The sequence below is a fragment of the Actinomadura gamaensis genome (assembly GCF_042652125.1).
GTDB classification, from domain to species: Bacteria; Actinomycetota; Actinomycetes; order Streptosporangiales; family Streptosporangiaceae; genus Spirillospora; species Spirillospora gamaensis.
Window position 1 is genome coordinate 84,101 of the sequence record NZ_JBHSIT010000013.1, and the last position, 114,251, is coordinate 198,351.

The window sequence follows — 114,251 nt, forward strand, 5'->3', positions numbered from 1 at the left end:
CGGTCGCAACTGGTTATGGCCGTCGCGCGGTTGTAATGCTCGCTCGGGCGTGCGACGGCACTGAACACGGTCGCTCGCACCGCGATCGTCCCCGCGCGGTCGCGCCTTGGGCGTCGCCCCGCGCGGGGGCGCGCGTTACGGTCGCGCGGTTGCGCGTGCGGGGGCGCGCTTTGGGGGTGGTCTCGCGCGGTCGGTGGTGCGGTCGCAACTGGTTATGGCCGTCGCGCGGTTGTAATGCTCGCTCGGGCGTGCGACGGCACTGAACACGGTCGCTCGCACCGCGATCGTCCCCGCGCGGTCGCGCCTTGGGCGTCGCCCCGCGCGGGCGCGCGCGTTACGGTCGCGCAGGTGCGCGTGCGGGGGCGCGCCTTGGGGGTGGTCTCGCGCGGTCGGTAGTGCGCTCGCAACTGGTTACGGTCGTCGCGCGGTTGTAATGCTCGCTCGGGCGTGCGATGGCGCTGGCGACGGTTGCGGCGTCGCGTCGCGGTCGTTCGGGCGGAGTCGCGCGGTCGTGTCCTTGGCTCGCGCGATTGTTAGGCGGCCGTGGCGGTTGCGCGGTTCTCCCGGTTGTGCGGGGGCTTCGGTTCGCGGGCGCGCGGAAGCGGGGGGTTGGGGCTCTTGGTGGTTGCGGGAGGGGCGGCGGGTTCGCACACTTGACCTGTAGGCCGGGCGGACCGTCCGGCCCGCGCGTCCGTTGGAGGTGTGATGCCCTGCTTCCGGTGCGGGGCGCGGCAGACGGATCCGGGGCGGGGCGCCAGCCCGTGGCGGCGCGGGGTCCTCGCCGACCACCAGGTCCTCGTCTGCCCGGCCTGCCAGGCCGCGGACGGGTGGGCCGACGCGCTCGACCACTGTCCGTCCTGCGGATCGGCCGCCCTGGTCTGCCGCCTCGGCGATGTGGAGTGCCGCGAGTGCGGGCACACCCGCGAGGCCGTCCGCGAGGAGGAGGCCCGGCCCGAGCCGGTGAAGGCCGCGCCCTCGGCGAGTCCGGGGCTCTCGGAAGAGGTGGCCGCCGCGCTGGACCGGGTGCTCGGCCGTCCGCCGGCCTGAAAGAGACCTCCGGCCTGAAAAAGTCCTTGGGAAAGGGAGAAGGGCGGGCGCTTCCGCGCGCGCCCGCCCTTTCGCGACTCGCGCGGCCCAGCGGAAGGATGACTGGGGCCTCCCCGCGCGATCGCGAGCCCTAGGCCAGTGCTCTCACCTCGCCCGTCTGGCGGGCTTCGAGCAGGTGGTACAGCAGCAGGAGCTGGGTGATGGCGAGCGGGTCGCTGGTCCCGGCGTCGCCGACCTTGCCGAGGGCCTCGGCCGAGAGGCCGGGACGGTCGGCGAGGCGGTCCCAGAGGGCGTTCTTGACGATCGAGGACTCGTCCGAGCCGACGTAGCCGTGGACGTGCAGCGCGTCCACGGGACGGCCGTCGGTGTCGCGGTGCAGTCGCAGGTGCAGGGCGGTGTCCCGCTGGTGGCGGGCGGCCTCGGCGATGACCGGGGCGAGTTCGGGGTGGTCGATCGTCGGGCGGAGCAGGAGCTCGGCCGAGAGCGGGCCCGGACGGCCCGGGACGGGCGCGAACCGGACGACGATGTCGGCCCAGCGGCGCTGCGGACGGACGAACGCCGCGCTCTCGGGCTCGCGGCGGGTGAGCTCCGCGCGGACCTGCTGCTCGGTGTAGCCGCGCCGGGAGCAGTCGCGGTCGATCTTCCAGGAGTGCCGCAGGTCCTCGGGCGGGTCGAGGTAGACGGTGATGTCGAAGCAGGCGCGGGCCATCGCGGTGTGCAGCGGCAGCAGGCCCTCGACGATCACGAAGTCGCGCGGCCGGACGAGCTCGGGCCGGACGAGCCGTCCGGTCGAGTGGTCGTAGACCGGCTTCAGGACGGGCTCGCCGAGCGAGAGCAGCTGCAGGTGCTGCTCCATGATCTCGATGTGGTTGCAGTCGGGGTGGAGCGCGGTGAACGGCTTGCCCGCCCGCTCGGCGCGGTCGTAGCGGTGGTAGTCGTCCACGCACACGGCGGTCATCCGGTCCGCCCCCAGACACCGTACGAGCCCCCTGGTCAGTGTGGTCTTGCCCGCCGCACTGTCGCCCGCGATGGCGAGCATGACGGGCCTGCGGCCGCCGCCGCGGGCCGCGCGGAGCATGTGCACGATCCGATGGGGCACGGGTGTCCCTCCGTCCGCCGGTGTTCTCTTGTGTGCCCGCGACGCTAGGCCGGACGGCGCGGCGGATCGTCACCCGAACGGGGGAGCGCGGGGGTGAGGCGGCGGGGGAGGCGCCCGCCGGTGCAGGGGGAGGCGCCCGCTGGTGCGGGGGGAGGCGCACCCCGGGGAGGGGGGAGGCGGTTCGGGCGGCCCGGTGGCTACTCGTCGGTAGGCGTGGTTGTTATCGTGCCGGAATGGGCGTCCCCGTGCGCGTCGTCCTCGTCGACGACCACGAGATGATCCTCGCCGGGCTCTCGGCGATGCTGGCGGGATTCGCGGGCCGGGTGCGGGTGGTGGGCCAGGCGGGCACGGGCGCGGAGGCCGCGCGGCTGGTGACCGCGCTGCGCCCGGACGTGGCGCTGCTGGACGTCCGGCTGGGCCCGGAGAGCGGCCTCGACCTGTGCCGGACGCTGACCCGGCTCGTCCCGGAGACGCGCGTGGTGTTCCTGTCGGTCTACGACGACGAGCAGTACGTGTTCGAGGCGCTCCGGGCGGGCGCGGCCGGGTACCTGCTCAAGCGGGTGGACGGGCCTGAGCTCGTCCGCCGCCTGGAGGAGGTGGCGCGCGGCGAGACGGTGATCGATCCGACGCTGGCGGGCCGGATGGTCGTCACGGCGGCCCGGCTGACGCGCGGCGAGTTCTGGCCGGGCGCCGACCGGGGCCTGACGCAGCGCGAGAGCGAGGTGCTGTCGCTGCTGGTCACGGGCCTGTCGAACCGGGCGATCGCGTCCCGGCTCGTGCTGAGCGAGGAGACGGTGAAGAGCCATCTGCGCGCGCTCTACCGCAAGCTGGAGGTGACCGACCGGTCGGCGGCCGTGGCGGTCGCGCTCCGCGAGGGGCTGTTCCGGTGACGGCCCCGGCGAGCGCGCCCGGGGCGCTGGAGCTGCTGGCGGGGCGGGGCGCGGACCTGCTGGCCCGGATCGTGGCGGTGGCCTGCGGCGACCGCGAGCTGCCGCGGATGGCCGACGAGCTGGCCGCGCTCGTCGTCCGGACGGCCCGCGCGGTCGCGTTCTGCGACGTCTACGTCCTGGACGAGGACCGCCGGACCCTGACCGCGGGCGGCCGGACCGTCCCGCTCGGCCGCGGCGTCGTGGGCTGGGTCGCGGCGCATGGCAGGCCCCGGCGGCACGCGGACGGGCGCGGGCTGGCCGTCCCGGTCGTCAGCGGGCCGTTCGTGATCGCCGTGGTGGACGTGTCGGGCCCGTGCCCCGAGGACGACGCGGCGCTGGTCGGGGCGCTGGCGGAGCTGTTCGCGCCCGTCCTGTGCTCGTGCCGCAGGCTGCGGACGGCGCGGGAGCGCGAGCACGCGGCCGAGCGGTTCGCCGAGCGGGCCGTGGAGGCGCAGGAGGCGGAGCGGACGCGGCTCAGCCGGGAGATCCACGACGGGATCGCGCAGCGCCTGGCCAGCCTGGGGTTCCACCTGTCGGCGGCGCAGGAGGCGCTTCCGGAGCACCACCCGGAGGCGCTGGAGCGGATCGCGTCCGCGCGCGAGCTGTGCGATCTCGCGTCGGCCGAGACGCGCGCGGCGATCGGCGGGCTCCGGCCGCCCGTCCTGGACGACCTGGGCCTGTCGGCGGCGCTCGCGGCCCTCGCCCGCGACGCGACCGGACGCGGCGCCGGCCTGGACGTGTCGGTCGTGGTGGCCGGCGAGCTGGACGAGCCGCCGCCCGAGCACGTCCAGACCGCGCTGTACCGGATCGCGCAGGAGGCGGTGGGCAACTGCCTGCGGCACGCCGGCGCGTCCCGGCTTGACCTGCTCCTGGAACTGGAACGCGACCGCGTGCGCCTGGTCGTCGGCGACGACGGCCGGGGCTTTACGCCGCACCGCCGCCGCCCGGCGTCCTACGGGCTGCGCGGCATGGTCGAGCGCGCCGAGCTCCTGGGCGGGCGCGTCGCCGTCGTCAGCCGTCCGGGCGGCGGGACGCGGATCGAGGCCGTCGTGCCCGTCGCCCCGTCCCGCTCACCTTGACGACTCTCAGGACGTCTCGACGACCCGGAAGGTCAGCCCGGCCTTGACGAGCCGGTCGATCAGAGCGTTCCCCATGGCCTGCGCCGTGGTGACCTGCCCGGCCGTCTTGGGAAGGTCGTCCTGGGCGAGGCACAGGGCCGACTCGGCGAGCATCTTGGCCGTCTCGTCGTAACCGGGGTCGCCGCCGGACACCTCGGTCACGACGCGCCGTCCGCCGCCCTCGCCGACGAAGGTGACGTTGAACCAGTGCCGGGCGCGGCGCTCGGCGGACGGTCCCTCGCCGGGCGTGCCGAGCTTCAGCAGCAGCGCCCGGGTCGGCGGGAGCTGCGCCGCGACCATCACCGCGCCCGCGCCCACGGCGATCGCGGCGGCCAGCGGAAGCCGCTTGACGGCGAGGAAGTGGCCGAAGGTGAAGTCCGGCCCGTAGCGGTCGAGGGCCGTGGCCGAGCGGGTGACGATCTGCGAGTCGATGACCGGCAGCGGGAGCGTCCAGCCCGCGCGGGTGCGCGGGATCGGGCTGCGTTCGAGGCCGACCTTACGGCCGCCGGACGGCTTCGGCTCCACGCGGCGGCGCTCCCGCTCGGCTTGGACCATGCCGCGGACGTCGGCGAAGATGCCGACGGCCGAGTGCAGCGTCCCGCCCGAGAACTGCGCGCTGACCCGCAGGAACGCCTCGACCCGCAGCGGCACGCCCTCGGGGAGCTGCTGGACGGTGAAGTACGTCCCCAGGTCGGACGGGACGGAGTCGAAGCCGCACGCGTGCACGAGCCGCGCGCCCGACCGGACGGCCTGGTCGTGGTACTTCACGTACATGCGGTCCACGAAGGTCGGCTCGCCGGTGAGGTCGACGTAGTCGGTGCCGAGCCGGGCGCACGCGGCGACGAGCGGCTCGCCGAGCCGGACGTACGGCCCGACCGTGGAGATGACGACCTGGGTGGCCGCGGCGACGCGCTCGATCGACGCCTCGTCGGAGGTGTCGGCCTGGAGCAGCGGCAGGTCGGCGAGCGCGGGATCGATCGCGGCGAGCCGGTCCCGGACCTTCTCCAGCTTGGCGGTGCTGCGTCCGGCGAGCGCCCACCGGAGGCCGGATTCGGCGCGTCCGGCCAGGTACTCGGCGGTCAGCCCGCCGGTGAACCCGGTCGCGCCGAACAGGACGAGGTCGTACGTGCGGTCGGTCATGGCAGCGTCCCTTCCCACGAGTACGAAACTCGATTCTGTCGGATCCGCCGTGCTTTCGCCCACTCGGGGGGCTAGGCGGTCCAGCCCGCGGCGTCGAGCAGGAGGTTCACGAAGAGCCGCGTCGTCGGGGTGGGTGCGGGACCGGCGACGGCGTGCCAGGGACGGTCGAGCGGCAGCCCCGGAGCGGGCACCGCGACCAGCCGTCCGGCCGCGAGTTCGGCGCCGACGGCGTCGCGCGAGACGAGCGCGACGCCGAGCCCCGCCGCCGCGCCCGCCACGACCGCGCCGTTCGACCCGAGGACGAGCCGGGGCGGCGCGGCCCGGTGTTCGGCGAGGTACTCCTCCGCCGCGTCGCGGGTGCCGGAGCCGAGCTCGCGCATCACCCACGGCGTCGTGTCGAGGGAGAACGCGTCCGCGACGGCCGGTGACGCGACGACGACCAGCGAGTTCGGACGGCGCGCGAGCACCAGCGCGTCCAGCCCGGACGGCGGACGGCCCGCCAGCACCAGGTCGGCCGAGCGCGAGGCCAGCAGCTCCCACACCATCCGGCGCGGCCCGACCGAGAGCGTCAGCTCGACCTCGGGGAAGCGCGACCGGAACGCGGCGAGCGCGCCCGGCACGACGTGGTCGGCGGCGGTCGTCACGGCGGCGAGCCGGAGCGGCCCGCGCGCCGGGTCGGCCGCGCCGCGCGCCGCAGCCCGGCCCTGTTCGAGCAGGCCGAGCACCTGCCGCGCGTAGGAGACGTAGACGTCCCCGGCCGGCGTGAGCCGGACGCCGCGTCCCTCCCGCCGGACGAGCGCGACGTCCAGCTCCCGGGCCAGCGCGGCGACGGACGCGGACACCGCCGACTCGGTGACGTACAGCTCGCGCGCCGCGCCCCGGACCGAGCCCGCGTCGGCGAGCGCGACCAGCGCCCGGAGCCTGGATTCAGTCATCGCTCAAGTATCAGCCGGAAACACTTGATGGACAAGGCAAGTGTCGGCGGGCGACCCTCGGAGCCGCACCCACCCCGAGAGGAGCTGCGGATGAGCCGTTGGTCGGCGGGCGTGATCCCGTACGCGGAGATGGGCTACTGGAGGCCGGACTACGAACCGGAGCCGAGCGACGTGCTCGCGGCGTTCCGGATCACCCCGCAGCCGGGGGTCCCGCCGGAGGAGGCGGGCGCGGCGGTCGCGGGCGAGTCGTCCACGGCGACCTGGACGGTCGTGTGGACCGACCGCCTCACCGCCTACGAGCAGTACCAGGGCAAGTGCTACCGGGTGGAGCCGGTGCCGGGCCGGGAGGGCGAGTTCATCGCCTACATCGCCTACGACCTGGACCTGTTCGAGGAGGGCTCGATCGCGAACCTGACGTCCTCGATCATCGGGAACGTGTTCGGGTTCAAGGCCCTGAAGGCGCTGCGGCTGGAGGACATGCGGATCCCGCCGCACTACGTCAAGACGTTCCAGGGCCCGGCGCACGGCATCGTCATGGAGCGCGAGTACCTCGGCAAGTTCGGGCGCCCGCTGCTCGGCGCGACGGTGAAGCCGAAGCTCGGGCTGTCGGCGCGCAACTACGGGCGCGTCGTCTACGAGGCGCTGCGCGGCGGCCTCGACTTCACCAAGGACGACGAGAACATCAACTCCCAGCCGTTCATGCGCTGGCGCGACCGCTTCCTGTACTGCATGGAGGGCGTGACGCGGGCGCAGGCGGCGACCGGCGAGGTCAAGGGCCACTACCTGAACGTCACGGCCGCGACGATGGAGGACATGTACGAGCGGGCCGAGTTCGCCCGCGACCTCGGCTCGGTCATCGTGATGATCGACCTGACCGTCGGCTACACCGCGATCCAGTCGATGGCGAAGTGGGCGCGGCGCAACGGCGTCCTGCTGCACCTGCACCGCGCCGGGCACTCGACGTACACGCGGCAGAAGACGCACGGCGTGAGCTTCCGCGTGATCGCCAAGTGGATGCGGCTGGCCGGGGTGGACCACGTCCACGCCGGGACGGTCGTCGGGAAGCTGGAGGGCGACCCGCACACCGTCGCGGGCTTCTACGACACGCTGCGGCTCGACCGGATCGCGGCCGACCCGGTGAAGGGCCTGTTCTTCGACCAGGAGTGGGCGTCGCTGCCGGGGACGATGCCGGTCGCGTCCGGCGGGATCCACGCGGGCCAGATGCACCAGCTCCTCGACCACCTGGGCGAGGACGTCATCCTCCAGTTCGGCGGCGGGACGATCGGCCACCCGATGGGCATCGCCGCCGGCGCCGCCGCGAACCGCGTCGCGCTCGAAGCGATGATCAAGGCGCGGAACGAGGGCCGCGACTTCCGCGCCGAGGGGCCGGACATCCTGCGCGCCGCCGCCCGGCACAGCCGCGAGCTGGACGTCGCGCTCGCCACCTGGGGCGACGTCACCTTCGACTACGAGTCCACCGACACGCCCGACGTCGTCCCGACCCCTGTGAGCCTCTGATGCGCGTGACCCAGGGAACCTTCTCCTACCTGCCCGAGCTGACCGACGACGAGATCGCCGCCCAGGTCGCGTACGCGCTGGACAACGGGTGGCCCTGCTCGGTCGAGTTCACCGACGACCCGCACCCGCGCAACTCCTACTGGGAGATGTGGGGACTGCCGATGTTCGACCTCGCCGACCCGGCCGGTGTCGTGTTCGAGGTGAACGAGTGCCGCCGCGCCTATCCGAACCACTACATCCGGCTGAACGCCTACGACGCCCGGTACGGACGGCAGACGACGGCGCTGTCGTTCATCGTGCAGCGGCCGGAGACCGAGCCGGGCTTCCGGATCGACCGCGAGGAGACGTCGGACCGGCGCGTCCGGTACCGCGTGCACCCGTACGCGCTCGACCGTCCCGAGGGCGAGCGGTACGCATGACGACCTTCGACATGCGTCCGGTGGCCGGAGAGGAGGAGCGCGGGCCCGAGCCGCTCCCGCCGGACGCCCGCGTCGACCTGGCCGTCGAGCGCGGCGAGTCCCGCGTGGACGAGGTGCTCGACGGCCTGGAGACCGAGCTGGTCGGCCTCGCGCCGGTGAAGACGCGGATCCGGGAGATCGCGGCGCTGCTGCTGGTGGACCGGGCCCGGGCGCGGTTCGGCATCGAGTCGGGCCGTCCGAACCTGCACATGTGCTTCACCGGGAGCCCCGGCACCGGGAAGACGACGGTGGCCGTCCGGCTGGCCGAGCTGCTGCACCGGCTCGGCTACGTCCGGCGCGGGCACCTGGTCTCGGTCACCCGCGACGACCTGGTCGGCCAGTACGTCGGGCACACCGCGCCGAAGACCAAGGAGGTGCTGAAGCGCGCGATGGGCGGCGTGCTGTTCATCGACGAGGCGTACTACCTGTACCGGGCCGAGAACGAGCGCGACTACGGGCAGGAGGCCATCGAGATCCTGCTCCAGGTGATGGAGAACCAGCGGGACGACCTGGTCGTCGTCCTCGCCGGGTACCGGGACCGGATGGACGCGTTCTTCGCGTCCAATCCGGGGATGAGCTCGCGGATCGCCCACCACGTGGACTTCCACGACTACGACGTGTCCGAGCTGGACGCGATCGGGCGGCTGATGCTGGAGCGGGACGGGTACCGGCTCGCCCCGCAGGCCGAGCCGGTGTTCCGGGAGTACCTCCAGCGGCGGCGGGCGCAGCCGCGGTTCGCCAACGCCCGGTCCGTCCGGAACGCGATCGAGCGGGCGCGGCTGCGGCACGCCAACCGGCTCGTCGCGTCGCCCGGGCCGGTCGGCCGCGCCGAGCTCACCACGTTGACGCCGGACGACTTCCTGGGCAGCCGCGTCTTTCGTGATCCCTAACTTTCGTGACAGTCGAAACGAATGTTCCTTGTGGGGGGATTCATCCCTCGGAAGATCAATCCCCCCACAGGAGGTGGGCCCATGCGGGCTCGGCTCGCCGGCGCGCTGTGCGCCGTGCTGCTCGTGGTGACCGGGACGACCGCGGCCGGGGTCACCGGCGACGGCCGGCTCCGGTTCGCCCTCACCCTGGCGCCGTCCGCCGCCCGGCAGGCCGGCCGGTCCGCCGTGGACGGCCGCGCGTACGTGATCGTCTCGCGGAAGGGCGCCCCCGAACCCCGGGACCAGATCGACATCACCGGCGGCGTGCCCTTCTGGGGCCGGAACGCCGACGGGGTGCGGCCGGGTCGCCCGATCGTCCTGGACGGCGGCGGCGGAACCTACGGCTATCCCCTCAAGAGCCTCGCGTCGCTGCCCGCCGGGCACTACTCGGTGCAGGCGTTCTTCAACACCTACGACACCTTCCGGCGCGGCGACGGCTCGACCGTCAAGATGCACATGCCCTGCGGCGACGGCATGGACCTGTTCCACTCGCCCGGCAACTTCTCCAGCACGCCGCGCTGGATCGACGTCGACCCGCGCCACCCGCGCACGGTCGGCCTGACGCTGGACCGCCTGATCACGCCGTCCCAGCCGGTCCCTCCCGGTGGGACCTGCCAGCAGGGCAACCCGGCCGACTCGGCGCACGTGAAGCACGTCAAAATCCAGAGCCCGGCGCTGTCGAAGTTCTGGGGGCGGCCGATCTTCATCGGCGCGAACATCCTGCTCCCGGCGGGGTACGACCCGAACGGGACCGTCCGCTACCCGGTCGAGTACCACTTCGGCCACTTCACGACCAACGCCCCGCGCGGATTCCGCGAGGACGGCGGCAACGCGTTCTCCAAGTGGTGGCTCTCGGACGCCGCGCCGCGCTTCATCGTCGTCGAGATCCGCGAGGAGAACCCGTTCTACGACACGTCCTACGCGGTGGACACGCCGAACCTCGGCCCCTACGGGCAGGCCACCACGCGGGAGCTGATCCCGGCGATCGACGCGCGGTTCCACACCATCGCCGCGCCGTACGGACGCCTGACCAGCGGCGGCTCGACCGGCGGCTGGATGGCCCTCGCCAGCCAGATCTTCTACCCGGACGTCTACGGCGGCGCGTTCGCGGGCTACCCGGACCCGGTGGACCTGCGCCGCGAGCAGATCGTCAACGTGTACGACGACGCCAACGCCTACGACACCATCCGCGAATGGGACCGGACGCCGCGTCCGGACAGCCGGACCGTCCCCGGCGACACCAACTACGTCAACGCCCAGGAGAACCTGTGGGAACTGGCGCGCGGCGACCGGGACCGCTCGGGCGGCTCGTGGGCCATGTGGGAGGCGCTGTACAGCCGGCGGGGCAAGGACGGCTACCCGGCGCAGGCGTGGGACAAGCGGACCGGGGCCATCGACCACTCGGTCAGCGCCGGATGGAAGGCGATGGACCTGTCCGCCAAGGTCGCCGCCGAGTGGCCGGCGCTCGGACCGAAACTCCAGGGCCGGGTGTTCCTCTATGTCGGCGACACCGACACCTACTTCCTGAACACGGCCGTCGAGCTGTTCCAGCAGCGCACGGACGCGCTGACCAACCCGCCGTCCGGGTTCACCTTCGTCTACGGGCGGGCCAAGCCGCACGGCTGGTCGCCCTACACAGCGCAGGAGTGGTTCCAGATCTACGCCGACTACGTCGCCAAGCACGCGCCCAAGGGCGTGGACGCGTCCGCGTGGCGCGGCCCGCGGGTCACGCCGCGCCTGAACGTCTCGGGAGGTGAGATCGTCCCGGCCGAGAAGCACGTCGGCCTGCCGCGCTGACCGAGGCCCTCCGCGGCACCGCCGCATGTGAGCGGCGCACCGCCGTTCGTCACCGGCACCGCTGCCCGGCTGGCGGCGCGTTGCCGTTCGTCGCGCCGGACGGGCCGTCCGTCCCTTTGCACGGTCCGTCCGGCGCTGTGTACCGTCCGTTCGCCGTATCGGTCCCTCGATCCCGTAACGGGCCGGTGTGGAGATGCGATGACGATCACACCGCGCGGCGGGATGAGGGGCCTCATGTCCTAGTGTTGGGACGACCGACAGGAAGATGTGGGGGAGAAGTTGCTGAACCCTGAGGACCTGTACGAGCTGGACGGCGACCTGCCCGAGATGACCGGGCCGGTGCTGCTGCACAGCCTCGACGGCTTCGTGGACGCCGGGCAGGCCGGCCAGCTCGTCCGGGAGCACCTCCTCGACTCCCTGGACGGGCGGGTCGTCGCCCGGTTCGACGTGGACGCGCTGCTCGACTACCGCGCCCGGCGGCCGCTGATGACCTTCGACCGGGACCACTGGTCCGGCTACGAGGCGCCCGAGCTGGTCGTCCGGCTGCTCCGCGACGAGGTGGGCACGCCGTTCCTGATGCTGACCGGCCCCGAGCCGGACCGTCAATGGGAGGGCTTCACCGCCGCCGTCCGCGCCCTGGTGGAGCGGCTCGGCGTCGCGCTCACCGTCGGCTTCCACGGCATCCCGATGGGCGTCCCGCACACCCGCCCGGTCGGGCTGACCGCGCACGCCACCCGGCCCGAGCTGATCACGCGGACGTCCTGGTTCGACCGGGTGCAGGTGCCGGGCAGCGCCGCCGCGCTGCTGGAGTACCGGCTCGGCGAGCACGGCCACGACGCGGTCGGGTTCGCCGTGCACGTCCCGCACTACCTCGCCCAGTCGGGCTACCCGGCGGCCGCGGTCGCCGCGCTGGAGGCCGTCGTCGCGGCCACCGGCCTGGTGCTGCCGTCCGACGCGCTGCGCGAGGCCGCCGGACGCACCGACGCCGAGATCGCCGAGCAGGTCGCGGGCAACACCGAGGTCGAGAAGGTCGTGAGCGCCCTGGAGCAGCAGTACGACGCGTTCGCGGGCGCCGCCGAGCGCGAGTCGCTGCTCGCCGAGCGGCAGGACATGCCCACCGCCGACGAGCTGGCCGCCCAGTTCGAGCGCTTCCTCGCCGAGCAGGACCGTCCCGACACCCCCTGAGCGGGATGCCGGGCCGCCCGGCGTCCCGGCCTGGACGGTCCTGCGCTCACGGGCTCCTGCGCTCACGGGCTCCCGCGCTCCGGTGGTCAGGCTCCGGAGGGGCGTCCGGCCGGGTTGGTCTGGCGGGCGTCGGGGTGCGGGGTGACGTCGTGCCAGCCGTCCGGGCCGGGCATCTTGTCGGCGGCCTCGGGCCCCCACGAGCCGGGCGCGTACGGCAGCGGCTTCTCGGGCAGGTTGAGCACCGGCTCGACGATCCGCCAGCACTCCTCCACGACCGGCAGGACGGCGAAGTAGGTCTGGTCGCCGGTGATCGCGCCCTCCAGGACGTTCTCGTACGGCATCTCGACCCGCCCGTAGACGTCCGCGAAGTCGACCCGCAGCGGGACGGGCGCCGACGCCTCGCCCTGTTCGGGCTGCTTGGCCACCAGCTCCACGGTCATCGCCGCCTCGGGCACCATGTGGAACCGGATGAGGTTCGGCGCCGGATTGCCGCTCCGGTCCGGGTACAGCGCGACCGGCGGCCGCTGCATCTCCACGACGACCTCCGTCGAGGTGGTCGCGAGCGACTTGCCGCTGCGCAGCAGGAACGGCACGCCCTCCCAGCGCCAGTTGTCCACCCACATCTTGGTCGCGAAGTACGTCTCGGTGGTCGAGTCCGGCTTCACGCCCTCGACGTCCAGGTAGCCCTGGTACTGGCCGCGCACGGTGTCGGCCGGGTCCATCGCCCGGACGGCCTGGAGCACCTTGTGCTTCTCGGCCTTCTCCGCCTCGACCGTCCGCGCGGACGGCGGCTCCATCGTCAGGAACGTGAACACCTGGAGCAGGTGGTTCTGGACGACGTCCTTCAGGCAGCCCACCGAGTCGTAGAACGAGCCCCGGTCGGCGACGTCGAAGTCCTCCAGCAGGTTGATCTGGATGTTGTCGATGTGGTCGCGGTTCCAGATCGGCGCGAGCATCTCGTTGGCGAACCGGGCCGCCTTGAGGCCCTCCACCGCGACGTCCCCGAGGAAGTGGTCCACCCGCAGCAGGTGGTCCTCGTCGAAGTGCCGCGCCAGCCGGTCGTTCAGGCTCCGCGCCGTGGCGAGGTCGTGGCCGAACGGCTTCTCCACGACGATCCGGGCGTTGCGGTTCAGGCCCTCGGCCGCCAGGGAGTCGGCGACCGTGGTGAACAGTGACGGCGGGATGGCGAGGTAGTGGCTGACGAAGCCGTCCTCCCCGGCCACCTGCCGGAGCCGGTCGCGCAGCCGGGAGAACGTCGCGTCGTCCTTGAAGTCGCCCGTGACGATGCTGAGGTTGGACGCCAGCTTCGAGAACACCCGCTCGTCGAAGTCGGGGACCGCCGTGGTGATCGACGTGCGGGCGTGCTGCCGCAGGGCGTCGTCGTCCCAGTCGGAGTAGGCGACGCCGACGACGGGGACGTCCAGGATGCCGCGCTGGGTCAGCCGGTACAGCGCCGGGAAGAGCATCTTCGCGGCCAGGTCGCCGGTGATGCCGAACAGGGCGAGCGCGTCCGCGCGCTCCGGGGTCTCCATGACGGTGCGTCCTCCTGTGGGTCTCTCTCGATCGGATCGGTGTCGTTCCAGGACGGTGGGTGGACGGGTGGACGGGTGGACGGGTGGACGGGTGGACGGTCGTTCCGGCGCGGCGGGCCGGTCAGCCGGCGACGATGCCCCAGGTGCCGCGGTGCGTGGCCCCCGGCTCCAGCCGGATCAGGTCGGCGCCGCTCGCGAGCGCGTTCGGCGGGCACGTCATCGGCTCCACCCCGAGGCCCTGCCGCCGCTGCTCCGGCGGGACGTCGTCGGCGGTGTACACCTCCACCCACGGGTGCGTGCGGTCGAGCCAGCACGAGGTGCGGCGGTCCGTCCCGGACAGGTGCACCCAGGCGCGTCCGGCCTCGTCGCGCGCGATGTCGGTGAAGGCGCGGTCGATCTGCCGGGAGCCCAGCCGCGGCCCGTCGCGCAGGTCGTAATCGGTGCCCTCGACCGGTTCGGGCGGCCCCGACGGGACCATCCGCTCGTCGACCGGCAGATAGCGGGAGCCGGGGACCTGGACCGTGCACTCGTCGATGGGCTGCCCCACCGACAGGTACGGATGCGCGCCGTGGCCGTACGGCGCGGCGACGCGGCCGTGGTTCACGGAGGTCACGGTGATCGTGAGCCCGTGGTCGGCGTCCAGCGTGTAGTCGGCCATGATGTCGAGCCGGAACGGGTAGCCGGGCGAGGCGAGCAGCCGGGTCGTCAGGGAGACCCGGTCGGCCGCGTGCTCCACCTCCCGCCAGGTGGACCAGCGGACGAGCCCGTGGATCGCGCAGTCGTACTCCGGCTCGTCGATGTCGAGGACGTGCTCCCGGCCGTCCCAGGTGTAGCGGCCCCGGTCGACGCGGTTCGGCCAGGGGATCAGGAGCTGGCCGAACGCGGCGGGCGGGATCTCGTCCTCGTCGTAGGTCAGGATGAGCGGCTCGCCGTCGTGGCTTAGCGCGCGCAGCCCGGCCCCGAGCTCGGTCACCACCGCCCGGTAGGGCCCGGCGGAGATCTCGAACTGCTCTCCGGACGCGGCCAGTAGGGCGCGGCGGGTCTCCGCCGCCGATGTGCTCATCGCGGGAAGTCCTCTGTGCTCATCGCGGGATGTCCTCTCCTCCGGCGGGCGCCCCGTCCAGGGACGGACGCCGCCGGATCCGTGTGCTCGGGACGCCCCCGGCGGGCGCCCTCCGTCTGCCGCCGCGCTGGTCAGGCCCGCTGCCCGGCACGCGTGTCCTGATGGCGCATACCCCGAATCTCCGCGTCGATCTGCTGGAAGGTGCGGTTCTTGGTCTCCGGCACCCGGGCGATGACGTAGGCCAGGGCGAGCACGCAGATGACACCGAACACCCAGAAGGTCGGGCCCTGGCCGAGGGCGTTCGACAGCGGCAGGAACGCCTGGCTGACGACGAAGTTGGACAGCCAGTTGACCATCGTGGCGAGGCTGGCCGCCTCGGCCCGCGCCCGCGGCGGGTAGATCTCGGAGTTCAGCAGCCAGAACACCGGGCCGAGCCCGACCGCGAACGCCATGATGTAGCCGAGCGTGGACAGCAGCGCGGTGACGCTGGAGGCCGTCCCGCTGAGGGCGGTGAACGCCAGCCCCATCGGGACGGTGGCCAGCATCATGAGGCTGAGCGAGACGATCAGCAGGCGGCGCCGTCCGGCGGTGTCGGTGAGCCGCATCGCGATCAGCGTGACGACCAGGTTGATCGCGCCGATGATGATCGAGTAGATCAGCGCGTTGGACGCGTTCAGCCCGGTCTTCTGCATGATCGTCGGCGCGTAGTACATGATCGTGTTGATGCCGCAGAACTGCTGCAGCGCGGCCAGCGCCAGCCCGATCAGCAGCGCCGGCCGGACGGCGGGCGAGGTGAACATCTCCTTGATCGAGAGGGCCGCGCCCTTCTCCTCGCGCGCGCCGCCGTAGCCTCGGATCACCGAGTCCACCTGGTCCGGCGGCGTGTAGCGGGCGATCACCGAGCGGGCCGGCCCGTCCTGCCCGTGCCGCTCCAGCCAGGCGGGCGTCTCCGGCGCGACCGCCATCCCCGCCAGCATCAGGACGGCCCCGACCAGGCCGAACGCGAACATGCCCCGCCAGTTCGCCGAGCCGGACAGCAGCAGGTCCACGATGTAGGACGACAGCAGCCCGATCGTCACCATGAGCTGGTTGGTCGAGACCATCGTCCCGCGGACCTTCGTCGGGGCCATCTCCGACAGGTAGACCGGCACGAGCGCCGACGCCCCGCCGACGCCGAAGCCGAGGATGAACCGCGCGGCCAGCAGCGTCCCGACGTCCGGCGCCACGGCCGCCACCACGAGGCCGACGACGAAGATCGCCGCGACCAGCAGCAGCGCCTTGCGGCGTCCGATCCGGTCGGCGACGCGTCCGGCCAGCGGCGCGGTCACCGCGGCGCTCAGCAGCAGCACGCTGACGACCGCGCCCTGCATGAACGAGTTGAGGTGGAAGTCCCGCCGGATGAACAGCATCGCGCCCGAGACGACGCCGGTGTCGTACCCGAAGAGCCAGCCGCCGAGCGCGGCGCAGAACGTCCAGAGGACGAGCCTCCGCTTGGAGTGCAGCGGCAGCTCGCCGAGTTCCGGCCCGTGGGTGACCGGTGCGGTCGCGAAGCCGTGGGTCATGCCTCGACCTCCGGAGGAGAGGGACGCGCGCTTGCGCCCGTGACGTCGGGAACCCTCCGGGCGGAGGTCGTTCCCGAGGGATCGCCCTCTTGCTGCCGATCTCCCCGCTCGGCGCTGTGCGGACCCCCTGCGTCCGGTCAAGGAATTCCCACGCCGCACCCTGGCGCCCGCACCCCGCCGCACCCTGGCGTCCGCACTGCGGCACAGCCTGGCGCGCGCACCGCACTGCAGCCTGGCGCCGCGCACCGCGGCGCACCCTGGCGTCCGCACTGCGGCACAGCCTGGCTCCGCACCATGCTCAGCCTGGTGTCCGCACCGCGCCGGACGCCGCGGCAAGGCGCTGAGGTGGTGCGGAGCCGGGCGGCGGAGGGGCCAAACCGTTTCGCGAAAGGCCCCGGGAACCGGGTACGCTTGCCCGGTCGCCGGGACGTCCCACCCCCCGGCCCGGGGCGCGTAGCTCAGGGGTAGAGCACCCGCCTTACAAGCGGGTGGCCGCAGGTTCGAAACCTGCCGCGCCCACCGCCACGTCCGGGCCCCGCCTCCTGCCGGAGGCGGGGCCTTCGGCGTCCTCGGGGACCGAAATCCGGCCGGTGTGACCGGATTCTCACCGGCTTCGGGCAGGTCAGCCGCTGGTTTACATGCCGTTCACAAACGGGCAACAGGTCCGAAATGCCCTATTGCAACTCTCTTCTCGGCCGGAGACACCGGGCCACCGGAGGAGGAGACGTTGAGCTACAAGGCCGAATACATCTGGGTCGACGGCACCGAGCCCACCGCGAAGCTCCGGTCCAAGACCAGGATCCTCGCCGACGGCGCCGAACTCCCGGACTGGGGCTTCGACGGCTCCAGCACCAACCAGGCCCCCGGCGACAACTCCGACTGCGTGCTCAAACCCGTCCTGGCGGTCCCCGACCCGATCCGCGGCGGCGAGAACAAGCTGGTGCTGTGCGAGGTCTTCCACGTGGACGGCACGCCGCACCCGACCAACAACCGGGCCAAGCTGCGCCCGATCGCCGAGCAGTACGCCGCGCACGACGCCTGGTTCGGCATCGAGCAGGAGTACACCTTCTTCCAGGCGGGCCGCCCGCTCGGCTTCCCCGAGACCGGCTTCCCCGCCCCGCAGGGCCCGTACTACTGCGGCGTCGGCGCGGACGAGGTGTTCGGCCGCGACATCGTCGAGCGCCACCTGGACGCCTGCCTGGACGCCGGGATCAAGGTCTCCGGCATCAACGCCGAGGTCATGCCCGGCCAGTGGGAGTTCCAGATCGGCCCGGCCGGGCCGATCGAGGTCGCCGACCACCTGTGGCTCGCCCGCTGGCTGCTGTACCGCATCGCCGAGGACTTCGGCGTCGCCGCGACGCTCGACCCGAAGCCCGCCAAGGGCGACTGGAACGGCGCCGGCGCGCACACCAACTTCTCCACCAAGGCGATGCGGGAGTCCTACGACGCGATCATCACCGCCTGCGAGGCGCTCGGCGCCGAGGGCAAGGTCGAGGAGCACATCGCCGGCTACGGCCCGGGCATCCAGGAGCGGCTGACCGGCCAGCACGAGACCGCCCCCTGGAACGTGTACTCCTACGGCGTCTCCGACCGCGGCGCTTCCGTCCGGATCCCGTGGCAGGTCCAGGTGGACAAGAAGGGCTACATCGAGGACCGGCGCCCGAACGCCAACATCGACCCCTACAACGTCACCCGCCTGCTGGTGAACACCTGCTGCGAGGCCCTGGAGAAGGCCGGCCAGGTCTGACCCGTCCGGACCTTTCGTTCGAACCTCCCGGCCGAGGCCCCCGCGACATCGCGGGGGCCTCGGCCGTTTCGGGACGGGCCGTCCCCACCCTCGCCAAATGACCGCAAAGTGTTACCCGGCCGGGCGTCCTCGCCGGCCGCTCCGGGTAGCACTCAGGCATCCGCGAGGAGGGAGGGGACATGGCGGAGACGCCGTCCGGGCCGTTCGCCGGAGGCGGCGGAGGGCCGGGACGCGGCGGCACGCCGCGCGGTGGCCGTCCCCGCCCGCACCCGGTGGCGCGGTCCTTCCGCTGCCGGCACGCGGTGCGTCCCGCGCTGCCGCCGCCGTCCCGCTACTCCGACTTCCTCGTGATGCACGAGGCCGCCGACCATCCGGACGCCGCCGCCCGCCGCCTCTGGCTGATCGGGCTCGGCGCGGCGTTCGTCGCGGGCGTCCTGGCGTTCGGCTCGGCGTACGTGATCCGCGTGGTGTCCGGCGTCCCCGTGCCCGCCTTCGTGGACCGGACGCTGACCCCGGGCGGCGCGGGCATCGCCTACGGGATCTGCTCGGCCGCCGTCACGCTCCAGCTCACCGCGCTCGCGCAGATCCTGATCGCCACCGCCGACCGGCCCGTCCGCGCGTTCCTCTGGACGGGCGGCTTCCTGGTGGTGCTGGTGACCGTGCTGCCGCTGCTCGTCGGCGGCCCGGTCGAGGCGACGACCGCGACCGCGCTGCTCAACCTGGGCGGCGGCGCGGCCGACGTGGCCGTCCTCGCCGCCGCGGCGTCCGTGCTCGGCCCGCCGCCGCGGTTCTTCGACCTCTGACCGCCGGCCCGCGCCGCGCCTCAGCGGCCGATGTGGATCACCAGCGGGTCGGGCGCGCTGGTCGTCGTCACCCGGTACGGGACGAGCCGGCGCCGCACCTGGTGGCTGAACGGGTCCTGCGGCGCGAGCACCCGGAACTCCCGGTGGATGCCGGAGACGCCCAGCACCAGGTGCACGCCCCAGCGGCCGCGCGGCAGCGGATCGTCGATGAACGCGCGGGTCAGCGGGACGGCCGCGATGTAGGTCAGCAGGCCCTCGGCGCGGCCGAGCCGGACGAACGCGTCGTAGGAGCGGTCCCGGGACGGCTCGCGCAGCGACATCCACGCGGTCACCGGGGCGTCGGCGTCCGGCAGCGCGAGATGGCCGCTGATCATCAGCTCCTCGTCCCGGCCGTTCCAGTCCACCGTGTCCGCCTGGCAGTCCCCGGCGGTGCGCGGCTCGCCGCCGACGTCCAGCGCGAGCTGCCCGTGCCGGTCGAAGTACACCGTGACGGGCGTCGAGCCCGGCAGGAACCGGCGCTGCGGGGTGCCGTCCAGGGTGACCTCGGACCCGGCGCGCAGCGGCGTGACCCGCGCGCCGACGGGCGACTCGACGGCGAGGTCGAGGTCCCACACGCCGTGCGAGAGCACCGAGCCCGCCAGGGCCGTCGCCGGGTCCACGGCCGCCTCGAACGCGGTGCCGCCGCCGTCCGGCACCGGGACGGCCGGGACGGGCAGCACCCGGTCGCCGTCCCGCTCGCGCACCAGCACGACCAGGTCGGGCGCGTCCACGCGGACGTCCGGCACCCGCCCGCGCAACCGCAGCACGCCGGCCGTCCAGCCCACGTCGGTCAGGTACGGCTCGTCCACGCGTCCCCCCACGTCGTCACCCGGCTCCTAGGAGATCATCTACCCCGGCCGCCTGCCCAGCCGCCCCGCCCGGAAACCCGGCCGCTCCGGTCGGGAACCGCCCGGCCGCCCCGCCCGGAACCCGCCCGGACGCCCCGCCCGGCAATCGCCCGGACGCCCCGCCCGGGAACCGCCCGGACGGCATGCCCGGAAACCCGGACGCCCCGGTCGGGAAGCGGGCGGTCACGGGACGACGGTGACGGGCCAGCGGCCGGCGCGCACGAGGCGGACCGCGACGGAGCCGACCAGCCGGTGGCCCGCCTGCGCCGAGGCGCCGACGACCACGGCGTCCGCGCGGACCTCGTCGGCGATCTTGGACAGCACCGCGGCCGCGTCGCCCGCCTCGGTGCGGAACTCGTAGGCCACGTGCGTCCGCTCGGCCGCCTTCGCGAGTTCGGTGCGCATCTCCTCCGCGACCTGCTCGGCCGCCTCGCGGAGCACCGCCGCGCCGCCGGGCGTCAGCGTGGACATCGCGGCCACCGGTACCGCGTAGACCAGCACCAGCCGGGCGCCCGACCGGCGGGCCAGGCCCCACGCGTACGCCGCCGCGTGCAGCGACGGGTCGGAGCCGTCCACCCCGCACACGATCATCCTCGGACCGTCAGTGGCCAGCTCGAACATGTCCCTCACCCTAGCCGGGCGCGAGCCGCTCCAGAAGATCGGGGAGGCGCACCGAACCGGCGTCCAGCGCCGCGTACAGCTCCTCCAGCTCGCCGAAGCCGAGGTCGCGCGCCACGGCGAGGGCGTCGCCGCGCGCCTCGGCGGCGAGCAGGTCGACCCGGCGTCCGGCCAGCGCCTCGCGCAGGCCGCGCCGTCCGGCGTCGGCCGAGCGCTCGGCGCGGCTGCGGGCGAGCGCCTGCGCGATCTCCATCCGCGCGTGCGCGGTGACCGCGAAGTCGAGCCAGTCGGCGGACGGCGCGGCGGCGGGCCCGGTCAGCACCTCGACCACGTTGCCGGTGCGCAGCTCCACCGACAGCGGCGCCGGACGGCCGTTCACCAGCGCCCCAATGGAGCGTTCCCCGGTGCCGTCGGCCAGCGCGTAGGCGAAGTCCAGCGCGGTCGCGCCCGCCGGGAGCGTGATCATGCGGCCGCGGGAGGTGAACGCGGCGACCGTGCCGGGCGCGAGGCCGGCGCGCAGGCCGTCCAGGAACCGGTCGGACGGCGCGGCGGACTGCCAGGCCAGCAGCCGGCTCAGCCAGACCAGGTCGCGGCGGCCGGCCACCTCCCGCCCGGCCGCGCGGTCGCCCGCCTCCCGGACGCTCGCGACGATGCCGTACTCGGCGAGCGGGTGCATCGACCGGCTCCGGATGATCACTTCGAGCGGGTCGCCGTCCGGGCTGACCACGCGGGTGTGCAGGGACCGGTACAGGTTGTCCTTGGGCAGCGCGATGTGGTCGCGCAGCCGGCCCGGGACCGGGTGCAGGACCGAGTGCACCGCGCCGAGCGCGACGTAGCAGTCGGTGTCCGGGCCGTCCACGAGGATCAGCAGCCGGGCCGCCTCGCAGGGCCGCAGCCCCGCGACGTCGCCGCCGCGCGTCCGGTGCACCGAGTACAGGTGCCGCGCCCGGACGGACGTCTCGGCGGACACGCCCTGCGCGCGCAGCGCGGGCCCGATGCGTCCGATCGCCGGGCCGAACGCGGCGGGGACCCGGGCGAGCGCCGCGGCCACGGCCTCCGCGGCGGCGGCGTGCGCGGCCGGGTCGCGCGCCGCGAACGCCAGGTCGTCCATCTCCCGCTGGAGCACCCGGATGCCGAGCCGCTCGGCGAACGGGACGAGCAGCTCGTGCGAGGCGGTCGCGATCCGGATCCGCTTCTCGCGCGGCTGGAAGCCGAGCGTCCGCAGGTTGTGCAGCCGGTCCGCCAGCTTGATCACCAGCACCCGCAGGTCCGCCGCGGCGGCCAGCACGATCTTGCGGAACGTCTCGGCCTCGGCCCGCGCGCCCCAGCGCTCGCCGTCCAGCTTGGTCACCCCGTCCACCAGGACGGCCACCTCGTCGCCGAAGTCGGCGCGCAGCTCGCCCAGCGTGTAGGGGGTGTCCTCGACGGTGTCGTGCAGCAGCGCGGCGACGAGCGTGGCGGTGTCCATGCCCATCCCGGCGAGGATGGTCGCGACCGCGAGCGGATGCGTGATGTACGGAGCGCCGGACTTGCGCAGCTGCCCGCGGTGCAGCCGCTCGGCGACGCGGTAGCCGCGGACGAGCTCGTGCTCGTCGCGGCCGGGGCAGACCGCCCGGTACTGCGCGAGCAGCGGCGCGAGCGCGGGGTCGGGGGGCGAGCGGTCACCGCCCGTGCCGGGCGCGCGTCCCTCCCCGGCGCGCGCCCGTCCCCGGCGCGCCCCGGACGCGTGCTGGTGGGACGTGCGCTCGCGCTCGCCGAGGCTTCTCATCACCCACCCGTCCGGCTCCGGCCCGTGGCATGGGTTGCTACGGGGTGTAACTGGCATTATGCGGGACGTGTCGAGCCGGGCACGACAGGGGGGCGCCCGCGGCGGACCGGCGGCCCGCCGGGCGGGACGGCTCGCGCCGCGCCGCCTGACCGCCCGGTCATTTCGGCCTCCCGCCCGACTTCTGTCCGAGCCGCCGCTGTCAAGACCATTTAACACGGACTTCACGGGGCTGTGATGTCGATCTCGTCCCGGCCGGGGTAGTAATGGCATTGCCCGAGGTGGACCGGCTTTGGCCACGGAGTTCGCCGCGGGCGTCCCCTAATGGAGAGGGATAATCGGGAAATGATCCCCTCAGCCCGTGCCCTGCGTGCCGCCGCGGCCAACGCCGCGCAGATGCTCCTCTACGGACACGTCGCCGACCTGCGCCCGATGCCCGCCGTTCTGCTGGCGGACGGGCCCAAGGGGGCGGTCCACCGGTACCGGGGCCCGGAGGGGGTCGTCCCGGCGGGGCCTCCGGTGCTGTTCGTGCCGCCGCTCGCCGCGCCCGCCCGCTGCTACGACCTGCGGCGCGGATGCAGCCTCGCCGAGCACGTCGTCGCCGCCGGACGCCTCGGCTACCTGCTCGACTACGGCCCCGTTTCGTTCGCCGACCGCGACCTGGGCTTCACCGCGTGGGTGCGCGAGGTGCTGCCGGACGCGATCCGGACGGTCAGCGCGGACGCCGGCGGCCAGCCCGTGCAGCTCGTCGGATGGTGCCTCGGCGGCATCCTCGCGCTGCTCGCCGCCGCCGACGATCCGGGCCTGCCGATCGCCTCGGTCGCCGCGATCGCCACGCCGGTCGACCTCGCCGCCGTCCCGCTCGCGGCCCCGCTGCGCCCGCTGGCCCGCGTCCCCGGCCTCGGCCCGGGCGTCGTCGGCGCCTTCGACGCGGCGTTCGGCGGGCTGCCGAAACCGCTGGTGAAACGCGCCTACCAGCTGATCGGCGCGGACAAATACCTGCTCCGCCCCTATCGCACGCTCACCAATCTCGACGACCGCGAATTCCTCGCCCAGGTCGAAGCGGTCGACCATTTCACCAACTCGATGCTCGCCTATCCCGCCGGAACCGCCCGGGACATTTACCGGGAACTCCTGCAGAAGAACGCGCTTTCCGGCGACGGCGTCCGGATCGGATCCGACCTCGTCCCGCTGAGCGGTGTGAAGGTGCCGGTCCTGGCCGTCGCGGGACGCGGCGACGCGCTCGCGCCGGTCCGCTCCGTCCGGCCGCTCACCCGGCTCCTCGCGGGCGCGCCCGAGGTGCGGTTCGAGACCGCGCCGGGCGGCCACCTCGGCGTCCTGACGGGCCGGTCCGCCCGCACCACCACCTGGGCCCACCTCGACCGCTGGCTCGACGAGGGCACCGTCCGGCACGGCATCCGCCCATCCCGCCGCGAGGCCCTCGCCTGACCTCCGCGTCCCCCGCCTCACCCCGTCCCCCCGCGAGGCTCTGGCCTGACCGTCGCATGCCCCGGCGTCGCCCCGTCCCGCCGCGAGGCTCTGGCCTGATCCCCGCGTGCCTGGCGTCGCCCCGTTCCGCCGCGAAGCTCTGGGCTGACCGTCGCGTGTTCCGCGCTGTCCCGTTTCGCGCGAGATTCTGGCCTGATCGCCGCGTGCCCCGCGCCGCCCCGCCCCGCCGCCAGGCCTCGCCTGACCGTCGCGTGCCCCGCGCCGCCCCATCCCGCCGCCAGGCCTCGCCTGACCGTCGCGTGCCCCGCGCCGCCCCATCCCGCCGCCAGGCCTCGCCTGACCGTCGCGTGTTCCGCGTCGCCCTGTCCCGCGCGCGAGGTTCGCGCCTGACCGTCGCGTGTTCCGCGTCGCCCTGTCCCGCGCGCGAGGTTCGCGCCTCAGCGGCGCGTGATCCGCGGTGACTCTTCCCGGTGCGAGGTTCTTGCCTGACCTCGGCGTGATCGCCGTCCGTCCGCGCCCGGGGTGTGGGGGCGCGGCGGGTCAGGGTTTTGCCAAGGGAAGGCCCAGAGAGGGCCCGGAGTGCGCGCCAGGGGCGGGCGCTGGTGTGTCGTCTGGGTGGTCGCGCGGTCGCCGACCGTAGTGTTGCGCCTCGTCGCGGCCCCCTCCTGCGGAAGGGCGAGCCGCGCTTCGCAAGGGGTGTGACGAGCCAGGGGTTGTTCGAGCCGCGCCGGTCACGAGGGGTCGGGCCGGGCGCGGAACGGCGGGGGGCAGTGCATGACGGCTGAGGTGGGTCCGGACGGCGTGGCCGGGGGCGTTTCGGGAGGCCGATCCCGCCGGCCGGCGGTGGAGGTCGTCGGGGTCGGCCCGTTCGGGCGGCCCGCGCCCCACCTGGCCGCCGCGGTCTGCCGGGCCGGCGGCCTCGGCGTGCTCGACCTCGGCACCGACCGGTCCGCCGCGCTCGCCGCGCTCGCCGACCTTTCCCGCTGGTGGCGGGGCGACTTCGGCGTGCGCGTCCCGGCCGGTTGCGACGTGCGTCCGGACGAGCTGCCCGAGCGCGCCCGGACCGTCCTGCTGGACGCGCCGTCCCTCGACGGCGCCGCCGAGTACGCGCGGGGGCGCCGCCTTCTGGTCGAGGTCGTGGACCCGGCCGAGGCGTCCGCCGCGCTCGCCGCGGACGCCGGGGGCCTGATCGCGCGCGGCTGCGAGGCGGGCGGACGCGTCGGCGAGCTGACCACGTTCGTGCTGCTCCAGCACCTGCTGGCGGATCCGGAGATCACCGTCCCGGTGCTCGCGGCGGGCGGGATCGGCCCGCACACGGCCGCCGCCGCGGTCGCGGGCGGAGCGGCGGGCGTCGTGCTGGACGTCCAGCTCGCGCTGGTCCGCGAGTCCGAGCTGCCGCGCGACGTCACCGACGCGCTGCGCGCCATGGACGGCAGCGAGACCCGCGTGACCGGCGGCCACCGGATCTACAGCCGCCCCGACCTGCCCGACTTCGAGCTGGCCGGGCTCTCCCCGGCCGAGGCGAACGCCCGGCTCGGCGCGTCCGGGCTGCACGTGAAGGCGCTTCCGGTCGGCCAGGACGGGTTCCTCGCCGCCGCCCTCGGCGACCGGCACCGGACGGCCGGGGGAGTGGTCCAGGCCGTCCGGGAGCAGGTGGCGGAGCATTTGCGCGCCGCGCTCGCCGCCCGCCCGCTCGCGCCGCGCGACAACCCGCCCGGCGCGCCGATCAGCCGCGAGTACCCGGTCGTGCAGGGGCCGATGACGCGGGTCAGCGACCGGTCGGCGTTCGCCGCCGCGATCGCCCAGGACGGCGGCCTGCCGTTCCTCGCGCTCGCGCTGATGTCCGGGGACGAGGCGCGCGACCTGCTCGCCGACACCGGCGACCGGCTCGGCGACCGGCCGTGGGGTGTCGGCGTGCTCGGCTTCGCGCCGCCGGAGCTGCGGGACGCGCAGATCGCGGCGGTGCTCGCCGCGAAACCGCCGTACGCGCTGATCGCGGGCGGCCGTCCGTCCCAGGCGGAGCCGCTGGAGGCCGCCGGGATCTCGACCTACCTGCACGTCCCGTCGCCCGGCCTGCTCGACCGGTTCCTCGCCGAGGGCGCGCGCAAGTTCGTCTTCGAGGGCCTCGAATGCGGCGGTCACGTGGGGCCGCGCGCGAGCTTCCCGCTGTGGGAGGCGCAGGTCGGGCGGCTGCTCGACTTCGCGGACGAGCGTCCCGGCGCGGCGGACGAGATGTCCGTGCTGTTCGCGGGCGGCATCCACGACGAGCGGTCCGCCGCGATGGTCGCGGCGCTCGCCGGTCCGCTCGCCGAGCGCGGCGCGGACGTCCGCGTCCTGATGGGCACGGCGTACCTGTTCACCTACGAGGCGGTCGCGGCCGGGGCGATCCTGCCGGGCTTCCAGAAGGCCGCCGTCGAATGCACCGGGACGGCCCTCCTGGAGACCTCGCCCGGGCACGCCACGCGCTGCGCCCGCACCCCCTACGTCGAGACGTTCGAGCAGGCCCGGCACGAGCTGGAGGCCGCCGGGACGACCCGCCGCCGCATGTGGGAGCGGCTGGAGGAGCTGAACCTCGGCCGGCTGCGGATCGCGGCCAAGGGCCTGCGCCGGGGGCCGGGCGGCGGCGCGCTGGAGACCGTCGAGGACGGGGACCAGGCCCGCGAGGGCATGTACATGATCGGCCAGATCGCGGCGCTGCGGTCCGCGACGACCGGCATCACCGGCCTGCACGAGCAGGTCACCACGGGCGCGCTGCGGTTCCTGGAGAGCCGCGCCGCCGCGCTCGGCGTCACCGCCCCGGACGCGGACGTTCCGCGGGCCGCGGCCAAGGCGGCCCCCATGGACATCGCGATCGTCGGCATCGGCTGCGTGTTCCCCGAGGCCGCGGACGCCGACGAGTACTGGGCGAACATCGTGCGCGGCGTCGATGCGATCTCCGAGGTCCCGGCCGAGCGCTGGGACCCGTCCGTCTACTGGGACCCGGAGAGCACCGGCGGCGACAAGACGCCGTCCAAGTGGGGCGGGTTCCTGCCGGACGTCCCGTTCGACGCGCTCGCGTACGGCATCCCGCCCACGTCCCTGGCCAGCGTCGATCCGATGCAACTGCTCGCACTGGAGGTCACGGCGCGCGCGCTGCGCGACGCGGGCTACGACGAGCGGCCCTTCGACCGGTCCCGCACGTCGGTGTTCTTCGGCGCGGAGGCCGGGACCGAACTCGGCACCGCCTACTCCACCCGCGCGATCCTGCCGAAGTACTACGGCGAGGTCCCGCCCGGCGTGGACGGCCAGCTCCCGAAGCTCACCGAGGACTCGGTCGCCGGCGTGCTCACCAACGTGATCGCCGGACGCATCGCCAACCGGTTCGACCTCGGCGGCGCGAACTACACCGTGGACGCCGCGTGCGCCGCGTCCCTCGCCGCGCTCGACGCGGCCTGCAAGGAGCTGGTCGCCGGGACGTCCGACATGGTGCTGTGCGGCGGCGCCGACCTGCACAACAGCATCTACGACTACCTGCTGTTCGCGTCCGTCCACGCGCTCTCGCGGAAGGGACGCTGCGCGACGTTCGACGCGTCCGCCGACGGGATCGCGCTCGGCGAGGGCGTCGCCTGCGTCGTGCTGAAGCGGCTCGCGGACGCCGAACGCGACGGCGACCGGATCTACGCGGTCGTCAAGTCCGTCGCCGGGTCGTCGGACGGCCGCTCGCTCGGCATCACCGCGCCCCGCGTCGAAGGCCAGCGGCTCGCCCTGCGACGCGCGTACGAGCGCGCCGGGGTCGAGCCGTCGCGGGTCGGGCTCGTGGAGGCGCACGGCACCGGCACCGAGGTCGGCGACCGCACCGAGCTGACCACGCTCACCGAGACGTTCACCGAGGCCGGGGCCGCGCCGGGCGGCGTCACGCTCGGCTCGGTCAAGTCCCAGATCGGGCACACCAAGTGCGCCGCCGGGCTGGCCGGGCTGATCAAGACCGCGTACGCGCTGCACTCGGGCGTGCTGCCCGGCACCCTGCACCTCACCGCGCCGAACCGGGCGTGGGACGGGCCGTCCAGCCCGTTCGCGTTCGGCCGGACGGCCCGTCCGTGGGCCGCCGCGCCGGGCGAGCGGTTCGCGGGCCTGTCCGGGTTCGGGTTCGGCGGGTCCAACTTCCACGCCGTCCTGGCCGGGTACGACGGCGCGCCCGAGCCGGTCTCCGGGCTGGCCCGCTGGCCCGCCGAGCTGGTGCTGATCCGGGGCGCGGACCGGTCCGCCGCCCGCGCCGAGACCGACCGGCTCGCGGCGCTGGCCGCGGCGCCGGGCGTCCGCCTGCGCGACCTGGCCCGGACGGCCGCCGAGCCGGGCCCCGGACGCGTGCAGGTCGCGATCGTGGCGTCCGGGGTGGACGACCTGCGCGGCAAGCTCGACGCCGCGCGGGAGTTCCGGGCCGTGCCGGGCGTGTTCGTCGCGCCCGCCGCGCCCGCCGCGTCCGCCGCGTCCGCCACGTCCGCCGCGTCCGCCACGCGCGCCGGGCGCGGCAAGGGCCGGGACGCGGCCGAGCGTCGCGACGCGACCCGCGACCTGGACGCGGGTTACGGCCGCGAGGCGGGTTACGGCCGGGTGGCGGGTTACGGCCCGGAGGCGGGCAAGGTCGCGTTCCTCTATCCGGGCCAGGGCAGCCAGCGGCCGAACATGCTCGCCGACCTGTTCGTGGCGTTCCCGCGGCTCCAGCGGCTGCTGCGCCTCGCGGGCGGACGGTACGCCGCGCCGATGTTCCCGCCCGCCGCGTTCACCCCGGACGCCGAGCGCGCGCAGCGCGAGGCGATCACCGACACCCGGATCGCGCAGCCCGCGCTCGGCATCGCGGGGCTCGCGATGCACCGGCTGCTGACCGAGCTCGGCGTCCGGCCCGACCTCGCCGCCGGGCACAGCTACGGCGAGCTCGTCGCGCTGGCCGCGGCCGGGGTCTTCGGCGAGGACGACCTGGTCGAGCTGTCCGCCGCGCGCGCCGAGGCGATCCTCGCCGCCGCCGTCAGCCACGGCGACGACCCTGGCGCGATGGCCGCCTGCGCCGGGACGCTGGAGGAGGTCCGCGCCGCCGTCGCGGGCATCTCCGAGCTGGTCGTCGCCAACCACAACGGGCCGAGGCAGGTCGTGGTCTCCGGCTCGACGCCCGCCCTGGAACAGGCCCTGGAAGCCCTGGCCGGGCACCGGATCGCGGCCAAGCGCATCCCCGTCGCGGCGGCCTTCCACAGCCCGCTCGTCGGCGGCGCCGCGGCGGCGCTGCGCGCCGAACTGTCCCGCCGGGACCTGCGCTCGCCCGCGTTCCCGGTCTGGTCCAACACCACGGCCGCGCCCTACGACACCGAACCCGCCGGACTGCGCGCCACGCTCGCCGGGCAGGTCGCCGCGCCGGTCCGGTTCGTCGAGCAGATCGAGGCCATGTACGCGGCGGGCGCGCGGGTCTTCGTCGAGGCCGGGCCGGGACGGGTGCTCACCGGCCTGGTCGGCGGGATCCTCGGCGACCGCCCGCACACCGCCGTCGCCTGCGACGCGCCCGGCGAGGACGGCGTCGAGCGGCTGCTGCTCGCGCTCGCCGAGCTGGCCGTCACCGGCGTCCCGGTGGACGCCGCCGCCCTGTTCGCCGGACGCGACGCCCGCGTCCTGCGGTCCGCCGAGCCGTCCGCCGCGCCCGGCTGGATCGTCAACGGCCACCTCGTCCGCACCGCCGACGGCGCCTACCTCGGCAACTCGCTGCGCCCGGCCGAACGCGTCTCGCTCCCCTCGGGAGGACCCATGGAAAACACCGCCCCGGACGACCCGAACGGCCCCGCCGGATCCGCGCCACAGCAGGACCCGGTGCAGGCGGCCGTCCTGGAGTACCTGCGCACCAGCCGCGAACTCGTCGCCGCCCAGCGGGACGTCGTCCTCGGCCTGCTGGGCGCGCGGAACGCGGCGCCGGGGGCGGCCGGGGCCGCCTCGGCGCCCGCGCCGCCGCCGGTTCCGGCGCCCCGGTCGGTGCTCTCCGGGCACGTCGTCCCGCAGAGCTTCCCGACCGCGCCGTCCGAGCCGAAGCCGCCCGGCCGGCCCGACGCGCGCACTGAGCCCGAGGCGCGCACTGAGTCCGCCGCGCCCGACGAGCCCGCCGTCCTCGGGCCGGACGAGATCCGCGGCACCGTCCTGTCGGTGATCGGCGCGCGGACCGGCTACCCCGAGCCGATGCTCGGCGCGGACCTCGACCTGGAGGCCGACCTGTCGATCGACTCCATCAAGCGCACCGAGATCATCGGCGAGCTGGCCGAGCGGGTCGGGCTCGCCCGGACCGGCGCGCGGCCGGACGAGGCGATCGTGGAGCAGCTCGCCCGGATCAAGACCATCGGCGAGATCGTCGAGTGGATCGGCGACCGGCTCGCCGCGCCGGAAGGAGATCCGGCGCCCGAAGCAGAAGGCGCCTCGCTGAGCGCGCCGTCCGACCCGAAGCCGGACCGCCAGCCGGAGTCGACGCCTTCGGACGAGCTGGTCGTCCCGCCGGTGCGGCAGGTCGTGCGGATGCGGGAGCTGCCCGCGCTGCCCGCCGCCGACGTCGTCCCCGGACGGTTCGACGGCCGCACCTTCGAGATCGTGGACGACGGGTGCGGGATCGCGCTGGCGCTGGCCGACCTGCTGGAGCAGCAGGGCGCGCGGGTGCGCACCCCGCTGGACGCGGGCGGCCCCTGCGACGGCCTGATCCACCTGGCCGCGCTGCGGCCCGGCGGCGGGCCTGTGCTGCCCGGCGCGTACGCCGGGATCCGGGGCGCGCTGCGGTCCGCGCCGCGCTGGGTGATCCTCGGCACCGGCGCGGGCGGCGCGTTCGGGCGCTCCTACGACGGCGGCGTCGGCGACCCGACGCCGGGCGCGGGCCTGCGCGGCCTCGCCCGGACGCTCGCCAAGGAGTTCCCCGGCACGCTCGTCCGGGCCGTGGACGTGGACACCAAGGACAGCCCGCGCGCGATCGCGCTGCGCCTGCTGGCCGAGCTGCTCGCGCCCGGCGAGCCGGTCGACGTGGGGCACGACGGCGACGTGCGGCGCGGGCTGGTGCTCGTCCGGGAGGAGCTGCCGCCCGCCCTCCCGGCGGACCGCCCGGCGCCCGGCCCGGACGGCGTCGTGCTGCTCACCGGCGGGGCGCGCGGGATCACCGCGCGGGTCGCGCTGGAGCTGGCCCGGACGTCCGGGTGCCGCGTGGAGCTGATGGGGCGCACGCCCGAGCCCGGCGCGGAGGATCCCGAGCTCGCGGACGCGCCGGACCAGGCCGCGCTCCGCCGCGCGCTCGTCGCGCGGGGCGGCCGGACGCCCGCCGAGATCGAGGCGCGGATCCGCAGCGTGCTGGCCCAGCGGGAGATCCGCGCGAACCTCGCCGCGCTGCGCGAGCACGCGGCCGAAGTGCGCTACCACCCGGTGGACGTGCGGGACGCGCAGGCCGTCCGGGCCGTCGTCGAGGACGTCTACAACCGGCACGGCCGCCTCGACGGCGTCGTGCACGGCGCGGGGCTGCTGGAGGACCGGCTCGTCCGCGACAAGACGCCCGAGTCGTTCGAGCGGGTGTACCGGACGAAGGTGGACGGCGCGTCCGCGCTCGCCTCCTCCGTCCGTCCCGACCTGCGGTTCTTCGTGGTGTTCGGGAGCGTCTCTGGGGTGTACGGGAACCCGGGGCAGGCCGACTACGCCGCCGCCAACGACGCCTGCGACACGCTCGCCCGCGTCTGGCGGACCGAGCTGCGCGGCCGGGTCCTGGTCGCGGACTGGGGGCCGTGGGCCGGCGGCGGCATGGTGTCGCCGGAGCTCGCCCGCGAGTACGCCCGGCGCGGCGTCGGCCTCGTGGACCCGGACGCCGCGGTCGCGGCGCTGCTGCACGAGATCGCCGTGGGCGAGGAGGTCCAGGTCGTGCTGTCCAGCACCGCGACGGACCCCGCCGGGGCCGGGAACGCCGAGGGGGCGCCGGACGCGGCGGCCCCGGGCACGGGCCTGCGCGCCGCCGGCGGGGGGCACGTCGGGGCCGCCTCGTGACGGGCGGCGAGCCGGTCGCCGTCGTCGGGCTCGGCGCGGTCTTCCCCGCCGCCGGGTCGGCGGCGGAGTTCTGGGCGAACGTCCGCGCGGGCGTGGACGCGATCACCGACGTCCCGCCGCACCGGTGGGACCCCGCGCTGTACCACGACCCGGCCGCCTTCCACGCGGCCCCGCGCGCCGACCGGTTCTACTGCCGGCGCGGCGGCTTCGTGGACGACCTGGCCAGCGCCGACCCGGCCCGCTTCGGGATCATGCCGACCGCGGTGCCCGGCATCGAACCGGACCAGCTCCTCGCGCTGCGCACCGCCGCCGAGGCGATCGCGGACGCGGGCGGCCCCGACCGGCTGCCCGACCGGACGAGGATCGGCGTGGTGCTCGGCCGGGGCAGCTACATCGGCCCCGCGATGGCCCGCTTCGACCAGCGGATCGGCGCGTTCCACCAGATCGCGGCCGTGCTCACCGAGCTGCTGCCGGACCTGCCCGCCGAGCGCCTGGCGGAGATCCGCGAGGCGTTCCGGGCCCGGCTCGGCCCGGACGGCCCGGACGTCTCGGTCGGCGTCGTCCCGAACTTCGCGGCGTCCCGCGTCGCGAACCGCTTCGACCTGCGCGGGCCCGCCTACACGGTGGACGCCGCGTGCGCCTCGTCGCTGATCGCGGTCGAGCACGCGGTGCGGGCGCTGCGCTCGGGCCAGTGCGACGCGATGCTCGCCGGGGCCGTCCACCACTCCCACCACGTCACGGTGTGGAGCCTGTTCAGCCAGCTCAGGGCGCTGTCGCCGACCGGGGTGATCCGTCCGCTGGACCGCGCCGCCGACGGCACGCTGCTGTCGGAGGGCACCGGCATGGCGCTGCTGAAGCGGCTGCCGGACGCGCTGCGCGCCGGCGACAAGATCTACGCGGTGATCCGCGGGGCCGGGTCGTCCAGCGACGGCCGCGCGTCGAGCCTGATGAGCCCGCTGGTGGACGGCCAGGTGCTGGCGCTCGAACGCGCCTGGGCGGACGCGGGGCTCGACCCGTCCGCGCCGTCCGCGGTGGGGCTGGTGGAGGCGCACGGCACCGGCACGCCCGCCGGGGACGAGGCGGAGCTGACCGCGCTGCGCCGGGTGTTCGGCGACCGGGGGAGCCCGCTCGGCGTCGGCACGGTCAAGTCGATGATCGGGCACGCGATGCCCGCCGCCGGGATGGCCGGGCTGATCAAGGCCGCGTGCGCGCTGCGCGACGCCGTCCTGCCGCCGACGCTGCACGTCACCGAGCCGCATCCGGCGATGGCCGGGACGCGGCTGGCGCCCGTCCGGGAGGCCGCGGAGTGGGAGCGCCCGGCGGACGCGCCGCGCCGCGCGGTCGTCAACGCCTTCGGGTTCGGCGGGGCGAACGCGCACCTCGTCCTGGAGGAGGCTCCGGCGGCGGCGAAGGCGCACCTCGGCCCGCTGCGGCTGCGCGGCGACGGGGACGGCGAGCGCGTCCTCCGCCTCGCCGCCCGCGACGCCGCGGCCCTGGCCGGGCTGCTCGACGCCCCGGACGAGGAGATCCTTGCGCGCTGCGACCGCGAACCGGACGACCTGCCCTGCCGCCTCGCGGTCGTCGGCCCGGACGCGCGCAAGCTCACCCTCGCCCGCGCCGTCGCCGAACGCGGCACGCCCTGGCGCGGCCGCGGCGACATCTGGTTCACCCAGAAGCCGCTGCTCGCGTCCGGCGGGCGCCTCGCGTTCCTGTTCCCCGGCTTCGAGCCCGCCTTCGCGCCCCGCGTGGACGACGTCGCCGAGCACTTCGGCCTCGCCCGCCCGGACCTCACCGGCCGCACCGACCTGCTCGGCCACGCCGCCGACGTGATGGCGGTCGGCCGCCTGCTGGCGGACGCGCTCGCCGAGATCGGCGTCCGCCCCGACCTCGCCGCCGGCCACAGCCTCGGCGAGTGGACCGCGATGGTCGTCGCGGGCGTGTACCGCCCGGACGCCGTGGACACCTTCATCTCCGCCCTCGACCCCGCCGGGCTCGACGTCCCCGACGTCGCCTACGGCGCGCTCGGCTGCGGCGCGGACCGGGTCATGGAGGAGCTCGGCGCGCGCACCGACGTGGTCGTCAGCCACGACAACTGCCCGCACCAGTCGGTGATCTGCGGCGAGCCCGAGGCCGTCCGGGAGGTCCTGCGGAGGCTCGGCGCCGAGGGCGTGCTGGGGCAGGAGCTGCCGTTCCGCACCGGATTCCACACGCCGATGGCCGCGTCCCTGCTGGACCAGCTTCGGCCCGCGTTCCGCGCGCTGGAGATCCGCCCCCGACCGGACGTCCCGCTCTGGTCGGCGACGACCGTCGCGCCGTTCCCGGAGACCGAGGCGGAGATCCGCGGGCTGGTGCTCAGGCACCTGCTGGAACCGGTCCGGTTCAGCGAGCTGGTCGAGGAGCTGCACGGCGCCGGCGTGCGCGCGTTCGTGCAGGTCGGGCCGGGCAGCATCACCGGCTTCGTGGGCGACCGGCTCGCCGGGCGCGAGCACCTCGCGATGGCCGTGAACGTGCCGCAGCGCAGCGGCATGGCGCAGCTGCGCCGGGTCGCCGCCGCGCTGTGGACCGAGGGGCACGGCGCCGGTCCGGCCGCCGCGCCGCCGGTCGTCCCGGCCGGACCGGGCGCGGTGCGGCTCGATTTGGGCGCCCCGGTCGTCCGGCTGGACGGCGCCGTCCAGCCCCTCACCCTCGGCGCCGCCGGCCCGCGCACCCGGCCCACGCCTGGATCCGCCGGGACGCCGCCGGGGCTTTCGGGACTGTCTGGGCTGCCGGGCCTGCCGGGCCTGCCGGGCCTTCCGGCGGACGACCCGGTGACGGCCGAGCTGGAGGCGCTGCTGCGCGAGGCCATGGACAGCGCCGGTCACGTCGTGGACGCCTTCCAGAGCACCGCGCCCGCGCCGCCCGGACCGGTTCCGCCGCTCGTCCCGGCGCAGCCCCGGCCGATCGAGCTGACCGTCACGCGGATCTTCTCCCTGGAGACGATGCCGCACGTCCGCGACCACTGCCTGATCCCGCAGCCGGTGGACTGGCCCGACGCGTCCGACCGGTTCCCCGTGGTGCCGCTGACGACGCTGCTGGAGATCATGGCGGACACGGCCCGCGAGCTGTTCCCCGACCTGGTCTGCGTCGGGCTGGAGCACGTCCGCGCGATGCGCTGGGTCGTCGCCGACCCGCCGACCGAGACCGAGGTGTCGGCGCGGCTGCTGGAGACCGCCGCCGACGGCGTGCAGCGGGTCGAGGTCGTCATCAAGGGGCACACCGACGGGGTCGTCCTGCTCGCGCCGCGCCACCCGCGCCCGCCCGCGCCCGACCGGACGCCGCTGACCGCCGAGAACCCGCCCTACGTCACCGCCGACCGGTTCTACGCCGAGCGCTGGATGTTCCACGGGCCGCGCTACCAGGGCGTCGCCGAGATCACCGCGCTCGCGTCCGACGGCCTGCGCGGCGTGCTGACCGCGCTGCCCGCGCCCGGCGCGCTGATGGACAACGTCGGCCAGCTCTGCGGCCACTGGATCCAGGTGCGCGGCGACCGGGACCAGACCGTCTTCCCGACCGGCGTCGAGCGGATCACCTGGTACGGGCCGCCGCCGCGTCCCGGCGCGCGGCTGCCGGTGACCGTCCGCACCCGCGCCGTGACCGCGACGGCGCTCCGCTACGACTGCGAGATCACCGGCCCGGACGGCCGGGTGTGGTGCCGCGTCGAGGGCTGGTCCACGCACCGCTTCTACACCGACGAGTCGGTCTGGCGGCTGAAATTCACGCCCGAGGTGTCGGGCGTCGCCGAGCCGCAGCCCGAGGGCTGGGTGCTGGCGCGCCGGCACTGGGACAACGGCTCCTCGCGCGACCTGCTCATGCGGCAGTACCTCAACGCGGCCGAGCGCGCCGACTACGACGCGCTCACGCCGCGCGAGCAGGGCCCGTGGCTGCTCGGCCGGATCGCCGCCAAGGACGCCGTCCGGAACTGGCTCTGGGAACGCGGCCACGGCCCGCTGTTCCCCGCCGAGATCACCATCGCGGACGGCGCGTCCGGACGGCCGTCGGCGACCGGCGCGTTCGACCCGCCCGCGCTGTCGATCGGGCGGACCGACGAGCTGGGCGTCGCGCTCGTCCGGGACGCGGGACGGCCGTGCCACATCCAGGTCACGCGCGCGGACCTCGCGCCGCGCGGCGGTCCGTCGCTCCCGCCCTGGACGGCGTCGCGCGAGTTCGACGGCCACCTGGTGACCTGGACGCTCCCGGACGCCCAGACCCCGGGAGCCCGGCCCGCCCGCGACGCCCCGGACGGCCCGTCCGACACCCCGGACGATCCGGCCCACACGGACGACCCGAACGACACGGACGACGACGGAGACGCCTTCAACCGCAACAAGGGGGAGAACAGCACATGACCGCTGGAAACGACGTCCTGAGCGAGATCGTGGACATGCTGGCCGAGGTCGTCGGGGAGGACTTCCTGCTGGAGCAGCCGGTCGGCCCGGACACCTCGTTCCACGAGGACCTCGCGCTGGAGAGCATCGAGTTCGTCGCGCTGGCCGAGAAGCTCCAGGACCGCTACGGCGCGCGGATCGAGTTCGCCGCGTTCATCGCCGGGATGGACCTCGACCAGATCATGGCCATGACCGTCGGCGACCTCACCGCCCACGTCGAGGCGCGCCTCACCGCCCACCCCGAGGCGCGCCTCACCGCCCACGGCGAGGCGCGCCTCACCGCCCACGGCGAGGCGCGCCTCGACGTCCCGGCGGACGCCCCCGGACCGCGCGCCGCGTACGCGTAGGGGGACGGCAGTGGCCTACGTCCGCGCCCGCGGCGTCCGGTTCCACGTGGTGGACCTCGGGCGGGACACGGGCCGGGCGCCGGTGGTGATGCTGCACGGGCTGTTCACCGGCTCGGCCGCGTCCTGGTTCTTCACCGTCGCGCCCGCGCTCGCCCGCACCCGCCGCGTCCGGCTGCCGGACTGGCGCGGGCACGGCCTCACCGAGCGCACCCCGACCGGCTACGACACCGCGACGATGGCGGACGACCTGGCCGCCCTCACCGCCGACCTGCCCCCGTTCGCGATCGCCGGGCACAGCTACGGCGCGACCGTCGCGGTCCGCTTCGCCCGCGCCCATCCGGGCCGGGCGACCGCCCTCGCCCTGGTCGACCCGCCCTTCGCGAACACCGCCACCGACCGCCACCCGAACGCCCCGAGCCACGGGCTCCCGGACGCCCGCCATCACGCGGAGGCGGGTGCCCCGGGCCACGAGGTCCCGGACGTCCACCGCCACGCGGGTGCGGGCGCTCCGAGCCGCGGGATTCCGGACGCCCGCGGTCATGTGGAGGCGGACATTTACCGCCATGCGGTTCCGGAGGCCCGGCGAGAGGCCGTGGCCGAACTGCTGCGGCGGACGTCGCTGCGGGCGGACCTGGCGGCCGAGCCGCCGGTCACGGCGGCGGAGCTGGCCGAGCTCGCCGGGCTCCCGGTGCTCGCCGTCGTCGGGTCCGAGTCGCCGTTCCGGGCCGCCGGCGACCTGGTCGGACGGGCCCTGCCCGCGGCGCGGCGGCACGTGCTGACCGGCGGGCACGACCTGCACATCACCGCGCGGGCGCGGCTCACGCCGCTGCTCGGCGCGTTCCTGGAGGAAGCACATGCCTGAGATCACCGCACGCGGCGTGCGGTTCCACGTCCAGACCCTGGACCCCGCCGGATCCGCGTCGCGCGCGGACGCCCCGGCGGTGGTCTTCGTGCATGGGCTCGCGCTGGACAACCTGTCCAGCTTCTACTACCGGCTGGCCGGTCCGGTCGCGGCGGCCGGGTCCCGGGCCGTCCTGTACGACCAGCGCGGGCACGGGCTGTCGGAGCGAACCCCGGCCGGGTACGGGACGTCCGAGGCGGTCGCCGACCTGTTCGCGGTCCTGGACGCGCTGGACGTCACCCGCCCGGTGCACCTGGTGGCCAACAGCTTCGGCGGGGTCGTGGCGCTGAACGCGGCGCTCGCCCGCCCGGAGCGGGTCGCCGGCCTGGCGCTGATCGAGTGCTACGGGCCCGCCGAAAGCGGGTTCGCGTGGACCGAGGCGCTGCTCAACACGCTGAACAAGTCCGCGCTGGCGCTGGAGTACGAGGACCTCGCCGCGCGGTTCGGCGCGCTCGGCTGGCGGCGGCGGGCCCGCCAGTGCGCGGTCGCGGAGCGGCTGATCAACGGCACCACGCTGCTGGCGGACGTGTCCGCCGCCGAGCCCGTCCGCCCCGCCGACCTCGCCGCGCTGCGCCGTCCGGTCCTGGCCGTCTACGGCGAGCACTCCGACCTCCGCGACGCCGGACGGCTGCTCCGGGCGCACGTCCCGGACTGCGAGCTGCACGTCCTGCCCGGCCACGCCCACACCGTCCTCAGCGACGGCACCGATGACCTGCTCGCCGTCCTGCTGCCCTGGCTGTCCCGCCACGCCCAAGCCCTCGAAGCCGCCTCCCGGGAGGCGGCCACCGATCCCGGCCCGCGCACGGGGGCGCGCGAGCTGACCTGCGCCGGAGGTGCGCGATGAGCCCCAGAAACGCCCGTGGCCGCCGGGTCGCCGTCCCGCCGCTGCTCGGCGGCGCGGTGCCGCCCGACCGGTCCGCCGGGACCGCCGGTACGGCCGGGACCGCCGGGACCACCGGAACCGCCGGAACCGAACGGCGCCGGTTCCTGTTCGCCGTGCCGCCGCTGACCGGCCACGTCAACCCGACCGTCGCGGTCGCCGCCGAGCTGACCGCGCGCGGCCACCGGGTCGCGTGGGTCGGGCACCGGGACGGCCTGGCGCGGCTGCTGCCGTCCGGAGCGCGCGTCTACCCCGCCGAGGACGCCGGGTTCGCCACCGAGATGGAGGCCGCGGGCCGGGGCTGGCTCTCGCTGCGCGGCCCCGCGGCGCTGAAGTTCCTCTGGGAGGAGTTCATCGTCCCGCTGGGGCACGCGATGATGCCGGGCGTCCAGCGCGCGATCGAGCGGTTCCGCCCGGACGTGGTGGTGTCCGACCAGCAGGTCCTCGCCGCGCCGGTCGCCGCGCGGCTCCAGGGGCTGCCGTGGGCGACGTCCGCGACCACGTCCGCCGAGTTCACCCGGCCGCTCGCCGGGATGCCGCTCGTGGAGGAGTGGGTCCGCGACCAGATCGGCGAGTTCCAGAGCCGCTACGACATCGAGGACCTCATCGACCTGCGCTTCTCCGACCACCTGACGCTGGTGTTCTCCACCGGCGCGCTCGTCGGGGACGTCACGTTCTTCCCCGACCACATCGCGTTCGTCGGCCCCGCGCTCGGCGGACGGCCCGAACGCGCCGACTTCCCCTCCGACTGGCTCGACCCGCCCGGCGAGGACGCCCGCCCGGCGGTGCTGGTGTCGCTGGGAACGATCCACGGGTCCGCCGGGGCGCGGTTCTTCCGCATCGCCGCCGAGGTGATCGCCGGCATGGACGTCCAGGCGGTGTTCGTCATGCCGTCCTGCACGACCGGGTGCGCCGACCTCACCATTCCGGACAACGTGCTCGTCCGCGACCACGTGCCGCAGCTCGCGCTGATGCCGCGGCTGTCGGCGGTCGTCACGCACGGCGGCCACAACACCGTCTGCGAGGCGCTCGCGCACGGCGTCCCGCTCGTCGTCGCCCCGATCCGGGACGACCAGCCGATCATCGCGCGCCAGGTCGAGGCCGCGGGCGCGGGACGCGTCGTCCGGTTCTCCCGCCTCCGGCCGGAGGAACTGGCCGGCGCGCTGACCGGTGTCCTCACCGACCCCGCGCACCGCGAGGCCGCCGCGCGCGTCCGCGAGTCCTTCGCCGCCGCCGGAGGCGCCGCCCGCGCGGCCGACCTGCTGGAGAAACTCGCGTGAACTGGCTTCCCGCGCTGTACCCCGCGCTCCTCTCGACCGGCCTGGCGGGACGCGCCCTGGTTCTGCGGCACCGGCTCCTCACCCTCGCCCCGCTGCCGACCCCGCGGCCCGGCGGCAACCCGGCCGTGGTGCCGTCCGCCCTGAGCGCCGCCGCCTCCGCCTCCGCCGCTGTCGCCACTCCGCCCGACCTCGGCGCCGCCCGCGACCCGGCCCGTCCAGGCGGCCTCACCACCGCACGCGCCCTCGGCGGCCCGGGCGACCTCAGCCGTCCGCCGAGTTTCGGCAGGCCGGACGGCGTCATCCGCCTGGGCGGTCTCGACGACTCGGACGCTCTCGGTGATCGAGACGCTCTCGGTGAGCGAGACGGTTTCAGCGAGCGAGACGGTTTCGGCGAGCGAGACGGTTTCGGTGATCGAGGCGGTTCGGACGTCCAGAACGGCCCGGACGGCATCGGGGAGACCGACGGTCCGGGCGGAGTCGGCGGGGCAGGTGGCGCGGAGAGCCTGAGCGGCCTCGGCGGGGACGTCGGTTACGAGTTCGTCGTGGGGGAGCGGGTCATGCTGTCCGGGCCGGTCCGGCGGGCCGTGGTCGGGCACGCGCGGGAGAACGGGCTGGGCATCCTCGACCTGGTGCCCGCCGACCTGCCCGCCGAGCGCGCCCTCGACCTCGCCCGCACCCTCAACCCGCCGGAGTACCGGACCGATCCGCTCGCGGTCGGACGCGGCGCCGGGTTCGCCATCGTCGCCGCCGGGGAGCTGCTGGACCGCGCCGGGCACGGCCGCGGCGCGCTCGATCCGGGCGCGTTCGGCGCGGCGACGGCGCGGCTGCGCCAGTGCACCACCGCGGCCGACCTGGTCGTCGTGCCGTCCACGAGCCCGCGCGGGCCGCTCGGCCGGGGCCGCCGGGCCTGGCTGGCCGGGCTGGGCGTGCCGGTGGGGTGGACGATCGCCGCGGCCGTCCTCGGCTACCTGTCGGTCCTCGCCGCGCTGGCCCTCGACCCGCTGTGGGGCCTGATCGCGGTCGCGACCTACTGCGCCGTCCCCTACCTGGTCTTCGGCGGGACGGCGCTCACCCCGCACGACCTGCACTCGGCGGTGCTGTTCCGGCTCGTCCGGGAGCCGTACGGCTGGTGGCGGACGCTGACCGACCCGCCCTGCGCGTGGGAACGCGAGCGCGTCGACCGCCGGGACGCCGCGCGCGCGTACTACCGCGCCGAGATCGGCCGGGGCGTCGAGCGGTTCCTCGGGCCCCGCCGGGAGAGCTGCCCGTGGTGCGGCTCGGAGTCGCTGGTCGTCCACGTCCGGGCGGGTGACATGCTCCAGGGCAAGCCGGGACGGTTCACCCTGGAGCGCTGCCGCGACTGCGGGCACGTCTTCCAGAACCCGCGCCTGGACGACGAGGGCCTCGCGTTCTACTACCGCGACTGCTACGACGGCCTCGGCGGCGAGACCATGGAGCGCCTGTTCGCCGCGCAGGGCGGCATCCTGCGCGCCCGCGCGCGGTTCGCCGCCGAGCACGTCGGCACCCCGCGCGCCTGGCTGGACGTCGGGACCGGGCAAGGCCACTTCTGCCGCGTCGCCGCGTCCGTCTTCCGCGGTACCGCGTTCGACGGCCTGGACACGGGCGAGGGCGTCGAGGAGGCCGTCCGGCGGGGCTGGCTGCGGCGCGCCCACCGCGTCCCGTTCCGCGACCTGCCGGACGGCCTGACCGGCGAGTACGACGTGATCAGCATGAACCACTACCTGGAGCACGCCGCGGACCCGCTCGCCGAGCTGGACGCCGCCGTCAAGGCGCTGCCCGCCGGCGGCCACCTGCTGATCGAGCAGCCCGACCCGGAGTGGCGGCTCGGCCGCCTGCTGGGCCGGTTCTGGCTGCCCTGGCTCCAGCCGCAGCATCTGCACGTCCCCACCCTGGACAACCTGGTCCGGGCGCTCAGCGCGCGCGGGATGCGGGTCCGGGCCGTCCAGCGGCGCGAGGCGCACCAGCGCTACGACGCGACGGCGGCGGTGTTCGTGGCGCTGAACACGTTCGGGCCCGACCCGTTCCGGCCGTGGGCGCCGGGGCCGCCGACCCTCCTCGCCCGGCTGCGCCGCGCCCTGGCGCAGGCCGCGCTGCCGCCCCTGCTCGTCGCGGCCGCGCTGGCCGACCGGCTGGTGCTGCCCCTGATCCCCGGCCCCGGCAACGCGTACCGGGTGCTGGCCCGTAAGGACGAAGGTTGACCGAAACCCTGAAGGACGGCCCGGTGGGACTCGCCGACGACCCGGACATCCGGATCACCGCTCACTTCTACGAGCGGATCTTCGGCGTCCCGCCCGCCACGCTCCGCCGCGCGCCCGGCGGCCTCGCCCTCCTCGGCGGGCCGCCGCTCCCGCTGCGTCCAGCGCCCGCGAAGCACGACGCGGTCCCGGGAGATGACCATGGCGCGGTTCCCGGAGAGCACGACGGGGCGTCCGCGGGGTATGGCGCGGCGTCCGGGCGGTACCCGGCGCTCGCGGTCGCGCTGGCGTGGGGGGCGATCGTCGCGGCCGGACCGCATCCGGACGGCGGCGTGGACCTCTACTCGATGAACCGGCTCACCGACCGGTGCACCTCGCTCGACGAGGTCCCGGACTGGGCGTTGGACGCGGTCGAGGCGCTGCGCGCGCACGCCGACCCGCCGCCGGCCGCGCGGATGGTCGTCAACCGCGAGCTGCCCGCCGAGACCGGCCTGCTCTGCGGCGCGGAGACGGTCTGCGCGGCGGCGATGGCGCTCGGCGACCTGCACGGGCCGCCGATCGCGTCCGCCGCGTGCGCGTCGGGGCCCGAATACCTCGCCGCGCTGCACTCGCGTCCGCGCCACGCCCTGCTGATCACCGAGGACGGCCCGGAACAGGTCCCGTTCGACCTGGCCGCCGCCGGGCTGCGGCTGCTGGTCATCGACACCGGCGTGGCGGAGGAGGCGTCCGCTCCGTCCCGCGTGCCGTCCGATCCGGGCGCGGACGTGGTCGAGCGCGCCGTCTCGGCGCTGCGCGCGGGGTTCCCGGCGGGTCTCGGCCCGCTGCTCACCGAGGCGCACGTTCCGGGCCGTCCGATCCTGGATCTGGCTCTGTCGGCCGCGCGTTCGGCCGGGGCCCTGGGCGGCCGGGCGCTCGGACGCTGCGCGGTGGCGCTCGTGCCGGTGAACGCCGTGCCGGCCGTCCGCGCCGAGGTCACGGCCCGCCTGATCCCGCACGCGCCGCGCCCGCCCCGCTTCCTGACCGCGACGACCTAGCTCTGAGGCGCCTGCTCGCTCTCCGAGGCGCCTGCTGGCTCGGCCCGGCTCTGTCCGAGGCGCTCTGTCCGAGGCGCTCTGTCCGAGGCGCTCTGTCCGAGGCGCCTACTTGGGCGCGAGGGTGGCGTGGCGCTCGCGGAGGGCCTGCTCGACCAGATCCACCGCGTGGACGAGCTGGACGAGCCGGACGCCCTCGCGCCGGTAGGTGTCGAGAACGGCCTCGATGCCGTGCGGCGGGACGGCGCCGGAGAGTTCGACGCGCGCGGAGCGGAAGCCCTCGCGGGCGGCCTCGACGGCGGCGGTGACGTGGTGCCGCGCCATCCGGGCGAGCGCGACGGGGTAGCGGCGCAGGACGCCGTAGCGCCGGTACTCGGGCGGGACGAGCTCCAGCAGCCAGGCGAGCGCGGTCTCCTCGAACCGGTCGGTCCCCGGCGGGTGCACCTGCGGCGGCCAGCCGGGCGGGACGAAGCTGCTCACCTGCCCAGAATACCCCATTTTCGAATGTTTGTTCGATCAAGCGCCCGATGTCCGGTTCCATCGAGGCGCCGGGGAAGGGCTACTCCTGCGCGGCCGGGCCCGTGCGGCGGATGCGGATGCGGCCCGACTCCAGGTCGTCCCGGCCGGAGTCGCCGGCCTGGAGCATGTCGTCGTGCTTCAGCGTGCGCTGCCGCTCCTGCTCCTCCTGCTTGACCTTCTTGGAGCCCTCGAACGCGGAGGCCAGATCCTCGAACAGGCCGCCGCCCATGCCCGCGCCGGTCTCGCCGTCGCCGCGGATGGCGCCCATCATGGACGTCCGTCCGGTGCCCTCCCGCGGCCACTCGACGACCTCGGGCTCGGCGGACGGCTTGGCCGTGCCCATCGGACGGCCCTTGACGCGCTTACGGCGACGGAACGGTGACTTCACACTCAACTCCAACGCGACGAGCTTCTGAAATGATCCCGCCGTCCGGCCGCTGGAGGCGACCGCCCGCCGGGAAGGGAGCCGGTGTGCCTCCCGCCCTCCGGAACCTGCCCACCGTGACCGCGCGACTACCGTCCGGACACGGCTGGGCCGGGTCGTCCACACGATAGCCGCTCCCCACCCCCCGCCGGCGGCCCCGCCACCCGCCCCCGCGGGCCTCCGGAGCCGTCCGCGGAGACCGCGGGCGTCGCTGGCTCGGCTCGGGGGCTCCGGGGCGGTAGCCTGCGGGGCGTGCGTCTCTCCCAAGTCACCGCCGTCCTGGACGACCTGTACCCGCCCGCGTGGGCCGAGTCGTGGGACGCGGTCGGGCTCGTCTGCGGCGACCCCGGCCAGGACGTCCGCCGCGTGCTGCTCGCGGTCGACCCGGTGGCCGCCGTCGTGGACGAGGCGCTGGAGTGGGGCGCCGACCTTGTCCTCACCCACCATCCGCTGCTGCTGCGCGGCGTGCACGGCGTCCCGGCGAGCACGCCGAAGGGCCGCCTCGTGCACCGCCTGATCAAGAACGACGTCGCGCTGTTCACCGCGCACACCAACGCCGACGTCGCCGTCCCGGGGGTCTCGGACGCGCTCGCCCGCGCCGTCGGCGTCACCGGCGGGCTGCGCCCGATCGTCCCGGCGCCGGACGACCCGCGCCGCGGCCTCGGCCGGATCGGCGAGCTGCCGTCCGCCCTCACCCTGGCGGAGTTCACCGCGCGGGTCGCCGCCGGGCTCCCCGCCACGGCCTGGGGCGTCCGCGCCGCCGGCGACCCGGACCGTCCCGTCCGCGCCGTCGCGGTGTGCGGCGGAGCGGGCGACTCGCTGCTGTCCGACGTCCGCGCCGCGGGCGTGGACGTGTACCTCACCGCCGACCTGCGGCACCATCCCGCGTCGGAGTTCGTCGAGGCCGGCGGCCCGGCGCTGCTGGACGCGGCGCACTGGGCCACCGAGCACCCGTGGCTGGCGGACGCCGCCGCGGCGCTGGCGGCCCGGCTCGACGTCGAGACGCGGGTGTCCGCGGCGGTCACCGACGCATGGCGTCTGCATGGCGCCTCCAATGAAGGAGTGAAGTGAAAGCCGCACCGCAAGCCCAGCAGCGCCTGATCGACCTGCAGGAGCTGGACAGCTCGCTCGACCGCCTGGCGCACCGGCGCCGCACGCTGCCGGAGCTCGCCGAGATCGAGCGGCTGGAGGCCCGCCGGGCCGAGCTGCGCGACCAGATCGTGGCGGCCGAGACCGCGCTCGGCGACCTGGACCGCGAGCAGAAGAAGGCCGAGCAGGACGTCGACCAGGTCCGCACCCGCGCCGACCGCGACCGCAAGCGCCTCGACTCGGGCATGGTCACCTCGGCGAAGGACCTGGCGTCCCTCCAGGCCGAGATCGAGTCCCTCGGCCGCCGCCAGTCCGACCTGGAGGAGGTCGTCCTGGAGATCATGGAGCGCCGGGAGGAGGCCGAGGCGCGCGTCAACGACCTGCGCGCCGAGCGCGACCGCGCGGTGGACGAGCTGGCCGCCCTCACCGAGCGCCGGGACGCCGAGCAGGCCAAGATCGACGAGGAGGCCGGGCTCACCGGCACCGCCCGCACGGGCGTCGCCAAGGACGTCCCGGACGACCTGCTCGCCCTCTACGAGAAGCTCCGCGACCAGTTCGGCGGCGTCGGCGCGGCCGTCCTGTACCGGGGCGCCTGCCAGGGCTGCCACCTCGCGCTGAACACCGTCGACCTGAACCGCATCCGCGCCGCCGCCGACGACGACGTGCTCCGCTGCGAGGAGTGCCGCCGCATCCTCGTCCGCACCGCCGAGTCCGGCCTGTAACGAACGGAAGGCCTCGCGTGACGCCGAAACCGTCCCCCATCTCGCGCCCGCGGGCTTCCGCGCGCATGCAGAAGCCCGCGCACAGTTTCGCTTGCGGGCGGGCGAGGGCGGGCCGGTGACGGCGGGACGCAGGCTCGTCGTCGAGGCGGACGGCGGGTCGCGGGGCAACCCCGGGCCCGCCGGCTACGGCGCGCTGGTCAAGGACGCCGTGACCGGCGAGGTGCTGGCCGAGATCGCCGAGGCGATCGGGCTGGCGACCAACAACGTCGCCGAGTACCGCGGCCTCATCGCCGGGCTGACCGCCGCCGCCGCGCTCGACCCGTCCGCGCGGGTGGAGGCGCGGATGGACTCCAAGCTGGTCGTCGAGCAGATGTCCGGCCGCTGGAAGATCAAGCATCCGGACATGCGCCCGCTGGCCGAGCGCGCCCGCGAGATCGCCTCCGGCCTCGGCTCGGTGACCTACACGTGGATCCCGCGCGAGCGGAACGCGCACGCCGACCGCCTCGCGAACGAGGCGATGGACGCCGCCGCCCGCGGCGAGGAGTGGCGCCCGCGCGACGAGGAGCCCGCGCCCGCTGCGGTAGCGCCGGCGTGGTCGTCCGCGACCGCGTCGCCGACGACGACGCTGCTGCTCCGCCACGGCGAGACGCCGCTGTCGATCGAGAAGCGGTTCGCCGGGACGAGCGACGTCCCGCTGACCGAGCGCGGCCTCGCCCAGGCCCGCGCGGCCGCCCGCGCGGTGAAGGACGTCGAGGCGATCGTGACCTCGCCGCTGGCCCGCTGCCGGACGACCGCCGCCGAGGTCGCCGAGGTCACCGGCCTCGACGTCCGGGTCGAGGACGGCTTCCGCGAGACCGACTTCGGCGCCTGGGAGGGCCTGACCTTCCGCGAGGCGTCCGAGCGCGACCCGGACGCCCTGTCCGCCTGGCTGGCCGACCCGTCCGTCGCCCCGCCCGGCGGCGAGAGCTTCGAGGCCGTCGCCCGCCGCGTCCGGACGGCCCTGGACAAGCTGAAGGTCCGCCACCGGCACCGGCGCGTCCTGGTCGTCTCGCACGTGACGCCGATCAAGCTCCTGGTGGCCGACGCCCTGGGCGCGCCCCTGCCGTCCCTCTACCGGATGCACCTGGACACCGCGTCCCTGTCCCGCATCGACTGGTACGACGACGGCCCGGCGACCCTGCGCACCTTCAACGACATCCACCACCTGGACGCCTGAGGGGCTTGTGGCCCCGGCGGGCCGTGGTTACGTTGCGTGGAGGGAACGTGACGACACCGGAGGCCGCCCATGCCGCAGACCCGGATCACGCTGGACGAGTCGCGCCTCCCTCGGCGCTGGTACAACATCGTCCCCGATCTGCCAGAACCGCCCCCGCCGCCCCTGCATCCCGGCACTCGCGCCCCGCTGGGCCCGGACGACCTGACCCCGCTCTTCCCGCCCGACCTGATAGCGCAGGAAACGTCGTCCGAGCGCTATATGGAAATCCCCGAACCCGTCCGGGACATCTACCGCCTGTGGCGTCCGACTCCGCTCATCCGGGCCCACCGCCTGGAGAAAGCTCTCGGAACTCCGGCCCGCATCTACGTCAAATACGAAGGCGTCTCCCCGGTCGGCTCGCACAAACCGAACACGGCCGTCCCGCAGGCGTATTACAACGCCCGGGCCGGCGTCCGCCGCCTGACCACCGAAACGGGCGCGGGCCAATGGGGAAGCGCCCTGGCCTTCGCCTGCGCGCAGTTCGACCTGGCCTGCGACGTATGGATGGTCAGATCGTCCTACGACCAGAAACCCTACCGCCGAACGATGATGGAACTCTTCGGCGCGAAAGTGCACGCGAGCCCTTCCCCGGAAACGTCCACGGGCGCGAAGATCCTCTCGGACGACCCGTCCAACCCGGGCTCCCTGGGCATCGCGATCAGCGAAGCGGTCGAGTCGGCCACGCCGTCCGACACCCGCTACGCGCTGGGAAGCGTCCTCAACCACGTCCTCCTGCACCAGACCGTCATAGGCGAAGAGGCCCGCGAACAACTGGCGTCCATCAACGAAACCCCCGATCTGGTCATCGCCTGCACAGGCGGTGGCTCCAACTTCGCGGGCCTGGCCTTCCCGTTCCTCCGCGACAGCCGGGAAACCCGCTTCCTGGCCGCAGAACCGGCAGCCTGCCCGTCCCTCACCAAAGGCACCTACGCCTACGACTACGGCGACACCGCAGGCTTCACGCCCCTCTTGAAAATGCACACGCTAGGCCACGATTTCATCCCCGACCCGATCCACGCGGGCGGCCTCCGCTACCACGGGATGTCCCCGCTCCTCTCGCACATCTACAACCTCTCCCTGATCGAAGCGAAAGCGATCCCGCAACGCGAAACCTTCGAAGCGGCCACCCTTTTCGCTCGCACCGAAGGCATCATCCCGGCTCCCGAACCGGCCCACGCCCTCGCCGCCGTCATCGCCGAGGCCAAGGCCGCCACCACCCCCTTGGTCATCCTCACCTCGGTCTGCGGCCACGGCCACCTGGACCTCGCCGCCTACGAATCCCACCTCCACGGCACCCTGGCCGAACCCGACCCGTCCCCCCGCATAGCGGACGCACTGACCCGCCTCCCGTAACCGGTACCCTTGACGCACGGCGGACGAGCCGGCCGGACGGCCGCGTCGGGGCTATGCCCCGCCGAGGAAAGTCCGGGCTCCACAGGGCAGGGTGGTCGGTAACACCGACCCGGGGCGACCCGCGGGAAAGTGCCACAGAAAGCAGACCGCCACCGCGAGGTGGTAAGGGTGAAACGGTGAGGTAAGAGCTCACCGGCGCCCACGGTGACGTGGGCGGCCAGGTAAACCCCACCCGGAGCAAGGTCAAGAAGGGAAGCGACGCTTCCCGCGCAGGCGTTCGAGGGCGGCCCGCCCGATGCCTGCGGGTAGACCGCTGGAGGCCGTCGGCAACGACGACCCGAGATGGATGGCCGTCACCGCCCCTTTGGGGCGGCACAAAACCCGGCTTACAGGCCGACTCGTCCGCCCCACTCCTCTTCGTCCACCCCTGCCTGCTGAGGCGGGTGGGTGGTCAGTCGCCGTCCCAGGTCCAGTGGGGGACCTCTCGCAGGGGGTGGAGGTCGGCGTCGGTTTCGGCGTGGGAGTTCTGCTGGGCCACCCGGGTGCCGAAGTCGATGTGTTCCTGGAAGGCGCGGCGGAACGGTTCGTCTTTCGGGAGGCCCGCTTCGTCCAGGGACTCCAGGTAGAGGTCGGCGAAGCGCCGGCGTTGGGCGTCGGTGATGCGCAGGCCGCGGTGGACGTTGATGAGGTAGTCGAAGCCGAGTTCGCGGGTGAAGCGGTCGGGGCCGCCGAAGCTCTCGGCGGTGAACCAGGTCAGGTGGCGGACGTGGTCGGGGCGGCGCTCGGGGAACAGCGGGCGCAGGACGGGGTCCGCCAGCGCCTTGGTGTAGAAGATCTCCTCCAGGCGGTGCAGGGCGTCGTCGCCGCCGGCGTGGTCGTAGAGGCTGGTCACGGGGAGGGACCTCCGCGGTTTCGGGGACGCGGGACGAGCCGACCGTAGGACGGGCCGGGGCGGGTTGGGAAGGGCCGTCCGGCGTGGGTTCCGTGACTCATGAAGATCGGGTCATGCGACACAGAGCAGGTCGGAGCGGGCCTTTAGCGTCCGAAGTACGCAGCCTGATCTGGTTGGGAGATCGGCGTGGCGGCGGGGCCCGGTGGCCGGGGTCCGCGGAGAGGGGCGCTGATGATCATCGTGCTGGCGGCGGTGGTCGCGCTTTTCATGATCGTGGTGGCGCTGCTCTACCTGGTGGAGTTCGCCAGGGCGAGCCGGCGGGACGCGCTGTTCGGCCCGGCGGCGAGCCGGAGCGCGCGGCGGGCCCGCATGGTGACGGGGATGTACATCCGGGGCGGCGAGGATCTGGACGCCCGCGGCGGCGATGAGGAGCTGGTGGGTCGCTGACCGTCGGGGGGCCGGGGCCGCCCCTTCGCCCGGGGGCGGCCCAGGGCCCGGCTACACGTCCGTCCAGGTGTCGTGCACCGGGCCGAACACGCCGGTCGCGCGGTCCAGGACGAGCACGTCGGCGGTCTCCAGGTCGAGGTAGAGGCCGACGAGCTCGACCTCGCCCGACTCGACCATGGCGCGCAGCCAGGGATAGCTCTCCAGGTTCTCCAGCTGCTGGACGACGTTGAGCTGGCAGAGCCGGGTCAGCGGCGCCTGGCCGGGGACGGCCGGGGACCCGAACAGCCGGTCGAGGCTGGCCTTGCCGTGTTCGAGCCAGCCGGTGAGGGAGGTCAGGTGGTCGACCTCCCGGCCGCCGCCCAGCAGGGCCGCCATCCCGCCGCAGTTGGAGTGGCCGCAGACGGTGATCGCCCGGATGCCGAGGACCTCCACGGCGTACTCGACGGTCGCGGCGACCGAGTCGTCCGGCGGCGCGGAGCCGTGCCGCGGCACCATGTTGCCGACGTTCCGGTTGATGAACAGGTCGCCGGGGCCGGAAGCGGTGATCGTGTGCGGCACCACGCGCGAGTCGACGCACGTGATGAACAGGTTCTGGGGCTTCTGCTCGAAGGCGAGCTCGGACATGATCGGGCGGACGAGCGCGGCGGTCTGCCCCTGGTACTCGCGGATCCCCGAGAGCAGCAGGTCGCTCGGCGCGCCCCCGGCCGTGTCCGCGGCGGACGCCGGGGGACGGCGACGGTTCGCCCAGGGGGCCCACCAGCGGGTTCCCGGAGGCGACTTGCGCTGACCAGACGAATCACCTGTCACCACTCCTTGATAGCAACCCGCGTCCACCTCGCCGTCGACCGCCCCACCTGGGAGCCGTCCGGGCGCTCGATCGCCTCACCTGCAAGGACAAGCGAAGAGGCCGCCCCGGTGGTTCGGGACGGCCTCTCGGGCGAGCCGGGTCAGCGCCGGTAGTCGCGGTGGCTTTGCCAGTCGTCCTGCGGCTGGGACGAGTGCTGGTCCTTGCCGTTGCCGCCGTAGGGCGGGTTGTACGAGCCGTTGCCACCGCCCGAGTCGTTGCCGGGGAAGTAGCCCGAGCCGTACGCCTGGGTGGAGTTCGGGTCGCCGAACGTGCCGCCGTTCGCGTCGCCGAGGGCGCCGCCCGGGTCGCCGTAACCGCCGCTCGCCGGGCGCGGGCCGGTGTCGCGCGACGGGAGCGGGTCGCTGCCGTTGTAGCTGCTGCCGCTGAAGTCGCCGTACCGGCTGGACTCGCCCGCCGAACCCGCCGAACCCGCCGCACCCGCTGAACCGGACGAACCGGCTCCGGACGGGCCGCCCGCGCCGAACGACCCGTAGGAGTCGCGGCCCGAGGTCAGCGGGTCGTCGTAGCGCGCGGGCGAGTCGTTGAACGTCGGCGCGGCCTGGTAGCCGCCGCTGCCCTGGTCGCCCTGCCACTGGCCGCCGCCGGACGGCTGCCCGCCGGTCGCCGGGCCGTTCGTCCCGGTGTAGGGCGGCGCGCCGAGCGGGTCGCTCAGCGGGTCGCCCAGGGAGTTGCCGAGCGGGTCGCTCAGGGAGTTGCCGAACGGCTTGTCCGCGCCGATGCCGGACGCCGCGCCGCCGGAACCGCCTTGCGCGCGCTGCCGGTCGCTCTGGATGCGCTGGAGCAGCTCGTCCACGGTCGGGAGCTTGCCCTCGCCGGTGTCGCCGCCGGACGCCCCGGCGCTCGCCCCCGCGGGCTGCGGCGCGGACGGCGCGGACGGCGCGGGCGGCGCGACGGGCGGCGGGGGAGCGGCCGGGCCGTCCCAGCCGCCGGTGCCGGACTCGGTGGACGGCGACGTCCGGTAGCCGGACGTGTCGTCGCCGAGCCCGCCGAGCGGCAGGCCCAGCGGGTCCGCGCCGGATCCGGCCGCCGGACGGTCGTAGTCGTACCCGTCGCCGGACGGCCCCGGACGGGACGCCAGCGGGTCGTTCCCGAACGGCGACGGCACCTCGCCCGTCCCGCCGAAGGACGGCTGCTCGGACGTCCCCCCGTACGACGGCTGGTCGCCGGGCGCGCCGAACTGGCCGTAGGACGGCGAGGTGTCGCCGCCTTGACCGAAACCGGACCCGTCGCTCTGGCCGAAAGTTCCGTCGTTCTTTCCAAAACCGGAACCGTCGCTCTGCCCGAACCCGGACGCGGAACCGTCTCCGAACCCGGACCCCGCGCCGTCCCCGAAACCGGAGCCGTCGCCGAAGCCCGCGGGCGACGACGGGGGCTCGCTGTAGACGCGCTGGTCCTGGCCGCCGGTGCCGAACCCGTTCGGGTCGCCGGCCGGGCCGAACGGGGACTGCGGGCCGCCGAGGTCGAGCACCGGCAGCGGGTCGTTCGCGGTCGCGGACGGGTCGGATCCGAACGGCCCGGACGGCGGCTCGGCCGACAGCGCGTTCGCGCCGGGACCGAACGGCGACGGGAGGTCCTGCGGCCCGGTGCCCGAGGGAAGGCCGCCGAGCGGGCCGTCCGCGCCGAGCGTCACCGTCTGGTTGGGCGGCCCGTCCTGACCGGCGTGGTCGTCGTAGCGGTCGCCGTACTGGTCGCCGCCGTAGGAGTCGTTACCGAAGTGATCGCCCGGAGCGCCAGGCGCGCCCGGAGCGCCCGGAGCGCCCGGAGCGCCAGGCGCGCCCGGAGCGCCAGGCGCGCCGGGGCCGCCCTGCGGGGCCGGCGAGTGCTGGCCGCCGGTGGCGTGCAGCGGATCGGCGGACGGGTCGGCGACGTCCTCGCCGTCCCGCTTGTTCTGCCAGGGGAACTTGGGCTTGTCGAAGGTGATGGTGGCCCAGTAGTCGTCGTCGCCCATCTCGTCGCCGGACTGGCCGGACGGCGGGGGCGGCGGGGAGGACGGGGCGGGCGCCTGTGGCGGCGGGGCCTGCAAAGTCTGTCCGGCGGGACCGCCGAGGCCACCGGGACCGTTCGGTCCGCCCGGGCCGGGACCGGCGAGCGCGCCGGGCGGCGGCGGAGCCTGCCCGCCGGTGGGAGCGGCCATCGGCCCGGTCCCCATCGGTGCCGGAGCGCCGCCCAGGGGAGCGCCGTTCATCGGGCCCGGACCGCCGTTCATCGGGGCCGGGCTCGCGCCCGGACCGCCGGCGGGGCCGCCGCCCGCGACCGGGACGTCGCCGCCGGGACCGGCCACGCGGCGGTCGAAGCCCTGGTCGTAACCCTGGTCGGCGCCGTCGTAGCCCTGGTCGTAGCCGTCGTCGTACTCGTCCGGGTGGGGCTCGGGCGCGCGGCGGCGCCCCCGGCCACGACCGCGGTCGCGCGGCTGCTCGTCCTCGGCCATCCAGTTGTCGTCGTCGTCCCCGCCGTCGCCCCGGGCCCGCAAACCCAAGACGACCAGGACGACCACCAGGACCACGACCAGCACGAGGCCGAAGACCACGATTGTAGAAGTCATGCCACCACCCAATGTCTTGGCCCGGCGTCAGTCGCCAGCGCGGACCGCGGGTCGGTCCCGATCATCGTGCGCGGTCGGTTCCCGGCGGACCTCAACCGATTCTGTCCGACCGCTATGACCGTTGTCACACCTTTCGCGCACATAATCCCTCACCCGATGCGTACCGAAGGGCCGATTCGGACCGTCCGGTATGCCCCTGTCTCCCGGCCCCCGCGGGGTCCGCACTCCTCGGCGCCGTCCCGGTGACCCGAGGGTCTCCGGGGCAACGCGTCTACTTGTCGCCGAAGTTCCCCGTGATCCTGCCCCGCCCGACGGTGTGCTTGGCGACGTCGCCCAGCGCCTCCCGCAGCGAGATCCCGGTCTTGAAGGGAACCCTGGTGTCGAGCGCGTAGACGGTGAACCGGTACCGGTGCCGCTCGCCCTTCGGCGGACACGGCGGCGTGTAGCCCACCTTCTTCGCGGTGTTGCGCGCCTCGACCATGGTGCCGAGCCGTCCTCCCTCGACCAGCTCGTGCTGCGCCTGGTCGATACCGGCGACCACCCAGTGGACGTAGGTGCCGCCGGTGGCGTCCGGGTCGTCCACCACGATCGCGTACGACTGGGCGTTCTTGACGCCCCCCGCCGACCAGCGCAGCGGCGGGGTCTTGCCCAGCGCGGCGGAACCAGAGTACGTCGCGCACGCGTATCGCGCGGGCAAGTCACCGCCATCGCGGAACACCGGGCTCGTCACGGTGAACCACTCGGCGAGCTCGGCGCTCTTGTTCTGCGGCTGCCCGATCAGCCCGCACCCCGACAGCCCGGTGACCAGCACCGCCGCCGAGGCGACCCCCAGCACCCCTCGCCTCCGCGCGACCGCCGAGCCGCGGACGGGCCGCCGGGCCGCGCGAACGGGCCGCCCGGACGGACGCGTGCCGGTGTCGGCATCGGGCCGCCGGACGGGGGTCCCGACGTCCTGCCGGACCGGGGCCCGGACGTCCTGCCAGCCCGAGGCCCGGACGTCCTGTGGGGCCCGGACGTCGTGCGAGGCCCGGACGTCCTGCCGGGCGGGGCTCCGGACGTCCTGCCGGGCGGGGCTCGGGTCATCGCTCATAGGACTGCGTCGCTTCGGAGACATGCTGTTCATCGTCGATACGCTCCCGGGCGAGATGCTACGCCGCGCTCCACCGCTTTTCCCTTCGTCTCGGCGGTGCGCGAGCCCAGGCCGGCGCCCCCTTCCACGTCCGCCCCAACCCTAGGGGTTCCGGCGGGGTGGATCGGGTCTTTCGAGGCCGCGGGAACGCGTCCGGACGCGGCCCGCCCGGTGATCCGCGTCATGTGAGGTGAGTCCCACGCGCCCCCTCGGACGGTGAACACGTGACGAGTTTCACCACGTTACAACGCTCCAACTTTGCCCCCAGGGAAACAAGTGCCCTTCTTCGGGTTGTTGGAGATTCATGGCAGTGCAAACCCGGAGGTAGCTTGTGAATACCTTCACAAGCCGACCGTGAAACTAGGAGGCCGCGATGGCCAGGACCGCCGAGGGCACCCCTGGCGCTCCCCACATCCTCATCGTGGGTGGCGGCTACGTGGGCATGTACACCGCTCTTCGCCTGCAGAAGAAGCTCAAGCGCGAGCTGAAGCGCGGCGAGGTCAAGGTCACGATCGTCGACCCGAACTCGTACATGACCTACCAGCCGTTCCTGCCCGAGGCAGCGGCGGGGAACATCTCCCCGCGGCACGTCGTCGTCCCGCTCCGCCGGGTGCTCCCCAAGTGCACCGTGCGCAAGGCGCGGGTCACCGAGCTGAACCACGACGAGGGCTGGGCCATCGTGCAGCCGCTCGCCGGACCCCCGGAGCGGATCAACTACGACTACCTGGTGATGGCCGCCGGCGCCGTCCCCCGGATCCTGCCCATCCCCGGCCTGGCCGAGGAGGGCTTCAGCCTCAAGACCGTCGGTGAGGCCATCCACCTGCGCAACCACGTGCTGGAGCAGCTGGAGATCGCCGAGTCCACCGACGAGGTCGAGATCCGCCGCAAGGCGCTCACCTTCGTGTTCGTCGGCGGCGGGTTCGCCGGCGTCGAGGCGATCGCCGAGGTCGAGGACATGGTCCGCGACGCCACCAAGTACATGCGGAAGATCACCCCGCAGGACCTGCGGTTCGTCCTCGTCGAGGCCGCCGACCGCATCCTGCCGGAGGTCGGCCCCGACATGGGCAAGTGGACCGCCGAGCAGCTCCGCGGCCGCGGCATCGACGTGAAGATGAAGACCTTCCTCCAGTCGGCCGTCGGCGGGAACGTCGAGCTGTCGGACGGCAGCCGGTTCGCGACCGGGACGCTGGTCTGGAACGCGGGCGTCAAGCCGTCCCCGGTGGTCAGGCACACCGACCTGCCGCTGGACGAGCGGGGCCGGGTGAAGGGCACCGAGTACCTCACCATCGAGGGCATGGTCCGCGCGTTCACCGCGGGCGACAACGCCGCCATCCCGGACCTCACCCAGGAGGGCATGTTCTGCCCGCCGAACGCCCAGCACGCGCTGCGGCAGTCCAAGGTGCTGGCCGCCAACATCGTCCGCTCGCTCCGCGGCAAGTCGCTGAAGCCGTACGTGCACGGCAACCTCGGCGCGGTGGCCGGGCTCGGCCTGCACAAGGGCGTGGCGAACCCGCTCGGCTTCAAGCTCAAGGGCTGGCCGGCGTGGTTCTTCCACCGCACCTACCACGGCATGATGGTCCCGACCTTCAACCGGAAGATCCGGGTACTGGCCGACTGGACGCTCGCGCTGTTCCTCAAGCGCGAGACCGTCTCGCTGGCCACCGTCGAGCAGCCGCGCGCCGACTTCGAGCTGGCCGCGCTGGACGACGTCAAGCCGAAGGAGAAGGCCTCCTGAGCCTTCCCCGGGCCGGACGATCCGGTTGATCCGGGCTTGACGGACTTCGCCGTCCGCCTCCGGTGACGGCCGTCCGCCTCCGGGTGACGACACCCCCGGCGCCTCGACCGCGCCGGGGGTGCCGCCTTTTCAGGGGACAATCAGGACGTGCGGATAGCGATTCTGGGGCCGATCGAGGTCCGGCACGTCGGCGAGGCGGGGGCCCGGACGGTCGGGATCGCCGGGGCGCGGTTGCGCGTGCTGCTGACCCGGCTCGCGCTGGAGCCCGGGCGGACGGTGTCCGCCGAGCGGCTGATCGACGACCTGTGGGAGGACGATCCGCCCGCCGGCGCGCCGAACGCGCTCCAGGCGCTGGTCTCGCGGCTGCGCGCGGCGATCGGACGCGAGGTGATCGAGTCGCATGCGGGCGGCTATCGGCTCGCCGTGCCGCCGGACGCCGTGGACGCGCACGAGTTCGAGACCCGCGTCCAGGCCGCCCGGAACGTCGCGGACCCCCGCGCCCGCGCGCTAGCGCTGCGTGAGGCGCTGTCCCTGTGGCGCGGCCAGGCGCTCGCCGACGCCGCTCACCTCCCGTTCGCCGCCGCGCCGTCCGCGCGCCTGAACGAGTTGCGCCGCGCCGCCGTCGAGGAGCGCGCCGCGGCGGATCTCGAACTCGGCCACCACCACGATCTCGTCCCGGAGCTTCAGGCGCTGGCCGCCGCCGACCCGCTGCGCGAGCCCCTCCGCGCGCTGCTGATCCGCGCGCTCTACGCGTCCGGACGCCAAGCTGACGCCCTCGCCGAGTACGAATCCCTGCGGACGGCCCTCGCCGAAACGCTCGGCGTCGATCCGTCCCCGGCGCTGGAGAGTCTCCACCTGGCCGTCCTGCGCCGCGACCCCGCGCTGGACGCCGCCCCGCCGCCCGACCCCGTCCCCGACCCCGTCCCCGAGCCGGGTCCCGGCTCCGGACCGCCCCCCGGGAACCTCCGCGCCCAGCTCACCAGCTTCATCGGACGCGACGACGACCTGCGGCGCGTCGCCGCGCGGCTCTCCGAAGGACGGTTCGTCACGCTGACCGGCCCCGGCGGCGCGGGCAAGACGCGGCTGTCGCAGGAGGCCGGACGGCGCGCGACCGGCCTCGTCCCGGACGGCGTCTGGTTCGTCCCGCTCGCGTCGGTGACCGACCCGGGCGAGGTGCCGTCCGCGGTGCTGTCGGCGCTCGGCCTCCGCGAGGTGACGCTGCTGTCCACGACGTCCGGCTGGCTGACCGCGACGGAGGCGGGCGATCCGATGTCCCGGCTGACCGGCGCGCTCGCCGGGAAGCGGATGCTGATCATCCTCGACAACTGCGAGCACCTGCTCGACGCGGCGGCCCGGCTCGCCGACCGCGTCCTCGCCGAGTGCCCCGGCGCGCGCGTCCTCGCGACCAGCCGGGAGCCGCTCGGCGTCACCGGCGAGACGCTCTACCCGGTCGAACCGCTGGAGCAGCCCCCGCCGGACGTCACCGCCGACCGCGCCACGGACTTCCCGGCCGTCCGGCTCCTCGCCGACCGCGCCGCCGCCGTCTCGCCGGGCTTCGCGGTGACCACGGCGAACGTGCCGGACGTCGTCCGCGTCTGCCGAGCCCTCGACGGCATGCCGCTGGCGATCGAACTCGCCGCGGCCCGCCTCCGGTCGCTCACGCTCGCGCAGGTCGCCGACCGCCTGGACGACCGCTTCGAGCTGCTCCGCGCCGGCAGCCGCACCGCCCTGCCCCGCCACCGCACGCTCCGCGCCGTCGTCGAGTGGAGCTGGGACCTCCTCGACACCCGGGAACGCCTGCTCTGGCGACGCCTCGCCGCCTTCCCCGGCGGCGCCGACCTCGACGCGGCCGAATCCGTCTGCGCCGACGCGCCACAGCACCGACGCGCGACAAACGACGTGCCCCCTCTGCCCGCCGAACACCTACCCCCCGCACCGACCGCCCCCACCCCGCCGCCCCCCGACCCCACGCCGCGAACCCCGACCGCCGGGGACGGATCGGGCGAGCTGAGGGCCGAGGACGTGCTGGACGTGCTGGCCGCGCTGGTGGACAAGTCGCTGGTCGTGGTCGTCACCGAGGGGCCCGGCGGGGCTCCGCGGTACCGGATGCTGGAGACCATCCGGGCGTACGGGCTGGAGCGGCTGGCCGAGGCGGGCGAGGAGGACCGGATCCGGCGCGCGCACGCCGAGTACTTCGCGGGGTTCGCCGAGGTCGCCGAGCCGCACCTCTACCGGAGCGAGCAGCTCGACTGGATCGCCCGGCTGAACGCCGAGCAGGACAACCTGCACGCCGCGCTGCGCTGGGCGATCGACGCCGGGGACGGGCCGCTCCTGGTGCGGTTCGCCGCGGCGCTCGGCTGGTACTGGTTCCTGCGCGGCCGGGTGAACGAGGCCGTGGAAAGCGTGGTCGCGATCACCGAGCTGCCCGTCCTCCCGCCGGGCCAGGCGACGGCGCGCGCCCTCGCGCTCGGCGTGATGGCCGTGTTCGACGGTTCGGTGCGCGCGGACGCCGACGCGACGGGCTGGATCCTGCGGTCCCGGTCGCTCATCGAGGACGTCCCGGACGACGAGCCGCTGCACCCCGTCCTGCGGCTGATGATGATCACGGTCGAGATGTTCGTGGGGGGCTGGAGCGAGGGGATGCTGCCCGGGCTCGCGCCGCTGCGGTCCGACCCGGACCCGTGGGTGCGCGGCCTGGGCCGCTTCGTCTCCGGCCACATCGAGCTGAACTTCGGCCGGACCGGAACGGGGGAGCGGTACTTCGCCGAGGCGCTGTCGGCGTTCCGGGAGGCGGGCGACCGCTGGGGGCTGTCGTTCACGCTCACCGCGCAGGCCGAGCTGCTGGCCCGGCGCGGCGAGCACCGCGCGGCGCTCGACCTGTACGAGGAGGCCGTCCGGCTGAACCACCAGTTCGGCGGCGGTCCGATGGTCGTCCTCCAGACGGAGATGCAGCTCGCCAACCAGCTCACGATGCTCGGCGAGACCGAGCGGGCCGAGCGCATCCTGCGAACCGCGCGCGAGGAGGTCGAGCGGATCGGGGCGGTCGAGGGGATGGCCGCGCTGGAGCACGCGTCCGCGATGATCGCCCGGCGGCGCGGCGACCTCGCCGGGGCCGTCCGGCTTCTGGACGGCGCGGTCGCGCTGACGGCGGGGCTGCCGGGCGCGCCGCAGTTCCGCGCGATGGTGCTGGCCGCGCGCGCCGCCTGCGACCTGGACGCCGGTGACGCGGACGGGGCGCGTCCACGCCTGGCCGAGGCGCTCGCGCTGGCGACCGCGGCCCCCGACTTCCCGATCATCGCGACCGTCCTCTGCGGCCTGGCGCGTCTGGCCCGCAGCGACGGCGAACCCGACCGCGCCGCCGAACTCCTCGGCCGGGCGGACGCGCTGCGTGGCGGCCCCGACCTCTCCCATCCCGACGCGATCGCCCTGGAAAAGGATCTCCGTTCGGTGCTGGGCGATTCGTCCTACGAGGCCGCCTACGCGCGCGGACGCTCCCGGACCTTCGAGGATCTCCTGGCCACCTACGACCTCCCCGGCCCGCGTCCCCTGGCCCTGGCCCTGACCAGGCCCGCGCTCGACGACGCCGACCCACCCGGCCGACGTCGCAACTGAGCGAGCAGCCCCGGCCCATTCACAACGGCAGCACCGCCCCCGCGCTTCATCCTCCGGATCATTGGCGCGCTCACAGCGGCAGGGGCGCCCCGGCGCGTTTCAGCGTCCGGATCACCGGTGCGGACTCGACTTCGTGGACGTCTTCGAGGGAAGCGACGCGTTCGGTGAGGTAGCGGGCGAGGTCGGCGGCGTCCCGGCAGAGGACGGCGGCGACGAGGTTGGTCGGGCCGGTCGTCATCGCCACGAACGACGACTCGGGATGCGCGGCAAGCGCCTCCGCGACATCCTTCAGCCTGGACGGACGGACCGACATCCACAAGCGGGCCTCGGCGCGGAAGCCGACCCGCTCGTAGGCGAGGTCGAGCTGGTAGGAGAGCACGCCCGCGTCCCGAAGCTGGGATGCCCGGCGCCGCGCGGTCGCCTCCGACCATCCGGTCGCCGCGGCGAGTTCGGCGTAGGACGCGCGCCCGTCGAGGGCCAGCACGTCCAGCATGGCCCGGTCGGCGGCATCCAGCGCGACCCGGTCAGCGGCGTCCGGCACCGGACGGTTGGAAGGGCGAACGGCACCGGCCGGTTCGGGGGCCGCGGGCTGGACGGGTGGCGGATGCAGGGCGGTGACCTGAGCGGGGGTGAGGACGTCGAGGCCGGTCCAGTCCTTGGGGAGTTTCGGCGAGCCGAGCAGCATGTGCGCCGAGACGCCGAGGACCCGGCGGGTGCGCGGAAGGCGTTCCAGGAGCAGCGCGTCGCGCTCGCCCGGTGTGCCGGTCTGGGTGTTGCAGGAGATCTCCGTGCCGCCGGACAGCAGGTACACGTACGAGACGTCCGGACGGGCCGCGAGGGCGTCGGCGATGCCGGCCGCCGCGTCCGGGGTGCAGCGCAACCGGATCGTCCAGGGCGTGTAGCCGAGGGACGCGCCGTTCACCGTGCCCGCCACCCGCAGCGTGCCGGTCGAGCGGAGCTTGCGGTACCGGCGCGCGACGGTGTTCTCGGAGACCCCGAGTACCTCCGCGATCCGGACGAAGGGGACGCGTCCGTCGATGCGCAGGGCATGGACGAGGCCGCGATCGACCTCATCCAGCATGACGGAATCCATCAGTGAACCCTAACCCGTGACGGTTCCATGCAAGGTTCAGTCCCCGAATAGGAGCGAGAAGTCAGACGAAGCCACCGTGAGGGACGTCCGAAACCCACCCGGAAGGAGTTCCCTCATGCGCAGATGGCTGCCGCTCGCCGCAGTCTGCCTCGGCTCGCTGATGTTCCTGCTCGACACCACGGTCGTCGCCGTGGCGCTGCCGGACGTCGCCCGCTCGTTCGGCGCGTCCCTGCGCGGGCTGCAATGGGTCGCGAACGGGTACACGCTCGTGCTCGCCGTCGCGATGCTCCCCGCCGGCGCGTACGCCGACCGCTACGGGGCCCGGCGCGTCCACCTGCTCGGGCTCGCGGTCTTCGCGCTCGCCTCCCTGGCCTGCGGGTTCGCGCCGGGAACCGGCGCGCTGATCGCGGCCCGCGCGGTCCAGGGCCTCGGCGGCGCGGCCCTGGCCGTGACCGCGTTCGCCCTGATCGCGCACACCTACCGGGGACGCGCGATGGCCTCGGCGATGAGCGTCTGGGGAGCGGTCACCGGCCTCGGCGCCGCCGCCGGGCCGATGGCCGGCGGCGTCCTCACGCAGTACCTCGGCTGGCGCGCGATCTTCTTCGTGAACCTGCCCCTGACGGCCCTGGCCGTCGCGCTCACCTTGCGCAGCCTCCCGTCCGGGCCGTCCGGGCCCGGGGAGACGCCCGCTCCCGGGGAAGGGCCGCGCCAGCGCATCGTCGATCCGGTCGGCACGTGCCTCTTCGCGGTCGTCGCCGCCGCACTCACGGACGGCCTGACCACGGCCGGAACGGACGGCTGGCATTCGGCCCGCGCGATCGCCGGATTGCCGGCGTCCGCCGTCGCGCTCGTGGCGTTCGTCGTGGTCGAGCTGCGCCGGGACCGTCCGCTGCTCGATCTCCGGCTGTTCGCGCGGCCGCTGTTCGGGACGGTCCTCGCCTGCGTACTGGCCTCGTCGGTCGCGTTCGCGTGCCTGATCTACACGTCGATCTGGCTCCAGTCGGGCCTGGGGTTGTCGCCCGCGCGCACCGGCCTGGCTCTGGTGCCGATGGCGCTGGCGACCTTCGTGACCTCGGCCGTGCCGGCCCGGCTCCCGCGCGCGCTGCCGCCCCGGCACGGCATCGGGGCCGGGCTGCTGCTCAGCGCGGTGGGCTGCGCGCTCCAGTCCGGACTGGACGCCGGGTCCGGACCGTCCTCGATCACGCTGGGGCTGGCCGTCACGGGCGTGGGCGTCGGGCTGCTCATCCCGGCGTCGGGCGTCGTGCTCTCCGCCGTCCCCGCCGATCGCCGCGGCATGGCGGCCGGCGCGTCGATGACCGTCCGCCAGCTGGGCCAGACTCTCGGCGTCGCGGTGCTGGGCGCCCTCTTCACCGCCTCCCTGCCCGGCACACCGGCCAACGCCTCATCACACGCGGCTCACGCACACGCGCTTGCGCGCGCGCTCGACCACGTCTACCTCGCCGCGGCGGCCGTCGGGCTCGCCGGAGCGCTCCTGGCCTTCGTCTCGCTCCGGCGCCGTCCGGACGACCGGGGTTCAGGCGCGCTGCTTGAAGGCGCGTAGCGAGAGCGGGGCGAAGATCAGCGTGATGCCGAGTCCCCAGGCCAGCGCGATGGCGGCGTGGCTCAGCACCGGGCCGCCGAGGAGCAGGCCGCGCATCGCCTCGACGAGCTGGGTGACCGGGTTGTTGCGGATCACCCAGGCCAGCCAGTCGGGGATGCCGCGGGTGGACTTGATGAACGCGGTGCTGAGGAAGCTCAGCGGGAAGATCACCACGAACCCGAAGATCTGCACCTTCTCCGGCTCGTTGACCTTCATCGCGATGAAGACCGACGTCCAGGAGAACAGGACCGCGAAGCCGAGCAGCAGCAGGAACGCGCCGACCACCGCGACCGGGTTGGTGTGGATCCGGAAGCCGATGATGAAACCGACCGTGAGCAGGATGAACATCGACCACGCCTGCTTGGCGGTGTCGGCGATGATCCGTCCGGCGAGCGGGGCGGAGCGGGCGATCGGCAGGCTGCGGAACCGGTCGTACACGCCCTTGGTGAGGTCGCTGTTCAGCCCGAACCCCGTGCTCATCCCGGCGAACAGGGCGTTCTGCGCGATGATCCCGGGGATCACGACCGGCAGGTACGCCTCCACGCTGCCGGTCATGGACGGGCCGAAGACGTAGGCGAACAGCAGCACGAACATGATCGGCTGGATCGACAGGTCGACCAGCTCCATCGGGTTGTGCTTGATCTGCACGAGGTTGCGCCACGCCAGCGTGGCGGTGTGGCGCACCGCGGCGGCGGGGGAGACCCGCCGGGTGAGCTGCTCGGGTGCGAGGGCCGCGGTCGTCACGCGCGGGCTCCTTCCTGCTCGGCGCGGACGAGCTCGTCCGCCTCGGCGTCGACGTCGTCGGTGTGGTGGCCGGTGAGGGCGAAGAACACCTCGTCCAGGCTGGACTTGCGCAGCGACAGCTCGCCGATGGGCACGCCCGCGTCGTCCAGGCGGCGGACCACGGCGGGCATCAGCGCCGGATCGGTGATCGGGACGCTGACCAGGCCGTCCACCACCTCGGGGGTGGCCTCGGCGAGCTCGGCGACGATCGCGGTGACGGTCTCGGTGTCGCCCGCCTGGACGGCGCGCACGTCCAGCACCTGCCCGCCGACCTGCGCCTTCAGCTCGTCGGACGTGCCGTGCGCGATGACCTGCCCGCGGTCGATGACGACGATGTCGTCGGCGAGCTGGTCGGCCTCCTCCAGGTACTGCGTGGTCAGAAGGACGGTCACGCCGTCGGCGGTGAGGCCGCGGACGATGTCCCACAGGCCGCCGCGGCTGCGCGGGTCGAGGCCGGTGGTCGGCTCGTCCAGGAAGAGGATCTGCGGGTGCCCGACCAGGCTCGCGGCGAGGTCGAGGCGGCGGCGCATGCCGCCGGAGTAGGTCTTGGCGGCGCGCCCGGCCGCCTCGGCGAGGTCGAACCGGTCGAGCAGCTCGGCGGCGCGCGCGCGGGCCGAGCGCCGGGACAGCCCGAGCAGCCGGCCGATCATGATCAGGTTCTCGGTGCCGGTCAGCATCTCGTCCACCCCGGCGTACTGGCCGGTCAGGCCGACGAGCTGGCGCACCTGGTGCGCCTGCCGCACCACGTCGTAGCCGCCGACCGTGGCGTGCCCGGCGGTCGGCTCGATCAGGGTGGCGAGGATCCGGGTCATGGTCGTCTTCCCGGCGCCGTTCGGGCCGAGGACGCCCAGCACGGCGCCCGCCGGGGCGGTGAGCGACACGCCGGACAGGGCGCGCGTGGCGCCGAACCGTTTCTCCAGGCCCTCGGCCTGGATGGCGTTGGACATTTGAGATCTCCTTTGTTCTCGCATGCCAGGACGTTCCGGGCCGAAAGCCGCGGGGTGGACCGCGGGCGAACAAGGTAGGCGCTGTCCGGGTCGATGCGCATCCAGTTTTTCCGGCGCCGCCGTCAGGACGCCGCCGTCCCGCCGGCGGGCGCCCTCTCCGAGCCGACCGGACTCCACCATCGCATTCGGCACCGACAAAATCCCGCGCAGCCCTCCTACCAGCCCGAACGCCTCGCCCGCCGACCCGGCGAAGGAACCGGGACACCGGGGCGGACGCGACCGGTGGACTCCGGACGTCCGGATCCGCAGCACCGGGGCGCGCGGGCTCTAGACTGCAAGACGTGACGGCGCGGAGCACCCACGCGGTGCGTCTGAAGGAGCCCGCGAACCGGGTCTCTCCGCGCGCTATCGCGCACTGGGCGATCGAGTACCTGGCGTTCTGGGGCCTCGGCTTCGGCCTGTCCTGGGGCGTCGCCGCCTGGCTCGGCGACCGGCCCCGCGACGGCGTCCCGCGCTGGCTCACCGCGCACGTCGGCTGGCTGCCCGTCGCGATCGGCGCGGCCGGCGTCCTCGCCGTCACCGTCGCGCCGGTCTGGCGCTACCGCGTGCACCGCTGGGAGGTCAGCGCCGACGTCGTCTACACGCGGACGGGCTGGTTCAGCCGCGAATGGCTGCTCGTCCCGGTCAGCCGCATCCAGAACGTCCACACCGAGCAGGGCTGGCTCGAACGCCTGCTCGGCCTCGCGCGCCTGCGCGTCCACACGGCGTCCCACACGGGCTCGTCCGAGGTGTCCGGCCTCCGGGTGGAGGTCGCCACCCGCCTCGCCGAAGACCTCGCGCACCGCGCCCACGACCTGAGCGACGACGCCACGTGACCACGCCCGCGGACGAACCGCTCCAGCACCCTGCCCCGACTCCCTCGGCGGAGCCACCCCAGCGCCCCACGTCCCCCGCGGCAGAGCAATCGCAGGGCCCCTCATCTCCTTCGGCAGAGCAATCGCAGCACCCCGCATCCCCCTCGGTAGGGCCAGCCCAGGGCCTCACGCCCTCACCGGTTGTGCCGTCCCAGCATCCCGCGCCACCCCCTCCGCACCTTCCGGACGGTTCGCGGTCGCGGACGTCGGGAGAGGTGGTTCACCGCCCCGTCACGCGCCCGGAGACTTCGCCGCGCGTCCCCTTCGCCGAAGGGACGCGGCCGGACGGGCGGGTGCGGCGGTTGCATCCGCTGACGTTCGTGGTCGGGGCCGCGCGGGAGATGGCGGCGCTGGTGGGCGCGGGCGCGACGGGCCTGCTGGTCGGGGGCCTGTCCACCGCGTTCTACTTCGCGCTGATCGGGCTCGCGTTCGGGCTGGCCTGGCACGCCGCGACCTGGGCGATCTTCACCTACCGCGTGCACGAGGACCGTTTCGAGACCCGCCGGGCGCTGGTGGGACGGACGGTCAACAGCATCCCGCGCGAACGGATCCGCGGCGTGGACATCTCGTCCACGCTGGGCCACCGCCTGCTCGGCCTGGCGATCGTGCACGTGGACGCGGGCGCGGACGGCGAGGAGATCGTCCTCAACGCGGTGTCCCTGCGCGAGGCGGAGCGGCTGCGGCGGGTCCTGCTCGCGCGGGCGCGCGCAGCCGAAGCCCGCGCGGCAGGGCCACGGCGACGAATGCTCGCGCACATCAGAAGACGCTGGTTCCTCTACGCCCCGCTGAGCGGTGCCTATCTGCTGACGCCGTTCGCGCTCGCGGGGAGCCTCCTCGGCACGCTCTACAACCTCGGCGACGACCTCGGGCTGATCACGCGGGACCGCGTCGAGAGCCTCGGCCGGGACGCGGCGGGCCTGCCGACCGGCGTCGTCGTCCTGGTCGTCCTGCTGTTCCTGGTCGCGATGCCGGTCGCCTCGGTGATCGCGTTCACCCTGTTCAACTGGGACTTCAGCGTCTACGAGCGGGACGGGTCGATCGTCGCCGAGCGCGGCCTGGTCACGCGCCGCAGCGTCGCGCTGGAACGCCGCCGGGTGCGCGGGGTCGAACTGTCCGACAACCCCTTCGAGCGCGTCGCGGGCGTCGTCCGGCTGGGGGCGCTGGTCACGGGCCTGGGCGACGCCGCCCACCGGGGCCGCCTGCTGCCCGCCGCGCCGCGCGCCACGGCGGACGCGCTGGCCGCCCGCGTCCTCGGCGCGGTGCCGGGGCCGCTGATCGCCCACCCGGACGCGGCGCGCGGTCGCCGCCTCGTCCGCGCGGTCGGCCCGCCCGCGCTCGCCGCCGCGCTGTGCCTGCTGTCCGGGAGCGTCTGGCTCACCGTCCTGTGCGTGCTCGCCGCCGTCGCGGCCGTCCCCCTGGGGCTGGACCGGTACCGGCAGCTCGGCCACGCGGACGACGGCGTCCGGCTGACCGTCCGGTCGGGGTCGCTGCGCCGGCGGCAGTACGTGGTGGAACACGGCGCGATCGTGGGCTGGCGGATCCGCCGCACCCTGTTCCAGCGCCGCGCCGGCCTCGCCACCCTGCACGCCGCCGTCGGCGCGGGCGAGGGCGGCTGCGCCGCCGTGGACATGTCCGAGTCCGACGCCCTGGCGCTGGCCGGCGCCATCACCCCCGACTGGATCACCCCGTTCCTCGCCCCGCCGCCACCCCGCGCGGACGACCACCCCTGAAAACGGAGCGAGCCCCGCCGACCGGTCGAACACTACTCAGAGCACGGTCGCCCGGACGGCCGAACCTCACTCGCAGCCAGGCCCCAGCGCACCCGGACGGCGGACTCCGGCGCGTCCGGGCCTCACTCGGGGCGGCGGGCTCCGAACATGATCTCGTCCCAGGACGGGACCGACGCGCGCTTGCCCTTCGCCTTGCGGCGCGCCCGCGCGGGGCGCTGCGTAGCCGGGGTGTCGGTGGGCTTGTCCGCCTGCGCGGGAGCGGGCATCGCCGGACGCGCGGCCTTCTTCGCCGCCGGACGGTGCGGAGCCCTCGGCACCGCGTGCTCGGCGACCGCCTCGTCGTCCTCCTGCACGGGCTCGGGCTCGGCCTCGCGAGCGGCGGCCCGCCGGTTCGCGGACGCGGCGGCGGCTGCCTTGCGCGTCGCCTCCTCCTCGTCCGCCCTCACCGCGGCCTCACGCTCGCTCTCGGCGTCCTCGCGCACGGAAGCCGCAGCGACCTCGCGATCGTCGCGCTCCGCGGCCACGCCGCCGCCCCGCGCACGTCCCGCAACATCGCGCTCGTCGCCGTCGCCCCGAGCACTTCCCGCAGCGTCCCGCTCATCGCGTTCAGCCCGCGAACGTCCCGCAGCGTCGCGTTCGTCTCGCTCATCGCGCTCGGCGGCGGCCTTCTGCGCCCGCGCACGTTCAGCGTCGCGCTGTGCTCCCGCGGCCTCTCGCGCGTCCGCGTCCTTACTGGACGACGCAACGCGCTCGGATGCGTCCTGCGCGACGGCACCGCGGCGTTCGTCAGCCTCACGCACTTCGCCAGCGTCGCGCGAGTCGCGCTGCCCCTCGGCGTCGCGCCGCTCATCGGCGTCGCGCAGGCTTTCGGCGTCGCGCCGTTCCTGGGAACTGCGCTGACCGTCCGCGTCGTGACCGCGCTGGTTCTCGGCCTCACGCCGCTCCTGCGGGCCTTGCCGCTCGTCGGCGCTGCGCGAGGTGCGCTGGTCTTCGGCGTCGCGGCGCTCCTGCGAGCCGCGCAGACCGTCCGCGTCGCGCATCTCTCCGGCCGCGCGCTGGTCCTCGTCCGCGCGAGAACCCGCGGTCGCCCGCGCGCTCTCTGCCGGACGCCCGTCAGCCGCAGCCTCAGTGCCTTCGGCCGCGCGCGCGTTCTCCTCGTCCAGCAGCTCACGGGCCGCACGGGAGTCCTCGTCACGTGCCACGCGCAAGTTCTCGCGCAGCGCGTCAGCGGCCCGAGATCCTTCCGCCGCGCGCCCGGGCCCCTCGTCCGCCCGAGCGTCAACACCGCGCGAGTTCTGGTCTCGTCCACGCTCAGCGCGGCTTGCGTCCTCATCACGCAGACGCTCACCCGCACCGGCCCCACCGCGCGAGCCCTCGTCCCGCACGCGCTCATCCGCACGGGCGCCACCGCGCGAGCCCTCGGCCCGCACGCGGTCATCCGCACGCAAGTCTCGGTCGCGCAGACCTTCACCGCTGCGCGCGTCCTGGGTCCGCGCGCGGTCGTCCGCACGGGCGCCACCGCGCGAGCCCTCGGCCTGCATGCGGTCATCCGCACGCGAGTCTCGGTCGCGCAGACCTTCACCGCTGCGCGCGTCCTGGGTCCGCGTGCGGTCATCCGCACGGGCGCCACCGCGCGAGCCCTCGTCCCGCGCGCGGTCGTCGGCGCGCGTGTCTCGGTCGCGCAGACTTTCGCCGTCGCGCGCGTCTTGGCTGCGCGTGCGGTCGTCTGCACGGGCACCAGTGCGCGAGCTCTCGTCGCGCGTGCGGTCGTCTGCACGAACGCCAGTGCGCGAGGCCTCGTCGCGCGCGCGGTCGTCCGCGCGGGCACCAGTGCGCGAGTCTTCGTCGCGGGCGCGGTCGGTGGCGCGCGAGGTCTGGTCGCGTAGGGCTTCGCTGCTGCGCGCGTCCCGGGTTCGGGGGCGCTCGTCGGGACGAGTACCGGCGCGCAAGTCTTCGTCTCGCACTCGCTCGGGGACGCGGGCGTCTCCGGTGCGCGCGTCCTGGGGGCGCGGGCGGGTGTCTTGGGCGCGCGAGCTTCCGGCGCGGGAGGCTTCGGTCTGACCACTCGCAGCGGCGCGCGTGCGCTCGTCCGTGCGGGAAGCCGCGTCGGCGGATTCGCGCTGGGCGTCGGTGTCGCGGAGGGAGCGGGCCGTTCGGGCGTCTTCGGGACGCTGGGTGCTGCTCTCGCGGAGGGGGCGGGGGAGGCCGGTGGGGCGGGAGGGCGCGGCCGTGTCGGGGTGGCGGCCCTGGGCGGCCCTGGGCGGGGTCAGCGCGTCGCTGTCGTGCGAGATCGCCGTGTCGCGGAGGATGGCCGCCTCGCGGGCGACGGCCTCGCGGGCGGCGATGTCGCGGGTGGCGGGGTCCTCGGTACGGGACGGGAGGTCCTCGCGGCGGAGCGCGGCGGGCGCGTCGGGACGGACGGGGAACTCGCGCGGGACGCCGTCGAGGGAGCGCGGGGCGTCCTCGGCGAAGGCGGGGTCGAAGCCGCGGCCCGCGGTGCGCAGGGGCTCGGCGTGGTCGTCGGCGGCGGGCAGGCCGCGGGTGCGGGCGGGCGCGGCGGAGGCGGCCGGGTCGGAGACGACCTTCATCGCCGGACGGCGCGGGACGAGCGGGGTGACGGTGTCGGAGAGCGCGTCGTCGTCGTCCCACTCGACGGAGGTCAGCCGCGCGGCGACCTCGTCCAGCGGCGTGACGTGGCGGCGGCGCGGGTCGAAGGACCACTCGGCGGCGTGCGGACGGCCGCCCTCGAAGAACGACAGCCGGACGCGCCAGGTGCCGTCCTCGCACTTCCAGGAGTCCCACTCGACCTCTTCGAGGTCGACGCCGCCGCGGCCGAGGCGCTCCTCGACGGTCTCGCCGAGCGGCGGGCCGGGCGTGGACTCGCCCGGCCGGCGCACCGCGACCCGCTGCGCCTGCTGCGCCATGTACTCGCGCTCCTGCAGGACCGGTCCCTCGAACCACCGGACGCGCTCCACGGGGATGCCCGCCGACTCGGCGATCTCCTCCGCGGTCTCGCCGGACCGGATCCGAGCCTGGATCTCCTTGGGTCGCAAGGGACTCTCCACTTCGATCTCGAACTGGCCGAGGCGGGAGAAGTGCCCTCGCACGGCTGCGCGCAGCCGGTCGTCGACGGGCAGGGTGAACCGGGTGCCTCGGCCCGCGGTGGCCAGGACGAGGTACGTTCCGTCCTCGCTGACCGCGACGAGGCGCAGCTCCTGCATGCGTGTCCTTCCTGCCCTGTCCTTACGGCACCGGAGGGGTGCCGAGCCACACGCCCGATCGCGAGCCCGTCTCCCCGCGCTCGCATCGGCCGGTCGTTCGGTCCCCACCAGGGGCGCATGCGTGCCCTTCCCCCGGATTCCCGAGTCTCTCTTTCGGACACACCTGCTGCCAGCACCGTACCCGGCATGTCCGAACATCGTCGCGCTCGAAGCCCTCATCACACGGGTGACGAGGGCGCCCGACCAAGCTTGCCCGTCCCGTGCGCCCGCCGGGGGCGGACTACCCGATTCTTGTGGATCCTTTTCCACACTGTGCCTGACCGGGCCCCGAGGCTCCAGCCCCCTCGCGTTGCGATCGTCACGTCCCGCCCCGGAACAACGCCGGAGTTACGGTGAGTTCCTGTTCCGGGGGGTTTCGTGAGTCCACGGGAAGAAGGGGAAGAGTCGATGGCGCAGCGGAAGCTGCCGGACCTGAGCGCCACACAACTGATAGCGAGCGGGGCGGCGACGGTGATCGCCGCCTACGGGGCGTCCTACCTCGGGGTGTACGGGACGATCTTCGGTGCCGCGTTCACGAGCGTGGTGTCCACGGCGGCCTCCGTCGTCGGGAAGCACTACCTCGACCAGGGGAAGGAGCAGCTCAAGGAGCGGGCGCTCCTGGTCCACGGCGAGCACGTCTCGGGGGTGTCGGCGCACACGGTGACCGGCGCGGACGCGACGCGCGCCGCGGGTTCGGCGGGGGTGGCGCGCACGCGCGTCGCGGGGGGCGGTGCGCGGACGGGCTGGGCCCCGCCGCCGCGGCCGGCCGGTCCGGGCGGGGGTGACCCGAACCGGACACGGCTGGACGACCCGTTCGGCCTGCCCGCGCCGCACGGTGATCCGAACGCGACGCGGCTCGACCCGTCCGCCGGTTTCGGGCCGCCCGCCGGTTTCGGGCCGTCCGCGGGTTCCGGGCCGTCCGCGGGTTCTGGGCCGTCCGCGATGGGGGATCCGAACGCGACCAGGTTCGACGGGCACGCGCTGGACGCGACGCGCCTGGACCGGACGCCCACCGAGGCCGTCGCGGACGACCTGGTGGCGGAGGCGGGCGACGGCGCGCTGCGCCGGGTGTCCTGGCAGGCCGCGCTGGACGAGACGCTCGTCTGGGCCCGCGAGCGCTGGCGGATGCTGACGGCCGCGGCCGTGGTGGTGTTCGTCGTGGTGATCGGCGGGATCACGCTGTACGAGTCGCTCACCGACAAGACGTTCGGCGGTGTGAAGGGCTCGGGCGGGACGATCGGCAACGTGATCCGGGGGCGGAACGAGGGCGGGACGGTCGTCCCGTCGCACGCGCCTTCGCACGGTCCCAGCGACCGGCCGACCGCGCCGGGCACGGACCGGCCGGAGACGGGAGGCCCGACGGGCCGTCCCACGGACCGGCCGACGGAGAACCCGTCGGAGAAGCCGACGCAGACGCCGACGGCGCCGCAGACGCCCACGCACGAGCCGACGACCGCGCCCACGCACGAGCCGTCCTCCGGCCCGAGCGGCGGCACCGGCGGCGGCCAGGGCGGCGGCGACGGCACGTCCGGAAAGCCCGCCGGCCAGGCTCCGGCCAAGGGCACCAACTAGAACGCCGGATACGGACGGGCCGGGTTCCCCCGAGGGGAGCCCGGCCCGTCCGCCGTTCCGGAGCAGGTCAGTCGCCGAAGACCTGGCGGGTGTAGGGGTTGGCGAAGCGGCGGTCCGGGTCGACCGCGTCCCGGACGGCCTGGAAGTCCTTGAAGCGCGGGTAGACCGTCTCCAGGTAGGCGGCGTCGCGGGTGTGCATCTTGCCCCAGTGCGGCCGTCCGCCCAGCTCGGTCAGGACCTCCTCGACGCCGCGGAAGTAGTCGGTGTGGTCGTCGCGGTGGTAGACGTGCACGGCGATGAAGGCGCTGCGGCGGCCGTGCGCCATCGACAGCCAGGCGTCCTCCTCGGGGAGCAGCCGCACCTCGATCGGGAAGCTGATCTTCCAGTCCCGCCGGGCGAACAGGCCGCGCACCTCGCGCAGCGCGTCGACGAGGTGCTCGCGCGGGATCGCGTACTCCTGCTCCTTGAACCGGACGGTCCGGGGGCTGGTGAACACCTTGTGGGACACGTCGGTGAAGGTGCGCGCGCCGAGCGCCCGCGCCGAGACCTGGTTGATCGACGGGGTGAGCGCCGGGGCCGCGTGCGTGATCCTGTTGATGACCTCGAACAGCGAGTTCGACATGAACTCGTCGTCCAGCCAGCCCTTGAACCGCGACAGCGGCTCGGCCGGGCCCTCGACGCGGTTGTTGCGCTTGGTGAGGCAGCCCTCGGTGTGCGGGAACCAGTAGAACTCGAAGTGCTCGTTGGCGGCGTCGAACTCGTCCACGCGGGCGAGGACCTCGTCCCACTTCATCGGCTGCTCCTGCGCGCGCAGGAGGAACGCCGGGACGGTCTTCCAGGTGATGGCGGTGACGATGCCGAGCGCGCCGACGCCCGCGCGCGCGGCGTCGAACAGGTCGGGCCGCTCGTCGCGCGAGCAGGTGACCACCGAGCCGTCGGCGAGGACGAGTTCCAGCGCGTGCACCTGGGACGCCAGCCCGGCGGCGTCGCGGCCGGTGCCGTGCGTGGCGGTCTGGAGCGCGCCCGCCACGGTCTGCTCCTGGATGTCGCCCATGTTGGCGAGGGCGAGGCCGTGTTCGGCCAGCATCCGGTTGAACGCGTGGAGGGGCAGCCCCGCCTCGACGGTGACCAGGCCGCTGGCGGTGTCCACCGAGCGGACGGCGGTGAGGCCGGTCGGCCGCAGCAGCACGTCCTGCGCGACGGCCGCGCCGGTGAAGGAGTGGCCGGTGCCGGTCATCCGGACGGTGTGCCCGTCGGCGGCCGCCGCGCGGACGGCCGCGGAGACCTCGTCGGTGCTGGTGGGGGTGGTGACGCGGCGGGGAGTGGCGGTCTGGTTGCCGGCCCAGTTCCGCCACGTCTGGGTGCTCACGGGGGACATGGCCGAACTCTACTCGGCGATCGTTTGTGAGGAAAGTTCACGTTTACTTACCGACCGGATCCCGGCCACCGTGACGAGCGCGGCCAGCACCGCCGCGGCCAGCGGGACGCCGAACGAGGCCTTCGCGCCGTAGGCGTCCACGACCCGTCCGGCCAGGGACGCGCCCGCCGCCGCGCCGATGCTCACCGTCGTCGAGACCAGGGCCAGCCCCTCGGTGAGCTGCCCGGCCGGGACGAGCCGCTCCACCAGCCCGTAGCCGGGGATGATCGTCGGCGAGATGGCCAGCCCGGCCACGAAGACCACCGGCAGCATCGCCCAGAAGTCGCGGACCAGCAGCGGCGGCACCAGCAGGACGGCGAGCAGCACGCTGCCGGTGAGGAACCGCCGGTCCAGCGAGGCGCGCCAGTTCCGGGCGCCGTACCAGAACGCCGCGGTCGCGCTGCCCGCCGCGTAGCAGCCGAGCAGCACCCCGGCGAGCGGCTTGTGCCCCTGCGCCTCGGCGAACGCGACGCCGCTGACGTCGATCGCGCCGAACACCAGCCCGGTGAGCAGGAAGATCGGGGTCATGATCCAGATGGCGGGGTTGGCGAAGACGCCGCCGCGGGCGGCCGTCCCCGGCTCGCGCGGACGCGGCGGAGGCTCCGTCTCGCGCAGGCGCGCGAAGGCCAGGCCGCCGACCAGCGTGCAGGACGCCGCGACCGCCAGCCCCGCCGCCGGATGCACCCCGGTCGCCAGCGACGTCACGAGCATCGGCCCCGCCACGAAGATCAGCTCGTCCATCACGGCCTCGAACGAGTACGCCGCGCCCATCGGGATCGCCGTGCCGGTCAGCACGTGCGACCAGCGCGACCGCACCCACGCGCCCATCGACACCTGGGTCAGCCCGGCGAGCGCGCCGGCCGGATAGAGCGTCCACAGCGGGGCGTCGAACACGGCCGAGGAGATCAGGAAGGTGAAGGCGACCGCGTTCGCCGAGACCAGCGGGACGAGCACGCGGCGCTGTCCGTAGCGGTCGGCGAAGCGGGCGCTGAGGGGGGCTCCGAGGGCGTAGGCGACCGACATGGTCGCCGAGACCGTTCCGGCGATGCCGTACGATCCCGTCACCGCGGAGACGAGGAGGACGATCCCGATCCCGACCATGGACATCGACATGCGTCCGACGAATCCGGCGGTGACGAACGCCCTGGCCCCCGGTACGGCCAGAAGCGTCCGGTACGGGCTGGTCAACGTGCTCCTTCCGTCCGTGAGTGGATAGCTTGATCACGGTACCCGTGCCGTACGACGGAAATTTTCGGGTAACCGCCCCTTGGTGACCTTCGTTGGGAATGGTTGTGGCCGCACCTACACCTGAGCCGGAGCAGACCCCCGCCCCCGCGCCCGAGGGGCCCATCTCCGCGCCCGAGGACCGGCGTCCCGCGCCCGAAAACCGGAACGCTGTCCCCGAGGGGACGAGGCGCGCGCCCGAGGGGCGGAGGCGGGGGGCTCGGCTCGCGGTGGCCGGGGTCGGCGTCCTGATCGCCGGGAGCCTCGCCGGGGGCGTGTACGGGGTGCTGACCGTGCCCGACCACGACGCGGCGAAGAAGACCGCCGCGGCCGTCCAGCCCGACCCGCTGGCGGGCAACCCGGCCAACGTGGACACCGCGTCCGGGCAGGTCGCGCCGCTGCGCCGGGTCGTCCCGCCGGACGTGCTGGGCGTCGGAGGCAGCTCGATCACCCCACAGCAGGTCGCCAGGATCAAGAAGATCGGGCACGTCAAGGACGTGATCGCCGTGTCCGGCGGGGCCGTCCAGCTCCAGGGCCGCCAGGTGAACGCGTTCGCCGTGGACCCGTCCGCCTTCCGCTCCTGGACGCCGCCGGACACCGCGAAGCGCACCGATCTGTGGAACGCGCTCGCGTCCGGCCAGTTCGTCGTGTCGGCCAACGCGGCCGAGCAGCTCCAGCTCAGCCGCGGCTTCCAGTACCCGGTGGTCGGACGGACCGTCCCGACCCTCGTGCTCGGCGGGTCCGGCAACATCGGCCTGCCCGGCATCGACATGCTGGTCGGCAAGAAGTCCGGGACGGCCATGGGCCTGGTGGACGGCATCGCCGTCCTCGTCAACGCTCCCGGCGCGAACCCCGGCAAGCTCGCCGGGCAGGTCAAGAAGATCCTCGGGACGGGTTCCAGCGCGGTGAACCTGCACGAGGGCAAGTACCAGTCGTCCGGCCAGGGCGGGAAGTCCGGCAGCTACCTCGACCTCTACAAGCGGGCCGCGACGACCTGCCCGGGCCTGTCCTGGACGGTCCTCGCCGCGATCGGGCAGGTCGAGAGCGACCACGGCCGCAACCCCGGCCGGTCCAGCGCGGGCGCGCTCGGGCCGATGCAGTTCCTGCCGTCCACCTGGGCGACCTACGGCGTGGACGGGGACGGCGACGGCAAGGCCGACATCATGAACCCCTACGACGCCATCCCCGGCGCCGCCAAGTACCTGTGCGCGAACGGCGCAGGCAAGGGCGGCGCGTCGCTCTACCGGGCGATCTTCGCCTACAACCACGCCGACTGGTACGTCCAGAAGGTGCTCGGCCTCGCCCGCGCCTACGCCGCCCAATACAACTGACCGGACCCACCTTGCTGACCGCGCCCGCCCTGCGCGCCCTGCCGCGCCGGCATGGCGTGCGGCACCGGCGACACGCTGGGCGGCGCGACTGAGACGAGGGTCATCCGCAGGACCGGCCGTGGCCTGGTTGGATTGATGGCATGAGCCAGGCGACGACGGCGGGCTTCGACGCCCTGCTGCTGATCTCGTTCGGTGGTCCCGAGGGCCCGGACGACGTGATCCCCTTCCTGGAGAACGTCACCCGCGGCCGCGGCATCCCCCGCGAGCGGCTCGCCAAGGTCGGCGAGCACTACCACCTGTTCGGCGGCGTGAGCCCGATCAACCGGCAGTGCCGCGACCTGAAGGCCGCGATCGAGGCCGACCTCGCGGCGCACGGCCTCGCGGACCTCCCGGTCTACTGGGGCAACCGCAACTGGGACCCGTACCTCGCCGACACCGTCCGGCAGATGGCGGACGACGGGATCCGGCGCGCCGCCGCGTTCGTCACGTCCGCCTACGACGGCTACTCCTGCTGCGGCCAGTACGAGCAGGACATCGAGCGCGTGCGGGCCGAGGTCTCCTGCGCGCCCGAGATCGAGAAGCTGCGGGTCTACTACAACCACCCCGGCTTCGTGGAGCCGTTCGTGGAGGCCACCCGCGCCGCCCTCGACAGCCTTCCCCGGGACCTCGCCGACGAGGCGCACATCGCGTTCAGCGCGCACAGCGTCCCGCTGAGCCAGCCGGGCCGTGAGCTGTACGCGGCCGAGCTGGCGGACGTCTCGTCGCTGGTCGCCGAGACCGCCGCGCCCGGACGGCCCTGGAAGCTCGTCTACCAGAGCCGCAGCGGCCCGCCGGCCCAGCCGTGGCTGGAGCCCGACATCGGCGACCACCTGGAGGACCTGCACGCCGCCGGGGTCCGGGCCGTCGTGAACGTCCCGATCGGGTTCGTCTCGGACCACATGGAGGTCAAGTACGACCTCGACGTGGAGGCCGCCGAGACCGCCGACAAGCTCGGCCTGGCGTTCCGCCGCGCCGCCACGCCCGGCACCCACCCGCGCTTCGTCGCCATGGTCCGCGAGCTCCTCCAGGAGCGCGCCGGGTCCGGGCGGCCCGCGCTCGGCTCGCTCGGACCCCGCCCCGACACCTGTGGAGAATGCCGATGACCGACCCGTCCGAGCTGCTGGAACTGGCCCTGGAGACGGCCCGCGAGGCCGGCCGGATGCTGGTCGACAAGCGGCCCGCCGACCTCGGCGTCGCCGCGACCAAGTCCAGCCCGACCGACGTGGTCACCGAGATGGACCGGGCGTCCGAGCGGCTGATCACCGAGCGGATCCTGGCCGTCCGGCCGCGGGACGCGTTCCTCGGCGAGGAGGGCGGTTCCACGGGCGGCGACAGCGGCGTCCGGTGGGTCGTCGACCCGATCGACGGCACCGTCAACTACCTGTACGACCTGCCCGACTGGGCGGTCAGCATCGCCGCCGAGGTGGACGGCGAGACCGTCGCCGGCGTCGTGGAGATCCCGCGCCGGGGCGAGACGTACACGGCCGTCCGGGGCGGGGGAGCGCTGCTGCACACGGCGTCCGGCGTCCGCGAGCTGCGCGTCAACGACGGGGTGCCGCTGGAGCGCGCCCTCGTCGCCACCGGGTTCGGCTACGCCGCCGGGCGGCGCGCCCACCAGGCCGAGGTGCTGACCGGCGTCCTGCCGCGCGTGCGCGACATCCGGCGCGGTGGCTCCTGCTGCGTGGACCTCTGCTCCCTCGCCGCCGGACGCGTCGACGCCTACTACGAGCGCGGAGTCCAGGCGTGGGACGTCGCCGCCGGGGCCCTGATCGTCCAGGAGGCGGGCGGACGCGTCCAGGGGCTCGCAGGAGCGCCCGTGAGCCCGGAGCTGTGCATCGCCGCGGCGCCCGGCCTCTTCGACGCCCTGCACGCCGTCCTGGAGCCTCTGGACCCGGCCAGGGACTGACGCCCTACGGGGGAAGCGGTCCTCAGACACGGCGGAGGCCCCGGACGACGACGGGACGTCCGGGGCCTCTTTGCGTTCGTTCTCGCAGCGGGGGTCAGTCGCACCGGGGTGCGTCGATGCCGATGTCGTTGTTCGCTGCGATCCGGCGCAGTTCCCTGATCTCCTCCTGGCGGATGTCCACCAGGTAGACGTCGCCTTCTGCGTGGGCGTGGCGCAGCGACTCGTATGCGTTGTCAAGACGCTGCTGGATCTGACGTGACAGCTCGCCCATGGGCCTCCTCCCGGATCGGATCGTCCGTACCCACGCCTACGCTTGACTCAAACCTGTTTCAGAGCGCGATTTCGCCGCGCGGACCGGGCCGGCGGAATCCGCCCCCGGCGGCCCCTTACAAGGCTCTTACGGGGCCTGTGGCATACCGGAAGGGCACGAGGCGAGAGGCGCACAGCCGAGGGGGAGTTCGTGAGGGTTCTGGTCGTCGAGGACGAGCGGGTGCTCGCCGACGCCATCGCCACCGGCCTGCGCCGGGAGGCGCTGGCCGTGGACGTGGCCTACGACGGCGCGGGCGCGCTGGAGCGCGCCGGCGTCAACGAGTACGACGTGATCGTGCTCGACCGCGACCTGCCCAGGGTGCACGGCGACGACGTGTGCAAGCAGCTGGTCGCGCAGCGGTATCCGGCGCGGATCCTGATGCTGACCGCGGCGGGCGAGCTCGACCAGCGGGTCGAGGGGCTGTCCATCGGCGCCGACGACTACCTGCCGAAGCCGTTCGCGTTCACCGAGCTGATCGCGCGCGTCCGGGCCCTCGGACGGCGCGCCTCCGCGCCGCTGCCGCCCGTCCTGGAACGCGCCGGGATCACGCTCGACCCGTCCCGCCGCGAGGTCACCCGCGACGGGCGGCCGATCGAGCTGACCCGCAAGGAGTTCGCCGTCCTGGAGGTGCTGATGGGGGCCGAGGGGGCGGTCGTCAGCTCCGAGCAGCTCCTGGAGAAGGCCTGGGACGAGCACATCGACCCGTTCACCAACGTCGTGCGGGTCACCATGATGACCCTGCGCAAGAAGCTCGGCGACCCGCCCGTCATCGAGACCGTCCCAGGGGTGGGGTACCGGCTGTGAGCGCTTCAGAACCCGTCCGCGACCAGACCGTCCCGCCCGGCGAGGACGCGACCGCCCCTCCGGGGACGGACATGACCGACCCTCCGGGCACGGACGCGACCCGTCCGGCGCGCGAGCGCGCGACGAGCACGACGGGCGCGACAGGCCCGGCGAGCGCGACAGGCCCGGCGGGCGCGGCGAGCGCGCCGGGCGCGGCGAGCATGACGGGCGCGGCGGGCGCGGCGAGCGCGCCGGGCAAGGACATGGACGGCTCGCCCGTCCGGGAGCAGCAGGGCGAGACTCCGGTCCGCCCGTCGGTGACGCCGCCGGGCGCGGCGGCCGGCCGTCCGCCCGGGCAGGACGGCCCGTCCGGCGGCCCCGCCGGCGCGCCGGGTGCCGGTCCGAGCGGGCAGGTCGGCGTGGTGACCACCGGGTCGTTCGCGATGCCGGGGGAGCGGCCCGGCGAGCGCGGCGACGGCGAGCGCGCCTCGCTCCTGTCGGACCTGCGCACCGTGCCGAACCGGATGAGCGTCCGGCTCCGGCTGACCGTCCTGTACGGCGCGCTGTTCTTCCTGGCCGGGGTGCTGCTGCTGTTCGTCACCTACCTGCTGCTGCGGTCGGTGCTCGACTCGGTCTTCCCGGCGGGCACCGGCATCCGCTACCCGAACGGCAGCTACATCACGTCCGAGGAGATCAGGGACCTGGCCATGCGCCGGATGCTGACCCGCTCGGTGCTCGCGCTGCTCGGCGTCGGGATCATCGCGGTCGTGATGGGCTACTTCGTCGCCGACCGGGCGCTGTCGCCGCTCCAGCGGGTCACCCAGACCGCGCGCCGGCTGTCGGAGTCCACGCTGCACGAGCGCATCGCCCTGGACGGCCCCGAGGACGAGATCAAGGAGCTCGCCGACACCTTCGACGCCATGCTCGAACGGCTCAGCGACGCCTTCGACGCGCAGCGCAGGTTCGTCGGCAACGCCTCGCACGAGCTGAGGACGCCGCTCGCGATCAACCGGACGCTGCTGGAGGTCGCGCTCACCGATCCCGAGGTGTCGGACGACCTGAGGACGGTCGGCAGGACGCTGCTCGCCAACAACGCCCGGCACGAGCGGCTCATCGAGGGCCTGCTGCTGCTCGCCCGCAGCGAGCGGGAGCTGACCACCCGCACCCCGGCGGACCTGTCCGAGGTCGCCGCGACCGTCCTGACGAACGTGGCGCGGCGCGAGCAGCCGAACGAGGTCACCGTCCACCGCGAGCTGACCACCGGCACCACGGTCGGCGACCCCGTCCTGCTGGAGCACCTGGTCTCCAACCTGGTGGACAACGCGATCAAGCACAACGCCGACGGCGGCGAGGTCTGGGTCCGCACCGGCGTGCTGTCGGGGTACGCGACCGTCCAGGTGGAGAACACCGGACCGGTCGTGCCCGCCTACGAGATCGAGCGGCTGTTCGAGCCGTTCCGGCGGCTGAACGCCGACCGGCTGGAGTCGGCGAAGGGCGCGGGCCTCGGCCTGTCGATCGTCCGGTCGGTCGTGCTGGCGCACCGCGGCCGGGTCTACGCCGCGCCGCGCCAGGGCGGCGGCCTCGTGATCACCGTCCGGCTGCCGCTCACCTGACTCTGCCGGCTCTGCGCGTGACCGCGCCGGGGGCGACCGGGCGGCCCACACGCCGGGCGGCGCCGCCCGCCGGATCGCCCTCCGGCCGACGGTGCCGCTCGGACCAGCCGCTACGGCACTCGCCGAACTACTTGCTGACGGTGCCGAACGCCGAGGGGCTGGCGTCGGACAGCTTCTCCCGCCAGTCCCAGCGCATCGTCTTCAGCGTCAGGATGTCGGAGCTGGTCGGGTAGAAGGTCACGTACCCGGCCGCGCACTGGTTCCCGTTGCTGGACATCGGGGTCTCCTGGAAGACCGCCTTGCCGCTCGCCGTGTTCCCGGAGATCGCCGACAGCCGCGTGTAGCAGGTGTCCTTGCCGTCCGGGTAGGTGTAGGTGGCCGTGCCGGACGAGTAGATGATCGCGAACTTGGCGGTGAAGTTGCGCCGGCTGCTGTCGGCCAGGCCGGGCTGCTGCGCCGGTCCCGACCAGACGCCGACGATGCCGGTGTTCACCGAGCCGCCGGACGACGACGGCGGGGTGTACGACGGCGGCGAGTACGGCGAGTAGCTGAACGTCGGGCGCGGCGTCGGGTGGTCGTTGCCGGCCGCCACCGCCACGATCACCACGACGATGATCGCGATGATGGCCAGCGCGCCGCAGCCGATGCCGATCAGGACCGGCGCGTTCGAGCCGCCCGACTTCGGCGGGGGGCCGGGCGGACCGTAGGACGGCCCGGGCCCCGGCGGACCGTAGGCCGGCGGGCGCTGCCCCTGCTGCGGCGGCATCCCGCCCTGGTACATGGGCATCGGCGGCGGCGTGATCGGCTGCGGCGGCGGCGTCACCGGACCCGCGCCGCCCTGCCCCTGGTAGCCGCCCTGCCCCTGGTAGCCGCCCTGCCCCTGGTAACCACCCTGGTTCTGGTAGCCGCCCTGGTGCATCGGCATGGGCGGCGGGGTGATCTGCTGCCCGCCGCCGTACGGCGACGCGGCCGGACGGGCCGGCGGCGCGGGCGGCGCGTCCAGCCGCGCGGCGATCCGGGTGCCCTGGTCGAGCAGCGCGCCGCCGGCCGCCGCGCCCGGCGGGGTCGCGTTGACCGACTGGAGGAGCTGGAGCAGCAGTTGCGGCGCGGGCGGCCGCAGACCGGCGTCCTTGGACAGCGCGCGCTGCACCATGTCCCGGACGGGCCCGGCGGGCACACCGCTGAGGTCCGGCTCCTCGTTCAGGATCCGGTTGATGATCACCGGCAGTGTGTCGGCCTCGAACGGGGACTGCCCGGTCGCGGCGAACACCATGGTCGCGCCCCAGGCGAAGATGTCCACCGCGGGCGTGAGCGGCGCGCCGGTGAGCTGCTCGGGAGCCAGGTAGCCGGGCGTGCCGACGACCATGCCGGTCGCGGTGACCGCGCTCTCCTGGGAGTTGACGGTGCGCGCGATGCCGAAGTCGACCACGCGCGGGCCGTCGCTCGCCAGCATGACGTTGTTCGGCTTGAAGTCGCGGTGCACGATCCCGGCCTCGTGGATCGCGGCGAGCGCGGTCGCGGTGCCGATCGCGAGCAGCAGCAGGTCCTGCGCGCTCATCGGGCCGTTGTGCGCGATCACGTCGTGCAGCGACGGGCCGTCGATGAACTCGCTGATCACGAAGGGCTGGTCGCCCTCGACGTCGAAGTCGATCACCCGCGCGGTGCACTGCGGATCGACCTTCGAGGCGGCGGTGACCTCGCGGGCGAACCGCGCCCGCGCCGCCTTGTCGGTCGCCATCTGCGTGTGCAGCAGCTTGACGGCGACGTACTCTCCCCCCGGGGCACGGCCGAGGAAGACAGCGCCCTGGCCGCCTGCACCGAGCCGTCCGACGACCTCGTACTGTCCCAGTGCGCGGGGATCGCCTGGCTCCAGTGGAGCGGCTTCCGGCATCAGACCCTCCCGTGACCCGCATGTGTGGTGTGCCGCCGCACGATATCGCGTTAGTTCAGACGTTTCATCGACACGATGGGTTCGATGCTCGATCGCGTCTTTCCTGGCGATATGCACCTCCGTCCCGTCGAGCCCCACCCGTCCCTCCAGGAGGACTCGGCGGGGGCACGGCGGGGGACGCGGCGGGGCGCGGTAGGGGACGCGGCGGCGGCGCGGTGGGAAGGTCGCCGCGCGAGCGGGCGCCGTTAGGGATATGATCCCGCCGCCGTGGGTAGCGTCCCTGGGCGTCACGGCGCTGTTTCGTTGCGTATCACCCAGCGGGTGGGTGACGTGCGCCACATCTTCGCGGGCCGGTTCGGGTGATCGGTGTCACTCGTGCGAACCGTCGCGCCTTGTGTGGCACAGCTCACCGCACGTGACAGAATTTCCCGCCCGGATCGGGCACAAGAACGGCCCCCCGAGCGTTAGATCCGCGCGACGGGGCGCATAAAGCATCGAGGGGGATGGAGACGAAGATGGCGACCGACTACGACAGCCCGCGCAAGACCGACGACGACCTGAGTGAGGACAGCCTCCAGGAGCTGCAGGCCCGCCGCGCCGACAAGGCCGCGAGCATCATCGACGAGGACCTGGACGCCGGCGAGGTCGCCGAGCTGCCCGGCGCCGACCTGTCCAACGAGGAGCTGACCTTCCGGGTCGTCCCGCGGCAGGCCGACGAGTTCACGTGCAGCCGGTGCTTCCTGGTGCACCACCGCAGCCAGCTGGCCACCGAGAAGAACGGCCAGCCGGTCTGCCGCGAGTGCGCGGCCTGACCCGCCGCGCCGCAGTTCCGACCCGCGGGAGCCGCCGGTGAACGAGGTTCCGGAATTCGACGAGCGGCGCGGTCCCTCCGGGGACCCCGCCGCGGCAGTGCCCGTGCCGGGCGCGGCCTCGGCCGCGCCGGGCGCAGACCCGTCCTCCTCCTCGCCGGCGCCGGGATCCGTTCCCGGCGCCGGGAACGACGAGCGGAACGGTGAGAACCACCGATCGGCTCCGGGTGGGACGCCCGACACGGCGTCCGACGCCACGCCCGGAGCCGGTGCACCGCGACCCGGCACGTCCGGGTCCGGTGACGACGCGACACCCGGTGGGACGCCCGGCACGGCGTCCGACGCCACGCCGGGCGCCGCGCCGGATCCGGCGGCCGGTCCGGGGACCGACCGCGAGATCGGCGAGCTGGTCGGACGGCTCGCCGCCGACGACGACGAGCTCGACCGCGAGACCCGCGGCCGCCTCCTCGCCCGCCTGGCCAGGCTCCTGTCCGCCAGCGCCCGCGCCGCCGGCGCCACGGGCGTGGCACGCGGACGCTGGCTGGCCGACCTGTTCGCCGCGATCGTCCCGCACGTGCCCATCCGCGACCGGGCCACGCTGACGGCCCACCACCACGGCCTCACCGGCGAGGCCCTGGCCGACAACCTCGTCAAGGTCGCCGCCAACGCGACCACCGCCGTGGGCGCGGCGGGCGGTGCGCTGGCGGCCGTCGAGTTCGCCGCGCCCCCGCTGCTGCTGTCCGCCCCCGCGCAGCTGGCCGCCGAGACGCTGGTGGTCGCGGCGATCGAGGTCAAGATGATCGCCGAGCTGCACGAGGTCTACGACGTGCGGGTGCAGGGGTCCGGCGCCGTCCGGGCCGCCGCGTTCGCGACCGCGTGGGCCAGGCAGCGGGGCGTGAACCCGCTGGAGGGCTCCCTCACCGGCGCGCTGGGCGCGGCGTCCAAGGCCGCGCTGCGCAAGCGGATGCTCCGCACCCTCGGCCGCAGCATGTCCACGATGGGCCCGTTCCTGACCGGCGCCGCGGCCGGCGCCGCCCTGAACCGCACCGCCACCAGGAAGCTCGCCGCCTCCGTCCGCGACGACCTCCGCGACCTGGGCGGCCCCGCCCCCGAACTCCCCGGCGACCATCCCGGCCTCACTCCCTGACTCCGTCCGCACGCCCCCTCCACCCGCCACTCGTCTCCACCCGCCACTCGTCTCCACTCGGTCCAGCCTCCCCGCCGGGAACGCGAGATCGGGTTCAGACCCGCGTCCTCCGCTCCGCCGACCGTGCTCGGCCGGGCGAGGGCGCGGGTTCGTCGTTCGGGGCTCATCCGGGCGGTTGCGGACTGTTCCAGCGGCCCGATTCGGGCGGGTGGAAGGGTCAGGCGAACTCCAACTCCGCGGCTACAGAATCGCGCCCGCAGAGCCACATTCCCAGCGCTTCGCGGGTACCCCGGACGGTCGGGCCGTCCTTGGCGCCCGGCAGGGCGACCGGGCGGTGGCCGTCGGTCGGCTCCAGGCGGTGGCGCAGCACCCGCCGGTTCAGCCACATGCTGAGCTGGAGCCCCTCCCGGAAGATCGCGGTGGCGGTGCGGTCCGGGACGCGCCGGGTGAGGCCGAGGCCGCGCACCACGTCCTGGTGGTGGACGCCCAGGTCGCCGAGCAGGATCGGCGCGCCGAGGCGGCTGGTCGCGCTCGGGTTGTCGGCCCAGTGCCGGGCCCACTCCATCAGCCGGTCCCGCGAGACCGCGCGGGCCCGGTCGGCTTGCGCCTGGTTGGCGGCGTTGATCTTCGGCCCGTACGGCAGGTACGAGCTGAGGACGTAGTCGAGCCCGATCACGTGCCCGAGGACGTCGCGCGGCGCCCACTCGGTGCAGAGCGTCGTCCCGGCGTCGAAGTCGTCGTCGGACAGGGCGTCCAGGGTCTCGATCAGCCGGTGGCGCTCGGCGCGCAGCTCGTCCTCGAGAGGCAGGCGGATGCGGTCCAGCAGCATCGTGGTCGATCCCTTCGTCACCGGGACCGACCACGATACTGGACGGCACGTCCAATGCCCCGCCCGGCCCCGCCCTCGCGGCGCCGTCCGAGCGGACGCGTCAGGCGCCCGCGCGCGTCAGGCCCCCGCGCGTGTCAGGCGCCCGCGCGCGTCAGGCCTCCGCGCGCATCAGCCATCCGTGCGCGTGAGGCCTGCGGACGCGTCAGGCCTCGGCGCGCAGCTGGGCGGGGAGCTGGCCCGTCCCCTTGGCCCACTGCCGGGCCGCCGCGCGGGTGGCCATCAGCCGCGCGACCTCCATGCCGACGCCCATGACGACGGCCCACGCGATGGCCTCGGTGAGCGCGACGTCCGGCGACTCGGGGTTGGTCGGCGGCTCCTTGCCGGTGCTCTTCTTCCACACCATCGTGATGGCCTTCTTGGCGGCGAAACCGCCCACGAAGGCCGCGCCCCCGGCCAGCACCCGCCAGCCGATGTCACCCTTGTCCGCCATCGAAACCTCCAAGTTCCTAGCTCTCCCCGACGCTATCGGACCCGTTCCCGCCGAAGGGCGCCGCACACGGCGGCGCGGCGGGCGGAAAATCGAACCGATCAGCGTCCGGCCGTCAATAGCATTGGTGCATGAACATCCAGCCGCGTACGCCGAACGTTCCCGCCAAGCCTTCCCTGGACGGCTTGGAGGACACGTGGGTACGGCGCTGGGAAGAGGACGGGACCTACCGGTTCGACCGGACGCGTCCGGCGGAGGAGGTCTACTCGATCGACACGCCGCCGCCCACGGTCAGCGGGTCGCTGCACGTCGGGCACGTCTTCTCGTACACGCACACCGACACCGTCGCGCGGTACCGGCGCATGCGCGGGCAGGAGGTCTTCTACCCGATCGGGTGGGACGACAACGGCCTGCCGACCGAGCGGCGCGTCCAGAACTACTTCGGGGTCCGGGGGGACGCGTCGCTGCCGTACGACCCGTCCTTCGAGCCGCCGGAGAAGCCGGACCCGAAGCGCCAGGTCGCGGTCAGCCGCCGGAACTTCATCGAGCTGTGCGACCGGCTCACCGGGATCGACGAGAAGGCGTTCGAGGACACCTGGCGCCGGGTCGGGCTCTCGGTCGACTGGAACCTGCTCTACACCACCATCGGCGAGAACGCGCGGATCGCGTCGCAGCGGGCGTTCCTGCGGAACCTGCGGCGGGGTGAGGCGTACCTGTCCGAGGCCCCGACCCTGTGGGACGTCACGTTCCGCACGGCCGTCGCGCAGGCCGAGCTGGAGGACCGGGACCAGCCCGGCGCGTTCTACCGGATGCGGTTCCACGGCGAGCGGCCCGTCTACATCGAGACGACACGTCCGGAGCTGCTGCCCGCGTGCGTCGCGCTGGTCGCCCATCCGGAGGACGAGCGGTACCGCGAACTGTTCGGGACGACCGTCCGCACGCCGTTCTTCGGCGTCGAGGTCCCGGTCCTCGCGCACCGGCTCGCCGAACCGGACAAGGGGTCCGGCATCGCGATGATCTGCACGTTCGGCGACGTCACCGACGTGACGTGGTGGCGGGAGCTCGACCTGCCGACGCGGGCGGTCGTCGGGTGGGACGGCCGGTTCGTCGCCGAGCCGCCGGCCGGGGTCCCGGCCGACCGGTACGCCGAGCTGGCCGGGAAGACGGTCCACTCGGCGCGCGAGCGGATGGTCGAGCTGCTCGCCGAGGCCGGCGACCTGGACGGCGAGCCCCGGAAGATCGTCCGGCCGGTGAAGTTCTACGAGAAGGGCAGCAGGCCGCTGGAGATCGTCACGACCCGGCAGTGGTACATCCGCAACGGCGGGCGCGGGCCGGAGCTGCGCGCCGAGCTGCTGGCGCGGGGCCGCGAGCTGGAGTGGTACCCGGCGTACATGCGCGCCCGGTACGAGAACTGGGTCGAGGGCCTGAACGGCGACTGGCTGATCTCCCGGCAGCGGTTCTACGGCGTCCCGATCCCGGTCTGGTACCGGCTGGACGCGTCGGGCGAGCCGGTCTACGACGAGCCGATCGTCCCGGCCGAGGACGCGCTGCCGGTCGACCCGGCGTCCGACGTCCCGCCCGGCTTCACCGAGGACCAGCGCGGCAAGCCGAACGGCTTTACCGGCGACCCGGACGTGATGGACACCTGGGCGACGTCCTCACTGACCCCGCAGATCGCGGGCGGCTGGGAGCGCGACCCGGACCTGTTCGGCCGCGTCTTCCCCTACAGCCTGCGCCCGCAGGCGCACGACATCATCCGGACGTGGCTGTTCTCCACGGTCGTCCGGGCGCATCTGGAGAACGGTTCGCTGCCGTGGCGCGCGGTCGCGCTCTCCGGCTGGATCCTGGACCCGGACCGCAAGAAGATGTCCAAGTCCAAGGGCAACGTCGTCACGCCGATCGCGCTGCTGGAGGAGTACGGCTCGGACGCGGTCCGGTACTGGGCGGCGAACGGCCGTCCGGGCACCGACACCGCGTTCGACACCGGGCAGATCAAGGTCGGCCGGCGGCTCGCGATCAAGATCCTCAACGCGTCGAAGTTCGTGCTCGGCTTCGCCGAGCAGCCGCTCGCCGAGGGCGCGGACGCGGACGGGATCTGGTATCCGGGCGACCTGGCGATGCTCGCGGCGCTGCGCGGCGTCGTCGCCGAGGCCACCGAGGCGTTCGAGGACCATGACTACACGCGGGCGCTGGAGCGCACCGAGCGGTTCTTCTGGCAGTTCTGCGACGACTACCTGGAGCTGGTCAAGCAGCGCGCGTACGGGGACGGCCGGGAGGCCGCGTCCGCGCGGGCGGCGCTGAACCTGGCGCTGTCGGTGCTGCTGCGGCTGTTCGCGCCGGTCCTGCCGTTCGTGACCGAGGAGGTCTGGTCGTGGTGGCGGGAGGGTTCGATCCACCGCGCCGCCTGGCCCGCCCCGGACGAGCTGCCGGACGGCGGCGACGCGTCCCTGCTCGACGTCGCGGCCGAGGCGCTGCGCCAGGTCCGCAAGGCCAAGTCGGACGAGAAGGTCTCGATGCGCACCGAGCTGGCCCGAGCGGTCGTCACCGGCGAGCGGGCCGGCGACCTGTCCGCCGTCTCCGCCGACCTCCGGGCCGCCGGCCGCATCGCCGAACTCGACCTGGACGGCCGTGAGGGCGCCCTCACGGTCACGGTCACCTTCGCTTAGAGGCGAGGCGGGGGCGTTCGGGCCGGGGTGACCCGAACGCGGTTCGGGCGATAGCGTAAGCGGGTCCTGACTTGCGTTGTCGTCGGAGCCGCGCCGTCCCCCGGAGGAGCCGCCACGTGACCGATCTCGACGAGTACCGCGACCGGGCCCGCGCCTGGCTGGCGGAACGGACCGCCGACCTGCCGCCCGACCCCGGACTGGCGGAGGCCCGCGCCTTCATGGCCGACCTGTACGACGCGGGCTTCGCGGGGATCACGTGGCCCGCCGAGTACGGCGGGCGCGGCCTGTCGGCGGCCGAGGAGCGCGCGTTCCAGCAGGCCGCGGCCGACTTCACGCTTCCGGTCGGCGTGTTCGGGATCGGCCTCGGCATGTGCGGTCCGACGCTGCTGTCGCTCGGCACCGAGGAGCAGAAGCGCCGCTACATCCGGCCGCTGCTGCGCGGCGAGGAGATCTGGTGCCAGATGTTCTCCGAGCCGGGCGCGGGCTCGGACGTGGCGTCCCTCCAGACCCGCGCCGTCCGGGACGGCGGCCACTGGGTCGTGGACGGCCAGAAGGTGTGGACGTCGGTCGCCCGGCAGGCCGACTTCGGGCTGCTGATCGCCCGCACCGACCCCGCCGTCCCGAAGCACCAGGGGATCACGATGTTCGTGATCGACATGCACGACCCCGGCGTGGACGTCCGGCCGCTGCGCGACATGACCGGCGAGTCGCATTTCAACGAGATCTTCTTCACCGGCGTCCGCGTCCCGGCCGAGAACGTCGTCGGCGAGGTGAACGGCGGCTGGTCGGCGGCGGTGACGACGCTGCTGCACGAGCGGGTCTCGATCGGGATGGGAGCGGCGCGCACCGAGCGTCCGGCGTCGTTCGCGGCGCTGCGCGCGGCGGCGCGGGAGCGCGGGCTGCTCGGCGAGCCGGGCGTCCGCGACCAGCTGCTGGACCTCTACCTGCGGGAACGCGCCTTCGACCTGCTCAACGCGCGGATGTCGCAGGAGGTGAAGGCCGGGATCTCGCCGGGCGCGCGCGGCTCGGTGAGCAAGCTGCTGCTCGCCGAGCTCACCCTCGCCGGGGCCGACACCGCGAGCGAGATCCTCGGCCCGGAGAGCGTCGTCGGGGACGGCCCGATCCCGCGGGCGCTCGCCTGGGCGCCGGGCATGGCGCTCGGCGGCGGCACCAACGAGATCATGCGCAACATCATCGGCGACCGGGTGCTCGGGCTGCCGCGCGAGCCGCAGGTGGACCGGAACATCCCGTTCCGGGCGCTGAAGGTCGGCACGCAGGCGAAGGAGGACGGCGAGTGAGGCTCATCCCGACCGAGGAGCAGCGGGAGCTTGCCGCGACCGTGCGGTCCTTCCTGCGCGACCGGGTGCCGATGTCCCGCGTCCGCGAGATCGCCGAGTCGGACGAGCCGCACGACCGGACGGCGTGGGCGCGGCTGTCGTCCGAGCTGGGCCTCGCGGGGCTCGCGGTGGCGGCCGAGCACGGCGGATCAGGCGCGGGGTTCGGCGAGGTCGCGGCCGTGCTGGAGGAGCTGGGCGCGGCGCTGACGCCCGTCCCGTACTTCTCGGTGGTCGTCGCGGCGGAACTGCTCGCCTCCCTCGGCGCCGAGGATCTGCTTCCGGACGTGGCGTCCGGCGCGACGGTCGCGGTCGTCGCGCTGTCCGACGGGGACCTCCCGGTCGGGCGGATCATCGACCGGGGCGAGTGGGTGCTGGAGGGCGCGGTCGAGCGGGTGCCGGACGGCGCGTCCGCCGACCTGCTGCTCGTCGTCGCCTCGACCGGCGAGGGCCGCCGGGGCGTGTTCGCCGTCGCGGCGGACGCGGCGGGCCTCGCGCGCAAGCCCCTGGCCACGCTCGACCTGACCCGTCCGCAGGCGCGGATCGAGCTGGGCGGCTCTCCCGCGCGGCTGCTCGGACCGATGGACGCGGGCGCGGCCATCGACCGGACGCTGGACGTCGCGGCCGTGCTCCTCGCGGCCGAGCAGCTCGGCGGGCTGCGCCGCTGCCTGGACACGATCGTCGAGTACGCCAAGCTGCGCGTCCAGTTCGGCCGGTATGTCGGGTCGTTCCAGGGCGTCAAGCACAGGCTCGCCGACATGCACTGCGTCCTGGAGCAGGCCGAGTCGGTCGTCCGGTACGCGGTGTGGGCGGCCGGCGAGGCCCCGGACGAGCTGCCCGAGGCCGCCGCGTTCGCCGCGTCCTTCATGGGCCGGGCGTACTTCCAGGTCGCGAAGGACCACCTGCTCCTGCACGGCGGCATCGGCTTCACCTGGGAGCACGACGCGCACCTGTACTACAAGCGGGCCAAGGCCGACGAGGTACTGCTCGGCCCGCCCCGCGCGCACCGCGCCCGCCTGGCCGCGGCCCTGAACCTCACCGACTGACCCTCGCCCGGGCCGCCCGGAGCCGCCCGGGACCATCCGGGGGCCGCCCGGGCGGCCCCCGGGCGGCCCCCGGGCGGTCCCGCGGTTCGGTCAGGCGAGGACGCAGTGGGTGCCGCGGAAGATCGTCGGCATGCACTTGTTGCAGTGCACGCACAGCGAGCGCGTCGCGGGCTCGGCCCTGATCCGATCGATCAGGTCGGGCTCGCGCAGCAGCGCCCGCGCCATCGCGACGAACGCGAAGCCCTCGGCCATCGCGCGGTCCATCGTGGCGCGCTCGGTGATGCCGCCGAGCAGCACGAGCGGCAGGTCGAGGGCCGCGCGGAACTGCCGCGCCGACTCCAGCAGGAACGCCTCCCGGTACGGGTAGGCGCGGAGGAACCGCCCGCCGGCCAGCCGCACGCCGAGCCGCTGCGGCGGCGGGAACGCCGCGGCGAACTCGCGGACGGGCGCGTCGCCCCGGAACAGGTACATCGGGTTCAGCAGCGAGCTGCCCGCCGTGAGTTCGAGCGCGTCGACCGAGCCGTCCCGTTCCAGCCAGCGCGCCACCTGGACGCTCTCGTCCAGCCAGAGCCCGCCGGGGACGCCGTCGTCCATGTTCAGCTTGGCGAGGACGGCGATGCGGTCGCCCACCTCGTCCCGGACGGCCCGCGCGACCGCCCGCGCGACCTTCGCCCGGTTCGCGAGCGAGCCGCCGAAGCCGTCCCGGCGCCGGTTGAGCCGCGGGCTGAGGAACGAGCTGGCGAAGTAGTGGTGGCCGAGATGGATCTCCACGGCGTCGAACCCCGCCTCGATCGCGAGCCGCGCGGCGGTCGCGTGCGCGGCGGTGATCCGCTCGATGTCCGCGACGGTCGCGCGGCGCGTCATCCGGAGGCTCTGCGGGTTGAACATCGCGACGGGCGCGAGCGACGGCAGCCGGTTGGAGCGTCCGTTGGCGACCGGTCCCGCGTGCCCGATCTGCGCCGAGACCGCCGCGCCCTCGGCGTGCACGGCGTCCGCGAGCCGCCGCAGGCCGGGCACGGCCTCCGGGCGCATCCAGATCTGGTTCCGCTCGGTGCGCCCCTCCGGCTGGACGGCGCAGTACGCGACCGTCGTCATGCCGACCCCGCCCGCGGCGTGCCGCCGGTGGAACTCCACGAGGTCGTCGGAGACGAGCGCGCCGCGCGTCATGCCCTCGAACGTCGCGGCCTTGATGGTCCGGTTGCGCAGGGTCAGCGGCCCGAGCCGCGCGGGCTCGAACACCTCCGGCGCAGCGGGCGCCGTCGGCCCGGTCGGGGTGGGCTGCCCGGTCGGGGTGGGCTGCCCGGTCGGGGTGGGCGGCACGGTCGCCTCCTAGAAGGTCATCGGCGAGGGGTGGGCGTCGGGGCGCATGGCCGCGTCGGTGCCGCCGTCCACGTAGAGGACCGCGCCGGTGGCGAAGCGCGCCTCGGGCTTGAGGAACTGGTGCACCCAGAACGCGACGTCCTCGGGCTCGCCGAAGCGGCCGAGCGGCATCGGGGTGGGGAAGTCGTCCGGGTCGCCCTCGGCCGCGCCGCCGGTCGAGTCCCGGAGCAGCGGGGTCAGCACCGCGCCGGGCGCGATCGCGTTGAGCAGCACGCCCTCGCGGGCCCACGCGGGCGTCACGGCCGTGCGCCGCACCCAGTGCGCGACGGCCAGCTTGGACGTCGCGTACGCGGTGATGCTCGGCGCGAAGTCGATGATCTCCTGCGGCGCGGCGGCCTGGCCGGCGCGGGCCCGCTCGCGCGCGCCGTCCTCGTCGCCCGCGAGCGCGAGCGCGGCCAGCTCGGCGTCCACGAGCGGGACGGTGCTGGCGGAGTTGGAGCTCATCACGACCGCGCGGCCCGCGCCGGACGCGGCGAGCGCCCCGCGCAGGCCGTCCAGCAGCGCCACCGGGCCGAAGTAGTTGATCGACATGACGGCGGCGGCGTCCTTCATGCCGGGACCGACCCCGGCGATCGCGGCGACGCCGTCGAGCCGTCCGCCGCTGAGTTCGAGGATCTCGCCGACCGCCCGGTCGCGCCCGTCCGGCGTGCCGAGGTCCGCGACGACGTGCGCGTCGCGCAGGTCCACGCCGATGACCGAGTGCCCGGCCCGCTCCAGGAGCGCGGCGGTCGCCGCCCCCATGCCGGACGCCGAGCCGGTGACCGCGAAGGTTCCCATGGTGCCGTCCTCTTGGGGGGCTAGTAGGTGAAGGGCAGGTGCTTGATGCCGTTGATGAAGTTGGAGTAGAGCCGGTCGGGCTCGCCGTCCGCGCGGATCGTCGGGACGCGCTCGAACAGCTCGCGGAACATGACGGTGATCTCGCGCCGGGCCAGGTTCGCGCCGAGGCAGAAGTGCGGGCCGGGGCCGCCGAACGCGACGTGCGGGTTGGGGGAGCGCAGGATGTCGAACCGGTCCGGACGCTCGAAGACCGTCTCGTCCCGGTTCGCCGAGTTGTAGAACAGCAGGACCTTGTCCCCGGCGCGGTACCGGTTGCCGTTCATCTCGTGGTCGCGGGTCAGCGTCCGGCGGAACTGGATCACCGGCGTCGCCATCCGCAGGATCTCCTCGACCGCGCCCGCGATCCGGCCGTCGAAGTCGGCGAGCAGCCGCGCCCGCTGGTCCGGGTGGTCGGTGAGCAGCTTCAGCCCGTGCGACATCGCGTTCCGGGTCGTCTCGTTGCCCGCCACCACGAGCAGGATGAAGAACGAGCCGATCTCCTGGTCGGTCAGCGACTCGCCGTCCACGTTCGCGGTCGCCAGCGCCGACACCAGGTCGTCGCCGGGGTCGCGGCGCCGCCGCCGGGCGAGCTTCATCGCCATGTGGTTCAGCTCGTACCCGGCGGTCATCGCGGACGCCAGCCCGTACAGGACGCCGCTGCGGGTGATCCCCGACCGGACGAACTCGCGCCCGCCGGTGTACTCCGGGTCGCCGATGCCGAGGATCACGTTCGTCCGGTCGTAGACCATCGCGCGGTCCGCGTCGGGGATGCCCATCATGTCGCAGATGACCTGCACCGGCAGGCGCGCGGCGACGTCGGTGACGAAGTCGCCGGGGCCGCGCGCGAGCAGGTCGTCCACGATGCGGCGGGCGCTGGCGCGCAGGTCGGCCTCGGTCCTGGCGAGCATGCGCGGGGTGAACGTCCGCGACACGATCCGGCGCAGCCGGGCGTGCCGCGGATCGTCCATGTTGATCATCGAGCCGAAGTAGCGGGCCATGTAGCCGGGCAGGTCGGCGATGCTGTTCGAGCACGGCTCGCTGCTGAACACCTCCGGCGTCCGGCTCGCCTCCACGACGTCCGCGTGCCGGACGAGCGCGTGGTAGCCGCGTCCCTGCCGGATGAACGGCAGCTTCAGCTCCGGGAAGAACGCCGGCCGGTCCCGCCGCCTGAGCTCGGCGAACGCCGCCTCCCGCTCGTCCGGCGGCCGCGCCCAGAAGGCGAGGTCGGACAGGTTGACGTCGCTGTCGATCGCCGTCGTCATCTTCCGGCACCTCCGGCACCCGGGTCGCCCGAGTCGCATTCGGTTCTATCGAACTCGGGCCCCGGCCCTCCCGTCAACCGGCCGGGCCCCCTCGACCGGCCGCTCGCGTCAGGCGGCGGGCGCGAGGATCGTCCGCCGCAGGACGGTCCGCTCGACGGCCGTCCAGACCGCCGACGCCAGCAGGTACAGCCCGGCGGCCAGCGGGACGAACGCCGCGACGACGACCGTCCCGAGCGACAGGAGCCGCATCCACGGCTTCGGGACGTGCCGCGCCGACCACCAGGCCACCGCCGCCAGCGCGACGAGCAGCCCGGCGAACACGAGCCCGGCGGGCGTGAACAGCCCCGCTCCCGCGACCGACACGAGGTTCTGGCCCAGCGGCACGGAGAACAGCGTGTGCGCGAGCAGGACGTTCTGGTGCCCGGCGACCGTCGCCGACCGGAACAGGGTGTACATGACCATGAAGAACGGGAACTGGAGCAGCATCGGGCCGACGCCGGTCAGCGGCGACGCGCCCTCCCGCTCGTACAGCGCGGCGAGTTCGCGCCGCAGCCGCTCGGGATCGCGGCGATGCCGCTCGCGCAGCCGTGCCAGCTCGGGCACGAGCGCGGCCCGCGCCCGCTCGCCGCGCGCCGCCCGGACCGCGAGCGGCAGCAGCAGGGCCCGGACGGCCAGGGTGAACAGCACGATCGCGAGCGCGGCCGAGAGCCCGCCCGCCACCGGCTCGAAAGCGAGAGTCAGCCCTTTGACCAGCGCGTACGCGCCGGCGACGGGGATGTCGAACAGAGACAAGGAAACCTCCAGGACGGCACGGATGGACGATCAGTTCGGGGAACCGATCGCCCGTCCGGGAGCCCTGGGACGCGGCCGTCCCGCCGCGTCGGGATCGCGCTGCGGCAGGAACGCCGTGCGCAGGGTGCGTTCGCGGAGGGTGGTCCGGACGCGTCCGACGACCGGCGCGCCGTCCGTCCGGACGGCCCGGGTCGCGGCGAGCACCACCAGCCCGGCGACGGCCGCGAACGACGCCGCGACGAGCAGCCGCGGCAGCCCACCGCCGGAGAGGCCCGCGAGACCGGGAAGGCCGGGCAGGGTTGCGAGCAGCAGGGCGGGCATGACGAACAGCCACACCGCGAAGTGCGGCAGCCGCGTGATCCTGTCCTGCCTCATCACCGGATCGACGTCCCGTCTCCCTGGCCGGTTCCCTTCAGAGTAGAAGCAGGGCGAGGGCGAGCAACACCGAGAGCGCGGTGAGGTTCCTGGCCCAGGGCATCCGGACGGCGATCAGCGCGTCCCGGTCGGGGGAGCGGGCCCAGTAGGTCAGGGCGGCGCTCAGGGAGCGGCCCGCGCCGAAGGACGCGCCCGCCAGCAGGGTCGCCGGAGCGCCCAGGTGGGCGAGGAGCAGGCCGAGGGCCAGCACGTACGGCGACGACGCGGAGACGTACGTGCGGACGCCGGTGCCCATCTCGAACCCGAACTGGAGCGAACCCGTCCGCAGCCGGTGCATCAGCACCTCCTGCGGGATCTGCCGCGCGTTCTGCGGCAGCGGCAGCCGGACCAGCCCGGCCTCGCGCGCGGCGGCGACCGCGGCGAGCGCGACGACCAGCCCGGCCCGGACGGCGGCCGGGACCGGCGCCGCCAGCCCGGATGCCAGCCAGATCACTCCGGCGCTCAGCGTGCCCCCGAGCACCAGCCCGAGGGAGAAGACGGCCAGGACCTCGCCCTGCCGTATCGGGGCCCGCCAACCTGGCGAGAACAGCACGGATTCGCTGTTGCGCGTTCAAACCGAGCCGGACAGCGCGAAACCGGCCAGGGCCCCGACCGCCGCCCAGCACAGGACGGTCGCGTCCAGCGCGGCGGCGGCGACCGCCAGCAGCGCCAGGGCCGCGACCGGCAGCAGCGGCTCGGTCAGGGCCCGGCGCAGCCGTCCCGCGGGGGCGGTCAGTTGTAGCACGCGACCGCCTTGCGGCAGATCGTCTTGTACCAGCTCCCGCCGCCCGACCTCTTCCAGCCGTCGTGGCACCGCCAGGTGACGCCCTTGCGGCAGTTCCCGCAGCTCTTGGACACCTTCCAGAGCCAGCCGTCCCACTTGCCGCCGTAGCACTGGTTCGGGCGCAGCTTGTAGCGGTGCGGGTCGGAGACGCCGGAGCGGTGGTAGCCCTTGTACGTGCCGCTCGTCCGGCAGCAGACCGAGCAGACCAGGCTCGGGCCGCAGCCCGGCGAGCAGCCGACGTGCGGCTCGCCCGGCGGGCAGTGCGGCAGGATGTCGTAGTACCCGCTGCTCAGGCTGAACCCCTCGGCGAGCGCCTGCCGCGCGGGCGGCAGCACGCCGATCGCGTTCAGTCCGGCCGTGGCGCCGGCCGCGGCGAGGCCCGCGAGCAGCCCGCGCCGGGCGGGCCGGAACCGCGCGCCCTCCTCCTCGACCGGCCGCCGCCGCACCCGCTCGGACCCGGCGGGCCGCGGCCCGCGCAGCGGCGGCACGTCCTCGAGTTCGATCATCGGCCCACCTCCAGCTCCGGTTCCAGCAGTTCGCGCAGCGACTCCGGCGACCCGACGGGGGCCGCCGCGCCGATCCGCCCGTCCTCCGTCAGCACGACCGCGAACGGCGTGGCGGAGACGCGGTAGTCCTCGAAGAGACCGGCGCCCTCGTGCGCGAGGACGGTCACGTCCGGCGCGACCGCGGCCGGCGCGGGGCCCGCGAAGACGGCGCGCAGCGGCGGTTCGGCCGCGGCGAGCACGTCCTCGCAGACGCCGCAGTCGCGGTCGAGGAAGAGCACCAGGCCGGGTCCGAGCCGTCCGAAACCGGGCGCGACCGCGCCGCGTTTCGGGCCGGGCGCGGGACGCGCGGCGGTGACGCGGCCCGGACCGGCGAGCGCGTGCACCTGCCGCACCAGGCCCGCGACGACCAGGGCCAGCAGCAGGATCGCCACCCACGACAACAGCAGCGCGCTGGTCTGAAAGCTCATCCCACGCTCCTCTCCGGGACGCTCATGGCCCGGGGCAAGATCCAGAGCAGCACTCCGAGCGCGGCCCCCGCCACGACCCCGGCGGCCGTCCCGCCGGTCAGCGCGGGTGGGGCGGCCAGCGCCCCGCCCAGGGCCAGGACGGCCAGCCCGGCGGACCGCGCCACGACCCACGCGGACATCGGCGTCGAGAGATCGCCACCGCAGCCGCACGGCACCCGCCTCGTCCCGGCCCGGTGCGTTACAAAGGCCGCATAGGCCGCGTAAGCCGCGAAAAGCAGGGCTGCGGCGGCCAGCGCGCCGCGGGTCAGGTCCGTCCGGCGCAGGCCCAGGCTCAGCAGCAGGACGGCCAGGACGGCGACCTCCGCCGCCACGGCCAGCGAGGCCACCGTCGGCGCCAGCCGGGACGGGAGCGCGCCCTGCGCCCGCAGAGCCCCGGCCAGATCGCGGCTGCGGACGTGCCCGGCCAGCGACAGCGCCAGGACGAGCGGGACGGCGGCCGTCCCGGCGAGGGCGGCGAGCCCGCCCATCACCGGACCGCTTCGACCGATAGCGAGGCGAGCCGGCCGGGCACCCGCCGGACCTGGTCCTCCTCCGGCAGGACGGTCACCAGCAGGCGGCTCAGCGCGAGCAGGAAGTAGGGGCCCTGGCCGTCCACGGTGTCCTGGAACAGCTCGCCGCCCGCGACGCGCGCGCCGCGCCAGCCCGGCAGCCGCTTGCGCGTCTCGCCGGTCAGCGCGGTGATCTCCAGCAGGCCGAGGCCGGGCACTTCTTTCACCAGCTCAGCGGGTTCGGGCAGGGCGACGCCCTTGGCCGCGGGCGCGACGGAGATCCCGTCGTCGTGCTCGGTGAGCCGCAGCCCGGAGAGGAACGCCACGGCGTCCGCCGGGCGCCCGCCGTACAGGTGGGTGAAGGCGGCGAACTGGCGGCCCTCCCAGACGGCGGCGAGAACGGTGTCGCGCTGCCCGGTGTCGGGGTCGCGGGTCGCGGCGGCGTGGCCGACCCGGAGCCGTCCGCCCTGGACGCGGAACTCCTGCTCGAACCGCGCCACGCCGATGTCCTCGGCCCACGCCATGGCGTCCGCGCGGGTGCCGCTGGACATCTCGTGCAGGCGTCCGCCCGCGGTGATCCGGGCGACCGAGGTGAACGGGCGGCCGAGATCGTGGTCGCCGCCGAGCCGGACGCGGGTGCCGTCGAGGGATCGGTGGATGATCTGCTGTCCCATGATCGGTCACCTTTCGCCGGAAGGTCCGCTTCGTGGCGGAACGAGAGCGCCGTGACGGAGATCACACTAACCGCACTGCGCGTCCGGGAGAGGTAAACGTGCCGGAAGTGGTCATGGCGCGGGGACGGTAGGGTCACGGCGTGAACCGCTCCAACCTGACCGTCCCGCCGGAGGGCGCGCCCGTGCCCGCGCCGCACCCGGACGCGCCCGTCGGCGTGCCGCTCGGCCCGCACTACGCCAGGTGCTTCGGCTGCGGTCCGGACCACCCGACCGGCCTGCACCTGGAGGCCGTGAGCGAGGACGGACTCGGCGTGTCGGCCACGTTCACCGTCGGCGACGTCCACCAGGGCGCGCCCGGTCTCGCGCACGGCGGCGTTTTGGCCACGGCGATGGACGAGGCGCTCGGTATGGTCGTCTGGCTGCTCCGCAAGCCGTACGTCACCGGGCGCCTGGAGACCGACTACGTGCTTCCGGTGCCGGTGGGCGCCACCCTGTACATCCGCACCCGCTGCACCGGCGTCGTCGGCCGCAAGGCGTACCTGGAGGCCGAGGCCCGCATGGACGCCGTGGACGGGCCCGTCGCGGTGCGCGCCGCGGCCCTGTTCGTCGAGGTGCCCGTGGCGCACTTCGAGCGGCACGGCGCCGGGACCTCCGGCGGTGACGGCGCCGCGACGTCCGGCGGCGCCGGGACCTCCGGTGGCGGCGCGGGCGGCGTCGCCTCCGCCGCCGACCTCGGCCGCCGGGTCAACCCCTGACCGGCCGCCGGATCCGAACCGTGACGAGAAGGGGGAGCGCCCCGTGAGCGTGGACGTCCTGTTGAAGCGGCTCGACCCCGGCCTGCCCGCGCCGTCGTACGCGCACGCGGGCGACGCGGGCGCCGACCTGTTCGCCGCCGAGGACGTGGACCTCGCGCCGGGAGAGCGGCGAGTCGTCCCCACGGGGGTGGCGATCGCCCTCCCCGACGGTTACGCCGCCTTCGTCCACCCAAGGTCTGGTTTGGGCGCTAAGTTTGGGGTGACCATCGTCAATGCACCCGGTACGGTCGACGCCGGCTATCGGGGTGAGATCAAGGTGACCCTGCTGAACACCGACCAGCGCGCCGCCGTACGGCTGCGCCGCGGCGACCGGATCGCGCAACTGGTCGTCCAGCGGGTCGAGCACGCGGTCTTCCACGAGGTCGCCGAACTTCCCGGATCGTCGCGCGGAGCCGGCGGGTTCGGCTCCACGGGCGGTTTCGCGGACAACCAGCACAGTCGAGAAGGAGTGTGAGTCGTGGCTTTTGGACGTCGCCGGCGGGACGACGAGCCCGCGAACGGCGCGGAGAACGCCGCCGAGGAGGCCGTCGAAGCCGCTGAGGCCGAGGACGAGGAGGCCGCCCCGGAGGGGGCGTCCGCCAAGGGCGGCCCGTGGGACTCCGAGGACTCCCACCCCGAGATGCAGCGCCTGGACTTCGGCGCGCTGCGGATCCCGGTCGCGCCCGGGCTCGGCTTCCAGGTGAACTTCGAGGCGACCCAGGTGGACGAGGAGGGCAACCCGCTGGACGGGCGGCCCGTCGCGGTGCTCGTCCAGTACAACGAGAGCGCCATGCAGCTCCAGGTGTTCGCCGCGCCCAAGCGCAGCGGCATCTGGGACGACGTGCGGCGCGAGACCGCCCAGGACATCACCGAGAACGCCGGTGGCCAGGTCCAGGAGGTCGAGGGGCCGTTCGGCGACGAGCTGCTCGCCATGGTCCCCGCCGCGCTGACCGAGGACGTCCTGGCCGAGATGCCGGACGAGGTCAAGGAGCAGATCCCGCAGGAGTTCATCGAGCAGGGCTGGGCTCCGCAGATCATCCGCTTCGTCGGCGTGGACGGCCCGCGCTGGTTCCTCCAGGCCGTGGTGCAGGGCGCCGCGATCGAGGACGAGGAGCAGTGGCAGGTCCTGGAGGACGTGCTGAGCGGCGTGGTCGTCGTCCGCGGCGACGCCCCGATGCCGCCGCGCGACCTCCTCGAACTCCAGATTCCCAAGGAGTTCCAGGAGGCCGCCGAGGAGGACGAGGGGAACACCGAGACGTTCAACCCGTTCGAGCGCGGCCCGGAGATCACCGAGGTCCGCTGACCGGCGCTTCCCGAGGGCCCGCCGCGCGCAATCCCGCGCGCGGCGGGCCCTCGGCCTTTCCGGCCCTTTCGGCTGGCCTCCCTTGGCCTCCCTTGGCCGCCCTAGGCCGTCACCTCCGAACGCCTTGCCCCGGCCGGGATTCGGAGGGTCAATCGGTGCATGTCGAAGCGCACACGCAAGCGTCGCGGCCGGAAGCGGAACAGGTCGAACAAGGGCCGCCGTCCCTGCGCCCGCCACTGACCGGCGCTTTTCCCCGCCCGGGCCAAGCGTTGAACACCAGCGGCCAGGCGAGGACGAGCGCGGACGCGGCGAACGCGACGCTCACCCATACCGGGGACCGGTAGCCGAGCCCGCCGTCCACCGCCAGCCCGCCGGCGACCGGTCCCGCGACCGCGCCGACGTTGAGTGCCGCCGTGGCGAACGAGCCGCCCATGGTCGGCGCGTCCGGGGTCGCGTACAGGGCGCGGGTGATCAGCGTCGAGCCCACGCCGAACCCCAGCGCGCCCTGGGCGAACACGAGGACGACGACGGCCGCCGGGACGTCCGCGAACGCCGCGAGCGCGGCCCACCCGGCGACCAGCGCGGCGCCGCCGCCCGCCAGGACCGTCCGGGGACGCGTGTCGGCGAGCCGTCCGGACGCGCCGACCCCGGCGAACGAGCCGAGCCCGAACACCGCGAGCAGCGCCGGGACCCACGCGTCCCCGAACCCGGCGACCTCGGTCGCCAGCGACGCCAGGTAGGTGAACGCGCAGAACGTCGCGCCGTTGACGAGAGCGCCGGCGCCGAGCACGAGCAGCAGGCCCGGCCGCCGCAGCACCCGCAGCTCGGGCCGGATCTCCGTGCGCGGGGACGGCTCGTCCGGCACGGAGGTGACGATGGCGACGAGCGCGGGCGCGGACACGAGCGCGACCGCCCAGAACGCGGCGCGCCATCCCCACAGCTGGCCGAGCAGCGCCCCCGCCGGGACGCCCGCGACGCACGCCAGCGTCACGCCGCCGAGCAGCGTCGCGGTGGCGCGGCCCTTGGCGTCCGGGCGGACCATGGCGACGGCCGCCGCGACGGCGACCGCGAGGAAGCCGGCGTTCGCGAGCGCGGCGACCACGCGGGTGGCCAGCAACAGCGCGAAGCTGGAAGTCAGCGCCCCGGCCACATGGACGGCCAGGAAAGCGCCGAGGAACAGGAGCAGGGCCCGTCGTCGCGGCCACCGCCGCGCGAGCGCCGCCATCAGCGGCGCGCCGACGACCATCCCGGCGGCGAACGCCGAGGTCAGCGTCCCGGCGGTCCCGACCGGGACGCCGGTGTCGCGGGCGAGGTCCGGCAGCAGGCCGGACAGCATGAATTCGGACGTCCCCTGCGCGAACACGGCCAGCGCGAGGACGTAAAGGGCGAACGGCACGAATGACTCCGTCGAGGCTTCACGTGAACGGGAGCGACCGCGCCGGCACGGGCGACGGCCACCGCGAGGAAGAACTGTGCGCGGTGGTCAGCGGACCGGCGCGAACGCGCCGGTCAACGACGAAAGGCCACCGCGCGGGCGGTGGCTAGCGTCTGGAAGCCTCGGGAGACGACACGAGCCCCACCCTACGCGAGACGTCCGGCGCCTGCGAGCCCGTCACACGAGGCGTCCGGCGCCTGCGAGCCCGTCACGCGAGGCGTTCGGTCCCGCGAACTCGTCAGGCGAGGCGTTCGAGCGCGGCCATGTCGCCGTCGTCCAGCTTCAGCCGGAGGGCGGCCATGTTCTGCTCCAGGTGGGTCAGCGACGCCGTGCCCGGGATCTGCACCAGCGTGGGGGACCGCTGGAGCCCCCACGCCAGCGCGACCTGGTAGACCGTCGCGCCGTGCCGCAGCGCGACCCGCCGCAGGCCCTCGTCGGTGAACCGGATCCGCCCGCCGCCGAGCGCCGAGTGCGCCACGTACGCGACGCCCGCCCGCGCGCACTCGTCCACCAGCGACGCGTCGCTCTGGTCCAGCACCCCGAACCGGTTCTGGACGGCCGCGACCGGCGCGACCGTCCGCGCCTCGTCGAACTGCTCGCGGGTGACGTCGGCGACCCCGACCTCGCGGACGAGTCCCTTGGCGCGCAGCTCCGCCAGCTCGGCGAACCGTTCGGCGAGCGACTCGCCGGGCCGTCCGGCCTGGAGGTACACCAGGTCCAGGACGTCCAGGCCCAGCTCGTCGAGGTTCTGCTCCACCACCGCGCGGACGTCCTGCCCCGGCCCGACCTTCGTGCCGAACGTCAGCCCGGCCGGGTAGGGCCGCAGCGCCCGCCGCAGGATCTCGTTCGCCCGGCTGGTGCCGCGCGTGTAGAACGCGGCGGTGTCGATGTGGGCCACGCCCAGCTCGACGGCCCGCCGCGCCACCGCGACGGCCGTCGTGTGGTCCACCGGATGCCGCCCCGGCATCCCGGGCAGCCGCATCGCGCCGAACCCCAGCCGTCCGGCGGTTCCCGACCGGAATCCGCCCCCCATGGCAGACATCATCCCAGTTGATCAGGCATCCGCCGAGCCGTCCAGAACCGCCCGCGCGTCGCGGAGGGACGGATGGGGTTTCCGCGGCGGCGGGCGACGGGGCGCTCAGCGTGCCGACGCGGCGGCGGCGCGGGGGATGTCGGGGGTGGCGTAGAGGTGCTCGGGGATCTCGGCGAGCGTGGACGGGTGGACCTGCTCCCCGAGGCCGTAGAACTTCTGGAAGCTCATGATCAGCGGACGCCAGCGGTCCGGGTCGATGCGGTTCTCGTGGCCGTCCATGGTGATCGACGGGTGGACGTGCACCCGCTGGACGCGGACCTCGAAGACGGTGGCGAAGCCGCCGAGGTCGGCGGCGATCGGGCGGGAGTCCTCGACGACGGCCTCCATCGTGACCGGGCACTCGGCGACGCGCGGCGGCCGGACGGTCTCGGCCGGGACGGGGGTGAGGCCCGAGACGCCGAACTTGTCCCGGACGTGCCGGTAGCCGCGTTCCCGCTTGCCGGGGGAGACCGGGTCGGAGCCGGTGGTGCGGGCGAGCCGGTCCACGGCGGCGACCTGGTCGGTCGAGGGGAGGTTGAGGGTGCACTCGCCGGTCGCCAGCAGGTTCCGCGTGGTCTTGGACGAGGTGCCCATTCCCAGCACGCAGCGCCACCCCAGCCAGAACGCCGAGGACATCGGCGCGAGGTTGGGGTGGCCGTCGAGGTCGGTGGTGCCGAGCAGGACCACAGGGGTGCCGAAGTAGAGGATCGCCGGTTCGATGCCGATGTGCTCCATGCGTCCAGGCTCGGGCAGGCCCGGCCCGGACGCTGGCGGAAATCCGACCTCGCGTTTCCGGCCGGTCGCCGGGGCGGTCGTCGGGCGGTCGCCGGGCGCTCGCCGGGGCGGTCGCGGGGCGCCGCGGCGTCAGTGGAGGCGGAAGACGGGGACGCCGGGGGCGATCGCCCTGATCTGCTCGTCGGTGGCGTGCTTGGTCAGGCCGTCCATCAGCGCGGAGACCTCCCAGGCCCACTTGTTCATGTAGGCGCGGATGATCGGGAGCTTCACCGCGTCGTCCAGCTCGGTGACGGTGAACTCCTCGACCTTGCGGCCGAGGCGGAGGCGCCCGCCGCCCGCGACGCGGATGTTGCGCACCCACTGGGTGCGCCCGCGCGGGGAGATCAGGTAGCGCTCGCCGTCCACGACGAGCACGTTGACCGGGTTGGTGCGCCACTCGCCGGACGTCCGGCCGCGCACCGCGAGCTCGCGGGAGCCCATGAGGCTGACGCCGTGGCGGGCGAGGCGGCCGACGAGCCCGTTGAAGAAGAGCGTGGCACGGTTCCCGGGCGGGACGAGCCGGTTCCGCACGTCGTTGGCGTCGTCACCGCGGGCGTCGTCACCGCGGGCGTCGTCACCGCGGGTGCCGTTCGCGGGCTTCCGGGTGTCGTTCATCGGTGCTCCTCAGTTTCGGAGAGCGGTGCTCTCGACTAGGAGCATCATGCGCGCACCGCCGCCAGGCAGTCAAGAGCGGTGCTCTCGAAATTGTCTGCCGCTCTGAGCCGTGCCAGACTGGAAGGCATGAACGCGAGCCGCACCGCACGGGAACGGGCCAGGGCAGAACTCACCCGCGAGATCAAGGCGGAGGCGCGCCGGCAGCTCGCCGCATCGGGCGCGCAGGGCCTGTCGCTGCGCGCGGTCTCGCGCGAGCTGGGCATGGTGTCGTCCGCGCTCTACCGGTACTTCCCGAGCCGCGATGACCTGCTCACCGCGCTCATCGTGGACGCGTACGACGCGGTGGGCGAGCGCGCCGAGAAGGCCGACCGCGAGGCGGCGGACGGCGGTCCGCGGGCCCGCTGGCGCGCCGTGTGCCACGCGCTGCGCGACTGGGCGATCGAGCATCCCCACGAGTACGCGCTGATCTACGGCTCGCCCGTCCCCGGCTACGCCGCGCCCGAGGACACGATCGCCCCCGCGTCGCGCTTCCCGTTCGTCCTGCTGGGCATCGCGCAGGACGCCGCGACCTCGGGACTCCTCGACACGGACGCCCCCACGCCGGGCGCGACCCTCGCCGCCCAGCTCAAGGGCATCGCCGACGTCGCCGCACCCGACGTCCCCGGTCCGGCGATGGCCAAGGTCGCCACCCACTGGGCGCAGCTCACCGGCCTGATCAGCTTCGAGCTGTTCGGCCAGTTCGCGAACACGCTCGACCCGGCCGGCGACTTCTTCGCCTACGCCGTGGAGCGCATGTCCGACGACCTCGGCTTCCCGAGCTGAACCCGGTACCGGACGTCCCGGTGGGGCGGCCCGATCCGGGACGGGACGGTCGTGCCGTCCGGGGCGAGGCCGTTGCGCTCGTAGAAGGCGCGGGCGCGCGCGTTCACGTCCAGCACCCAGAGCACCAGCGCGGGGACGTGTGCCGGGACGGCCTCGATCGTCCGCTGGAGCAGGGCGGTCCCGACGCCGCGCCGCCACGTGGACGGCCGGAGGTAGATCGCGTACAGCTCCCACGCCCGATCGGGCGCGAGGTCCTCGTCGCGGGGCGGTCCCGAGCTTGCGAAACCGATGACCTCGCCGTCCGCCTCGGCGACCAGGACGGTGACGCCGGAGCCGGGCGCGGCGCGCTCGCGCCACCTCGCCACGCGGTCCTCCCAGCGGAGCGCGTCGAGGTCGGCGTCCGGGATGATCCCGCGATAGGCCGTCTGCCAGCCGGCGACGTGCACTTTCGCGAGGGCCTCGGCGTCGTCGGGAGTAGCGTGGCGCACTTTCATGACACCCGATACTGCCCGATTCGGGGCGGAATGGGTTAGGGGTGCGTGAGGGTTCGCAGGGTCGGCGTAAGCATCGCGTAGGGGTGCCGTCCGGGGCGGTGGAACGCTCCTACCGTGGGCTCATCGGAGTCGTTCCGAGAAGGGAATGGGCTGGTGAGCGACGTTTTGTTCGTCCCCGTGCGGACGCCCGCGGAGGGCATGCAGGCACTCGTGACGGGACGCGCGCCGGACGGCCGCAGGGTCGGGATCGCGTTCAGCGACCCGGACTCCCTCCGCCGCGCCCTCGGCGACGGCGCGGAATGGACGCGGCTCTCGTCCCGCGCGCTGCGGGCGATGCTCCGCCCGGCCGGGATCACCCGAATCCAGCTGAACCCGCTGCTCACGCCCACGCACCCGCAACCCGCGCACCCGCAAGCGGAACGCTCGCAGACCGCGCATTCGCAAGCGGGACGCTCGCAGACCGCGCGTCCGCCAGCCGCAAGTCCGGTGAGGCCGCGTACGCGTGCGCGCGCGCTGACGGTGGCGGTGGCGGGATGAGCGGGGTGTGGCCGGGCTCGGCGTTCACCCGGCGCGACGGGGAGCTGCTCGTCGGCGGCGTCGGCCTCCGTGACCTGGCCGAACGGTTCGGGACGCCGCTGCACGCGCTGGACGAGGAGGAGGTGCGCAGGCGCTGCCAGGCGTTCCGGCGCGCCTTCCCCGGCGCGGACGTCGCGTACGCGGGCAAGGCGTTCCTCTGCCGGGCCATGGCCGGCTGGGTCGCGGAGGAGGGGCTGGCGCTGGACGTGTGCTCGGCGGGCGAGCTCGCCGTCGCCCGCGCCGCCGGCTTTCCGGCCGGCCGGATCCTGCTGCACGGCAACGCCAAAACGCCCGAGGACCTGCACGACGCGCTGGAGTACGGCGTCGGCCGGATCGTCGTCGACTCCTTCCACGAGATCTGCCGCCTCGCCACGCTGCGCCCCGCGTCGCGGCTGCTCGTCCGGGTGACGCCCGGCGTGGACGGGCACACGCACGCCGCGATGAACACTGGCGTGGACGGCCAGAAGTTCGGGTTCCCGCTGTCCACGGGGGCCGCCGCCGAGGCCGTCCGGCGGGTGCTGGCGCAGCCGGGGCTGACCCTCGGCGGCCTGCACTGCCACCTCGGCTCGCAGATCACCGGGGCCGCCGCGTACGAGGAGGCCGTGCGGCGCATGGTCGCGCTGCTCGCCGCCGTCCGCGAGGAGCACGGCGTCACGCTGGACGAACTCGACCTCGGCGGCGGATTCGGCGTGGCGTACCGTCCGGGCGAGCCCGAACTCGACCCGGAGACCGCCGGGGAGGCCATCGGCAAGACTCTGCGCGCGGCCTGCGCCGAGCACCGGACGCCCGTCCCGCGCCTGACGATCGAACCGGGCCGGGCGATCGTCGCGCGCGCCGGGGTGACCGTCTACCGGGTGCTCGGCGTGAAGCGCGGCCTGGTCGCCGTGGACGGCGGCATGAGCGACAACCCGCGTCCCGGCCTCTACGGCGCGCGCTACACCGCCCGCCTGGTCGGCCGCCGCACGACGTGCGCCGAGCGCGAGGTCACCGTGGTCGGACGGCACTGCGAGGCGGGCGACGTCCTCGCGCGGGACGTGCCGCTGCCCGCCGACGTCCGGCCCGGCGACCTGCTCGCCGTGCCCGTCACCGGCGCCTACCACCACGCGATGGCGTCCAACTACAACCTCGTGCGCCGCCCGCCGGTGGTCGGCGTCGGCTTCGGCCGCGCCCGTCTGCTCGTCCGACGCGAGACTCCCGAAGACCTCCTCCTCCGCGACGTCGGCTGATCACCCTGCGCTGCGCAACCGCCTACCGGACGCCGCGCGGACGGAACTGCACGCTGATGCGCGGGCCGAGCGGACGGGCGGACTTCGGGATGGCGTGCTCCCATGTCCGCTGGCAGCTCCCGCCCATGACGATCAGGTCGCCGTGCCCGATGTCGTACCGCAGCGTCGGGCCGCCGCCGCCCGCCGGGCGCAGCAGCAGCGGGCGGGGCGTGCCGAGCGACACGATCGCGACCATCGTGTCCTCGGTGCGCCCGCGCCCGATGCGGTCGCCGTGCCAGGCGACGCTGTCGCGGCCGTCCCGGTACAGGCAGAGGCCCGCCGTGCGGAACGGCTCGCCGAGCTCCTCGCGGTAGTGCGCGCTGAGCCGGTCGCGCGCCTCGACGAGGACGGGATCGGGCAGCGGGTCGGTCTCGCGGTAGTAGGCGAGCAGCCGCGGGACGTCCACGACGCGCTCGTACATGCGCCGCCGCTCCGCCCGCCACGGGACGCCGTCCATCAGCCGTTCGAACAGCGCGTCCGCGCCCGCGAGCCAGCCCGGCCGCAGATCGACCCACGCTCCGTGCGCGAGCGGCGTGCGCCGCACGTGCCCGCCCAGCTCGCGCGGGCCGTCCTCCGTCCCGACGTCCAGCAGCGAACCCTGGAAAACACCGTCCATGCGTCCATCTTATCGAACGATTGTTCGAACACCGCCGAAAAGAAGGTGACACCCGGCTCATCCCCGCCGGATCATGCGTCCATGGACTCCGTGCGGATCAGGCCCATGACACCGGACGACCTGCCGGCCGCCGCCCGCGCCGACGCCGTCACCTTCCTGGAGGTGGAGCGGATGGGCAGGCTCTGGAACGAGCCGGAGCCCGAGCCGCCGGACGAGGCGGCCCTCCGGGGCTGGATCGAGGGGATCGGCCACCACCTCGCGACCGACCCCGCGGGGTGCCGGGTGGCCGAGGCCGATGGCGGCGAGATCGTCGGCTACGCGATCTCGCAGAACCGGGGCGGTTTCTGGTACCTGGCCGCGTTCGGCGTCCTGCCGGGTTTCCAGGGCAAGGGCGTCGGACGGCGGCTCATCGACGCCGCCCTCGCCCACGCGGACGGACGTCCGGGCATGATCTCGTCGAGCCCGCATCCGGGCGCGACGCGCCGGTACCGCCGCGCGGGCTTCACCCTGCATCCGCTGATGCGGATGATCGGAAACCTCGACCGGAGCGTGCTCCCCGCGATCGAGGGACTCCGTGACGGCCGTCCGGACGACCTCGAATGGATGGACGCCCTGGACGAGCGCCTGCGCGGCGGCGGTCACGGTCCCGACCACGTCCACATGCTGGAAGACCTGCGGCTGCGGCTGGTCGTCTCGTCCTCGCCCGGTGAGCGGCCCGGGTACGTCTACATCGACGAGAAGCGGGGAACTCCCGTCCTGCTCGCCGCCGCGCAGGTCGAGACCGCCGAGAGGCTCCTGTGGGAAGCGCTCGCGCACGCGCGCGAGAACGCGTGCGTCCACCACATCACGACCGCGAACCAGTGGGCCATCGACGTCGGGCTGGCGGCCCGTCTCGACCTCGACCGGGACGGCTATCTCGCCGTGCGCGGCCTGCCCGAGCCGGTGCCGTACCTCGCGAGCCGCCATCATCTATAAACAGGTCGGAATAGTAGGAAACGGGCCGCGGTTGTGGCGGGCATGAACCTGGGAGTGGCTTTTCATCCGGGCACGTCCGGCAACGCGGTCGATCGCGCCGTGGCCCTCGGACGGCAGGCGGCGCAGGCCGGGATCCGCTCGGCCTGGCTCGGCCAGCTGTTCGACTACGACGCGATCGCGCTGGCCGGGACCATCGCGCGCGAGGTCCCGGACCTGACCGTCGGCACGTCCGCCGTGCCGATCTTCGGCCGGCACCCGCTGCCGGTGTCGAGCCAGGCGCAGACCAGCCAGGCCGCCGCGCACGGCCGGTTCCGGCTCGGCCTCGCGCTCGGCACCCGGCACCTCACCGAGGGCGCGTTCGGCCTGCCGTTCGAGCGGCCCGTCGCGCGGCTGCGCGAGTTCCTCACGGCGCTGCGCCCGCTGCTGGAGACCGGCGAGGCCGACTTCCACGGCGAGCTGCTGACCGCCACGACCCCCTACACGGCCGCCGTCGCCGGCGCGGAACCGCCCGTGCCCGTCCTCGTCGCGGCGATGGGGCCGAAGGCGCTCGACGTCACCGGCGAGCTCGCGGACGGCACGCTGCCCTTCCTCGCCGGTCCCCGGACGCTCGGCGAGGAGATCGTCCCGCGCCTCACCGCCGCGGCCGAACGCGCCGGACGCCCCGCCCCGCACGTCGTCGCCGCCGTCCTCGGCGTCGTCACCGACGACGCGGATGCCGCGCGCGAGGCCGCCGTCGAGGCGACCGCCCTCTACGACCGCATCCCGTCCTACCAGCGCGTCATCGAACGGGAGGGCCACACCCGCGCCGCCGACCTCGTCGTCGCCGGGGACGAGGAGCACATGGCCAAGGCTTTGCGCTCCTACTTCGACGCGGGCGCGACCGAGGTCTTCGTCACCAAGGCCGACCTGACCGGCGAGGACGACCGCCTGCGCACCTGGCGGTTCCTCGGCGAACTCGCGACCGCCCAGCCGCCGACGAGCGCCTAGCGCCCCGCCAGCCGCGCCGCGAGCCGGGCGCGGAGGTCGCTCAACCGCGCGATCTCCGCGTCCAGCGCCGCGAGCCGCGCGCTCGCGACCCCGCCGCCCCCGGCGCTCCCCGCCCCGTTCCCGCACATGGTCCCGCCGTCCCGGGCCGCCTCCACCAGGACGTCCAGCCGGTCGGCGATCCCCACGAGGTCCTCGACGGTCAGCCCGAGCGCCAGCAGGTCCCGGACGGCCCGGACCCGCTCGACGTCGCGCGGCCCGTACTCGCGCTGCCCGGACGCGGTCCGCTCCGGCGGCGGCAGCAGCCCCCGTTCCTCGTAGAAGCGCAGGGCGCGCGGCGTGGTGCCCGCCGCCGCTGCCGCGTCGCCGATCCGCATCCGGCCTCCTCAGACCGCCACGACCACCGAGCCCAGATGCCCGCCGGCCAGTAGCTCGTGCAACGCTCGAGGCGCGCTTTCGATGCCCTGGAACCGCGTGTGCGGGAAGGCGATCTCGCCCGCCCGCAGCCACTCGCCGAACCGCCGCGTCCACTCGCCGCGCATCTCCGGGTCCAGCGCCAGCACGCCCCGCAGCCCCACCCGCTTGCGGATCAGCTCGAACAGGTCGAGCTCCACCGGCGCGGACGTGCCCGACCCGTCCGGCGCGAGCTGCGACGAGAGCGTCCCGACCAGCGCGATGCGCGCGTCCTGGTTCGCCGCCCCGACCGCCGCGCGCAACTGCTCTCCGCCGACATTGTCGACCACGACATCCACGCCGTCCGGCACGGCCTTGAGCACTCCCTCCACCGCCGAAGCCTCCTCCCTCGACAGGACCGCGTCGTACCCGAACTCCGCGACCAGCCGCTCCGCCTTCCGGGGCGACCCGGTCGTGCCGACGACGCGTCCCGCGCCCAGCAACCGCGCGACCTGCCCGGCCAGCGACCCGACCCCGCCCGCCGCGCCCGTCACCAGCACCGTCTCGCCCGGACGGACCGGAGCCTCCCGCGTCAGCGCCGAATAGGCGGCCACCCCGGGCGCGAGGTGGGCCGCCGGATCCGGCAGCTCGCCGTCCAGCCGGACGTACCGCCCCTCGGGCACCAGCGAGTACTCGCGCCACCCGAGAAAGTGCGAGACCAGATCCCCGGGCTGCGCCGAAGCGCCGTCCGGCGCCGAAACGACCTCGCCCACCGCCGCGCCGACCAACGCGTCCCCGGGCGAGAGCCGAGGCAAGGGCGTGGCGCCGTCCCCGTCCCCGACGAGCAGCCGCAGCCCGGGAAACACATGGAACACCAGGTTCCGGACGAGCACCCCGTCTCCCTCGGGCACCGGAACGTCCACCACCTCGAAGTTCTCCGGACGCGGCAACCCCGCCGCCCGCGAGACGAGCCGGACCTCACGCATCGCGCACCTCCACGAAGCCGTCGAAAGCGCGCCGACGCTAACCCCTGACGCGCACGTCAGGGTCAAGCCCGCCGCAGCGCCTCCAACGTCCGCGCCGCCCGCGCCGCGACCCGCTCGTCCGGGTCCCGGGTCAGCCGCGTGACGTCCGGACGGAGTTCGCGCGCCAACCGCCGGAAGTCGTCGTGACGGAAGGAACCGGCCTCCGAAAGGGCCTGGAAGCACCAGCGCGGATGCGCCAGCAGCCGCCTGAGCAGCCAGGCCGCGTCATCCGCGTCATCGATCCGGTCGCAGACGCGCGCGACGACGTCCAGCAGCTTCGGATCGGACAGGTCCGGGTCGTCGTGCTCGGCCTTGGCCAGCGCCCGCCGCACACCGCGCGGCAGCGGCTCGTCCAGCTCGAAAGCGGCGTGCAGCCCCGGAGGCGGCTCCTCCGGGACGTCCTTCCGCGCCGCCTCGACCGCCAGCCGGACGCCTTTCCTGGCCGCTCGCGCGAAGGCGTGGGGGGACGAGTCGACGGGGTGCTCGCGGACGTCCAGCAGCATGACGTGGACCCCGACCGGCCCGACGCCGTAGAGGTCCTCCAGCGATTCGCGGACGGTCTCCCGCACCACCGGCACGAACGTCTCCGCCGAGTCGTCGTAGCACCAGCCGTCGTCCGGCACACGACTGTCGAAGCCGTAGCCCTCCGCAGGCGCGAAGTCCAGCACGAGCCGGGCGTAGGACGCCGGGCAGCCGGCCTGCCGGGAGTACAGCGCGACGACGCCCGGAACGGCGACGGCGGCGAGCGGATCGGGCATCGGGACGGACCTCCAGAGCACGGATGATCCCACGTTCGTTAGGGGCGCGTTAAGCGGGCGGAGGGCCGCGCTAAGGAACCGTCAAGGGCGCACAAGTAGGTACGTACCAGGCGTTTTACTCCTCGTGTGCCCCCGAACGGAGGGGGCTCCCGGACGGTGAGGAGGACGTGATGGAGCGCTCGGAGGAGGTCGTCTGGCCGGTGGCCGGCGGCGTTCTGGCCGTGTTCGTCCTCGCCGTGGTGCTGAAGTCCGCGCCGTGGTTCTGGGGGTGGGCCGCCGTCGCGACCGCCGTCGGGACGTTCGCGGCGGCCCGCGTCCCCGTCCTCGCGGGCGCCGGGCTCGGCGTCGTGGGCTGGCTGTTCGTGACCGCCTTCGACGTGCGCGGCAACGGCGCCCTCGGCTTCTCCGGCACCGCCGACGCCTGGCGCCTCGCGGTGCTCGTGGCGGTCGGCGCGACGGCGGCCCTGGCACCGCGGGTCGACCGGCCCCGGGCCGCGGGCCTCCCGGGATCTTCGACTAAGGAAAACCGCAACGATGAGTGACGTCGAGTTCGTCCTGCTGACGCTGGTGGTGTTCACCGTGCTCGGCCTGCTGGTGAAGGGCGTGGAGAGGCTGTGACCGCGGAGAACGCGGTCGGGCTCGTCCTGGCCGCCGTGCTGTTCGTCTTCCTGGTGGCCGCGCTGCTGTTCCCGGAGAGGTTCTGATGAGCACGACCGTCGCGGGAGCGCTGTTCATCGCCTCCCTCGTCGTCGCCCTCGCGGTCGTCTACCGGCCGCTCGGCGACCACATGTACCGGGTGTACTCGGGCACGCGGCACTCGCGTTTCGAGAAGGCGGTCTACCGGCTGATCGGGGCCCGTCCCGACTCCGAGCAGACGTGGGGCGTGTACGCGCGCAGCGTGCTCGCGTTCTCCGTCGTCAGCGTGCTGTTCCTGTACCTGCTCCAGCGCGTGCAGAACCACCTGCTTCTGTCGCTCGGGTTCAGGCCGGTGGACGCCGACCAGGCGTGGAACACCGCGATCAGCTTCACCACCAACACCAACTGGCAGTCGTACTCGGGCGAGTCCACGATGGGCCACCTGGTGCAGATGGCCGGGCTCGCCGTGCAGAACTTCGTGTCGGCGGCCGTCGGCATGGCGGTGGCGATCGCGCTGGTCCGGGGGTTCGCGCGGAAGAAGACCGACCAGCTCGGGAACTTCTGGGTGGACCTGACGCGGGGCGTGGTCCGCATCCTGCTGCCCATCGCCTTCGCCGGCGCGATCGTCCTGGTCGCGGGCGGGCTGATCCAGAACTTCGGCTCCGGCCACGACGTCGCGACCCTCGCCGGCGGGACGCAGCACATCACCGGCGGCCCGGTGGCCTCGCAGGAGGTCATCAAGGAGCTCGGCACCAACGGCGGCGGGTTCTTCAACGCGAACTCGGCCCACCCGTTCGAGAACGCCGCGACCTGGACGAACTGGTTCGAGATCTTCCTGATCCTCTGCATCCCGTTCGCGCTGTGCCGCACGTTCGGCCGCATGGTCGGGCAGAACCGGCAGGGCTACGCGATCCTCTCGGTGATGGCGACGCTGGCGATCGTCAGCCTGGTGCTGACGCAGGTCTTCCAGCTCATGCACCACGGGACCGTCCCGACGGCGATCGGGTCGTCCATGGAGGGCGTGGAGACGCGGTTCGGGGTGTCGGACTCCGGGACGTTCGCCACCGCCACGACGCTGACCTCGACCGGCGCCGTGGACTCCTTCCACGACTCCTACACGAGCCTCGGCGGCATGATGACGATGTTCAACATGATGCTCGGCGAGGTCGCGCCCGGCGGCACGGGCTCGGGCCTCTACGGGATGCTCGTCCTCGCCGTCATCACCGTCTTCGTCGCGGGCCTCATGGTCGGCCGCACCCCCGAGTACCTCGGGAAGAAGATCGGCGGACGCGAGATGAAGTTCGCGTCGATGTACTTCCTGACGACGCCGATGCTCGTGCTGTTCGCGACCGGTCTCGGCCTCGCGCTGGACGCGGGCAGGAACGGGATGCTGAACGGCGGGGCGCACGGCCTCTCCGAGGTCCTGTACGCGTTCACGTCGGCGTCGAACAACAACGGGTCGGCGTTCGCGGGGCTGTCCGCGAACACGCCCTTCTACAACACCGCCACCGGACTGTGCATGGTGTTCGGGCGGTTCCTGCCGATCGTCTTCGTCCTGGCGCTCGCCGGGTCGCTCGCCAAGCAGGGGCACACCCCTGAGTCGGACGGCACGCTCCCCACCCACCGGCCGCAGTTCGCCGGCCTGGTCGCGGGCGTGACGCTGATCCTCGTCGCCCTCACCTTCCTCCCCGCGCTGGCGCTGGGGCCGTTGGCCGAAGGAATCCACTGATGACCACACAGACCGTCGAGGCGCCCAGCCCGGCCCCCGAACCGCCGGCCCCGGCGGCCAAGCGGAAGGTCCAGGGCGGCCTGCTCGACCCGAAGCAGCTGGTGAAGTCCCTCCCGGACGCGCTGCGCAAGCTCGACCCGCGCACCCTGTGGCGCAACCCGGTGATGCTGATCGTGGAGATCGGCGCGGTCTGGACGACCGTCCTCGCGGTGCTGCACCCGAGCTTCTTCGCCTGGGCGATCGTCGTCTGGCTCTGGCTGACCGTCGTCTTCGCGAACCTCGCGGAGGCCGTCGCCGAGGGCCGCGGCAAGGCGCAGGCGGACGCGCTGCGCAGGGCGAAGACCGACGCCG

At 74.4% G+C, this 114,251-nt stretch carries 97 protein-coding genes, 1 tRNA gene, 1 other RNA gene and 1 pseudogene (1 of these 100 cut by a window edge); 55 read left to right on the forward strand and 45 right to left on the reverse strand.

Annotation, left to right across the window (positions count from 1 at the left end; genetic code table 11):
* The first annotated feature begins 705 nt into the window (after window positions 1-705).
* Window positions 706-1,047: a hypothetical protein gene (locus tag ACFPCY_RS35665; RefSeq protein ID WP_378262845.1), complete on the forward strand. Its 342-nt coding sequence runs from the start codon at window positions 706-708 to the stop codon at window positions 1,045-1,047.
* A gap of 130 nt (window positions 1,048-1,177) precedes the next feature.
* On the opposite strand, the gene ACFPCY_RS35670 is transcribed toward ACFPCY_RS35665, so the two are convergent.
* On the reverse strand, window positions 1,178-2,146 hold the full coding sequence (locus tag ACFPCY_RS35670; RefSeq protein ID WP_378262847.1) for a phosphoribulokinase: 969 nt from the start codon (window positions 2,144-2,146) through the stop codon (window positions 1,178-1,180).
* A gap of 233 nt (window positions 2,147-2,379) precedes the next feature.
* Between ACFPCY_RS35670 and ACFPCY_RS35675 the strand changes: the two genes are divergently transcribed.
* Together ACFPCY_RS35675 and ACFPCY_RS35680 are read left to right on the forward strand one after the other, a co-directional pair.
* Window positions 2,380-3,036, forward strand: a complete 657-nt coding sequence (locus ACFPCY_RS35675; protein ID WP_378262849.1) for a response regulator — start codon at window positions 2,380-2,382, stop codon at window positions 3,034-3,036.
* Window positions 3,033-4,154: a GAF domain-containing sensor histidine kinase gene (locus tag ACFPCY_RS35680; RefSeq protein WP_378262851.1), complete on the forward strand. Its 1,122-nt coding sequence runs from the start codon at window positions 3,033-3,035 to the stop codon at window positions 4,152-4,154. Before ACFPCY_RS35675 ends, ACFPCY_RS35680 begins: the two co-directional genes overlap by 4 nt.
* Before the next feature lie 6 nt (window positions 4,155-4,160).
* Here the strand turns inward: ACFPCY_RS35680 and ACFPCY_RS35685 are convergent, their stop codons facing one another.
* Both ACFPCY_RS35685 and ACFPCY_RS35690 read right to left on the reverse strand, forming a co-directional pair.
* Window positions 4,161-5,333, reverse strand: a complete 1,173-nt coding sequence (locus ACFPCY_RS35685) for a saccharopine dehydrogenase family protein (protein ID WP_378262853.1) — start codon at window positions 5,331-5,333, stop codon at window positions 4,161-4,163.
* Between the two features lie 71 nt (window positions 5,334-5,404).
* The gene (locus ACFPCY_RS35690; RefSeq protein ID WP_378262854.1) at window positions 5,405-6,268 is read right to left on the reverse strand and encodes a LysR substrate-binding domain-containing protein; all 864 of its coding nucleotides are present in this window, start codon (window positions 6,266-6,268) and stop codon (window positions 5,405-5,407) included.
* A 90-nt stretch (window positions 6,269-6,358) separates the two neighbouring features.
* Here ACFPCY_RS35690 and ACFPCY_RS35695 point away from each other — a divergent pair, with 90 nt between their 5' ends.
* From ACFPCY_RS35695 to ACFPCY_RS35715, 5 genes are all read left to right on the forward strand, one after another.
* Complete coding sequence (locus ACFPCY_RS35695) at window positions 6,359-7,786, forward strand: form I ribulose bisphosphate carboxylase large subunit (RefSeq protein ID WP_378262856.1); 1,428 nt, start codon at window positions 6,359-6,361, stop codon at window positions 7,784-7,786.
* Window positions 7,786-8,205, forward strand: a complete 420-nt coding sequence (locus tag ACFPCY_RS35700; protein ID WP_378262858.1) for a ribulose bisphosphate carboxylase small subunit — start codon at window positions 7,786-7,788, stop codon at window positions 8,203-8,205. The genes ACFPCY_RS35695 and ACFPCY_RS35700 overlap by 1 nt, the downstream gene beginning before the upstream one ends.
* Window positions 8,202-9,134, forward strand: a complete 933-nt coding sequence (gene cbbX, locus ACFPCY_RS35705) for a CbbX protein (RefSeq protein ID WP_378262860.1) — start codon at window positions 8,202-8,204, stop codon at window positions 9,132-9,134. Before ACFPCY_RS35700 ends, cbbX begins: the two co-directional genes overlap by 4 nt.
* A gap of 81 nt (window positions 9,135-9,215) precedes the next feature.
* Window positions 9,216-10,970: an alpha/beta hydrolase-fold protein gene (locus tag ACFPCY_RS35710; protein WP_378262862.1), complete on the forward strand. Its 1,755-nt coding sequence runs from the start codon at window positions 9,216-9,218 to the stop codon at window positions 10,968-10,970.
* Window positions 10,971-11,249: 279 nt separating this feature from the next.
* Entirely contained in the window at window positions 11,250-12,155 is a 906-nt protein-coding gene (locus tag ACFPCY_RS35715) for a proteasome assembly chaperone family protein (RefSeq protein ID WP_378262864.1), read from the forward strand.
* Between the two features lie 86 nt (window positions 12,156-12,241).
* On the opposite strand, the gene zwf is transcribed toward ACFPCY_RS35715, so the two are convergent.
* The 3 genes from zwf to ACFPCY_RS35730 form a co-directional block, all read right to left on the reverse strand.
* On the reverse strand, window positions 12,242-13,687 hold the full coding sequence (gene zwf, locus ACFPCY_RS35720; RefSeq protein ID WP_378262866.1) for a glucose-6-phosphate dehydrogenase: 1,446 nt from the start codon (window positions 13,685-13,687) through the stop codon (window positions 12,242-12,244).
* Window positions 13,688-13,808: 121 nt separating this feature from the next.
* Entirely contained in the window at window positions 13,809-14,750 is a 942-nt protein-coding gene (locus tag ACFPCY_RS35725; protein ID WP_378262868.1) for an aldose 1-epimerase family protein, read from the reverse strand.
* A 131-nt stretch (window positions 14,751-14,881) separates the two neighbouring features.
* Entirely contained in the window at window positions 14,882-16,312 is a 1,431-nt protein-coding gene (locus tag ACFPCY_RS35730) for a sugar porter family MFS transporter (RefSeq protein WP_378262870.1), read from the reverse strand.
* A 447-nt stretch (window positions 16,313-16,759) separates the two neighbouring features.
* Here ACFPCY_RS35730 and ACFPCY_RS35735 point away from each other — a divergent pair.
* The 3 genes from ACFPCY_RS35735 (at window position 16,760) to ACFPCY_RS35745 (ending at window position 18,862) form a co-directional block, all read left to right on the forward strand.
* Window positions 16,760-16,831, forward strand: a tRNA-Val gene (locus ACFPCY_RS35735).
* A 208-nt stretch (window positions 16,832-17,039) separates the two neighbouring features.
* Window positions 17,040-18,059, forward strand: coding sequence for a glutamine synthetase (gene glnII, locus ACFPCY_RS35740; protein ID WP_378262872.1), 1,020 nt, complete (start codon window positions 17,040-17,042; stop codon window positions 18,057-18,059).
* Window positions 18,060-18,238: 179 nt separating this feature from the next.
* On the forward strand, window positions 18,239-18,862 hold the full coding sequence (locus ACFPCY_RS35745) for a hypothetical protein (protein WP_378262874.1): 624 nt from the start codon (window positions 18,239-18,241) through the stop codon (window positions 18,860-18,862).
* Between the two features lie 20 nt (window positions 18,863-18,882).
* On the opposite strand, the gene ACFPCY_RS35750 is transcribed toward ACFPCY_RS35745, so the two are convergent.
* The 3 genes from ACFPCY_RS35750 to ACFPCY_RS35760 form a co-directional block, all read right to left on the reverse strand.
* On the reverse strand, window positions 18,883-19,722 hold the full coding sequence (locus tag ACFPCY_RS35750) for a hypothetical protein (RefSeq protein WP_378262876.1): 840 nt from the start codon (window positions 19,720-19,722) through the stop codon (window positions 18,883-18,885).
* Between the two features lie 210 nt (window positions 19,723-19,932).
* Window positions 19,933-20,370: a universal stress protein gene (locus tag ACFPCY_RS35755; protein WP_378262878.1), complete on the reverse strand. Its 438-nt coding sequence runs from the start codon at window positions 20,368-20,370 to the stop codon at window positions 19,933-19,935.
* A gap of 10 nt (window positions 20,371-20,380) precedes the next feature.
* On the reverse strand, window positions 20,381-22,135 hold the full coding sequence (locus ACFPCY_RS35760; protein ID WP_378262880.1) for a RelA/SpoT family protein: 1,755 nt from the start codon (window positions 22,133-22,135) through the stop codon (window positions 20,381-20,383).
* Between the two features lie 342 nt (window positions 22,136-22,477).
* Here ACFPCY_RS35760 and ACFPCY_RS35765 point away from each other — a divergent pair, with 342 nt between their 5' ends.
* The 9 genes from ACFPCY_RS35765 to ACFPCY_RS35805 all read left to right on the forward strand — a co-directional run bounded on the left by ACFPCY_RS35765 (window position 22,478) and on the right by ACFPCY_RS35805 (window position 42,676).
* Window positions 22,478-23,581 (forward strand): alpha/beta fold hydrolase, encoded by a 1,104-nt coding sequence (locus ACFPCY_RS35765; protein ID WP_378262883.1) that lies wholly within the window; start codon window positions 22,478-22,480, stop codon window positions 23,579-23,581.
* Between the two features lie 774 nt (window positions 23,582-24,355).
* Window positions 24,356-31,594, forward strand: coding sequence for an SDR family NAD(P)-dependent oxidoreductase (locus ACFPCY_RS35770; protein WP_378262885.1), 7,239 nt, complete (start codon window positions 24,356-24,358; stop codon window positions 31,592-31,594).
* Entirely contained in the window at window positions 31,591-35,979 is a 4,389-nt protein-coding gene (locus ACFPCY_RS35775; protein ID WP_378262887.1) for a beta-ketoacyl synthase N-terminal-like domain-containing protein, read from the forward strand. Before ACFPCY_RS35770 ends, ACFPCY_RS35775 begins: the two co-directional genes overlap by 4 nt.
* Window positions 35,976-36,365 carry an acyl carrier protein gene (locus ACFPCY_RS35780; protein WP_378262889.1) on the forward strand — a complete coding sequence of 130 codons (390 nt, stop codon included), beginning with the start codon at window positions 35,976-35,978 and terminating at the stop codon, window positions 36,363-36,365. The genes ACFPCY_RS35775 and ACFPCY_RS35780 overlap by 4 nt, the downstream gene beginning before the upstream one ends.
* Before the next feature lie 10 nt (window positions 36,366-36,375).
* A complete protein-coding gene (locus ACFPCY_RS35785) occupies window positions 36,376-37,227 on the forward strand; it encodes an alpha/beta fold hydrolase (RefSeq protein ID WP_378262891.1) in 852 nt (283 codons plus the stop codon).
* Window positions 37,220-38,110, forward strand: coding sequence for an alpha/beta fold hydrolase (locus tag ACFPCY_RS35790; protein ID WP_378262893.1), 891 nt, complete (start codon window positions 37,220-37,222; stop codon window positions 38,108-38,110). The genes ACFPCY_RS35785 and ACFPCY_RS35790 overlap by 8 nt, the downstream gene beginning before the upstream one ends.
* Entirely contained in the window at window positions 38,107-39,426 is a 1,320-nt protein-coding gene (locus ACFPCY_RS35795) for a glycosyltransferase (RefSeq protein ID WP_378262895.1), read from the forward strand. The genes ACFPCY_RS35790 and ACFPCY_RS35795 overlap by 4 nt, the downstream gene beginning before the upstream one ends.
* Entirely contained in the window at window positions 39,423-41,645 is a 2,223-nt protein-coding gene (locus ACFPCY_RS35800; RefSeq protein ID WP_378262897.1) for a class I SAM-dependent methyltransferase, read from the forward strand. The genes ACFPCY_RS35795 and ACFPCY_RS35800 overlap by 4 nt, the downstream gene beginning before the upstream one ends.
* Window positions 41,642-42,676 (forward strand): hypothetical protein, encoded by a 1,035-nt coding sequence (locus ACFPCY_RS35805; RefSeq protein ID WP_378262899.1) that lies wholly within the window; start codon window positions 41,642-41,644, stop codon window positions 42,674-42,676. The genes ACFPCY_RS35800 and ACFPCY_RS35805 overlap by 4 nt, the downstream gene beginning before the upstream one ends.
* A 105-nt stretch (window positions 42,677-42,781) precedes the next feature.
* On the opposite strand, the gene ACFPCY_RS35810 is transcribed toward ACFPCY_RS35805, so the two are convergent.
* Window positions 42,782-43,153, reverse strand: a complete 372-nt coding sequence (locus tag ACFPCY_RS35810; RefSeq protein ID WP_378262901.1) for a hypothetical protein — start codon at window positions 43,151-43,153, stop codon at window positions 42,782-42,784.
* Window positions 43,154-43,232: 79 nt separating this feature from the next.
* Window positions 43,233-43,580 (reverse strand): DUF6191 domain-containing protein, encoded by a 348-nt coding sequence (locus ACFPCY_RS35815; protein ID WP_378262903.1) that lies wholly within the window; start codon window positions 43,578-43,580, stop codon window positions 43,233-43,235.
* 288 nt (window positions 43,581-43,868) lie between these two features.
* Here ACFPCY_RS35815 and ACFPCY_RS35820 point away from each other — a divergent pair, with 288 nt between their 5' ends.
* The 5 genes from ACFPCY_RS35820 (at window position 43,869) to rnpB (ending at window position 48,440) form a co-directional block, all read left to right on the forward strand.
* Window positions 43,869-44,687, forward strand: coding sequence for a Nif3-like dinuclear metal center hexameric protein (locus ACFPCY_RS35820; RefSeq protein WP_378262905.1), 819 nt, complete (start codon window positions 43,869-43,871; stop codon window positions 44,685-44,687).
* Window positions 44,684-45,427, forward strand: coding sequence for a zinc ribbon domain-containing protein (locus ACFPCY_RS35825; protein ID WP_378262907.1), 744 nt, complete (start codon window positions 44,684-44,686; stop codon window positions 45,425-45,427). The genes ACFPCY_RS35820 and ACFPCY_RS35825 overlap by 4 nt, the downstream gene beginning before the upstream one ends.
* A 115-nt stretch (window positions 45,428-45,542) precedes the next feature.
* Window positions 45,543-46,643 carry a bifunctional RNase H/acid phosphatase gene (locus tag ACFPCY_RS35830; RefSeq protein ID WP_378262909.1) on the forward strand — a complete coding sequence of 367 codons (1,101 nt, stop codon included), beginning with the start codon at window positions 45,543-45,545 and terminating at the stop codon, window positions 46,641-46,643.
* Between the two features lie 69 nt (window positions 46,644-46,712).
* Window positions 46,713-48,035: a TrpB-like pyridoxal phosphate-dependent enzyme gene (locus tag ACFPCY_RS35835; RefSeq protein WP_378262911.1), complete on the forward strand. Its 1,323-nt coding sequence runs from the start codon at window positions 46,713-46,715 to the stop codon at window positions 48,033-48,035.
* A 24-nt stretch (window positions 48,036-48,059) separates the two neighbouring features.
* Window positions 48,060-48,440, forward strand: an RNA gene (rnpB, locus tag ACFPCY_RS35840) — RNase P RNA component class A.
* A gap of 46 nt (window positions 48,441-48,486) precedes the next feature.
* Here rnpB and ACFPCY_RS35845 read toward each other — a convergent pair.
* Entirely contained in the window at window positions 48,487-48,927 is a 441-nt protein-coding gene (locus ACFPCY_RS35845) for a group II truncated hemoglobin (protein WP_378262913.1), read from the reverse strand.
* Window positions 48,928-49,158: 231 nt separating this feature from the next.
* Between ACFPCY_RS35845 and ACFPCY_RS35850 the strand changes: the two genes are divergently transcribed.
* On the forward strand, window positions 49,159-49,374 hold the full coding sequence (locus tag ACFPCY_RS35850; protein WP_378262915.1) for a hypothetical protein: 216 nt from the start codon (window positions 49,159-49,161) through the stop codon (window positions 49,372-49,374).
* A gap of 51 nt (window positions 49,375-49,425) precedes the next feature.
* On the opposite strand, the gene ACFPCY_RS35855 is transcribed toward ACFPCY_RS35850, so the two are convergent.
* From ACFPCY_RS35855 to ACFPCY_RS35865, 3 genes are all read right to left on the reverse strand, one after another.
* A complete protein-coding gene (locus tag ACFPCY_RS35855) occupies window positions 49,426-50,181 on the reverse strand; it encodes a carbonic anhydrase (RefSeq protein ID WP_378262917.1) in 756 nt (251 codons plus the stop codon).
* A gap of 140 nt (window positions 50,182-50,321) precedes the next feature.
* Entirely contained in the window at window positions 50,322-52,784 is a 2,463-nt protein-coding gene (locus tag ACFPCY_RS35860; protein ID WP_378262919.1) for a hypothetical protein, read from the reverse strand.
* A 271-nt stretch (window positions 52,785-53,055) separates the two neighbouring features.
* Window positions 53,056-53,898, reverse strand: coding sequence for a YbhB/YbcL family Raf kinase inhibitor-like protein (locus ACFPCY_RS35865; protein ID WP_378262921.1), 843 nt, complete (start codon window positions 53,896-53,898; stop codon window positions 53,056-53,058).
* A gap of 388 nt (window positions 53,899-54,286) precedes the next feature.
* Here ACFPCY_RS35865 and ACFPCY_RS35870 point away from each other — a divergent pair, with 388 nt between their 5' ends.
* A complete protein-coding gene (locus tag ACFPCY_RS35870; RefSeq protein ID WP_378262923.1) occupies window positions 54,287-55,648 on the forward strand; it encodes an NAD(P)/FAD-dependent oxidoreductase in 1,362 nt (453 codons plus the stop codon).
* Between the two features lie 147 nt (window positions 55,649-55,795).
* Complete coding sequence (locus ACFPCY_RS35875) at window positions 55,796-59,260, forward strand: AfsR/SARP family transcriptional regulator (protein ID WP_378262925.1); 3,465 nt, start codon at window positions 55,796-55,798, stop codon at window positions 59,258-59,260.
* Between the two features lie 70 nt (window positions 59,261-59,330).
* Here the strand turns inward: ACFPCY_RS35875 and ACFPCY_RS35880 are convergent, their stop codons facing one another.
* Window positions 59,331-60,353 carry an Lrp/AsnC family transcriptional regulator gene (locus ACFPCY_RS35880; RefSeq protein ID WP_378262927.1) on the reverse strand — a complete coding sequence of 341 codons (1,023 nt, stop codon included), beginning with the start codon at window positions 60,351-60,353 and terminating at the stop codon, window positions 59,331-59,333.
* A gap of 115 nt (window positions 60,354-60,468) precedes the next feature.
* Between ACFPCY_RS35880 and ACFPCY_RS35885 the strand changes: the two genes are divergently transcribed.
* A complete protein-coding gene (locus ACFPCY_RS35885; RefSeq protein WP_378262929.1) occupies window positions 60,469-61,914 on the forward strand; it encodes an MFS transporter in 1,446 nt (481 codons plus the stop codon).
* On the opposite strand, the gene ACFPCY_RS35890 is transcribed toward ACFPCY_RS35885, so the two are convergent.
* A complete protein-coding gene (locus tag ACFPCY_RS35890) occupies window positions 61,888-62,697 on the reverse strand; it encodes an ABC transporter permease (protein WP_378262931.1) in 810 nt (269 codons plus the stop codon). The genes ACFPCY_RS35885 and ACFPCY_RS35890 overlap by 27 nt on opposite strands.
* Window positions 62,694-63,683, reverse strand: coding sequence for an ATP-binding cassette domain-containing protein (locus ACFPCY_RS35895; RefSeq protein WP_378262933.1), 990 nt, complete (start codon window positions 63,681-63,683; stop codon window positions 62,694-62,696). The genes ACFPCY_RS35890 and ACFPCY_RS35895 overlap by 4 nt, the downstream gene beginning before the upstream one ends.
* Window positions 63,684-64,024: 341 nt before the next feature.
* On the opposite strand from ACFPCY_RS35895, the gene ACFPCY_RS35900 reads away from it, so the two are divergent.
* A complete protein-coding gene (locus tag ACFPCY_RS35900) occupies window positions 64,025-64,558 on the forward strand; it encodes a PH domain-containing protein (protein WP_378262935.1) in 534 nt (177 codons plus the stop codon).
* A 332-nt stretch (window positions 64,559-64,890) separates the two neighbouring features.
* Window positions 64,891-66,327: a PH domain-containing protein gene (locus tag ACFPCY_RS35905; RefSeq protein WP_378262937.1), complete on the forward strand. Its 1,437-nt coding sequence runs from the start codon at window positions 64,891-64,893 to the stop codon at window positions 66,325-66,327.
* Between the two features lie 122 nt (window positions 66,328-66,449).
* Here ACFPCY_RS35905 and sepH read toward each other — a convergent pair whose 3' ends face one another.
* Window positions 66,450-69,548, reverse strand: coding sequence for a septation protein SepH (gene sepH / locus ACFPCY_RS35910; RefSeq protein WP_378262939.1), 3,099 nt, complete (start codon window positions 69,546-69,548; stop codon window positions 66,450-66,452).
* A 447-nt stretch (window positions 69,549-69,995) separates the two neighbouring features.
* On the opposite strand from sepH, the gene ACFPCY_RS35915 reads away from it, so the two are divergent.
* Window positions 69,996-71,159 (forward strand): hypothetical protein, encoded by a 1,164-nt coding sequence (locus ACFPCY_RS35915; protein ID WP_378262941.1) that lies wholly within the window; start codon window positions 69,996-69,998, stop codon window positions 71,157-71,159.
* 67 nt (window positions 71,160-71,226) lie between these two features.
* On the opposite strand, the gene ACFPCY_RS35920 is transcribed toward ACFPCY_RS35915, so the two are convergent.
* Both ACFPCY_RS35920 and ACFPCY_RS35925 read right to left on the reverse strand, forming a co-directional pair.
* Window positions 71,227-72,537 carry a D-arabinono-1,4-lactone oxidase gene (locus ACFPCY_RS35920; RefSeq protein WP_378262943.1) on the reverse strand — a complete coding sequence of 437 codons (1,311 nt, stop codon included), beginning with the start codon at window positions 72,535-72,537 and terminating at the stop codon, window positions 71,227-71,229.
* Between the two features lie 9 nt (window positions 72,538-72,546).
* Window positions 72,547-73,764: an MFS transporter gene (locus tag ACFPCY_RS35925; protein WP_378262945.1), complete on the reverse strand. Its 1,218-nt coding sequence runs from the start codon at window positions 73,762-73,764 to the stop codon at window positions 72,547-72,549.
* A gap of 266 nt (window positions 73,765-74,030) precedes the next feature.
* On the opposite strand from ACFPCY_RS35925, the gene ACFPCY_RS35930 reads away from it, so the two are divergent.
* The 3 genes from ACFPCY_RS35930 (at window position 74,031) to ACFPCY_RS35940 (ending at window position 77,076) form a co-directional block, all read left to right on the forward strand.
* Complete coding sequence (locus tag ACFPCY_RS35930) at window positions 74,031-75,131, forward strand: lytic transglycosylase domain-containing protein (protein ID WP_378262947.1); 1,101 nt, start codon at window positions 74,031-74,033, stop codon at window positions 75,129-75,131.
* A 140-nt stretch (window positions 75,132-75,271) separates the two neighbouring features.
* Window positions 75,272-76,273, forward strand: coding sequence for a ferrochelatase (locus ACFPCY_RS35935; protein WP_378262950.1), 1,002 nt, complete (start codon window positions 75,272-75,274; stop codon window positions 76,271-76,273).
* Window positions 76,270-77,076 carry an inositol monophosphatase family protein gene (locus tag ACFPCY_RS35940; RefSeq protein WP_378262952.1) on the forward strand — a complete coding sequence of 269 codons (807 nt, stop codon included), beginning with the start codon at window positions 76,270-76,272 and terminating at the stop codon, window positions 77,074-77,076. The genes ACFPCY_RS35935 and ACFPCY_RS35940 overlap by 4 nt, the downstream gene beginning before the upstream one ends.
* 94 nt (window positions 77,077-77,170) lie before the next feature.
* Here ACFPCY_RS35940 and ACFPCY_RS35945 read toward each other — a convergent pair whose 3' ends face one another.
* Window positions 77,171-77,347 (reverse strand): hypothetical protein, encoded by a 177-nt coding sequence (locus ACFPCY_RS35945; protein ID WP_378262954.1) that lies wholly within the window; start codon window positions 77,345-77,347, stop codon window positions 77,171-77,173.
* Between the two features lie 189 nt (window positions 77,348-77,536).
* On the opposite strand from ACFPCY_RS35945, the gene ACFPCY_RS35950 reads away from it, so the two are divergent.
* A complete protein-coding gene (locus ACFPCY_RS35950; RefSeq protein ID WP_378262956.1) occupies window positions 77,537-78,190 on the forward strand; it encodes a response regulator transcription factor in 654 nt (217 codons plus the stop codon).
* 242 nt (window positions 78,191-78,432) lie between these two features.
* Entirely contained in the window at window positions 78,433-79,782 is a 1,350-nt protein-coding gene (locus ACFPCY_RS35955; protein ID WP_378263156.1) for a sensor histidine kinase, read from the forward strand.
* A 127-nt stretch (window positions 79,783-79,909) separates the two neighbouring features.
* On the opposite strand, the gene ACFPCY_RS35960 is transcribed toward ACFPCY_RS35955, so the two are convergent.
* Window positions 79,910-81,673 (reverse strand): serine/threonine-protein kinase, encoded by a 1,764-nt coding sequence (locus ACFPCY_RS35960; RefSeq protein WP_378262958.1) that lies wholly within the window; start codon window positions 81,671-81,673, stop codon window positions 79,910-79,912.
* A 515-nt stretch (window positions 81,674-82,188) separates the two neighbouring features.
* Between ACFPCY_RS35960 and ACFPCY_RS35965 the strand changes: the two genes are divergently transcribed.
* Window positions 82,189-82,485, forward strand: a complete 297-nt coding sequence (locus ACFPCY_RS35965; protein ID WP_378263158.1) for a DUF4193 domain-containing protein — start codon at window positions 82,189-82,191, stop codon at window positions 82,483-82,485.
* Window positions 82,486-82,522: 37 nt separating this feature from the next.
* Window positions 82,523-83,629, forward strand: a complete 1,107-nt coding sequence (locus ACFPCY_RS35970; RefSeq protein WP_378262960.1) for a hypothetical protein — start codon at window positions 82,523-82,525, stop codon at window positions 83,627-83,629.
* 217 nt (window positions 83,630-83,846) lie between these two features.
* On the opposite strand, the gene ACFPCY_RS35975 is transcribed toward ACFPCY_RS35970, so the two are convergent.
* Entirely contained in the window at window positions 83,847-84,479 is a 633-nt protein-coding gene (locus ACFPCY_RS35975) for a maleylpyruvate isomerase family mycothiol-dependent enzyme (RefSeq protein WP_378262962.1), read from the reverse strand.
* A gap of 181 nt (window positions 84,480-84,660) precedes the next feature.
* Entirely contained in the window at window positions 84,661-84,948 is a 288-nt protein-coding gene (locus ACFPCY_RS35980) for a DUF4235 domain-containing protein (RefSeq protein WP_378262964.1), read from the reverse strand.
* A gap of 128 nt (window positions 84,949-85,076) precedes the next feature.
* Here ACFPCY_RS35980 and valS point away from each other — a divergent pair, with 128 nt between their 5' ends.
* From valS to ACFPCY_RS35995, 3 genes are all read left to right on the forward strand, one after another.
* Window positions 85,077-87,611, forward strand: a complete 2,535-nt coding sequence (valS, locus tag ACFPCY_RS35985) for a valine--tRNA ligase (protein ID WP_378262966.1) — start codon at window positions 85,077-85,079, stop codon at window positions 87,609-87,611.
* A 116-nt stretch (window positions 87,612-87,727) separates the two neighbouring features.
* On the forward strand, window positions 87,728-88,909 hold the full coding sequence (locus tag ACFPCY_RS35990; RefSeq protein WP_378262968.1) for an acyl-CoA dehydrogenase family protein: 1,182 nt from the start codon (window positions 87,728-87,730) through the stop codon (window positions 88,907-88,909).
* Complete coding sequence (locus tag ACFPCY_RS35995) at window positions 88,906-89,991, forward strand: acyl-CoA dehydrogenase family protein (RefSeq protein ID WP_378262970.1); 1,086 nt, start codon at window positions 88,906-88,908, stop codon at window positions 89,989-89,991. Before ACFPCY_RS35990 ends, ACFPCY_RS35995 begins: the two co-directional genes overlap by 4 nt.
* Window positions 89,992-90,081: 90 nt before the next feature.
* Here ACFPCY_RS35995 and ACFPCY_RS36000 read toward each other — a convergent pair whose 3' ends face one another.
* From ACFPCY_RS36000 to ACFPCY_RS36050, 11 genes are all read right to left on the reverse strand, one after another.
* Window positions 90,082-91,311, reverse strand: coding sequence for an NADH:flavin oxidoreductase (locus ACFPCY_RS36000; RefSeq protein ID WP_378262972.1), 1,230 nt, complete (start codon window positions 91,309-91,311; stop codon window positions 90,082-90,084).
* Between the two features lie 9 nt (window positions 91,312-91,320).
* Window positions 91,321-92,148, reverse strand: coding sequence for an SDR family oxidoreductase (locus ACFPCY_RS36005; RefSeq protein WP_378262974.1), 828 nt, complete (start codon window positions 92,146-92,148; stop codon window positions 91,321-91,323).
* 20 nt (window positions 92,149-92,168) lie between these two features.
* A complete protein-coding gene (locus ACFPCY_RS36010) occupies window positions 92,169-93,449 on the reverse strand; it encodes a cytochrome P450 (protein ID WP_378262977.1) in 1,281 nt (426 codons plus the stop codon).
* Between the two features lie 108 nt (window positions 93,450-93,557).
* A complete protein-coding gene (locus ACFPCY_RS36015; protein WP_378262979.1) occupies window positions 93,558-94,241 on the reverse strand; it encodes a YidC/Oxa1 family membrane protein insertase in 684 nt (227 codons plus the stop codon).
* A gap of 30 nt (window positions 94,242-94,271) precedes the next feature.
* A complete protein-coding gene (locus tag ACFPCY_RS36020) occupies window positions 94,272-94,616 on the reverse strand; it encodes a DUF6412 domain-containing protein (RefSeq protein ID WP_378262982.1) in 345 nt (114 codons plus the stop codon).
* Window positions 94,617-94,653: 37 nt separating this feature from the next.
* Window positions 94,654-95,208, reverse strand: coding sequence for a hypothetical protein (locus ACFPCY_RS36025; protein ID WP_378262984.1), 555 nt, complete (start codon window positions 95,206-95,208; stop codon window positions 94,654-94,656).
* Window positions 95,209-95,226: 18 nt separating this feature from the next.
* Entirely contained in the window at window positions 95,227-95,400 is a 174-nt protein-coding gene (locus ACFPCY_RS36030) for a hypothetical protein (RefSeq protein ID WP_378262986.1), read from the reverse strand.
* Window positions 95,388-95,945 (reverse strand): hypothetical protein, encoded by a 558-nt coding sequence (locus tag ACFPCY_RS36035; RefSeq protein ID WP_378262988.1) that lies wholly within the window; start codon window positions 95,943-95,945, stop codon window positions 95,388-95,390. The genes ACFPCY_RS36030 and ACFPCY_RS36035 overlap by 13 nt, the downstream gene beginning before the upstream one ends.
* Window positions 95,942-96,412: a hypothetical protein gene (locus ACFPCY_RS36040; protein WP_378262990.1), complete on the reverse strand. Its 471-nt coding sequence runs from the start codon at window positions 96,410-96,412 to the stop codon at window positions 95,942-95,944. The genes ACFPCY_RS36035 and ACFPCY_RS36040 overlap by 4 nt, the downstream gene beginning before the upstream one ends.
* Window positions 96,409-96,939, reverse strand: a complete 531-nt coding sequence (locus tag ACFPCY_RS36045) for a MauE/DoxX family redox-associated membrane protein (RefSeq protein ID WP_378262992.1) — start codon at window positions 96,937-96,939, stop codon at window positions 96,409-96,411. Before ACFPCY_RS36045 ends, ACFPCY_RS36040 begins: the two co-directional genes overlap by 4 nt.
* Complete coding sequence (locus ACFPCY_RS36050) at window positions 96,939-97,634, reverse strand: hypothetical protein (protein WP_378262995.1); 696 nt, start codon at window positions 97,632-97,634, stop codon at window positions 96,939-96,941. The genes ACFPCY_RS36045 and ACFPCY_RS36050 overlap by 1 nt, the downstream gene beginning before the upstream one ends.
* 140 nt (window positions 97,635-97,774) lie before the next feature.
* Between ACFPCY_RS36050 and ACFPCY_RS36055 the strand changes: the two genes are divergently transcribed.
* The 4 genes from ACFPCY_RS36055 to ACFPCY_RS43145 all read left to right on the forward strand — a co-directional run bounded on the left by ACFPCY_RS36055 (window position 97,775) and on the right by ACFPCY_RS43145 (window position 99,971).
* Window positions 97,775-98,389, forward strand: a complete 615-nt coding sequence (locus ACFPCY_RS36055) for a PaaI family thioesterase (protein WP_378262997.1) — start codon at window positions 97,775-97,777, stop codon at window positions 98,387-98,389.
* Window positions 98,390-98,432: 43 nt separating this feature from the next.
* A complete protein-coding gene (gene dut, locus ACFPCY_RS36060; protein WP_378262999.1) occupies window positions 98,433-98,903 on the forward strand; it encodes a dUTP diphosphatase in 471 nt (156 codons plus the stop codon).
* A 3-nt stretch (window positions 98,904-98,906) separates the two neighbouring features.
* Window positions 98,907-99,731 (forward strand): DUF3710 domain-containing protein, encoded by an 825-nt coding sequence (locus tag ACFPCY_RS36065; RefSeq protein WP_378263002.1) that lies wholly within the window; start codon window positions 98,907-98,909, stop codon window positions 99,729-99,731.
* A gap of 159 nt (window positions 99,732-99,890) precedes the next feature.
* Window positions 99,891-99,971, forward strand: a complete 81-nt coding sequence (locus ACFPCY_RS43145; protein ID WP_465251249.1) for a hypothetical protein — start codon at window positions 99,891-99,893, stop codon at window positions 99,969-99,971.
* A 49-nt stretch (window positions 99,972-100,020) separates the two neighbouring features.
* On the opposite strand, the pseudogene ACFPCY_RS36070 reads toward ACFPCY_RS43145, so the two are convergent.
* The 4 genes and pseudogenes from ACFPCY_RS36070 to ACFPCY_RS36085 form a co-directional block, all read right to left on the reverse strand.
* Window positions 100,021-101,127 (reverse strand): annotated as a pseudogene (locus tag ACFPCY_RS36070) (Cmx/CmrA family chloramphenicol efflux MFS transporter); the annotation flags it as partial.
* Between the two features lie 277 nt (window positions 101,128-101,404).
* Window positions 101,405-102,199: an aldo/keto reductase gene (locus ACFPCY_RS36075; protein ID WP_378263006.1), complete on the reverse strand. Its 795-nt coding sequence runs from the start codon at window positions 102,197-102,199 to the stop codon at window positions 101,405-101,407.
* 105 nt (window positions 102,200-102,304) lie between these two features.
* Window positions 102,305-102,973 carry a flavin reductase family protein gene (locus tag ACFPCY_RS36080; RefSeq protein ID WP_378263009.1) on the reverse strand — a complete coding sequence of 223 codons (669 nt, stop codon included), beginning with the start codon at window positions 102,971-102,973 and terminating at the stop codon, window positions 102,305-102,307.
* A gap of 129 nt (window positions 102,974-103,102) precedes the next feature.
* Window positions 103,103-103,627 (reverse strand): nitroreductase/quinone reductase family protein, encoded by a 525-nt coding sequence (locus tag ACFPCY_RS36085; RefSeq protein WP_378263012.1) that lies wholly within the window; start codon window positions 103,625-103,627, stop codon window positions 103,103-103,105.
* 126 nt (window positions 103,628-103,753) lie between these two features.
* Here ACFPCY_RS36085 and ACFPCY_RS36090 point away from each other — a divergent pair, with 126 nt between their 5' ends.
* Window positions 103,754-104,449, forward strand: a complete 696-nt coding sequence (locus tag ACFPCY_RS36090; protein WP_378263014.1) for a TetR/AcrR family transcriptional regulator — start codon at window positions 103,754-103,756, stop codon at window positions 104,447-104,449.
* Here the strand turns inward: ACFPCY_RS36090 and ACFPCY_RS36095 are convergent.
* On the reverse strand, window positions 104,404-104,943 hold the full coding sequence (locus tag ACFPCY_RS36095) for a GNAT family N-acetyltransferase (protein ID WP_378263017.1): 540 nt from the start codon (window positions 104,941-104,943) through the stop codon (window positions 104,404-104,406). The two genes, ACFPCY_RS36090 and ACFPCY_RS36095, sit on opposite strands and share 46 nt — an antisense overlap.
* Window positions 104,944-105,096: 153 nt before the next feature.
* On the opposite strand from ACFPCY_RS36095, the gene ACFPCY_RS36100 reads away from it, so the two are divergent.
* Together ACFPCY_RS36100 and lysA are read left to right on the forward strand one after the other, a co-directional pair.
* Window positions 105,097-105,480 (forward strand): SAV_915 family protein, encoded by a 384-nt coding sequence (locus ACFPCY_RS36100; protein WP_378263019.1) that lies wholly within the window; start codon window positions 105,097-105,099, stop codon window positions 105,478-105,480.
* Entirely contained in the window at window positions 105,477-106,745 is a 1,269-nt protein-coding gene (lysA, locus tag ACFPCY_RS36105; RefSeq protein ID WP_378263022.1) for a diaminopimelate decarboxylase, read from the forward strand. The genes ACFPCY_RS36100 and lysA overlap by 4 nt, the downstream gene beginning before the upstream one ends.
* 22 nt (window positions 106,746-106,767) lie before the next feature.
* Here the strand turns inward: lysA and ACFPCY_RS36110 are convergent, their stop codons facing one another.
* On the reverse strand, window positions 106,768-107,400 hold the full coding sequence (locus ACFPCY_RS36110) for an alpha-ketoglutarate-dependent dioxygenase AlkB (protein ID WP_378263024.1): 633 nt from the start codon (window positions 107,398-107,400) through the stop codon (window positions 106,768-106,770).
* Between the two features lie 81 nt (window positions 107,401-107,481).
* Here ACFPCY_RS36110 and ACFPCY_RS36115 point away from each other — a divergent pair, with 81 nt between their 5' ends.
* On the forward strand, window positions 107,482-108,375 hold the full coding sequence (locus ACFPCY_RS36115; RefSeq protein ID WP_378263026.1) for a GNAT family N-acetyltransferase: 894 nt from the start codon (window positions 107,482-107,484) through the stop codon (window positions 108,373-108,375).
* A 42-nt stretch (window positions 108,376-108,417) separates the two neighbouring features.
* Window positions 108,418-109,362: a TIGR03564 family F420-dependent LLM class oxidoreductase gene (locus ACFPCY_RS36120; protein ID WP_378263028.1), complete on the forward strand. Its 945-nt coding sequence runs from the start codon at window positions 108,418-108,420 to the stop codon at window positions 109,360-109,362.
* Here the strand turns inward: ACFPCY_RS36120 and ACFPCY_RS36125 are convergent.
* From ACFPCY_RS36125 to ACFPCY_RS36135, 3 genes are all read right to left on the reverse strand, one after another.
* Complete coding sequence (locus ACFPCY_RS36125; RefSeq protein ID WP_378263030.1) at window positions 109,359-109,736, reverse strand: MerR family transcriptional regulator; 378 nt, start codon at window positions 109,734-109,736, stop codon at window positions 109,359-109,361. The two genes, ACFPCY_RS36120 and ACFPCY_RS36125, sit on opposite strands and share 4 nt — an antisense overlap.
* Window positions 109,737-109,745: 9 nt before the next feature.
* Complete coding sequence (locus ACFPCY_RS36130; protein WP_378263032.1) at window positions 109,746-110,738, reverse strand: MDR family NADP-dependent oxidoreductase; 993 nt, start codon at window positions 110,736-110,738, stop codon at window positions 109,746-109,748.
* A 62-nt stretch (window positions 110,739-110,800) separates the two neighbouring features.
* Window positions 110,801-111,556: a hypothetical protein gene (locus ACFPCY_RS36135; protein WP_378263034.1), complete on the reverse strand. Its 756-nt coding sequence runs from the start codon at window positions 111,554-111,556 to the stop codon at window positions 110,801-110,803.
* 149 nt (window positions 111,557-111,705) lie between these two features.
* On the opposite strand from ACFPCY_RS36135, the gene ACFPCY_RS36140 reads away from it, so the two are divergent.
* From ACFPCY_RS36140 to kdpB, 4 genes are all read left to right on the forward strand, one after another.
* On the forward strand, window positions 111,706-112,077 hold the full coding sequence (locus ACFPCY_RS36140) for a hypothetical protein (RefSeq protein WP_378263036.1): 372 nt from the start codon (window positions 111,706-111,708) through the stop codon (window positions 112,075-112,077).
* Between the two features lie 72 nt (window positions 112,078-112,149).
* Complete coding sequence (gene kdpF / locus ACFPCY_RS36145) at window positions 112,150-112,239, forward strand: K(+)-transporting ATPase subunit F (RefSeq protein WP_378263038.1); 90 nt, start codon at window positions 112,150-112,152, stop codon at window positions 112,237-112,239.
* Window positions 112,239-113,900, forward strand: coding sequence for a potassium-transporting ATPase subunit KdpA (kdpA, locus tag ACFPCY_RS36150; RefSeq protein ID WP_378263041.1), 1,662 nt, complete (start codon window positions 112,239-112,241; stop codon window positions 113,898-113,900). Before kdpF ends, kdpA begins: the two co-directional genes overlap by 1 nt.
* Window positions 113,900-114,251 carry the beginning of a potassium-transporting ATPase subunit KdpB gene (gene kdpB / locus ACFPCY_RS36155; protein ID WP_378263043.1) on the forward strand. The gene runs 1,862 nt beyond the window's last position, so the window shows 352 of its 2,214 coding nt (coding positions 1-352); its start codon is at window positions 113,900-113,902; the stop codon falls past the right edge of the window. The genes kdpA and kdpB overlap by 1 nt, the downstream gene beginning before the upstream one ends.

Bases quoted from the DNA above. Each gene is read 5' to 3' on its own strand.
- ACFPCY_RS35665 (WP_378262845.1), top strand. From the start codon at position 706: ATGCCCTGCTTCCGGTGCGGGGCGCGGCAGACGGATCCGGGGCGGGGC.
- ACFPCY_RS35675 (WP_378262849.1), top strand. From the start codon at position 2,380: ATGGGCGTCCCCGTGCGCGTCGTCCTCGTCGACGACCACGAGATGATC.
- ACFPCY_RS35685 (WP_378262853.1), bottom strand. From the start codon at position 5,333: ATGACCGACCGCACGTACGACCTCGTCCTGTTCGGCGCGACCGGGTTC.
- ACFPCY_RS35690 (WP_378262854.1), bottom strand. From the start codon at position 6,268: ATGACTGAATCCAGGCTCCGGGCGCTGGTCGCGCTCGCCGACGCGGGC.
- ACFPCY_RS35695 (WP_378262856.1), top strand. From the start codon at position 6,359: ATGAGCCGTTGGTCGGCGGGCGTGATCCCGTACGCGGAGATGGGCTAC.
- ACFPCY_RS35700 (WP_378262858.1), top strand. From the start codon at position 7,786: ATGCGCGTGACCCAGGGAACCTTCTCCTACCTGCCCGAGCTGACCGAC.
- cbbX (WP_378262860.1), top strand. From the start codon at position 8,202: ATGACGACCTTCGACATGCGTCCGGTGGCCGGAGAGGAGGAGCGCGGG.
- ACFPCY_RS35710 (WP_378262862.1), top strand. From the start codon at position 9,216: ATGCGGGCTCGGCTCGCCGGCGCGCTGTGCGCCGTGCTGCTCGTGGTG.
- zwf (WP_378262866.1), bottom strand. From the start codon at position 13,687: ATGGAGACCCCGGAGCGCGCGGACGCGCTCGCCCTGTTCGGCATCACC.
- ACFPCY_RS35725 (WP_378262868.1), bottom strand. From the start codon at position 14,750: ATGAGCACATCGGCGGCGGAGACCCGCCGCGCCCTACTGGCCGCGTCC.
- ACFPCY_RS35730 (WP_378262870.1), bottom strand. From the start codon at position 16,312: ATGACCCACGGCTTCGCGACCGCACCGGTCACCCACGGGCCGGAACTC.
- ACFPCY_RS35745 (WP_378262874.1), top strand. From the start codon at position 18,239: ATGGCGGAGACGCCGTCCGGGCCGTTCGCCGGAGGCGGCGGAGGGCCG.
- ACFPCY_RS35755 (WP_378262878.1), bottom strand. From the start codon at position 20,370: ATGTTCGAGCTGGCCACTGACGGTCCGAGGATGATCGTGTGCGGGGTG.
- ACFPCY_RS35760 (WP_378262880.1), bottom strand. From the start codon at position 22,135: ATGAGAAGCCTCGGCGAGCGCGAGCGCACGTCCCACCAGCACGCGTCC.
- ACFPCY_RS35765 (WP_378262883.1), top strand. From the start codon at position 22,478: ATGATCCCCTCAGCCCGTGCCCTGCGTGCCGCCGCGGCCAACGCCGCG.
- ACFPCY_RS35770 (WP_378262885.1), top strand. From the start codon at position 24,356: ATGACGGCTGAGGTGGGTCCGGACGGCGTGGCCGGGGGCGTTTCGGGA.
- ACFPCY_RS35780 (WP_378262889.1), top strand. From the start codon at position 35,976: ATGACCGCTGGAAACGACGTCCTGAGCGAGATCGTGGACATGCTGGCC.
- ACFPCY_RS35790 (WP_378262893.1), top strand. From the start codon at position 37,220: ATGCCTGAGATCACCGCACGCGGCGTGCGGTTCCACGTCCAGACCCTG.
- ACFPCY_RS35795 (WP_378262895.1), top strand. From the start codon at position 38,107: ATGAGCCCCAGAAACGCCCGTGGCCGCCGGGTCGCCGTCCCGCCGCTG.
- ACFPCY_RS35835 (WP_378262911.1), top strand. From the start codon at position 46,713: ATGCCGCAGACCCGGATCACGCTGGACGAGTCGCGCCTCCCTCGGCGC.
- ACFPCY_RS35850 (WP_378262915.1), top strand. From the start codon at position 49,159: ATGATCATCGTGCTGGCGGCGGTGGTCGCGCTTTTCATGATCGTGGTG.
- ACFPCY_RS35860 (WP_378262919.1), bottom strand. From the start codon at position 52,784: ATGACTTCTACAATCGTGGTCTTCGGCCTCGTGCTGGTCGTGGTCCTG.
- ACFPCY_RS35865 (WP_378262921.1), bottom strand. From the start codon at position 53,898: ATGTCTCCGAAGCGACGCAGTCCTATGAGCGATGACCCGAGCCCCGCC.
- ACFPCY_RS35870 (WP_378262923.1), top strand. From the start codon at position 54,287: ATGGCCAGGACCGCCGAGGGCACCCCTGGCGCTCCCCACATCCTCATC.
- ACFPCY_RS35880 (WP_378262927.1), bottom strand. From the start codon at position 60,353: ATGGATTCCGTCATGCTGGATGAGGTCGATCGCGGCCTCGTCCATGCC.
- ACFPCY_RS35885 (WP_378262929.1), top strand. From the start codon at position 60,469: ATGCGCAGATGGCTGCCGCTCGCCGCAGTCTGCCTCGGCTCGCTGATG.
- ACFPCY_RS35895 (WP_378262933.1), bottom strand. From the start codon at position 63,683: ATGTCCAACGCCATCCAGGCCGAGGGCCTGGAGAAACGGTTCGGCGCC.
- sepH (WP_378262939.1), bottom strand. From the start codon at position 69,548: ATGCAGGAGCTGCGCCTCGTCGCGGTCAGCGAGGACGGAACGTACCTC.
- ACFPCY_RS35915 (WP_378262941.1), top strand. From the start codon at position 69,996: ATGGCGCAGCGGAAGCTGCCGGACCTGAGCGCCACACAACTGATAGCG.
- ACFPCY_RS35920 (WP_378262943.1), bottom strand. From the start codon at position 72,537: ATGTCCCCCGTGAGCACCCAGACGTGGCGGAACTGGGCCGGCAACCAG.
- ACFPCY_RS35935 (WP_378262950.1), top strand. From the start codon at position 75,272: ATGAGCCAGGCGACGACGGCGGGCTTCGACGCCCTGCTGCTGATCTCG.
- ACFPCY_RS35940 (WP_378262952.1), top strand. From the start codon at position 76,270: ATGACCGACCCGTCCGAGCTGCTGGAACTGGCCCTGGAGACGGCCCGC.
- ACFPCY_RS35945 (WP_378262954.1), bottom strand. From the start codon at position 77,347: ATGGGCGAGCTGTCACGTCAGATCCAGCAGCGTCTTGACAACGCATAC.
- ACFPCY_RS35955 (WP_378263156.1), top strand. From the start codon at position 78,433: ATGGACGGCTCGCCCGTCCGGGAGCAGCAGGGCGAGACTCCGGTCCGC.
- ACFPCY_RS35960 (WP_378262958.1), bottom strand. From the start codon at position 81,673: ATGCCGGAAGCCGCTCCACTGGAGCCAGGCGATCCCCGCGCACTGGGA.
- ACFPCY_RS35965 (WP_378263158.1), top strand. From the start codon at position 82,189: ATGGCGACCGACTACGACAGCCCGCGCAAGACCGACGACGACCTGAGT.
- ACFPCY_RS35980 (WP_378262964.1), bottom strand. From the start codon at position 84,948: ATGGCGGACAAGGGTGACATCGGCTGGCGGGTGCTGGCCGGGGGCGCG.
- valS (WP_378262966.1), top strand. From the start codon at position 85,077: ATGAACATCCAGCCGCGTACGCCGAACGTTCCCGCCAAGCCTTCCCTG.
- ACFPCY_RS36005 (WP_378262974.1), bottom strand. From the start codon at position 92,148: ATGGGAACCTTCGCGGTCACCGGCTCGGCGTCCGGCATGGGGGCGGCG.
- ACFPCY_RS36010 (WP_378262977.1), bottom strand. From the start codon at position 93,449: ATGACGACGGCGATCGACAGCGACGTCAACCTGTCCGACCTCGCCTTC.
- ACFPCY_RS36020 (WP_378262982.1), bottom strand. From the start codon at position 94,616: ATGAGGCAGGACAGGATCACGCGGCTGCCGCACTTCGCGGTGTGGCTG.
- ACFPCY_RS36035 (WP_378262988.1), bottom strand. From the start codon at position 95,945: ATGATCGAACTCGAGGACGTGCCGCCGCTGCGCGGGCCGCGGCCCGCC.
- ACFPCY_RS36040 (WP_378262990.1), bottom strand. From the start codon at position 96,412: ATGAGCTTTCAGACCAGCGCGCTGCTGTTGTCGTGGGTGGCGATCCTG.
- ACFPCY_RS36045 (WP_378262992.1), bottom strand. From the start codon at position 96,939: ATGGGCGGGCTCGCCGCCCTCGCCGGGACGGCCGCCGTCCCGCTCGTC.
- ACFPCY_RS36050 (WP_378262995.1), bottom strand. From the start codon at position 97,634: ATGGGACAGCAGATCATCCACCGATCCCTCGACGGCACCCGCGTCCGG.
- ACFPCY_RS43145 (WP_465251249.1), top strand. From the start codon at position 99,891: ATGTCGAAGCGCACACGCAAGCGTCGCGGCCGGAAGCGGAACAGGTCG.
- ACFPCY_RS36075 (WP_378263006.1), bottom strand. From the start codon at position 102,199: ATGGGGGGCGGATTCCGGTCGGGAACCGCCGGACGGCTGGGGTTCGGC.
- ACFPCY_RS36080 (WP_378263009.1), bottom strand. From the start codon at position 102,973: ATGGAGCACATCGGCATCGAACCGGCGATCCTCTACTTCGGCACCCCT.
- ACFPCY_RS36085 (WP_378263012.1), bottom strand. From the start codon at position 103,627: ATGAACGACACCCGGAAGCCCGCGAACGGCACCCGCGGTGACGACGCC.
- ACFPCY_RS36090 (WP_378263014.1), top strand. From the start codon at position 103,754: ATGAACGCGAGCCGCACCGCACGGGAACGGGCCAGGGCAGAACTCACC.
- ACFPCY_RS36095 (WP_378263017.1), bottom strand. From the start codon at position 104,943: ATGAAAGTGCGCCACGCTACTCCCGACGACGCCGAGGCCCTCGCGAAA.
- lysA (WP_378263022.1), top strand. From the start codon at position 105,477: ATGAGCGGGGTGTGGCCGGGCTCGGCGTTCACCCGGCGCGACGGGGAG.
- ACFPCY_RS36110 (WP_378263024.1), bottom strand. From the start codon at position 107,400: ATGGACGGTGTTTTCCAGGGTTCGCTGCTGGACGTCGGGACGGAGGAC.
- ACFPCY_RS36115 (WP_378263026.1), top strand. From the start codon at position 107,482: ATGGACTCCGTGCGGATCAGGCCCATGACACCGGACGACCTGCCGGCC.
- ACFPCY_RS36120 (WP_378263028.1), top strand. From the start codon at position 108,418: ATGAACCTGGGAGTGGCTTTTCATCCGGGCACGTCCGGCAACGCGGTC.
- ACFPCY_RS36125 (WP_378263030.1), bottom strand. From the start codon at position 109,736: ATGCGGATCGGCGACGCGGCAGCGGCGGCGGGCACCACGCCGCGCGCC.
- ACFPCY_RS36130 (WP_378263032.1), bottom strand. From the start codon at position 110,738: ATGCGTGAGGTCCGGCTCGTCTCGCGGGCGGCGGGGTTGCCGCGTCCG.
- ACFPCY_RS36140 (WP_378263036.1), top strand. From the start codon at position 111,706: ATGGAGCGCTCGGAGGAGGTCGTCTGGCCGGTGGCCGGCGGCGTTCTG.
- kdpA (WP_378263041.1), top strand. From the start codon at position 112,239: ATGAGCACGACCGTCGCGGGAGCGCTGTTCATCGCCTCCCTCGTCGTC.